108 protein-coding genes, 1 tRNA gene and 1 riboswitch (2 of these 110 cut by a window edge) are annotated in these 113,998 nt (G+C 63.3%); of the genes, 61 read left to right on the forward strand and 48 right to left on the reverse strand.

Features of this window, described 5'->3' with window-relative positions:
- Positions 1-294, reverse strand: the 5' portion of a protein-coding gene (gene adh / locus BGO80_RS14515) for an aldehyde dehydrogenase (protein WP_286722038.1). It extends 1,227 nt beyond the left edge of the window; 294 of the gene's 1,521 nt are visible here — the first part of the coding sequence; the start codon lies at positions 292-294; its stop codon lies beyond the left edge, outside the window.
- A 206-nt stretch (positions 295-500) separates the two neighbouring features.
- Here adh and BGO80_RS14520 point away from each other — a divergent pair, with 206 nt between their 5' ends.
- From BGO80_RS14520 to BGO80_RS14535, 4 genes are all read left to right on the forward strand, one after another.
- Positions 501-2,333: a sigma-54-dependent Fis family transcriptional regulator gene (locus BGO80_RS14520; RefSeq protein WP_353744211.1), complete on the forward strand. Its 1,833-nt coding sequence runs from the start codon at positions 501-503 to the stop codon at positions 2,331-2,333.
- A 163-nt stretch (positions 2,334-2,496) separates the two neighbouring features.
- Positions 2,497-3,918 carry a circularly permuted type 2 ATP-grasp protein gene (locus tag BGO80_RS14525; RefSeq protein WP_286722040.1) on the forward strand — a complete coding sequence of 474 codons (1,422 nt, stop codon included), beginning with the start codon at positions 2,497-2,499 and terminating at the stop codon, positions 3,916-3,918.
- 211 nt (positions 3,919-4,129) lie between these two features.
- Entirely contained in the window at positions 4,130-5,080 is a 951-nt protein-coding gene (locus tag BGO80_RS14530; protein ID WP_286722041.1) for an alpha-E domain-containing protein, read from the forward strand.
- A gap of 3 nt (positions 5,081-5,083) precedes the next feature.
- Positions 5,084-5,902, forward strand: coding sequence for a transglutaminase family protein (locus BGO80_RS14535; protein ID WP_286722042.1), 819 nt, complete (start codon positions 5,084-5,086; stop codon positions 5,900-5,902).
- Between the two features lie 15 nt (positions 5,903-5,917).
- Here the strand turns inward: BGO80_RS14535 and BGO80_RS14540 are convergent, their stop codons facing one another.
- The 3 genes from BGO80_RS14540 to BGO80_RS14550 all read right to left on the reverse strand — a co-directional run bounded on the left by BGO80_RS14540 (position 5,918) and on the right by BGO80_RS14550 (position 8,771).
- Entirely contained in the window at positions 5,918-6,217 is a 300-nt protein-coding gene (locus BGO80_RS14540; protein WP_286722043.1) for a hypothetical protein, read from the reverse strand.
- A gap of 24 nt (positions 6,218-6,241) precedes the next feature.
- Positions 6,242-7,318, reverse strand: a complete 1,077-nt coding sequence (locus tag BGO80_RS14545; protein WP_286722044.1) for an AbrB family transcriptional regulator — start codon at positions 7,316-7,318, stop codon at positions 6,242-6,244.
- A 283-nt stretch (positions 7,319-7,601) separates the two neighbouring features.
- Positions 7,602-8,771: a M20 aminoacylase family protein gene (locus BGO80_RS14550; RefSeq protein ID WP_286722045.1), complete on the reverse strand. Its 1,170-nt coding sequence runs from the start codon at positions 8,769-8,771 to the stop codon at positions 7,602-7,604.
- Between the two features lie 221 nt (positions 8,772-8,992).
- On the opposite strand from BGO80_RS14550, the gene BGO80_RS14555 reads away from it, so the two are divergent.
- The 9 genes from BGO80_RS14555 (at position 8,993) to BGO80_RS14595 (ending at position 16,672) form a co-directional block, all read left to right on the forward strand.
- A complete protein-coding gene (locus BGO80_RS14555; protein WP_286722046.1) occupies positions 8,993-9,751 on the forward strand; it encodes an electron transfer flavoprotein subunit beta/FixA family protein in 759 nt (252 codons plus the stop codon).
- Positions 9,751-10,674, forward strand: coding sequence for an electron transfer flavoprotein subunit alpha/FixB family protein (locus tag BGO80_RS14560; RefSeq protein WP_286722047.1), 924 nt, complete (start codon positions 9,751-9,753; stop codon positions 10,672-10,674). The genes BGO80_RS14555 and BGO80_RS14560 overlap by 1 nt, the downstream gene beginning before the upstream one ends.
- A 172-nt stretch (positions 10,675-10,846) precedes the next feature.
- Complete coding sequence (locus BGO80_RS14565) at positions 10,847-12,031, forward strand: amino acid aminotransferase (RefSeq protein WP_126150863.1); 1,185 nt, start codon at positions 10,847-10,849, stop codon at positions 12,029-12,031.
- A gap of 78 nt (positions 12,032-12,109) precedes the next feature.
- Positions 12,110-12,763: a fructose-6-phosphate aldolase gene (fsa, locus tag BGO80_RS14570; RefSeq protein ID WP_126150862.1), complete on the forward strand. Its 654-nt coding sequence runs from the start codon at positions 12,110-12,112 to the stop codon at positions 12,761-12,763.
- Positions 12,764-12,874: 111 nt separating this feature from the next.
- Complete coding sequence (locus BGO80_RS14575; protein WP_286722048.1) at positions 12,875-13,936, forward strand: Mrp/NBP35 family ATP-binding protein; 1,062 nt, start codon at positions 12,875-12,877, stop codon at positions 13,934-13,936.
- A gap of 61 nt (positions 13,937-13,997) precedes the next feature.
- The gene (locus BGO80_RS14580) at positions 13,998-14,213 is read left to right on the forward strand and encodes a type II toxin-antitoxin system PrlF family antitoxin (protein ID WP_286722049.1); all 216 of its coding nucleotides are present in this window, start codon (positions 13,998-14,000) and stop codon (positions 14,211-14,213) included.
- The gene (locus BGO80_RS14585; RefSeq protein ID WP_286722050.1) at positions 14,200-14,541 is read left to right on the forward strand and encodes a type II toxin-antitoxin system PemK/MazF family toxin; all 342 of its coding nucleotides are present in this window, start codon (positions 14,200-14,202) and stop codon (positions 14,539-14,541) included. The genes BGO80_RS14580 and BGO80_RS14585 overlap by 14 nt, the downstream gene beginning before the upstream one ends.
- A gap of 92 nt (positions 14,542-14,633) precedes the next feature.
- Complete coding sequence (locus BGO80_RS14590; protein WP_286722051.1) at positions 14,634-15,947, forward strand: GH1 family beta-glucosidase; 1,314 nt, start codon at positions 14,634-14,636, stop codon at positions 15,945-15,947.
- A gap of 50 nt (positions 15,948-15,997) precedes the next feature.
- Positions 15,998-16,672, forward strand: a complete 675-nt coding sequence (locus BGO80_RS14595) for a UPF0149 family protein (protein ID WP_286722052.1) — start codon at positions 15,998-16,000, stop codon at positions 16,670-16,672.
- Between the two features lie 4 nt (positions 16,673-16,676).
- Here the strand turns inward: BGO80_RS14595 and BGO80_RS14600 are convergent, their stop codons facing one another.
- From BGO80_RS14600 to BGO80_RS14630, 7 genes are all read right to left on the reverse strand, one after another.
- On the reverse strand, positions 16,677-18,236 hold the full coding sequence (locus BGO80_RS14600; RefSeq protein ID WP_286722053.1) for a dipeptide ABC transporter ATP-binding protein: 1,560 nt from the start codon (positions 18,234-18,236) through the stop codon (positions 16,677-16,679).
- Complete coding sequence (locus BGO80_RS14605; RefSeq protein ID WP_286722054.1) at positions 18,223-19,071, reverse strand: ABC transporter permease; 849 nt, start codon at positions 19,069-19,071, stop codon at positions 18,223-18,225. The genes BGO80_RS14600 and BGO80_RS14605 overlap by 14 nt, the downstream gene beginning before the upstream one ends.
- The gene (locus BGO80_RS14610; protein WP_286722055.1) at positions 19,068-20,018 is read right to left on the reverse strand and encodes an ABC transporter permease; all 951 of its coding nucleotides are present in this window, start codon (positions 20,016-20,018) and stop codon (positions 19,068-19,070) included. The genes BGO80_RS14605 and BGO80_RS14610 overlap by 4 nt, the downstream gene beginning before the upstream one ends.
- 39 nt (positions 20,019-20,057) lie before the next feature.
- Entirely contained in the window at positions 20,058-21,536 is a 1,479-nt protein-coding gene (locus BGO80_RS14615; RefSeq protein WP_286722056.1) for an ABC transporter substrate-binding protein, read from the reverse strand.
- Between the two features lie 84 nt (positions 21,537-21,620).
- A complete protein-coding gene (locus BGO80_RS14620) occupies positions 21,621-23,189 on the reverse strand; it encodes an ABC transporter permease (RefSeq protein WP_286722057.1) in 1,569 nt (522 codons plus the stop codon).
- 270 nt (positions 23,190-23,459) lie between these two features.
- Positions 23,460-24,503: an extracellular solute-binding protein gene (locus BGO80_RS14625; protein WP_126150854.1), complete on the reverse strand. Its 1,044-nt coding sequence runs from the start codon at positions 24,501-24,503 to the stop codon at positions 23,460-23,462.
- Positions 24,504-24,681: 178 nt separating this feature from the next.
- Positions 24,682-27,390, reverse strand: a complete 2,709-nt coding sequence (locus BGO80_RS14630) for a histidine kinase dimerization/phospho-acceptor domain-containing protein (protein ID WP_286722058.1) — start codon at positions 27,388-27,390, stop codon at positions 24,682-24,684.
- Between the two features lie 307 nt (positions 27,391-27,697).
- On the opposite strand from BGO80_RS14630, the gene BGO80_RS14635 reads away from it, so the two are divergent.
- Positions 27,698-27,774: transfer RNA gene (locus BGO80_RS14635), tRNA-His, on the forward strand.
- Between the two features lie 36 nt (positions 27,775-27,810).
- Here the strand turns inward: BGO80_RS14635 and BGO80_RS14640 are convergent.
- Positions 27,811-29,637 (reverse strand): TadE/TadG family type IV pilus assembly protein, encoded by a 1,827-nt coding sequence (locus BGO80_RS14640; RefSeq protein WP_286722059.1) that lies wholly within the window; start codon positions 29,635-29,637, stop codon positions 27,811-27,813.
- A 75-nt stretch (positions 29,638-29,712) separates the two neighbouring features.
- Positions 29,713-30,342 carry a L,D-transpeptidase gene (locus BGO80_RS14645; protein WP_126150850.1) on the reverse strand — a complete coding sequence of 210 codons (630 nt, stop codon included), beginning with the start codon at positions 30,340-30,342 and terminating at the stop codon, positions 29,713-29,715.
- A 435-nt stretch (positions 30,343-30,777) separates the two neighbouring features.
- On the opposite strand from BGO80_RS14645, the gene BGO80_RS14650 reads away from it, so the two are divergent.
- From BGO80_RS14650 to BGO80_RS14670, 5 genes are all read left to right on the forward strand, one after another.
- On the forward strand, positions 30,778-31,041 hold the full coding sequence (locus BGO80_RS14650; RefSeq protein WP_286722060.1) for a hypothetical protein: 264 nt from the start codon (positions 30,778-30,780) through the stop codon (positions 31,039-31,041).
- Positions 31,042-31,146: 105 nt separating this feature from the next.
- On the forward strand, positions 31,147-32,721 hold the full coding sequence (gene hisS / locus BGO80_RS14655) for a histidine--tRNA ligase (protein ID WP_126150848.1): 1,575 nt from the start codon (positions 31,147-31,149) through the stop codon (positions 32,719-32,721).
- Positions 32,722-32,905: 184 nt separating this feature from the next.
- Positions 32,906-33,970 (forward strand): ATP phosphoribosyltransferase regulatory subunit, encoded by a 1,065-nt coding sequence (locus BGO80_RS14660; protein WP_286722061.1) that lies wholly within the window; start codon positions 32,906-32,908, stop codon positions 33,968-33,970.
- A 148-nt stretch (positions 33,971-34,118) separates the two neighbouring features.
- Positions 34,119-34,808, forward strand: coding sequence for an ATP phosphoribosyltransferase (gene hisG / locus BGO80_RS14665; RefSeq protein WP_126150846.1), 690 nt, complete (start codon positions 34,119-34,121; stop codon positions 34,806-34,808).
- Between the two features lies 1 nt (position 34,809).
- A complete protein-coding gene (locus BGO80_RS14670) occupies positions 34,810-34,965 on the forward strand; it encodes a hypothetical protein (protein ID WP_286722062.1) in 156 nt (51 codons plus the stop codon).
- A 135-nt stretch (positions 34,966-35,100) separates the two neighbouring features.
- Here BGO80_RS14670 and BGO80_RS14675 read toward each other — a convergent pair whose 3' ends face one another.
- Positions 35,101-35,985, reverse strand: coding sequence for a DUF4214 domain-containing protein (locus BGO80_RS14675; protein WP_286722063.1), 885 nt, complete (start codon positions 35,983-35,985; stop codon positions 35,101-35,103).
- Between the two features lie 160 nt (positions 35,986-36,145).
- Positions 36,146-37,108, reverse strand: a complete 963-nt coding sequence (locus BGO80_RS14680; RefSeq protein WP_126150844.1) for a glycosyltransferase — start codon at positions 37,106-37,108, stop codon at positions 36,146-36,148.
- Between the two features lie 71 nt (positions 37,109-37,179).
- On the opposite strand from BGO80_RS14680, the gene BGO80_RS14685 reads away from it, so the two are divergent.
- Positions 37,180-37,929 carry a TSUP family transporter gene (locus BGO80_RS14685; protein WP_286722064.1) on the forward strand — a complete coding sequence of 250 codons (750 nt, stop codon included), beginning with the start codon at positions 37,180-37,182 and terminating at the stop codon, positions 37,927-37,929.
- A 20-nt stretch (positions 37,930-37,949) separates the two neighbouring features.
- On the opposite strand, the gene BGO80_RS14690 is transcribed toward BGO80_RS14685, so the two are convergent.
- From BGO80_RS14690 to BGO80_RS14705, 4 genes are all read right to left on the reverse strand, one after another.
- Positions 37,950-38,351, reverse strand: a complete 402-nt coding sequence (locus tag BGO80_RS14690; RefSeq protein ID WP_206437837.1) for a type II toxin-antitoxin system HicB family antitoxin — start codon at positions 38,349-38,351, stop codon at positions 37,950-37,952.
- A 7-nt stretch (positions 38,352-38,358) separates the two neighbouring features.
- Entirely contained in the window at positions 38,359-38,553 is a 195-nt protein-coding gene (locus tag BGO80_RS14695; protein ID WP_126150842.1) for a type II toxin-antitoxin system HicA family toxin, read from the reverse strand.
- A gap of 332 nt (positions 38,554-38,885) precedes the next feature.
- Positions 38,886-40,526, reverse strand: coding sequence for a chaperonin GroEL (gene groL / locus BGO80_RS14700; RefSeq protein ID WP_126150841.1), 1,641 nt, complete (start codon positions 40,524-40,526; stop codon positions 38,886-38,888).
- Positions 40,527-40,574: 48 nt separating this feature from the next.
- Entirely contained in the window at positions 40,575-40,865 is a 291-nt protein-coding gene (locus BGO80_RS14705) for a co-chaperone GroES (protein WP_126150840.1), read from the reverse strand.
- Positions 40,866-41,051: 186 nt separating this feature from the next.
- Here BGO80_RS14705 and BGO80_RS14710 point away from each other — a divergent pair, with 186 nt between their 5' ends.
- On the forward strand, positions 41,052-41,411 hold the full coding sequence (locus tag BGO80_RS14710; RefSeq protein WP_164550374.1) for a DUF427 domain-containing protein: 360 nt from the start codon (positions 41,052-41,054) through the stop codon (positions 41,409-41,411).
- Between the two features lie 139 nt (positions 41,412-41,550).
- Here the strand turns inward: BGO80_RS14710 and BGO80_RS14715 are convergent, their stop codons facing one another.
- Positions 41,551-41,955, reverse strand: a complete 405-nt coding sequence (locus BGO80_RS14715) for a DUF4260 domain-containing protein (protein WP_286722065.1) — start codon at positions 41,953-41,955, stop codon at positions 41,551-41,553.
- 181 nt (positions 41,956-42,136) lie between these two features.
- Here BGO80_RS14715 and BGO80_RS14720 point away from each other — a divergent pair, with 181 nt between their 5' ends.
- Together BGO80_RS14720 and BGO80_RS14725 are read left to right on the forward strand one after the other, a co-directional pair.
- Positions 42,137-42,331 carry a hypothetical protein gene (locus BGO80_RS14720; RefSeq protein WP_126150838.1) on the forward strand — a complete coding sequence of 65 codons (195 nt, stop codon included), beginning with the start codon at positions 42,137-42,139 and terminating at the stop codon, positions 42,329-42,331.
- Positions 42,332-42,354: 23 nt separating this feature from the next.
- Positions 42,355-43,323, forward strand: a complete 969-nt coding sequence (locus tag BGO80_RS14725) for a DMT family transporter (protein ID WP_286722066.1) — start codon at positions 42,355-42,357, stop codon at positions 43,321-43,323.
- Between the two features lie 246 nt (positions 43,324-43,569).
- Here BGO80_RS14725 and BGO80_RS14730 read toward each other — a convergent pair whose 3' ends face one another.
- The 4 genes from BGO80_RS14730 to BGO80_RS14745 all read right to left on the reverse strand — a co-directional run bounded on the left by BGO80_RS14730 (position 43,570) and on the right by BGO80_RS14745 (position 47,370).
- Positions 43,570-43,965, reverse strand: coding sequence for a PIN-like domain-containing protein (locus BGO80_RS14730; RefSeq protein WP_286722067.1), 396 nt, complete (start codon positions 43,963-43,965; stop codon positions 43,570-43,572).
- Positions 43,962-44,672, reverse strand: coding sequence for a DUF433 domain-containing protein (locus BGO80_RS14735; RefSeq protein WP_286722068.1), 711 nt, complete (start codon positions 44,670-44,672; stop codon positions 43,962-43,964). The genes BGO80_RS14730 and BGO80_RS14735 overlap by 4 nt, the downstream gene beginning before the upstream one ends.
- Positions 44,673-45,007: 335 nt before the next feature.
- The gene (locus tag BGO80_RS14740) at positions 45,008-45,715 is read right to left on the reverse strand and encodes a DNA helicase (protein WP_286722069.1); all 708 of its coding nucleotides are present in this window, start codon (positions 45,713-45,715) and stop codon (positions 45,008-45,010) included.
- Positions 45,716-45,939: 224 nt separating this feature from the next.
- On the reverse strand, positions 45,940-47,370 hold the full coding sequence (locus BGO80_RS14745; RefSeq protein WP_286722070.1) for a sigma-54-dependent transcriptional regulator: 1,431 nt from the start codon (positions 47,368-47,370) through the stop codon (positions 45,940-45,942).
- A gap of 298 nt (positions 47,371-47,668) precedes the next feature.
- Here BGO80_RS14745 and BGO80_RS14750 point away from each other — a divergent pair, with 298 nt between their 5' ends.
- From BGO80_RS14750 to rsmD, 8 genes are all read left to right on the forward strand, one after another.
- The gene (locus BGO80_RS14750; protein WP_286722071.1) at positions 47,669-48,922 is read left to right on the forward strand and encodes an EAL domain-containing protein; all 1,254 of its coding nucleotides are present in this window, start codon (positions 47,669-47,671) and stop codon (positions 48,920-48,922) included.
- Positions 48,923-49,320: 398 nt separating this feature from the next.
- Positions 49,321-50,187, forward strand: coding sequence for a TIGR01459 family HAD-type hydrolase (locus BGO80_RS14755; protein WP_286722072.1), 867 nt, complete (start codon positions 49,321-49,323; stop codon positions 50,185-50,187).
- Between the two features lie 117 nt (positions 50,188-50,304).
- On the forward strand, positions 50,305-51,276 hold the full coding sequence (locus BGO80_RS14760; protein WP_286722073.1) for a bifunctional riboflavin kinase/FAD synthetase: 972 nt from the start codon (positions 50,305-50,307) through the stop codon (positions 51,274-51,276).
- A 205-nt stretch (positions 51,277-51,481) separates the two neighbouring features.
- Positions 51,482-54,586, forward strand: a complete 3,105-nt coding sequence (ileS, locus tag BGO80_RS14765) for an isoleucine--tRNA ligase (protein ID WP_286722074.1) — start codon at positions 51,482-51,484, stop codon at positions 54,584-54,586.
- 167 nt (positions 54,587-54,753) lie between these two features.
- On the forward strand, positions 54,754-55,320 hold the full coding sequence (gene lspA / locus BGO80_RS14770; protein ID WP_286722075.1) for a signal peptidase II: 567 nt from the start codon (positions 54,754-54,756) through the stop codon (positions 55,318-55,320).
- A gap of 109 nt (positions 55,321-55,429) precedes the next feature.
- Positions 55,430-56,110 (forward strand): hypothetical protein, encoded by a 681-nt coding sequence (locus BGO80_RS14775; RefSeq protein ID WP_126150830.1) that lies wholly within the window; start codon positions 55,430-55,432, stop codon positions 56,108-56,110.
- A 105-nt stretch (positions 56,111-56,215) separates the two neighbouring features.
- Complete coding sequence (locus tag BGO80_RS14780) at positions 56,216-58,069, forward strand: pseudouridine synthase (protein ID WP_286722076.1); 1,854 nt, start codon at positions 56,216-56,218, stop codon at positions 58,067-58,069.
- A gap of 266 nt (positions 58,070-58,335) precedes the next feature.
- Positions 58,336-58,890: a 16S rRNA (guanine(966)-N(2))-methyltransferase RsmD gene (rsmD, locus tag BGO80_RS14785; protein ID WP_286722077.1), complete on the forward strand. Its 555-nt coding sequence runs from the start codon at positions 58,336-58,338 to the stop codon at positions 58,888-58,890.
- Positions 58,891-59,015: 125 nt separating this feature from the next.
- Here the strand turns inward: rsmD and BGO80_RS14790 are convergent, their stop codons facing one another.
- From BGO80_RS14790 to znuC, 3 genes are all read right to left on the reverse strand, one after another.
- Positions 59,016-59,432 carry a Fur family transcriptional regulator gene (locus BGO80_RS14790; RefSeq protein WP_286722078.1) on the reverse strand — a complete coding sequence of 139 codons (417 nt, stop codon included), beginning with the start codon at positions 59,430-59,432 and terminating at the stop codon, positions 59,016-59,018.
- Between the two features lie 2 nt (positions 59,433-59,434).
- A complete protein-coding gene (locus tag BGO80_RS14795) occupies positions 59,435-60,241 on the reverse strand; it encodes a metal ABC transporter permease (RefSeq protein WP_286722079.1) in 807 nt (268 codons plus the stop codon).
- Between the two features lie 233 nt (positions 60,242-60,474).
- Complete coding sequence (gene znuC / locus BGO80_RS14800; RefSeq protein ID WP_502686563.1) at positions 60,475-61,272, reverse strand: zinc ABC transporter ATP-binding protein ZnuC; 798 nt, start codon at positions 61,270-61,272, stop codon at positions 60,475-60,477.
- Between the two features lie 241 nt (positions 61,273-61,513).
- On the opposite strand from znuC, the gene BGO80_RS14805 reads away from it, so the two are divergent.
- From BGO80_RS14805 to zigA, 3 genes are all read left to right on the forward strand, one after another.
- The gene (locus tag BGO80_RS14805; protein WP_286722080.1) at positions 61,514-62,488 is read left to right on the forward strand and encodes a zinc ABC transporter substrate-binding protein; all 975 of its coding nucleotides are present in this window, start codon (positions 61,514-61,516) and stop codon (positions 62,486-62,488) included.
- A 379-nt stretch (positions 62,489-62,867) separates the two neighbouring features.
- Positions 62,868-64,052, forward strand: a complete 1,185-nt coding sequence (gene aztD, locus BGO80_RS14810) for a zinc metallochaperone AztD (RefSeq protein ID WP_286722081.1) — start codon at positions 62,868-62,870, stop codon at positions 64,050-64,052.
- 422 nt (positions 64,053-64,474) lie between these two features.
- Complete coding sequence (gene zigA, locus BGO80_RS14815; protein ID WP_286722082.1) at positions 64,475-65,668, forward strand: zinc metallochaperone GTPase ZigA; 1,194 nt, start codon at positions 64,475-64,477, stop codon at positions 65,666-65,668.
- An 89-nt stretch (positions 65,669-65,757) separates the two neighbouring features.
- On the opposite strand, the gene BGO80_RS14820 is transcribed toward zigA, so the two are convergent.
- Together BGO80_RS14820 and BGO80_RS14825 are read right to left on the reverse strand one after the other, a co-directional pair.
- Positions 65,758-66,114 (reverse strand): DMT family protein, encoded by a 357-nt coding sequence (locus BGO80_RS14820; RefSeq protein WP_286722083.1) that lies wholly within the window; start codon positions 66,112-66,114, stop codon positions 65,758-65,760.
- 103 nt (positions 66,115-66,217) lie between these two features.
- Positions 66,218-66,469, reverse strand: a complete 252-nt coding sequence (locus BGO80_RS14825; protein WP_286722084.1) for a DUF2164 domain-containing protein — start codon at positions 66,467-66,469, stop codon at positions 66,218-66,220.
- 100 nt (positions 66,470-66,569) lie between these two features.
- Between BGO80_RS14825 and BGO80_RS14830 the strand changes: the two genes are divergently transcribed.
- The 5 genes from BGO80_RS14830 to cobO all read left to right on the forward strand — a co-directional run bounded on the left by BGO80_RS14830 (position 66,570) and on the right by cobO (position 74,654).
- Complete coding sequence (locus tag BGO80_RS14830; protein ID WP_286722085.1) at positions 66,570-67,223, forward strand: hypothetical protein; 654 nt, start codon at positions 66,570-66,572, stop codon at positions 67,221-67,223.
- A 19-nt stretch (positions 67,224-67,242) separates the two neighbouring features.
- Positions 67,243-67,459, forward strand: a riboswitch (cobalamin riboswitch).
- A 143-nt stretch (positions 67,460-67,602) separates the two neighbouring features.
- Entirely contained in the window at positions 67,603-68,274 is a 672-nt protein-coding gene (locus tag BGO80_RS14835) for an energy-coupling factor ABC transporter permease (RefSeq protein WP_286722086.1), read from the forward strand.
- A gap of 66 nt (positions 68,275-68,340) precedes the next feature.
- Positions 68,341-69,399 carry a cobalamin biosynthesis protein CobW gene (gene cobW / locus BGO80_RS14840; protein ID WP_126152255.1) on the forward strand — a complete coding sequence of 353 codons (1,059 nt, stop codon included), beginning with the start codon at positions 68,341-68,343 and terminating at the stop codon, positions 69,397-69,399.
- Between the two features lie 210 nt (positions 69,400-69,609).
- The gene (gene cobN / locus BGO80_RS14845; protein ID WP_286722087.1) at positions 69,610-74,016 is read left to right on the forward strand and encodes a cobaltochelatase subunit CobN; all 4,407 of its coding nucleotides are present in this window, start codon (positions 69,610-69,612) and stop codon (positions 74,014-74,016) included.
- Between the two features lie 29 nt (positions 74,017-74,045).
- Positions 74,046-74,654, forward strand: coding sequence for a cob(I)yrinic acid a,c-diamide adenosyltransferase (gene cobO / locus BGO80_RS14850; RefSeq protein ID WP_502686573.1), 609 nt, complete (start codon positions 74,046-74,048; stop codon positions 74,652-74,654).
- Here the strand turns inward: cobO and BGO80_RS14855 are convergent.
- Together BGO80_RS14855 and BGO80_RS14860 are read right to left on the reverse strand one after the other, a co-directional pair.
- On the reverse strand, positions 74,651-75,121 hold the full coding sequence (locus BGO80_RS14855; RefSeq protein WP_286722089.1) for a hypothetical protein: 471 nt from the start codon (positions 75,119-75,121) through the stop codon (positions 74,651-74,653). The two genes, cobO and BGO80_RS14855, sit on opposite strands and share 4 nt — an antisense overlap.
- Before the next feature lie 40 nt (positions 75,122-75,161).
- Positions 75,162-76,058: a cation diffusion facilitator family transporter gene (locus BGO80_RS14860; RefSeq protein WP_286722090.1), complete on the reverse strand. Its 897-nt coding sequence runs from the start codon at positions 76,056-76,058 to the stop codon at positions 75,162-75,164.
- A 335-nt stretch (positions 76,059-76,393) separates the two neighbouring features.
- On the opposite strand from BGO80_RS14860, the gene BGO80_RS14865 reads away from it, so the two are divergent.
- On the forward strand, positions 76,394-76,822 hold the full coding sequence (locus BGO80_RS14865) for a cobalamin biosynthesis protein (RefSeq protein WP_286722092.1): 429 nt from the start codon (positions 76,394-76,396) through the stop codon (positions 76,820-76,822).
- Here BGO80_RS14865 and BGO80_RS14870 read toward each other — a convergent pair.
- Positions 76,741-77,484: a cobalt-precorrin-6A reductase gene (locus tag BGO80_RS14870; RefSeq protein WP_286722094.1), complete on the reverse strand. Its 744-nt coding sequence runs from the start codon at positions 77,482-77,484 to the stop codon at positions 76,741-76,743. The genes BGO80_RS14865 and BGO80_RS14870 overlap by 82 nt on opposite strands.
- 65 nt (positions 77,485-77,549) lie before the next feature.
- Between BGO80_RS14870 and cobA the strand changes: the two genes are divergently transcribed.
- The 4 genes from cobA to cbiB are packed head-to-tail and all read left to right on the forward strand — an operon-like array spanning position 77,550 to position 82,121.
- Positions 77,550-78,362, forward strand: coding sequence for a uroporphyrinogen-III C-methyltransferase (gene cobA / locus BGO80_RS14875; protein WP_286722095.1), 813 nt, complete (start codon positions 77,550-77,552; stop codon positions 78,360-78,362).
- A complete protein-coding gene (locus BGO80_RS14880) occupies positions 78,355-79,644 on the forward strand; it encodes a cobyrinic acid a,c-diamide synthase CobB (protein ID WP_329601449.1) in 1,290 nt (429 codons plus the stop codon). Before cobA ends, BGO80_RS14880 begins: the two co-directional genes overlap by 8 nt.
- 48 nt (positions 79,645-79,692) lie before the next feature.
- A complete protein-coding gene (locus BGO80_RS14885) occupies positions 79,693-81,159 on the forward strand; it encodes a cobyric acid synthase (RefSeq protein WP_286722096.1) in 1,467 nt (488 codons plus the stop codon).
- Positions 81,156-82,121, forward strand: a complete 966-nt coding sequence (gene cbiB / locus BGO80_RS14890; protein ID WP_286722097.1) for an adenosylcobinamide-phosphate synthase CbiB — start codon at positions 81,156-81,158, stop codon at positions 82,119-82,121. The genes BGO80_RS14885 and cbiB overlap by 4 nt, the downstream gene beginning before the upstream one ends.
- Here the strand turns inward: cbiB and cobU are convergent.
- Positions 82,113-82,643, reverse strand: a complete 531-nt coding sequence (cobU, locus tag BGO80_RS14895; protein ID WP_223214116.1) for a bifunctional adenosylcobinamide kinase/adenosylcobinamide-phosphate guanylyltransferase — start codon at positions 82,641-82,643, stop codon at positions 82,113-82,115. The genes cbiB and cobU overlap by 9 nt on opposite strands.
- A gap of 287 nt (positions 82,644-82,930) precedes the next feature.
- Here cobU and BGO80_RS14900 point away from each other — a divergent pair, with 287 nt between their 5' ends.
- The 4 genes from BGO80_RS14900 (at position 82,931) to edd (ending at position 87,995) form a co-directional block, all read left to right on the forward strand.
- The gene (locus tag BGO80_RS14900; protein ID WP_286722098.1) at positions 82,931-83,863 is read left to right on the forward strand and encodes a glucosamine kinase nucleotide-binding domain-containing protein; all 933 of its coding nucleotides are present in this window, start codon (positions 82,931-82,933) and stop codon (positions 83,861-83,863) included.
- A 14-nt stretch (positions 83,864-83,877) separates the two neighbouring features.
- Positions 83,878-85,362 carry a glucose-6-phosphate dehydrogenase gene (zwf, locus tag BGO80_RS14905; RefSeq protein ID WP_126149703.1) on the forward strand — a complete coding sequence of 495 codons (1,485 nt, stop codon included), beginning with the start codon at positions 83,878-83,880 and terminating at the stop codon, positions 85,360-85,362.
- Positions 85,359-86,054 (forward strand): 6-phosphogluconolactonase, encoded by a 696-nt coding sequence (gene pgl, locus BGO80_RS14910; protein WP_286722099.1) that lies wholly within the window; start codon positions 85,359-85,361, stop codon positions 86,052-86,054. Before zwf ends, pgl begins: the two co-directional genes overlap by 4 nt.
- A gap of 126 nt (positions 86,055-86,180) precedes the next feature.
- On the forward strand, positions 86,181-87,995 hold the full coding sequence (gene edd / locus BGO80_RS14915; protein ID WP_286722100.1) for a phosphogluconate dehydratase: 1,815 nt from the start codon (positions 86,181-86,183) through the stop codon (positions 87,993-87,995).
- An 87-nt stretch (positions 87,996-88,082) separates the two neighbouring features.
- Here the strand turns inward: edd and BGO80_RS14920 are convergent, their stop codons facing one another.
- Positions 88,083-89,216 carry a citrate/2-methylcitrate synthase gene (locus tag BGO80_RS14920; RefSeq protein ID WP_286722101.1) on the reverse strand — a complete coding sequence of 378 codons (1,134 nt, stop codon included), beginning with the start codon at positions 89,214-89,216 and terminating at the stop codon, positions 88,083-88,085.
- A gap of 84 nt (positions 89,217-89,300) precedes the next feature.
- Between BGO80_RS14920 and BGO80_RS14925 the strand changes: the two genes are divergently transcribed.
- Entirely contained in the window at positions 89,301-90,374 is a 1,074-nt protein-coding gene (locus tag BGO80_RS14925; RefSeq protein ID WP_286722102.1) for a citrate synthase/methylcitrate synthase, read from the forward strand.
- A 34-nt stretch (positions 90,375-90,408) separates the two neighbouring features.
- On the opposite strand, the gene BGO80_RS14930 is transcribed toward BGO80_RS14925, so the two are convergent.
- Both BGO80_RS14930 and mutL read right to left on the reverse strand, forming a co-directional pair.
- Positions 90,409-91,977, reverse strand: a complete 1,569-nt coding sequence (locus BGO80_RS14930) for a VOC family protein (RefSeq protein WP_286722103.1) — start codon at positions 91,975-91,977, stop codon at positions 90,409-90,411.
- On the reverse strand, positions 91,974-93,788 hold the full coding sequence (mutL, locus tag BGO80_RS14935) for a DNA mismatch repair endonuclease MutL (protein WP_286722104.1): 1,815 nt from the start codon (positions 93,786-93,788) through the stop codon (positions 91,974-91,976). Before mutL ends, BGO80_RS14930 begins: the two co-directional genes overlap by 4 nt.
- Positions 93,789-93,917: 129 nt before the next feature.
- Here mutL and BGO80_RS14940 point away from each other — a divergent pair, with 129 nt between their 5' ends.
- Positions 93,918-94,370 (forward strand): nucleoside deaminase, encoded by a 453-nt coding sequence (locus BGO80_RS14940; RefSeq protein ID WP_286723050.1) that lies wholly within the window; start codon positions 93,918-93,920, stop codon positions 94,368-94,370.
- 11 nt (positions 94,371-94,381) lie between these two features.
- Here BGO80_RS14940 and BGO80_RS14945 read toward each other — a convergent pair whose 3' ends face one another.
- The 3 genes from BGO80_RS14945 to purD all read right to left on the reverse strand — a co-directional run bounded on the left by BGO80_RS14945 (position 94,382) and on the right by purD (position 97,067).
- Entirely contained in the window at positions 94,382-94,741 is a 360-nt protein-coding gene (locus BGO80_RS14945) for a DUF1801 domain-containing protein (RefSeq protein WP_286722105.1), read from the reverse strand.
- A 36-nt stretch (positions 94,742-94,777) separates the two neighbouring features.
- Complete coding sequence (locus BGO80_RS14950) at positions 94,778-95,650, reverse strand: patatin-like phospholipase family protein (RefSeq protein ID WP_286722106.1); 873 nt, start codon at positions 95,648-95,650, stop codon at positions 94,778-94,780.
- 142 nt (positions 95,651-95,792) lie between these two features.
- A complete protein-coding gene (gene purD, locus BGO80_RS14955; protein WP_286722107.1) occupies positions 95,793-97,067 on the reverse strand; it encodes a phosphoribosylamine--glycine ligase in 1,275 nt (424 codons plus the stop codon).
- A gap of 125 nt (positions 97,068-97,192) precedes the next feature.
- Here purD and BGO80_RS14960 point away from each other — a divergent pair, with 125 nt between their 5' ends.
- Positions 97,193-97,666, forward strand: coding sequence for a hypothetical protein (locus BGO80_RS14960; RefSeq protein ID WP_126149693.1), 474 nt, complete (start codon positions 97,193-97,195; stop codon positions 97,664-97,666).
- Between the two features lie 30 nt (positions 97,667-97,696).
- Here BGO80_RS14960 and BGO80_RS14965 read toward each other — a convergent pair whose 3' ends face one another.
- Together BGO80_RS14965 and BGO80_RS14970 are read right to left on the reverse strand one after the other, a co-directional pair.
- Positions 97,697-99,067, reverse strand: coding sequence for a glutamate--cysteine ligase (locus BGO80_RS14965; protein ID WP_286722108.1), 1,371 nt, complete (start codon positions 99,065-99,067; stop codon positions 97,697-97,699).
- A gap of 73 nt (positions 99,068-99,140) precedes the next feature.
- Positions 99,141-99,890 carry a 16S rRNA (uracil(1498)-N(3))-methyltransferase gene (locus tag BGO80_RS14970; protein ID WP_286722109.1) on the reverse strand — a complete coding sequence of 250 codons (750 nt, stop codon included), beginning with the start codon at positions 99,888-99,890 and terminating at the stop codon, positions 99,141-99,143.
- A gap of 129 nt (positions 99,891-100,019) precedes the next feature.
- Between BGO80_RS14970 and ubiA the strand changes: the two genes are divergently transcribed.
- The gene (ubiA, locus tag BGO80_RS14975) at positions 100,020-100,949 is read left to right on the forward strand and encodes a 4-hydroxybenzoate octaprenyltransferase (protein WP_126149691.1); all 930 of its coding nucleotides are present in this window, start codon (positions 100,020-100,022) and stop codon (positions 100,947-100,949) included.
- Positions 100,950-101,016: 67 nt separating this feature from the next.
- Here the strand turns inward: ubiA and BGO80_RS14980 are convergent, their stop codons facing one another.
- Positions 101,017-101,532, reverse strand: a complete 516-nt coding sequence (locus tag BGO80_RS14980) for a DUF6101 family protein (RefSeq protein WP_126149690.1) — start codon at positions 101,530-101,532, stop codon at positions 101,017-101,019.
- A 537-nt stretch (positions 101,533-102,069) separates the two neighbouring features.
- On the opposite strand from BGO80_RS14980, the gene BGO80_RS14985 reads away from it, so the two are divergent.
- Genes BGO80_RS14985 through BGO80_RS14995 form a run of 3 tightly spaced genes read left to right on the forward strand, consistent with a single transcriptional unit; the run spans position 102,070 to position 104,405 of the window.
- The gene (locus tag BGO80_RS14985) at positions 102,070-102,909 is read left to right on the forward strand and encodes a 3'(2'),5'-bisphosphate nucleotidase CysQ (protein ID WP_286722110.1); all 840 of its coding nucleotides are present in this window, start codon (positions 102,070-102,072) and stop codon (positions 102,907-102,909) included.
- A gap of 15 nt (positions 102,910-102,924) precedes the next feature.
- Positions 102,925-103,164, forward strand: a complete 240-nt coding sequence (locus BGO80_RS14990; RefSeq protein WP_126149688.1) for a DUF4170 domain-containing protein — start codon at positions 102,925-102,927, stop codon at positions 103,162-103,164.
- A gap of 2 nt (positions 103,165-103,166) precedes the next feature.
- Positions 103,167-104,405 carry an O-antigen ligase family protein gene (locus BGO80_RS14995; RefSeq protein WP_286722111.1) on the forward strand — a complete coding sequence of 413 codons (1,239 nt, stop codon included), beginning with the start codon at positions 103,167-103,169 and terminating at the stop codon, positions 104,403-104,405.
- Positions 104,406-104,437: 32 nt separating this feature from the next.
- Here the strand turns inward: BGO80_RS14995 and BGO80_RS15000 are convergent, their stop codons facing one another.
- The 4 genes from BGO80_RS15000 to BGO80_RS15015 all read right to left on the reverse strand — a co-directional run bounded on the left by BGO80_RS15000 (position 104,438) and on the right by BGO80_RS15015 (position 108,454).
- Positions 104,438-105,583 carry a glycosyltransferase family protein gene (locus tag BGO80_RS15000; RefSeq protein ID WP_286722112.1) on the reverse strand — a complete coding sequence of 382 codons (1,146 nt, stop codon included), beginning with the start codon at positions 105,581-105,583 and terminating at the stop codon, positions 104,438-104,440.
- A 2-nt stretch (positions 105,584-105,585) separates the two neighbouring features.
- Positions 105,586-105,807, reverse strand: a complete 222-nt coding sequence (locus BGO80_RS15005) for a DUF2093 domain-containing protein (protein WP_126149685.1) — start codon at positions 105,805-105,807, stop codon at positions 105,586-105,588.
- A gap of 46 nt (positions 105,808-105,853) precedes the next feature.
- The gene (gene xseA, locus BGO80_RS15010; protein WP_286722113.1) at positions 105,854-107,473 is read right to left on the reverse strand and encodes an exodeoxyribonuclease VII large subunit; all 1,620 of its coding nucleotides are present in this window, start codon (positions 107,471-107,473) and stop codon (positions 105,854-105,856) included.
- A 93-nt stretch (positions 107,474-107,566) separates the two neighbouring features.
- Positions 107,567-108,454 (reverse strand): LysR family transcriptional regulator, encoded by an 888-nt coding sequence (locus tag BGO80_RS15015; RefSeq protein ID WP_126149683.1) that lies wholly within the window; start codon positions 108,452-108,454, stop codon positions 107,567-107,569.
- 151 nt (positions 108,455-108,605) lie between these two features.
- On the opposite strand from BGO80_RS15015, the gene BGO80_RS15020 reads away from it, so the two are divergent.
- Positions 108,606-108,869: a YjiS-like domain-containing protein gene (locus BGO80_RS15020; RefSeq protein ID WP_126149682.1), complete on the forward strand. Its 264-nt coding sequence runs from the start codon at positions 108,606-108,608 to the stop codon at positions 108,867-108,869.
- 156 nt (positions 108,870-109,025) lie between these two features.
- Here the strand turns inward: BGO80_RS15020 and BGO80_RS15025 are convergent, their stop codons facing one another.
- Entirely contained in the window at positions 109,026-109,271 is a 246-nt protein-coding gene (locus tag BGO80_RS15025) for a PilZ domain-containing protein (protein WP_286722114.1), read from the reverse strand.
- Positions 109,272-109,286: 15 nt separating this feature from the next.
- Positions 109,287-109,787, reverse strand: coding sequence for an invasion associated locus B family protein (locus BGO80_RS15030; protein WP_286723051.1), 501 nt, complete (start codon positions 109,785-109,787; stop codon positions 109,287-109,289).
- A 378-nt stretch (positions 109,788-110,165) separates the two neighbouring features.
- Between BGO80_RS15030 and coxB the strand changes: the two genes are divergently transcribed.
- The 5 genes from coxB to BGO80_RS15055 all read left to right on the forward strand — a co-directional run.
- A complete protein-coding gene (gene coxB / locus BGO80_RS15035; RefSeq protein ID WP_223214114.1) occupies positions 110,166-111,035 on the forward strand; it encodes a cytochrome c oxidase subunit II in 870 nt (289 codons plus the stop codon).
- Between the two features lie 24 nt (positions 111,036-111,059).
- Positions 111,060-112,754, forward strand: coding sequence for a cytochrome c oxidase subunit I (gene ctaD, locus BGO80_RS15040; RefSeq protein WP_126149679.1), 1,695 nt, complete (start codon positions 111,060-111,062; stop codon positions 112,752-112,754).
- A gap of 102 nt (positions 112,755-112,856) precedes the next feature.
- The gene (locus tag BGO80_RS15045; RefSeq protein ID WP_286723052.1) at positions 112,857-113,750 is read left to right on the forward strand and encodes a heme o synthase; all 894 of its coding nucleotides are present in this window, start codon (positions 112,857-112,859) and stop codon (positions 113,748-113,750) included.
- Positions 113,751-113,752: 2 nt separating this feature from the next.
- On the forward strand, positions 113,753-113,932 hold the full coding sequence (locus BGO80_RS15050) for a cytochrome c oxidase system small membrane protein (protein WP_126149678.1): 180 nt from the start codon (positions 113,753-113,755) through the stop codon (positions 113,930-113,932).
- Positions 113,933-113,998, forward strand: partial view of a cytochrome c oxidase assembly protein gene (locus tag BGO80_RS15055; protein ID WP_286722115.1) — the beginning only. 501 nt of this gene lie beyond the right edge of the window; only the first 66 of its 567 coding nucleotides appear in the window; it begins with the start codon at positions 113,933-113,935; its stop codon lies beyond the right edge, outside the window.

Below are 113,998 nucleotides of genomic sequence, written 5' to 3' on the forward strand. Positions count from 1 at the left end.
GATCAGGTCGAGATTTTCCTCGATCCGGTCGGCGATCTTGTTGAGCATATTGGCGCGCTCGGCGGGTGAGGTACGACCCCAGGCGGGCGCGGCCTTGTGGGCGGCATCCAGCGCCTTTTCGATATCGGCGGCTTTGCCGCGCGCCACCTTGCAGATCACCTGTCCGGTGACCGGCGAGGTATTGTCGAAGGTCTCGCCATCGGCCGCGTCGACCCATTGCCCACCGATATAGTTGCCATACTTGGCTTTGAACGGCGACTTGCTGCGCTGGTCCAGGAATTGGGGTTTGTTCAAGGCTTCCTCCCTTGGTTCTTGAATGGAAGCCAGAGGAGCAACTGCCGTGCCAGATCGCTCAGAACCTTGATTTTGCTGCCCAAGTCTTCGTGATCACGGTTTTGCTTTACGCCGTCGATCCATGGGTGCAACACTTTGCAACAACCAGAACCGATGGCAGACGCAACATCTGTTGCATACTGCCACACACTGGGAGGAAGATGAGCATGAACCAGTCGTCTGACCATGTATTAGCTGCGGCACGCGAAAAATTCTTCTCCGGACGCAGCCTGCCAGACGGGCTGGTGCCGGCGCCCATCCTGCGCAGCTGGCAGCGATGCGCCGAAAAAGGGCTCGATGCCGGCGACAGCATCCATGCCGAGCCGCTCACCTCGACCGAATTGCGTCAGCTGCAGCAGCAGAACGAGGCCCTGCGGCTGCTCAGCCGCCCCGAGCTTGCGACGCTCCGCTCCGAAGCCAAGCTCACTGAAAGCGTCGTCATCCTCACCGACGCCAAGGGCACCGTGCTCGATGTGGTCGGCAGTCCCGAATTTGCGGGCGAGGCTGCGCGGGTGTCGCTACAGCCGGGTGTCGCCTGGTCGGAAATGTCCACCGGCACCAATGCCATCGGCACAGCCATGGCCGAGCGTCGCGCCATTGCCGTCCACGGCGCCGAGCACTTCTTCGAGCCGCACGGCATTCTCCATTGCGCCGCCTCGCCTATCTTCGACCCCTTCGGCAAGCTGGCCGGCGTGCTCGACATGTCCGGCCATGCCACTGCCGAACACACCCATGCGCTGGGCCTGGTACGGCTGGCCGTCGAGCAGATCGAGCACCGCTTCTTCGCCCGCGGCTTCGAAGACAAGACAGTGCTGCGCTTCCACCGCCATGGCGACATGCTCGGCACCCCGCGCGAAGGCGTTCTGGTCTTCGACGGCGACCGGCTGATCGCCGGCAATCGCCGGGCGCTCAGCCTTCTGGGCCTTGATCGCCAGGCCCTGCGCAAAACCCGCAGCGACGAATTGTTCGAGCGGCTCGACACCGAACTGCGCTCCGTGTCCGGCGAGAAATTCTCCGCCGCCATCGCGCGTCCGGATCAAAGCCACGCCCGCACCAGCCATGTGGTCAAAACCCCCGCGACCTCGAATGAACCCTATCTCACCGACGAGGCGCGTATCGGCCTCGCTAAGGCCATCAAGCTGGTCAATGCCGAAATCCCGGTTTTGGTGACCGGCGAAACCGGTTCGGGCAAGGAAGTCTTCGCCCGGCACCTGGCGCAAAAATCCAACCGCGCCGGCAAGCCTTTCGTCGCCGTCAATTGCGCCGCCTTGCCCGAAAGCCTCATCGAATCCGAGCTGTTCGGCTATGAGGCCGGCGCTTTTACCGGTGCGCGCAAGGGGGGCGCCAAGGGGCTCGTGCAACAGGCCGAAGGCGGCATCCTGTTCCTCGACGAAATCGGCGACATGCCGCTGCTGCTGCAATCGCGACTTCTGCGTGTGCTGCAGGACAAGGAAGTGGCTCCCCTCGGCGGTGGCCAAGTGCGCAAGGCCGATTTCGTCGCCATCTGCGCCACCAATCGCGATCTCAAGGCCATGGTCGATGCCGGCACCTTCCGCGCCGATCTCTATTTCCGCATCGCCCAGTTCACCCTGCGGCTGCCCTCCGTCGCCGAACTTCCGGATCGGCATGCCATCATCGAAAGTCTTTGGGCCGGCCTCGACACCGGCAATGGTCCGCTGTCCGAAACCGTGCTCGATCGGCTGGCATCCTATGACTGGCCCGGCAATCTGCGAGAAATGGCCAATGCCCTGCGCACCGCCGCGGCCTTGGCCGATCCCGGTCAGCGCGTCACCCTGGCCGATCTGCCCACCGCTATCATTCAGGCGCGGTCCTCGTCCGCGCCGCTAATGCCTTCGGGCGATTTGGGAGAGCTCACCGAGGCGGCCATGCGCCGGGCGGTCGATCTCAATCGCGGTAATCTGTCCGCCGCCGCACGGGCGCTCGGCATCGACCGCTCGACGCTCTATCGTCGGTTGGTCTGGTCGGGAAAAGCCAATTGAGGGAAATCACTTGGCGCGAATGAGAGCATGTTCGGCGCTTGGTCTGCAAGTCAGACCTGCACGAAAAAGCGGCATGCCCAGGCTTTGAGCGTCTGGACGGCGGCGAACATTCGTGTAGCAATGTTTGGGCGATGGGAAAGCCGTATTATTCAAGCGGAGCATAATGGGCGACAAAACGCCGTTTGACGAAATGTACAACGCGGACGGATCGGTCCGCGAACCTTACCGCGCTTTGAGCGCCTGGTTGGCCGAACAGCCTGATAAGGGCCTGGCGCTGATGCAGACGGACGCCGAGGCGATCTTCCGCAAGCTGGGCATCACCTTTGCCGTTTACGGGTCCGAGGAAGGCACCGAGAAGGTCATTCCCTTCGACGTGATCCCGCGGATCATTGCCGCCAATGAGTGGCGCCGGCTGAGCAAGGGGATCGAGCAGCGCGTCAAGGCGCTCAACGCCTTCCTGTACGACATCTATCACCGCCAGGAGATCCTCAAGGCCGGGCGGGTGCCGGAAAAGCTCATTTTGAACAATGAAGCCTTCTGCCCGCAGATGATGGGGCTGGAGCCCGCCAAGGGCGTTTATGCCCATATCATCGGCGTCGATATCGTGCGCGTCGGGCCCGACGAATTCTATGTGCTCGAGGACAATCTGCGCACCCCTTCCGGCGTCTCCTACATGCTGGAAGACCGCGAAGCGATGATGATGCTGGCGCCGGACCTGTTCCAGCGCACCAAGGTCGCTCCGGTCGAAACCTATCCGGAAAATCTGCGCCGCACGCTAGAAAGCGTCGCACCGGAAAATTCGCGCGGCACGCCCAATATCGCCGTGCTCACCCCCGGCATCTACAATTCCGCCTATTTCGAGCATTCCTTCCTTGCCGACCAGATGGGTGCCCAGCTTTGCGAAGGTCACGATCTCTTCGTCGATGGCGGCAAGGTCTATATGCGCACCACGACAGGTCCGGAGCGCGTCGATGTCATCTATCGCCGCATCGATGATGACTATCTCGACCCGCTGACCTTCCGGCCCGATTCCATGCTCGGCGTGCCCGGCCTCTTCGACGCCTACCGCGCCGGCAATGTCACCCTGGTCAACGCGCCGGGCACCGGCATTGCCGACGACAAGGCCGTCTACACCTATGTGCCCGAGATCATCGAGTTCTATCTCGGTGAAAAGGCGCTGCTTAACAACGTGCCTACCTACAACTGCACCGACGAGGAGCAGCGCAATTGGGTGCTCGAAAACATCCATGACCTGGTGGTCAAGGAAGTGCACGGCTCGGGCGGCTATGGCATGATGGTGGGGCCGACCTCCACCAAGGCCCAGCACGCCGAGTTCAAGAAGAAGATCGAGGCCCGGCCGGACAATTACATCGTCCAGCCGACGCTCAATCTCTCCACCTGTCCCACCCATATCAACGGCGACGTCGCCCCGCGCCATGTCGACCTCCGTCCCTATGTGCTGGTCGGCGACGAAGTGCGCATCACCCCCGGTGGCCTCACCCGCGTAGCGCTGAAAAAAGGCTCGCTGGTGGTTAACTCCTCCCAGGGCGGCGGCACCAAGGACACCTGGGTGCTGGAAGATTGATGATGGTTTTTCAGCTTTTGCCTCACTCGCCGGTGTCGGCTCTATCGCCTCCCTCCCCCTTGAGGGGAGGGAATGAGGGAGGGGGTCGTTCTGTGAATCACAGGAGCACCCCCTCCGCAGCTTCGCTAAGCCTGGCGGCTAGGTTCGCTACCCTCCCCTCAAGGGGGAGGGCGGGCATGCCCTCCGAGTTGATCACCGGGAGTGTCTCCCCATGAGAATGCTCGGACGCACTGCACAGAACCTGTTCTGGCTCTCCCGCTATGTCGAGCGCGCCGAAAACATGGCGCGCCTGCTTGAGGTGGGCTACCGCATGAGCCTCACCAGCCGCCGCGAAGGTGGGTCCAGCGAACATCTGATCTCGATGATGCAGGCCGCCGAGGTCGATGAAGGCTTCTCCGCCAAGTATGAAATCGCCGATGTCGACAGCGTCGCCCATTACATGATGTTCGACCCCGACAATTCTTCCTCGGTCTATTCGTGTCTCGAGGCCGCGCGCACCAATGCCCGCTCGGTCCGCACCGCCATCACCACCGACATGTGGGAAAGCATGAACGGCGCATGGCTCGAATACTCCCAGATCAAGCCGCGCGATGTGCGCGGCGCCAAGCTTCTCGGCCTATTGCAATGGGTCAAGCAGCGCAGCCATGAATTCCGCGGTGCCCTCCTGGGCACCATCCTGCGGGACGATGGTTTCGCTTTCCTGCAGGCCGGCAATTTTGTCGAACGGGCTGACAACACCGCCCGCATTCTCGACATGAAATACTATGTCCTCTTGCCGCGCTCGACGTTGGTGGGGGGCGAAATCGACATCCAGCAATGGACGCTGATCCTGCGCGCCGCCTCGGCCCACCGGGCCTATCGACACGTCTACCACGACCGCTACAAGGCTCATAACATCACCGACTTCCTGATCCTCAGGCCGGAAATGCCGCGTTCGCTGATTTTCTGCGCCCGCTTCGTGCAGCAAAATCTCGACATGCTGTCCGAATTCTACGGCCGCAAGGAATGCTGCCACGACGCGGCAGCCGATCTCCTGGCCATGGTGGAAGACACCAATATGGAGACCATTTTCACCCACGGCCTGCACGAGTTCCTCAACGAGTTCATCTCGCGCAATAACCGGGTCACCGACGCCTTGTCGAAAAGCTACAATTTCTACTGAGCCATGCGTATCGAAATCGACCACACGCTGAACCTGACCCTGCCGCCCGGCATTGGGCAGGCCGTGCTGCACCTGCTGCTGACCCCGTCCAGCGGACCGACCCAGTCGGTCGACAGCTGGAGTGTCGAGGTGGCGGGGATCGGCAATGCCGGGCGCTTCCAGGATGCCTATGGCAATCAGGTGCATCTGGTGAATCAAAGCCGCCCTGAGGGCGATATCGTCCTTCGGGCGCGCGGCATTGTCGCCACGCGCGACACCCATGGCGTGCTCGGCAAACCGTCCGGCGAACCGGTGCCCGCACTCTACAAACGCGTCACTCCGCTGACCAAGGCGCCGGTCACGCTCTATGGCAAGTTTCGCAGTGCCAAGGAGAGCCGGATCGACATGCTGCACGCGCTGATGGCGCGTGTGGGGGAAACCCTTGGCCTACCCGATCCTGAAACCGCGCCGACCCAGATGCAGGCCACCGGCGAACAGTCCCAAACCCAGAGCCAGGACGCTGATGCGCCCGCGCCCAAGCCGCTGCCATCGGCGCCGGACTATGCTCATAGCTTCATCGGTGCCGCCCGCGCGCTCGATATACCGGCGCGCTACGTCACCGGCTATGTGCTGGAAGGGGAGGGGCTCGAACCGGGTCTACACGCCTGGGCCGAGGCCTATGACGAGGGGCTGGGCTGGATCGGCTTCGATCCACGCCTGCAGATTTGCCCCGTCGAAGCCCATGTACGACTGGCCGTTGGGCTCGATGCCGACAGCGCCCGTCCCCTGCGCACGGTTCCGGTCGGCGAGATCAGCCAGACCGTCATCGCCAAGGCAGGCTAGCGGTTCGTCTGAATCTCAGCCGACACGCTCGAGGCTTTGCGGGTGGAACAGCTGCATTTCCTCGCCACCGCCAGGCTTGCGCACGAAGGCGCGGACGCAGCCGCCCCACATTTCGACGCTGGTCGCATCGACGCCCATGCCGCGCAATCGCAGCAGGTAGAATTCATTGCGGTCCGCCTCGGTGAACGTGCCGCCGACCTTGACGCCGAAGGAGATATCCACTCCCGGCCGATTTACATAGCAGCTCGCCGCTGCCTGCGTCGCGCCGGTCAGGGCCAAGCATAGCGCCACGGCGGAAAGAATGCGCATCATCATTTCGGCTCTCCTTTTGCTTGCAGCCTACGCCGAATTGCGGCGGTCCTGTGCCCGCTTTTCCTGTCGCCGCACCAGCACGACCACCAGAGGTATGGCAAAGCTCAGCATCAAGAGGCGAATGACATGGTGCGCGGCGATGAAGGCGGTATCGTAGCCCAGCGCAATCCCCAGCGCGCCCATGCCTTCGAGCGCGCCGGGCGACAGGCCCAGCCAGATCTGCCCGAATGGCATGTCCACCAATTGCGCCACGCCCAGCGCCATCAGCGTCACGATCCCCACGGTCATCGCCGTGGCGATCAGCCCGCCCTTGGCAGCTGCGAGAAACTCCGCCCTGGTAATACCGACAAAGCGCGAGCCGATCAGCGCTCCGGTGAGGATGAAGGTGATGGTGACGAGCGGCGTCGGCATGGCCGCCTCGTAAAGCCCCGCCAGCTTCGCCCCCGTCGCCACCGCCATGGCGCCAAGCACCATTCCGGCGGGCACTTTGGCCCAAAGGAAGACCAGCCCGCCTGCAACACAGGCCCCCGCCAGCACCAGCACTTGCAGCGGCGACAGGAAGTCGCTGGGCAGTGGCGGTGGGAAATGGTCGATCGGCAGGAAGAGCGTGCCGATGGGCACAGCGATGGTCAGCATCAATATGCGGATCACCTGGATGATGACGATCTGCCGCGCATTGCCCACTCCAGTCGCGGCAATGCCCATGACGAAGGAGAGATGACCCGGGAACGAGCTGAGATAGGCCGTGCCCACATCGAGCCCGAAGACGCGCACCAGCATCCAGCCGGTCAGCGCTACGATGATGACCAGTTCCAGCGCCAAGGCGGTCAGCGAGATCGGCCAGCTCGCTAGGAGCGACAGCGAATCCGGCGCCACGCTGGCGCCCATCGACATGCCGATGAGCACGAAGGTCACATCCCGCCATCGTCCGGGAAGCGAGACCGGCAGTCCGGCCATGGCGGCAATGGTCACCGCCAGCGCCCCGCCCATCAGCCACCCCGCCGGCAGGCCCAGAACATGGGCAATGCCCCCGCCCATTGCGGAGACGGCCACGGTAAGAGCGAAAGGCAGCAAGCGGTGGAAAGAGGAGGGGAGGGAAACCATGTCAGGCTTCCCCTAACCCAATCGATGCGCCGATAAAAGATTGATCGATCGCGTCAATCTCTATCGCTTGGATCATTTCAAACTGAGCTGAGCTCGGGGTCCTTTCGCCTCCCTCCCCCTTGAGGGGAGGGATTGAGGGAGGGGGTCCATCAGCGGGTCACCGGACCACCCCCCACCCCGGCCTCTTCACTTAAAATCTCTCCGCTGGACAGATGTACCCTTCTGAACAGTTCAGAGCCCGCAAGGGCAGGGGGATGGAGCTGCATCAACCAGAACGTGAACGCTAGCGGATCGGCAGAGCCCGCTCGGCCAGTCGCGCCCAATAGCTGACTCCGACGGGAATGGCGTCGTCGTTGAAGTCATAGGTATCGGTGTGCAACTCGGTGGAATCGCCATTGCCAATGAAGATATAGGCGCCCGGCCGCTCATTGAGCATGAAGGAAAAATCTTCCCCGCCCATTGAGGGCACGGTGTCGTCGTCGACGCGATCCGCGCCGACGATTTCCCGCGCCACATCGGCGGCAAAGGCCGTCTGCTCGGGAGCGTTGACCGTCACCGGATAGCCGCGCACATAGCGGATGCTGGCCCGCGCGCCAAAACTGTCGGCGAACTGCGGCACCATTTCGACGAGGCGCTGCTCGATGAAATCCTGCACGCCGCTATCGAGCGTCCGCACCGTGCCGGTGATCTTGGCGGTGCGCGAGATCACGTTATCGGCCTCGCCCGCTTCGATCATGGTCACGCTCAACACCGCGCTTTCCAGCGGGTCGAGATTGCGCGACACGATGGTTTGCAGCGCCGTCACCATCTGCGCGGCGACAATGATCGGGTCGATGGTCTGCTGCGGCCGCGCCGCATGGCCGCCACGTCCCTCGATGTCGATATAGAAGCGGTCGGTCGCCGCCATGATGCCGCCGGTACGGATACCGAACTGGCCCACCGGCATCCCCGGCCAATTGTGCATGCCATAGACTTCGGTGATGGCGAAGCGGTCGATCAGCCCGTCCTCGATCATCACCCTCCCGCCGCCACCGCCCTCTTCGGCGGGCTGGAAGATCACGGCGACACGGCCATCGAAATTGCGGGTCTCGGCCAGATATTTCGCCGCGCCCAGCAGCATGGCGGTGTGCCCGTCATGGCCGCAGGCATGCATCTTGCCATCCACAGTCGATGCATAGGCGGCGCCGGTCTTTTCGGTGATCGAGAGCGCGTCCATGTCGGCGCGCAACCCGATGGTGCGGTTGCTGGTATTGCCGCGGCCATTGATGATGCCGACAACACCAGTGCGACCAAGGCCCGTCACCACTTCGTCGCAGCCGAAGGCCCGCAGCTTCTCCGCCACGATCCCTGCCGTCCTGTGCACGTCGAACAGCAGTTCGGGATGCGCGTGCAGGTCACGACGCCAGGCTGCGATTTCGGGCTGGAACTCGGCAATACGGTTAAGGACAGGCATAAAACGTCCGAAGCATTTGGGATGAAGCGACAATGTCGCTGCCCTAAGCGGCGGCGTCAACCTTTGCGCGCATGTCAAACGCGTGAGCCGGCCCGTTACGGCACCTGCTGCACGGTACTCCTTTCCAACAAATTCAGCGCAATCGAACCGATATTCCCTCTGCGCGCCTTGTCCGCACTTCCCCTTTTTGCGATTGAAGCGCCAACCTGACGGAGCTGCTTATGAAAATTCTCGTCGCGGTGAAGCGCGTGGTCGATCACAACGTGCGCATTCGTGTCCGCCCAGATGGCTCGGGCGTCGAGACATCGGGCGTGCGCATGTCGATGAACCCCTTCTGCAAGCATGCAGTCGAGGCCGCCGTGCAGCTGGCCGAAGCCGGTCAGGCCAGCGAAATCGTCGTGGTGTCCATCGGCCCCAAAGCCAGCAACGACGTCATTCTGACGGCCTTGGCCATGGGCGCGCATCGCGGCATTCTGCTCGAAACCGACGCACCGCTCGAAACCCTCGCCATCGCCAAGCTCCTCGCCAAGGTAGTCGAAGAAGAACAGCCCGATCTGGTGCTGCTCGGCAAGCAGGCTGTGGATGACGACAGCAATCACGTCGGCCAGATGCTGGCCGCTCTCACCAATCGTCCCCAGGCCACCTTTGCCTCCGAGATCAAGCTCGGGGATGGCCGCCTCGAGGTCACCCGCGAAGTCGATTATGGCCGCGAGACTGTCAGCCTGCCGCTCCCGGCCATCGTCACTGCCGATCTGCGTCTCAATACCCCGCGCAATGCCGCCTTGCCCATGGTGATGAAGGCCCGCTCCAAGCCGCTGGCCGTGCGCCCTGCCGCCGATTTCGGTGTCGATCTCACCCCGCGCCTCGCCGTGGAAAAGGTCTCTCCCCCCGCCGAGCGCATCACCGGTCGTACCCTTGGCTCCGTCTCCGAACTGGCCGCGGTGATCGCCGCCGAAATCAATGCGATGGAGGCGATCTGATGAGCGTCCTGGTTCTCGCCGAAGTCGATAACGGCGCCCTGTCGCCGGCCACCGCCCGCACCGTCGCGGCATCAGCCGAACTCGGCGCCGTCGACCTGCTGGTCCTGGGCGATGCCGCCACTGCCCAGGCTGCCGCCGCTATTGCCGGCGTACAAAAAGTGCTCCTCGCACCGTCCGAACCTATGGCCGACGCCATTTCCGGCCTGCTTGAAACCCTGGCGCCCAGCTACACCTATCTCGCCGCTGCGGCATCGACGCTGGGCAAGGATGTCATGCCGCGCCTCGCCGCTCGTCTCGATATCCAGCCGGTGACCGATATCGTCGCCATCGAAAGCCCCAACCGCTTCGTGCGCCCGATCTATGCCGGCAACGCGCTCGAGACCGTCTCCGATCCGCAGCCGCGCCACGTCCTCACCATCCGCGCTTCCGCCTTCCGCCCTGCTTCCGGCGGCAATGCCGCGCCGGTCGAGACGCTGAGCACCCCAGTGGCCTCCGCCGCCCGCTTCATCGCCGCTCACCGCACCGAGAGCGACATCCCCGATCTCGCCACCGCCCAGATCGTGGTCGGTGGCGGCGTCTCCGTTGGCTCCGCTGACGGCTTCAAGCTCATCGAGCAACTGGGCAAGACGCTCGGCGCCGCCGTCGGCGCCACCCGGGCGGCCGTCGATGCCGGCTACGCCCCAAATGACTGGCAAGTCGGCCAGACCGGCAAGATCATCGCGCCCGACCTCTACATCGCGGTCGGTATCTCGGGCGCCCTCCAGCACCTGGCCGGTATCCAGGGCGCCAAGAAGATCGTTGCCATCAATACCGACGCCGAAGCCCCCATCGCGAAAATCGCCGATGTCGTGCTGATCGGCGATTTATTCGAGATTGTCCCGCAGCTGATCGCTGAACTGGAAAATCAGGGGCTGAAACGCTGATCCCGCAACGATCTCGATGTCACCCCGGCAAAGGCCGGGGCCCATCCTGAGATCGCCCGATGGATCCCCGCCTTTGCCGGTATGACATTCGGTGGTTGCCGAGCCATCCGGCAATTGCAAATATTCCCACCCGGCCTATAAAGACCGCGCCTTCTCACTGGACCTCCAGATCATGTTCGAATCCCTCACCAAGGCCCCTGGCGACAAGATCCTTGCGCTCATGGGCGAATACGCCGCCGATTCCCGTCCCACCAAGATCGACCTCGGCGTCGGTGTCTACAAAGACGAAAAGGGCGTGACCCCGGTCATGACCTCGGTGCGCAAGGCCGAAGAGCGGATTCTGTCCAGCGAAAAGACCAAGACCTATCTCGGCATTGCCGGTAACAAGGGTTATGGCAATGCCGTGCTTGATCTGGTGCTGGCCAAGAGCGTCGATCGTGCGCGCGTTCGTATTGCCCAGGCGCCCGGCGGCACCGGCTCGCTCTGGGTCCTGATGCAGCTCATCAACCGGGCTCGCCCCGGCGCCACGGTGTATGTGTCCGACCCGACCTGGGCCAACCATAACCCCATCGCCATCAATTCCGGCCTCAAGGTCGCCACCTATCCCTATTTCGATGCCGCCACCCGTGGCGTGAAGTTCGACGAGATGCTGGCCGCCCTCGATAAGCTCGGCGCCGGTGATGTCGTCCTGCTGCATGGCTGCTGCCATAACCCGACCGGCGCCAATCTCACCGATGCCCAGTGGGACCAGGTTGCCGCCAGCCTCGTGCGCACCGGCGCGCTGCCGTTCATTGATCTGGCCTATCTCGGTTTCGGCGACGGCATCGAGCCGGATGCCTATGGCACCCGCAAGATCGTCTCGTCGGTGCCCGAAGCGCTGATCGCCTTTTCCGGCTCGAAGAATTTCGGCCTTTATCGCGAGCGCGTCGGCGCCGCCATCCTGATCGCGCGCAATGCCGAACAGGCTGAGGTGACCAACAGCCAGCTGCTCAACATCATCCGTGGTGCCTATTCGCAGCCGCCTGATCACGGTGCCGAAATCATCCGCACCATTCTCGACGATGCTGCCCTGCGCGCCGAGTGGGAAACCGAGCTGGCGGCGATGCGCAATCGCATGATCTCGCTGCGCGAGAAGCTGTCCGCCGCTATCCGCGAGCGCTCGAACTCGACCGATTTCGACTTTGTTGCCGGCCACCGCGGCATGTTCTCGCTGCTGGGTCTCACAAATGACGCCGTCGAACATCTCAAGGCCGCAAACGGGGTCTATATGACGGGCGATAGTCGCATCAATGTCGCCGGCATTCCCGAAGATCGCGTCGGCGATCTGGCGGAAGCCTTTCTCTCGGCCACTCGCTGAGCCAATGCTTGCGGCCTCGCGCCGCCGTGCTACACCTTGGCCAGACCGGCCATTCGGAAGACTATTTAGGAGGGAACGATGAAGTTCTTCGTCGATACTGCAGATACCGCCGCCATTCGCGAGCTGAACGATGCCGGCCTCATCAACGGCGTGACCACCAATCCGTCGCTGATCGCCAAGTCCGGCCGCGACTTCAAGGAAGTCATCAAGGAAATCTGCGACATCACGCCCGATCCGGTGTCGGCCGAAGTCGCTAGCCTCGAATATGACGGCATGATCGCCGAAGGCGAACACCTGGCCAAGATCGCCAAGAATGTCGTCATCAAGCTGCCGCTGACGCTCAATGGCCTCAAGGCCACCAAGTATTTCCACGACAAGGGCATCGCGACCAACGTCACGCTCTGCTTCTCGGCCAACCAGGCCCTGCTCGCCGCCAAGGCCGGCGCGACCTATATCTCGCCCTTTATCGGCCGCCTCGATGACATCAATCTCGATGGCATGGAGCTGATCGAGAACATCCGCACTATCTACGACAACTACCAGTTCGACACCCAGATCCTGGCTGCCTCGATCCGCTCGGCCAACCACGTGACCCAGGCTGCGCTCGTCGGTGCCGACGTCGCCACCATTCCGCCCGACGTGATCAAGAAGTTGGCCAGCCACCCGCTGACCGACAAGGGCATCGAAGGCTTCCTCAAGGATTGGGCGGGCACCGGCCAGTCGATCCTCTAAGGGTTCGTCCCACATAGATAACTCAAGGTGAGCTTGTCGAACCTTGAGGCACAACAAAGACCTCGCCCTCGACAAGCTTAAGGGTGAGGTCTTCTTCTTTCGAGACTTGCCATGGCCGACATCGAACTCTCCGCCCAGATCAAAGCCGCGCTCGCACAGGTGGAAATCCCCGGCGGCGGCGATCTCGCTGGCTATGCGGGTCTCTCCGAGATCATCGTCACCCCCGGCGCCATCGCCTTTGCCATTGCCGTTGCATCGGGCATGGAAGCCGCCTTCGGCCCGGCCCGCGAGCACGCCCAGAAACTGGCGCAGCAATTGGGTGGCTCTCGCAAGGTGATGGTCTCGATCACCGCCGAAAAATCCAACGCCCCAAAGTTCGGCCATGGCGCGCCCCAGCCACAGGGCAAGACCCGCGTGCCCGGGGTAAAGCGCATCATCGCCGTCGGCTCCGGCAAGGGTGGCGTCGGCAAATCAACCACTGCCATCAATCTGGCTCTGTCCCTCGCCGCCGAGGGGCTCAGGGTCGGCGTGCTCGATGCCGATCTCTATGGCCCCTCCATTCCGAAACTCCTCGGCATTGAGGGCCAGCCCGCCATTCGCGATGACGGGATTTTCGCCCCGCATGAGGCCTTCGGAATCAAGGCCATTTCCATCGGCTCCATGCTGGTGCCCGGTCAGGCCGTGGTCTGGCGCGGTCCCATGGCCACTTCGGGCCTCCGCCAATTGCTGCGCGAAACTGCCTGGGGCGATCTCGACGTCCTGGTCATCGATCTGCCGCCCGGCACCGGCGATATCCACATCGCCCTGTTCCAGCAGACCATTGTCGATGGCGTCGTCATCGTCTCCACCCCGCAGGACCTCGCTTTGATCGATGCGCAAAAGGCCATCGACATGCTGCGCCGCATGGCCGTGCCGGTGCTGGGCCTGGTCGAAAACATGAGCTACTTCATCGCCCCGGATACCGGCGCGCGTTACGACATCTTCGGCTCCGGCGGGGCGGAGAAAGCCGCCGAAAAGCTCGACATTTCTTTCCTCGGCGCGGTGCCATTGGTCATGTCGATCCGCGAAGCCTCCGACGCCGGCACCCCGCCCGTCGCCGCTGCCCCCACCGGCCCCGAAGCCGCCGCCTACCGCGCCATTGCCAGCCGACTTTTGCCGCTGATCCGGGGCTAAATTGCCGATGCCCTTGGCTGGGCGGCCTGTTTTGACTAGATTTGCTGTTGGAGGTTTGGCGATGATCACCAGCAAGATGACGGATAAAGCCCAAACGACCATTCCCGAGCCCGTGCGCAAGGCGCTGCGGCTCAGTGTCGGCGACGAGATTGCCTACGTCATCGACAATGGCCGCGTCACCATCAGCCGCGCCAATGCCGTGCCGGCCGACGACCCGTTTGCTGCCTTTTCCGAATGGGACAGCGACGCAGACCGCGCGGCCTATGCCAAGCTTTGAGCGCGGCGCCATCGTCCGGGTGCCATTTCCTTACACCAACCGGCCAATCGAGCAATTTCGTCCTGCTTTGGTCGTCTCCTCGAAGGCATTCTCCCAGAATTCTCATCTGCTTTGGGTGCTGATGATCACCAGTGCCAGCAATCGTCGTTGGCCGGGGGATATTGCACTGGTGGAAGGCCATTCTGACTTTGGGCTGCCGGCGCCGTCGCTCATTCGCACCGCCAAAATGGCGACAGTCGAAGCCGTAGTCGCGGAGCCGATCGGGCAGCTGCCGGCAACGCTGCTCGACCAGGTGGATAACTACCTGCGCAACACTCTGGCACTTTGACCGGACTCCTCGGTTAAATCGATTGCATTAGCCATTCTTCCGATGCTATCCGGCTTGTCCACTGATCGGCGCATGCCGCCATGGAGGGGAATTTGTTTTCGTTTGAGCGCCGGGCATTCGGCCCCGATTTCACCTTTGGCGTTGCCACCGCTGCCTATCAGATCGAAGGCGGGCAGGGCGATGGCCGTGGCCAGTGCATCTGGGACAGCTTCTCCGCCACGCCCGGCAATGTGCACAATGGCGATACCGGCCGCGATGCCTGCAATCACTACGAGCTCTGGCCAGCCGATCTCGACCTGATCCGCGATGGCGGTTTTGACGCCTATCGCTTCTCCTTTGCCTGGCCGCGCCTGATCCCCGAAGGCACCGGCGCCGTCAACCAGGCCGGCGTCGATTTCTACGACCGCCTGATCGACGGCATGCTGGAGCGGGGCATCAAACCCTATGCCACCCTTTATCACTGGGATCTTCCCTCGACCCTGCAGGATCGCGGCGGCTGGATGAACCGCGATATCGCCAATTGGTTCGCCGACTACGCCACGCTGGTGGCCGAAAAGTTCGGCGATCGCCTGACGGCTACCGCCACCATCAACGAACCCTGGTGCGTCGCTTTCCTCAGCCATTTTCTCGGCGTGCATGCCCCCGGCTATCGCGACCTGCGGGCGGCCGCCCGCGCCATGCATCACGTGCTCTTCGCCCATGGCACCGCCATCGATGCGCTGCGCGCCGGCGGCGCCAAGAACCTTGGCATCGTACTCAACCTCGAAAAGGCCGAGCCGGCCAGCGACAGCGACGACGACAAGGCCGCCTGCAATTTCGGCGATGCCCTGTTCAACCGCTGGTATCTTGGCGGAGTGTTCAAGGGCCAATATCCCGCCGAGCTCACCGAGTGGCTCGCGCCCTATCTGCCCGAAAACTACCAGGCCGATATGGATGTGGTGTCGCGCCCGCTCGATTGGCTGGGCGTCAATTACTACACCCGCGGCCTCTACCAGGCCTCCACCGTGCCCGGTCGCCCCACCGAGCAGGTCAAGGGCCCACTCGAAAAGACCGATATCGGCTGGGAAATCTATCCCCAGGGCCTGTCCGACCTCCTGGTGCGCGTCTCCAACGAATACACCAAGATCCCGGTCTACGTGACCGAGAATGGCATGGCCGAGGTCGAGGGCGACGACGATCCGCGCCGCGTCAAATATTACGACGATCATCTCAAGGCCGTACTGGCCGCCCGCGAAGCCGGCGCCGATGTGCGCGGCTATTTCGCTTGGTCGCTGCTCGACAATTACGAATGGGCCGAGGGCTACAACAAGCGTTTCGGGCTCGTTCATGTCGACTACCAGACGCAAAAGCGCACCCCCAAGGCCAGCTACCGCTCGTTCCAGGGCCTGCTGCACAATACGCGCTGATCGCGTAAACATGTCTGGCGGGCGATTCGAAGCCCGCCGGGAGACCGCCTATGACGCTCAAAGCTGCTGACCTCGACGAGAACCTCACCCGGCTGGAAACCATGCTCGGCCAGCTCGATGAAGAGGCCATGGCGCTCTCCGAGCTCGACGGTTTCCTCTGTGGGCTGACGGTTGGCCCGCAGGCGGTTCCACAGGACGAGTGGTTGGCAGAAGTCTGGCATGACGATGTCGATCTTGCCGAGCTCGGCGTCGACCGTGACGAACTGGTCCGCCTGATCCTGCAGCGCGCCGAGACTACCGCCACCGAGCTTGGCGCTGGCGAATATGCGCCGCTCTACGAAGTGGATGACGATACCGGCGAGGTGGTCTGGCAATTTTGGCTTTTGGGTTTCGAGGCGGCCATGGTGCTGCGGATCAAGCCCTGGGAGCGTCTGCTCAAGAGCCCACCCGATGAAAACACCGCCCGGGCCATGGAAATTCTCACCATGGCCATGTCCCTGGTCGAAGCCGATCTGGGCGACGAGGCTATGTCTGAAGACGCACGCAAGGAACTCGAAACCGCCCTTGCCGACGTGCCTGATGCGCTCCCCATGGTGGCCATGGCGCTCTATGACGCGCGCCTGCAGAAACCGGCTCCCGTGCGCGTTGTCAGCGTCGGCCGCAACGATCCCTGCACCTGCGGCTCCGGCAAGAAGTACAAGCACTGCTGCGGCGCCGCCGCCTGATCGATCAGGCCGCGTCGGGCAAGCGTGCTGCCACCAGCGCCTGGGTCAGCTGGTGCTGCGGCTCGGCAAACAGGCGCTCGGGCGGGCCTTCCTCGACGATCCGCCCGGCTTCCATCACCAGCACCCGATCGGCCATGGCCGCGACCATATCGAGATCGTGGCTGATGATGAGATATGTGAGCCCGTGCTCGGCCTGCAGCCGCGACAGCAGACGCAACACCTCGCCCCGCACCGACATGTCGAGCGCCGATACCGGCTCGTCGAGAACCAGCAGGCGCGGCCGCGTCACCAGCGCTCGGGCGATGGCGAGGCGCTGCCGCTGCCCACCTGAAAATTCGTGCGGATAGCGCTCCAGCATGCCCGCATCCAGCCCCACCGCCGTCACCGCCTCTGCCAGCCGGGCCTGCCGCTCCATTGGGGCCCGCTGCCCCAGCAGATGCAGCGGCTCCCCGATCGACTCGCCGATGGTCATGCGTGGGTCGAAACTGCCGAAAGGGTCCTGGAACACCAGCGACATGTCGGCCCGCAATCGTGCCGGCAGGTCCTTGCCATGATAGGTCACACCATCGAGCACCATTTGTCCGCTGCTGACCCGGTCCAGGCCCACCACCATGCGCGCCAGCGTGGTCTTGCCGCAACCCGAAGGTCCCACCAGCGCCACGCATTCGCCGGCGCCGACGCTGAAACTGGCATTGTCCACTGCCCGTGTCGGAGGCTGCCACCAGCCGAACAGCCCGTCCTGCCGATAGTCCCGGCTGACATTGTCGATGCTCAACAGCGGTTGGGCGCCAAGCGGCATATGGGCGCGTGGCCGTCTTTCGATGCGGCTGGCCTCCAGCAGTCGCCTTGTATAGTCCGCCTGTGGAGCGGAGAGCACCGCTTCGGCGTCCCCGCACTCGACCAGCCTGCCCCCCTGCATCACCGCCACCCTGGTGCACAGCGCCCTCACTGCCCGGATGTCGTGGCTGATGAACAACAGCGTCATGCGCCGCCGCTGGCAGATCTCTGCAATCAGATCGAGCACCTTGCGCTGGGTGATGGTGTCGAGTGCCGAGGTCGGTTCATCGGCGATCAGCAAGTCCGCATTTCCGGCCAGCGCCATGGCAATCATGGCGCGCTGGCGCTGCCCGCCCGACAATTGGTGCGGATAACGCTGCGCATGCACCGGCAACAAACCGACCTCGGTCAACAGGCTCGGCAGCTCGATCTGCGGGCTGTCCGTCCCCGAAAAACGCACGCTTTCGGCAATCTGCTCGCCAATGGTCATCAGCGGATTGAGCGCCGTCATCGGCTCCTGGAATACCATCCCCATGCGCCTGCCGCGCAGCCGCGCCATGGTCAATTCGTCGGTCGGTAAATCCGCGCCATCGAAGCGCACGCTGCCGCGCGCCGTCGCGGTTTCCGGCAACAGCCCGGCAATGCTGAGCGCCGTCAGCGACTTGCCCGATCCGCTCTCCCCGATAATGCCGAACCGGTCACCCCGGCCAATGGTCAGCGACAGCTCGCTCACCGCCTCGCGGCCGGCAAAGGCAATGGTGAGATGCTCGATTTCAACCAGCGGCATGGCCCAGCCCCTCCTGCCGCAGGCGCGGATCGATGGCATCTCGCAGCCCGTCCCCGGCAATGTTGAGCGCAATAACGATGAAGACGATGGTCAGCCCCGGCACCACACTCAGCCAGGGATGGATGAGGAACAGGCTCTGCGCATCGCGCAGCATCAGACCAAGACTGGTGGCCGGCGGCTGCGTCCCCAGCCCCACATAGGAGAGTCCCGCCTCCGCCAATATGCCGAGCGACAATTGGATGGTGCCCTGGACGATGATGAGGCTCATGATGTTGGGCAACAGATGCCGCATGGCGATGGCGGCATTACCCAATCCGGCCAGCCGCGCCGCCGCCACATAGTCAAGCGTGGCAATGGCCAGCGCCCCGCCGCGCGCCACGCGCGCAAACACCGGAATATTGAAAATGCCGATGGCGACAATGGCATTGATCTCGCCCGGTCCCACCAGCGTGGTGATCAGGATGGCGACGATCACCGAGGGAAAGGCAAAGGTCAGGTCCGAGAAGCGCAGCACCACCCATTCCACCATCCCGCCCCAGGCCGCAGCGGCCAGCCCCATGGGCACCCCGATACCGATGCCAATACCCACCGCCAGCACTGCCACCATGAAGCTGGTCAGCGTCCCGCTCATCACCAGCGACAACAGGTCCCGCCCCAAATGGTCGGTGCCCAGCCAATGGGTGGCGCTGGGTCCGGCGAAGCGCCGGGCAATGGCGATCTGCTCGATGGGGAAGGGCGTCCACCACAGCGACACCAGCCCCAACAGGGCGAAGACCAGCGCCACGAAGAGCCCGATGACCAGGCTTGGATGACGCATCACCTGCCGCCGGCTCATGAGCCAGCCCTCCGCAGGCGCGGATCGACCAGCGTATAGGCCAGGTCCACCAGCAGCATGGTGATGCTGACCATCACCACCAACACAATGGTCGCGCTGCGCACCAGCACCAGGTCGCGCTCGGAAATGGCGGTAAAGATCAGCCGCCCCAGCCCGGGCAGGAAGAATACGTTTTCGACCACGATGGTGCCGGCGACAAGATAGCCGAACTGCAGCCCCAATATGGTCAGTACCGGCAGCAGCGCATTGCGCACGCCGTGCCGCCACAGCGCTTCGCCCATGGTCATGCCCTTGGCGCGCGCGGTGCGGATGAAATCCTGCCCCGCCACATCAACCAGGGCCGTGCGCATCACCCGCGCCAGGATCGAAGCCTGCGGCAAAGCCAGCGCCAGGCTGGGCAGGATCAGCCCGCGCAGCGCCTTCCACACATCCTCGTCCCAGGGCGTGAAGCCGCCGGTCGGCAGCCAGTGCAATGTCACCGCAAAGAGCAGCGTCAGCAGCATGCCGAACCAGAAATTGGGCACCGCAACCCCGGTCTGAGCCATCACCATCAGCGCCGTATCGGTGAATTTTCCGCGCCGACGCGCCGCGATAATGCCAATGGGCAAACCCACCGCCACCGAAATGATCATGGCGAACACGCTCAGCGGCAGGGTGACGGCCAGGCGTTCGGCGATCAGTCGCGCGACGGGCGCGCGCTGGGTATGCGAAACGCCGAAATCGCCCTGCAGCATGCCCCAGATCCAGCCGAGGAAGCGCTGGCCGGCCGGTGCGTCGAGTCCCATCTGCTGGCGCAGCGCCGCAACCGCATCCGGGCTGGCATTGATCCCCAGGATGAAGCGGGCAGGGTCACCCGGCAGCAAGTCGAGCAAGAAGAAGATAATGGCCGCAGCCACGATCAGCGTCACCACGAACCCGCCGAAGCGCCGCAGCAGATAAACGCTCATCGGCCGACCAGCCTGGGCCGGTCGGCGCGGTGGTTGGGCTTACTCCGTCCAGTGAATGTCGCGCAGCACGACGCCTTCGACGGGCGCATTCGGCCACATGCCATCCAGCTTGGCGTTCCACACGCCAGTCTGGGCCAGCTCAAACAGATAGCCGTTGACTGCATCGCGGGCGATGATGGTCTGGATTTCTCCAGCCAACGCCTTGCGCTGCGCCTCGTCGGTGGTCGCATTCAGCGTCTCGTTCAGGGCCTGAACTTCGGAATTGTTATAGCCGAAGTAGTAGTCGGGATTGGCATAGATGCCAATGTCGAAGGGCTCGACATGGCTCACGATGGTCAGGTCGAAGTCCTTGTTTGTCAACACGTCTTCCAACCACTGCGCCCACTCCACATTGATGAGCTCCAGCTTGATGCCCACCTGGGCCAGTTGGCTGGCAATGATCTGCCCGGAAAGCCGCGCATAGGCCACCGGCGGCAGCTTCAGCGTGGCGGAAAATCCATCTGGAAAACCCGCCTCGGCCAGCAGCGCTTTGGCCGCTGCCGGATCATAGGGATAGGTATTGGTGAGATCGAGATAATAGGGATGGTGCGGCGCGAAATGCGTGCCGATCGGCACGCCATAGCCATAGGTTGCACCCTCGATGATCTCGGCCCGGTCCAGCCCATGGGCAATGGCCTGGCGCACCTTGAGATTGTCGAATGGCGCCTTGCGGTTATTGGTGGCGAGAATGGTCTCGCCCTCTGTCGACCCCACCAGCACCTTGAACTGCGGATTGCCCTCGAAAATGGCCAGCGCCTCGGGCGCGAAATTATTGGTCCCGTCGATATCCCCAGCCAACAGCGCATTGGTCATCGTCGCGGTGTCGGAAATGAACACATAGCTCGCCTTGGTCAGCGATGGCTTGTCGCCCCAATAGGGGCCGTATTGCTCGAGGATCACCCGGCTGCCGCGATCCCACTGCAGGAAGGCGAACGGCCCGGTGCCGATTGGCTCGCTGGCATTGTTATCGGCGCTTTCCGGCGCCACGATCACCGCATCGCCGCGCCCGAGATTGAACAGGAACAGCCCGTCCGGCCGCGACAGGGTGAACTCGACTGTCAGCGGATCGATCACTGTCACGGCCGTGATCGGCGCATAGAGCGCCTTCTGCGCATTGACGCTGTCCTCGGCCAGCAGCCGATCGAAGGTGAATTTTACGTCCTCGGCATCGAAACTGGTGCCATCATGGAAGGTGACGCCGTCATGCAGGCTGAAGCGATAGCTCAGCCCATCTTCGCTAATGGTCCAGCTCTCGGCCAGGCCCGGCTGCACCGCCCCGTTCTGGTCGATGCGAGTCAGGCCCTCGAAAATGTTCTGGTAGACGACGACGTCGATCGCCTCGGCCGCGCCCGCCGTGGGGTCCAGTGCCGGCGGCTCCAGCGCCACCCCGATTCGGATCTCGGTCGGCTGCGCCGCGGCCATGGTAGTGGCCAGCAACAGGCCGGCCATTGCCAGCGCCAGGGACTTCGTCGTTCGCATTGCGGTCTCCTTGAGCCGAGGCATGGGACCCTTGCCTCACCCCCTACCTATAGCAAAGTGCGGGCGTCGCGTACCGCTGACGCGTCAAACTTTCCGCCTATCACCTGCCCAGGACGCCAGGATGACCGGGACGAGGCCCGCCAGCACGATCATCAGCGCCGGCAGTGCCGCCTGCGCGAACAGGCCTACATTGGCGCGCGAATAGACCAGGGTTGAAAGCGTCTCTATCCCAAGCGGCCGCAGCAGCAGCGTCGCGGGCAGCTCCTTGACGATTTCGACGAATACCAGCGTTGCCGCCGACAGGATCGCCGGGCTCAGTGTCGGCAGGTCGATGCGGAACAATATGGCCAGCCGGCTGCCGCCGAGAGCCCGCCCGGCATCGAGCATCGAGCGGCCGCGCTTGCGCATCGCCGCGTCGAGCGTCGAATGGCTGACGGCGAGAAACCGGATGGCATAGACATAGATCAGTGCCGCCATCGAGCCGGAAATGATCAGCCCCGGCCGCCACTCGAACAGCGCCATGGTCATGCGGTTGAACCAGAGATCGGCCTGGCCCAGCGGCTGCAGCAGACCCAGCGCCAGAACCGTGCCGGGGATGGCATAGCCCAGTGTCGACAGGCGGATCATGCCATGCGCCGCCGCCGAGCCGGTCTCCCCGATCCGCGCCGCCAGCAGCCCGATCGTCACCGTCACCACCGCGCCGATGGCGGCCAGCGTGATGGTCGGCCACAGCGCCGAAAACGCCAGCGCCGTGGTGTCGGGGTGATAGAGCCGCAGCGAGAGATAAATGAGCTCGCCCGCCGGAATGCCGAAGCCGAGCGTAAACAGGCCACCGCAAAAGCCGAAGGCCAGCCAGCGGCGCGCGCCCGTCAGCACTTCTCGCGCTGGCGGCACCCGGCTGTCGCGCTGCGCCGAATAGACCCGGTTCCGTCTTGCCTTCTGCTCGGCCAGGATCAGCAGGCCGATGACCAGCACCACCGTCACCGCCAGCTGCGCTGCGCCACCGAAATCGGAACGGTTGATCCAGGTCGAATAGATCACGGCGGTGATGGCATTGATGCCGAAATACTGTACGGCGCCGAGGTCGTTGACCACTTCCATCATGGCCAGCGTCATGCCGACCACCAGTGCCGGTCGCGACACCGGCAGCACCACTTCGAGGAAAGTGCGCCAGCCATTGGCCCCCAGCGTGCGCGCCGCAATGCTGAGCGCGGTGGACTGCATCAGAAAGAAGGTGCGGCAGGCCACATAGGTATAGGGATAAAGCACCGCCGAAAGCACCAGCGCCGCGCCCCAGGGGCTGCGAATGTCGGGAAACCAGTAATCCCGCACCGTCTGTGCCCCGATCAGCGGCCGCAGTGCCGATTGGATCGGGCCGGTAAAGTCGAGAAATTCCACATAGGAATAGGCGGCGAGATAGGTCGGCACCGCCAGGGGCAGAACCAGCGCCCAGTCGAAGATCCGCCGCAGCGGGAATTCGTAATGGGTGACCAGCCAGGCCGCCACCAGTCCTGCCGTGCCCGCCAGCAGCCCCACCGAGATCATCAGCAGCCCGGTTTCCCGCAATGCCGTCGGCAACATGGTTGCGGTCAGTCCATTGCTGCCGCTGCCCAGAGCCCCCAGCGCGGCGATAGCAAGCCAGATGATCGGCACCCCGACCACCAGGACCAGCACAAGCGCAACGACCGGCAGGCGAAAACGCCTGCCGGTCCGCTCAGATCGTCTCTGTGTGGCCTCGACTGTTATGCCGTCTCTCCACTCCGATTTAGTCATCTGCCCAACAACATTCACAGATCGTCACCCTCGGGCTCGACCCGAGGGTTCTGGTCACTGGGTCGGTTCGGCAAGTGCCCTCGGGTCAAGCCCGAGGGTGACGTGAACTGGGCAGGGCAGCCAATTGCACCTGCCTCCTCCGACCGCCCCTTACTTCTGCGGGCCTTCGTCGAACTTCAGCTCGTCCACCAGCTGCGCGGCGAGCGCGCGGTTGGCAGCGACCTGGGTCAGCGGCACCGGCGAGGCCTTAAGCTCGCCCCAGCTGGCGACCAGCTCGTTGATCGGCGCGCCGGGGACCACCGGGAATTCGTAATTGGTATCGGCATAGATCGCCTGCGCTTCGTCCGACAGCAGGAAGCCGATCAGCGCATTGGCGTTGTCGACATTGGGGGCGTGCTTGGCGATGAAGCCGCCGGCCACGTTCACCTGGGTGCCGGCGCCTTCGGCGTCCGGATAGATGATACGGGCGGCATTGGCCCAATCCTTCTGCTCCGGCTCGGCTTCATTGTTCAGCATCGCACCCATATAGTAGGTGTTGACGATGGCCAGATCGCACGAGCCTTCGAGCAGGAACTTGACCTGCTGGCGGTCATTGCCGGTCGGGGCAAAAGCCAGGTTGTCGCGCACCTTGCCCAGCCAGTCGCGGGCCTTTTCTTCGCCATTGACGGCGATGTAGTGGGCGATCAGGCCGATATTGTAGGCATGGGTGCCGGTGCGGGTGCAAAGACGGCCCTTCCACTCGTCCGAAGCCAGGTCCTCATAGGTGAGGGCGGTGGCATCGACCCGGTCCTTGGCGACGTAGAACACGCGGCTGCGCAGCGACAGGGCGGTCCAGTTGTCGTCCTCGTCGCGATAGGCGGCCGGCACGCGCTCGTCGAGCACCGGCGTGGTGATCTTCTGGGTCAGGCCTTTTTCCTCGGCGCCCACCAGATTGCCGATATCGACGGTCAGCACCACGTCGGCGGGCGAGAGTTCGCCTTCCGCTTCGACGCGGTCAAGCAGGCCGTCACCGGCATAGAGCACATTGGCCTTGATGCCGGTTTCGGCGGTAAACTTGTCGAGAAGCGGCTGCAGCAGGCTCTGCTCGCGATAGCTGTAGATATTGACTTCGCCGGACTGGGCGAAGGCCGGGACGGAAACGCCCAGCATTGTCGTCGCCAGAAGGGCGCTGAAAATACGCGCGGTCTTGGTCATTTGCTTCTCCTGCTGCATCGGGGGTCAAGGCCCCGGTTGACTGGGCGCTTAATGGCCTGTGCCTCAGTTAAAGTCAATAAAGCTAATAAAAACAAATGCTTACAGATTAGAACGGTTCAAGGGAGCAGTGGAATCTGTCAATGAACACAAGTGATTAGCTGATTATAAAAATCCGCTTTTATTGCTGTGGGACTGCCTGGTCGCGCCGCTCCACCAGATCTGCCGGGATGCGCAGTGAAAACAACAGCCCCTCCGGCCCCGCCGGATCGACGGCAAGCGACACCGCATTGACGGCCAGCAGCGAGCGCGTCAGCGCCAGCCCGACGCTGGAGCGGATCGGGGTCAGCGCCTGCCCATCCTTGCCGACGCCATCGCGGAACACCACGAAACGGTCGGCCATGTCCATGGCGGTGATGGAGCTGTCGCGCACATGGATGGCAATACCCTTGTCGTCCATCTCTTGGGCCGAGATGACTACGGCGCCGCCTGGCGGGGTCTGGTCGATGGCGCTGGCCAGCAGGTTCAGCACCGCCTGTGCCAGCGAGGCCCGGTCGGCGGTGACGCGTGGCAGCGATTCCGAAATGGCGTTGCGCACGATGACGCGGGAGACATTGGCCTGCTCACGAATGCGCAAGACGCAGCTTTCCAGCAGGCTGGTCAGTTCGAGGCTCGCGCGCTGCGGCAGGTAACGCCCATCGCGCAGTCGTGCATAATCGTCCAGCTCATCCACCAGCGCCGCGATTTCCTGCCCCGCCCGCGAGATATCCTTGGCATATTCGGAATAGCGCTCATTGTTGAGCGCCCCGAAGGCCTCGGTGCGGATCAGGTCGGAAAAGCCGACAATGGTATTGAGCGGCCGACGCACCCCACGGCTGATCCGCGCCAACAGCGCCGGATCGGCTTCATGGGCGATTGCAGGCGCCGGCAGATCGGCTTCACGCGCTCGCACAAAGCCGAAATAGCCGCTGAGAATCCCGGCCTGGCCGACAGCGAACAACAGGATATCGGTCTTGTCGTCCTGCCCGCGAAGCGAGAGGCATGGCCGCGCCGTCTCGGCAAAGCGGGCAGGGCGCTCCAGAAACGCCTGCAATTCCCCGATATCGGCTTCCCCGACCAGGTTTGAAAGCCGCGTGCCCACCACGGTGCTCGAACCGAGCAGCGATTTGGCCACCCCATTGGCGGCGCTGATCGTGCCATTGCGGTTGGCTTCGATGAAACCGTCACCCCGAATTTCGGCAAAGGCCTGGGCAAAGGCGCGCACCGCATCTTCATGGCCGGTTCGCACTTCAGTGGCGCTGGCCGACAGCATCAACGCCGGTCGGCCCTGCCAGGAAATCGACTGCAGCCGCGCCGTCACCGGCACCAGCGTGCCGTCGCGCTGCACCAGATGATTGACCGGACCCGCGCCCTGACCATCGGCGCCGGTGGCCGGGAACACCGCGGCCAGGCCCGCACTGCGCAATTGCTCCACCGTGTCATAGCCGGTCATTTCGGTGATGGCGCGATTGGCGAACAAGACCTGCTGGTCGCGGAACACCAGAATGCCCAGCGGCAGGCGATTGAGCACCAGCGTCTCGCCGCCCAGATTGACCAGCGATCCCGTCGATTGCGGTCCAACCGATGTCAGCGGCGCCAGCGCGGTTTCCCCGTCCTGGCCCTGGCCCCGGTTCTGTCCGCGATCGCCGACCCGCTCGTTGAGCACCCGTGACAGCTCGTCGAAATTGTAGCGCGATACCCGCTCCATGGCCTCGGCATCGCTGGGATCGGTCGCGCCGATTTCCGCCAGTGCCGTATCCAGCTGCTGGTCGGCATCGGCGGGCTTGGCCTCGGGGGCAGTTGCGTCCGGCTCCTCGGCCCAATGGGCGAACTCGTCCTCGGCGCCGTCCTGTTCGGTGGCTTCGAGCGGGGTAAAACCGCGCCCGATCACCCGATAGAGCGTCCCGTCAGTCTCGTTGTCCGCCTCGTCGGCACCATCAATCGCATCCACGCCCTCGGTCGATGCGTGGTCCTCGACAGGTGCGGTGGGCGGCAGGTCGTCGTCTTCGCCCAGCGGCGTATAGAGCGTGTCATGCGCCGTCAGCCGGTCCACCAGCGAGCTCAGCCGCTGCGACACATCCGCCAGCGTTGCCTCGGTCTCGGCGTCTTCGCCCCTCGCATCCTCTTCCGAGTGAGACTTGGCCGCGGCCTCCGGCTCAGGGCCGCTATCGGCCTCAGCCGGCGTCGGCTTGGCCAGCTCATCATGGCTTTCCGGCACGGCACTTTCGGGTGCGGCGATCTCATAGACCGTCTCGGCGTCGGTCTCCTGCCAGCTTTGCAGCTCATGCGCATAGCTGTGATCGGCGCCAATAGGCGTGCCGTCCATGGCCTGAACCGGCTCGCCCGCCTCGGCCTCATCGCCATCCTGTCTCGGCTCGGCAGTCGCGGCTATGTCCTGTTCGACCTCGGTCTCGCCCTCGTCCACCAACATTGCTCGCGGCGGCTCGTCTGCCGCGCTTGGCTGATCGGATTGAGCGGCCTCGATGATCTGCGGCGCGATCGGATCGACATGCACGATCAGCAGCGCCGACTCGTCATGTTCCCAGAGCAGCGGCGTGGTCGCGCAGGTGCCGGAAACCGGCTTGTCCCCGGCGAGGAACTGGATGCGTGCGAGGCTGGTGCGGCCGCTCGAACCCAGCCGAATGATGCGCTGCACCTGTCCCTTGATTGGCACCGCCAAAGGCAGACGTTTGAGCCCGTGCTTTTTCAGCTTGGCCAGATACAGCCCCGCCGCCGCATTGGACCAGAGCAGCCGCTGCCCATCCTGGGACCACAGCCAGGCCGGGCGCGCATCGTCCGCATGCTGCAGCACGCGGCGGGCACTCGGCGATGTGTTCCACTGGTCATCCATGGACGGCCTTTGTCTGGCGGCGTCGGACGCGATCCGTATCATTACGGAACACTTGTCCGAAGTTCATTAAGTGTTCTTCAATATCGTGACGGTTGCGACGAATCCAGTCCGCCGGGCTGTCCGCATTGGCTGCATCGCTGGTCATGGTTAAATGCCATGTCCTAAGGATTGGTCATTTCCGCCGCGCTGGCGCCGCTTTTGCGATAGGATGTCCACAGCGCAAAAACGGTCTTGTCATCCCGGTCATCTCGACCTATGTTCCGCCCGCTTTCGGAGCGCAGGCCTGCGCCGCCCCCGACTTGCCCATGCCGCCTTAGCTCAGTTGGTTAGAGCGCTAGATTGTGGATCTAGAGGTCCCCCGTTCAATCCGGGGAGGCGGTACCACCCTCCCAAATACTGTTTCGAAGTCGCGCCCGCGCCTCAACGTGTGATGCGCAGGGCTGAGATATTGGCGCCGATCTGGCGGAATGCCTCACGCAGCTGAGCGCCGTTCGAGGCCAGGAAGTAGTTGCTGGCCCCGCTGGCGCAGTAGCGCAGCACATTGGCGGCCGAGGTGCCTTCGCTGATGGCAAAGCCGACAGTGTAGACGGTGATGTTCGATGCTTTCATCGCATCGCAATAGGCCTGCGCCTGCGCGTATGGGCTGCCATTTGGCGCGTTACAATTGATGTGGTCAGCTGTACTGCCGCTACCGCTGGTCGAATTGCGCGCCACCACGCCATTGCAATGCACGGTGTTGAATTCGCCATCGGTCATGATGACGGCAGCCTTGAGCAGATTGTTCGTGTTGTAGGCGGCCGGGCGGCTGTCGAAGGGCCAGACATAGGCGAAATTCGGCGACAGCATCAACCAACTCCACACCACGCCCAGACTGCCCGAGGTTGACCCCACCGCTGCCAGCGCATTGATTGCCGTGCGAAGTGCGGCCTTGTTCGCGGTAAGGGGCACGATGGTATTGGCGAGGCACCCATTGCCTGCAGGGGGATAATTGCGCCCCACATAGGACACGGTCGGGGCGACATCGGTCAGCCCATTGCTGGCCCGTTCGGTCACGCAGGTGGTCACCGGATTGAGCCGCCAGAGCCCCGTTGAGCCCTGGTAGCGATAATAGGTGCAACCCTCGGCGACGGTCTGCCAGGTACAATGCATGAGGCCGGTATTGTTGGTGTATGTGCCGCCATTGCCTGCCGGAGTGTTTTGCAAAGCCAGGCTATTTGGCGTTACGTTCGAAACCTGGAAAATGTTGCCATTGAGGCTGTGTGATCCGCCGACATTGGTGAAATAGGCGTAATCGCCATTGTTGAAGCCATGGCTGTTCGAGGTCACCACCAGATTGCAATTGGCAACCTGGCATTTGATCACCGACGCTGTGCCTGAAAACGTTGTGTAGTTGCGGCCGTCAATGCCCGAAAGCCGGAATGTGTTGGCGGTCTTGCCGGTCACCATGAACGGCTTGTTGCTGATCTGGCCCATCCCTGAGTTCCAGATATAGACCCAGTCGCCGTCGGAAAAGCCATGGCCGTTGGAGGTGATGGTGACCGGGTTGGCCTTGGTCGCCCCGGTGATGGTTTTCGTCGTGCCTGTTGACCAGGAAAAGGTCGAGGTCTCCACCGGCGCACGGATGGGGCCGCGCACGGCTTCGGCATAGCTGCCGGCATTGACGGCCTGTGAGTAGGGGATCAGGGCCATTTTCGAATAGTTGAGCGTCTGGTCGTCGGCAACCACCGCCTCCATCAGATCGGTGATGGAATTGCGCAGGTCGACGATTCTCTGGCCCTGCATCGAGCCGGTCACGTCGAGCGCGACAGCGACCTCGATGTCCAGAGCGCCGCGAACCGCTTCGGCCCTAAAATTGGCCCGCAGCTCAGGCACACCTACCAATTGCACGAAGATGGTCGGCAGCGAGAAATGTCCATCGATGAATAGCGAGCCGTTCGCGGGGTCCATGCGCACCGTGTCGATGCTCGCCTCGACCTCGCTATCGCCGATGCGCTCGAGCACCAGCGCCTCCGCGCGCTCGCGGATGCGGGTTTCCGTCATGCCGCCGACCAGGATGTCCGGCTGCAGCGCCAGGACCGCCGCATCCAGCGCCGTCTGTGCGCGTTGCCTCGTCTGTTCCAGCCGCACATAATCCACCACTGCGCCACCCAGCGCGATCAGCACGACCGCCATGACGCCGAAGATCACGGCAAAGACGCCGCGCTCGTCGCGCGCGAAACGCTGCAAGAGGCTTGTGGGTGCCGACATGGCTGCTCTCCGATTGAGCTGAATGCGAAAGCGGGCGGCAAGTCTTCGCCGCCCCGGGACAGGCTGCCGGCCTGCCTACATCACCACGACCTTGGTGTTCATCTGCACCCGGCCGTAAAGGTCGATGACATCGGCATTGGTCATGCGGATGCAGCCCGACGACACGTTCTGCCCGATGGACCATGGCTCGTTGGTGCCGTGGATGCGATAGAGCGTCGAGCCGAGATAAAGAGCGCGCGCCCCCAGGGGATTGTTGGGGCCGCCATCCATGCGCGCCGGCAGGCCCGGCTGGCGTTTGCGCATTTCCGCCGGCGGCGTCCAGCTCGGCCATTCGGCCTTGCGCGTTACCCTATGCGTGCCCGACCATTCAAAACCGTCACGCGCCACCCCGATGCCATAGCGCAGGGCCCGCCCGTCGCCGAGCACGAAGTAAAGGAAATGCGCCCGCGTATCGACCACGACCGTGCCGCTGCGCTCGCTGGTGGGATAGTTGACGATCTGCTTAATATAGGCCGGATGCACCTGGACATTGGCCTGCAGCATCAGCCCGTGCCGCGGCTTTTCGGTGGTCACGGTCAGGCCCGGAGGCGGGTTGAACCGCCACGCCGCCTGATATTGCGCCTGTGCCGGTGCTGCGAACAGGCTCGACAGCAGTGCCGCCCCAAGCAACAGCGCTGCCTTTTTCAATCGAATTGTAATCATCATGCCGATCCCCGCAAATGATCGCGCGATTGTGCCGGTGAACAACCAAGGACACGTCAAGCGGCTTGGTTAAAAATCGGCTGGCTTGAACGGTTAACGATGTCTTTCGATGTCGGAGGGTGTCGTGGCTTTCGTGCAACACTGCAGGGCGTGCTGCGTCACCCTGACACATCCGCGCTTGCCGTTCACAGGGACGTGAGTTACCCACGCATATCCGCAAATGCCAACCCAGGGAGGCGCTTTATGAATACTGTTTCGTTCCGCCATGCTGGGAAACTTGCTGTCCACCCAGTCGCGGGCCGCCGTTCGATCTGACGATCGCCTGGCTGCGGATATCCAACCACTCCAAACGCTGACTCCGAGCCGTGTCGCGTCCGGATTCCGCCCTTAATCCATACTCAACAGAGGCCGGTGAGCGTTTGCTTGCCGGATACACCGATGTCTTCCAATGTGCTCGACGAGCGCAGCGTGGTGCTGCGTCTCGAATTCTCCATTGCCGACGCTGTGCGTCATCGTGGCCTGTTCGCCGTACTGCGGGCTGCCGTCAGCGCCTGGTGGGCCCAGTCGCCCCGCGGCTATAGCGAAGTCCCCGACTATCTGCGCGCCGATGTCGGCCTACCGCCTGCAGACGAACCCCTCATATGGTTCTCCGTGCCCCCGGCAGCGGTCGTACCCAGGATTGAGAATGGGAAGCGACAATGAACTTTCATGGCGGTCGGGATCCTCCCGGCCGCCTTTCCCGCCCCAGCGCTGTTGTCTCGCCAAATCCTATGAGCTAGGAACGGCACGACTTTCCAAGGTTCGACAATGTCCGAAAAGCCCAAGCTGATTACGCCACGCCTGCCGCGCGGTTTCGAAGATCGCACCCCCGGCGAGATCGCCGCAGTGGGCGCCATGATCGACAAGATCAAGGCCGTCTATGAGCGCTATGGCTTCGATCCCGTCGAAACCCCGCTGTTCGAATATACCGAGACGCTTGGCAAGTTCCTGCCCGATACCGATCGGCCCAATGCCGGCGTGTTCTCGCTGCAGGACGATGACGAGCAGTGGATGAGCCTGCGCTATGATCTCACCGCGCCGCTCGCCCGCTTCTTTGCCGAAAATTTCGAAACCCTGCCCAAGCCGTACCGCTCCTATCGGCAGGGCTATGTGTTCCGCAACGAAAAGCCCGGCCCCGGCCGCTTCCGCCAGTTCATGCAGTTCGACGCCGACACCGTCGGTGCCTCAGGCCCCGAAGCCGATGCCGAAATGTGCATGATGATGGCCGACGTCATGGATGCACTGGGTCTGGCGGGCAAGTACGTTGTCAAGGTCAATAACCGCAAGGTGCTCGACGGCGTGCTCGCGGCCACCGGCATCACCAGCGACGCGCAGAAGCTCAACGTGTTGCGCGCGATCGACAAGTTTGACCGGCTGGGTCTTGAGGGTGTCGAGGCGCTTTTGCGGCATGGGCGTATTGATGAGAGCGGCGCCAGGATGCCCGGAGCCGGCCTTGGGGCCGTCCAGGCCCGCTACATCCTGAGCTATCTCAATTCGATGGTCCCTGCAGGGCAGCGACTGGACCCCCGCTACGAGGATCGCGACCTGGTGCTGCATGCCTATGTTGTCCAGGACGGCCCCGATGGAACGCCGGGCGAGGGCGGCCACAAGGATGAGCCCTTCACCCTCGGAAAGGTGCAGGACGATTTCGCCGCCAATGAAAATTTCCGCCAGGGCGTCAGCGAACTCCAGACCATCGAGCTATTGGCTCGCGCCGCCGGCTATGGAGACGACAAGATCAAGATCGACCCGTCCGTCGTCCGCGGCCTCGAATATTACACCGGCCCGGTCTTCGAGATTGAACTGACCTTCAAGGTGCAGAACGAAAAGGGCCAGGACGTAGTCTTCGGCTCCGTCGGCGGCGGTGGCCGTTATGATGGTCTCGTCTCCCGCTTCCGCCGTGAACCGGTCCCGGCCACCGGCTTTTCCATCGGCGTCTCCCGCCTCGCCAATGCGCTCAAGCTCACCGGCAATCTCGGCGCCACCGAGCCCGTCGGCCCGGTCGTGGTTCTCGTCATGGACAAGGACCAGACCGCTCGCTATCAGGCCATGGTCTCCGAACTGCGCCAGGCCGGCATCCGCGCCGAAATGTTCCTTGGTTCCACCAAGAATTTCGGCAAGCAGGTCGCCTATGCCGACAAGCGCAACTCGCCCATCGTCATCATCGAGGGCAGCCAGGAACGCGAGCAGGGCATTCTGCAGGTCAAGGACCTGATTGCCGGCAAACAGGCCGCCCAGGCCATCACCGACAATGCCGAATGGAAGGCCGCGCGCCCCGGCCAGTTCGAAATCAAGCGCGAAGAGCTGGTCAGCGCTGTGCAGAAATTGCTGAGCGAGCAATGAGCGACTGCGCACCGATCATCCATCGCCTTTGCCCCTGCGCTCCCTCCCCCCTTGAGGGGGAGGGCCGGGTTGTTGGGTGGTTCTTTGGGTCACTGACGGACCCCCACTCTCAATCCCTCGCCTCAAGGGGGAGGGAGGCGATGGACCCGCCGATGGCGCAGCGTGACTGCGAGGCAGGGCTATCATGACCAATCCCGCCTATCGCCGCTCTCAGCTTGAAGCCCTTGTCGAAGCCCAGGGCGGCTGCCGTGCCGCCCCGCCTTTGCTGCTCAAGGCCGATCCCTATTTTGATCTCGCCGGGGAAGAGTTCGGCCGCCGCCTGCTGCTGACCACCGACACCAATGGCGCCGAATATTGCCTGCGCCCCGATTTCACCCTGCCCATCGTCACCGACTATATCGCCCAGGGTGCTGGTGCGCCTGCCGCCTTCTCCTATCTCGGCCCGATCTTCCGCCAGCGCGAAACCGGCCCGGCCGAATTCGACCAGGCCGGCATCGAGCTCCTGGCCCAGCCCGATGGTGACATCGCGCTCGATCAGGTGCTGACCTTCGCCCGCGCCGCGCTCTCGCTCTATGGCATCGTTCCGCAGGTGCATCTGGGCGGCGTCGGCCTTTTCGAAGCCCTGCTCGCCCAGGCCGACATGCCCGACGCCTGGCGCAGCCGCATCCGCCACCGTTTCGGCCACCCCGAGGCCATGGATCGCCTGTTGACCCGGCTCGAACGCGCCACCAACCAGCCGCGCAGCGAACAGCCTGCGCGCGACGATCTGGTCGAAGACGTGACCGCGCGCATGGTGTCGGCCGGTCTCAGCCTCTCCGATGGCCGCTCGCCAGAGGAAATCGCCGAGCGCTATCTCGAGCAGCAGGCGCTCGACGCCGCCCAGGTGCCGGCCGCGACGCTGAAACTCCTGCGCGATTATCTCGCCATCAAGGGGGATGCCCTCACGGCCTTGCGCCAGATCGAGGCGCTGGGCGAAAAACACCGCCTGTTCCTCGGTGGCCCGATCCGCGCCATTCGCCGCCATTTCGAGGGCCTGGGCGAAGCCCGCATCAGTTTCGACGCCAGCTTCTCGCCGCGTCTCGATTACTATACCGGCATCGTCTTCGAGATGCGCGGGCAGGGCGGCACCATCCTCGTCTCCGGCGGCCAATATGACCGTCTGCTCGAACGCCTCGGCGCCACCGCCCCCATCGCCGCCTCCGGCTGCGCCTTGTGGGTCGATCGCCTGGAAGCGGAGTGGCCGAAATGAAGGGTCCACACTCCACCGCCCCCGGAAGACGGGAGCGGAACCGTGTCGCGTTGTTGACGAGATTTCAGACAACTCACCAGCCTACTCCTCCCCCTTCTTCAGGGGGAGGCCGGGTGGGGGTTGCTTCTACCGCCACGGAGTGGCCGAAATGACCCTCACCCTCGCCGTGCCCTCCAAGGGCCGCCTCGAAGAGCTGACGCGCGATTGGTTTGCCCAGCGCGGCCTCACCATCACCCGTCCCGGCGGCGCCCGCTCCTATCTCGGCGCCATCGAAGGCTTGCCCGACATCACCGTGCGCTTCTATCCGGCCTCCGAAATCGCCCGCGAACTCATCCGCGGCAGCATCGATATCGGCGTCACTGGCCGCGACCTCATCCACGAAACCAGCGAAACCGGCCCGGCCTCGGTCGAGTTCGCGCGCAATCTCGGCTTCGGCGGCGCCGATGTCGTGGTTGCCGTTCCCGATGCCTGGATCGACGTCACCCATATGCATGACCTGGCCGACGTGGCGTCCGATTTCCGCTCCCGCCACGGCCGCTGGATGCGCATCGCCACCAAATATATCACCATCACCCGCCAGCATTTCGCCCGCGCCGGCATCGCCGAATATCGGATCGTGGAAAGCCTCGGCGCCACCGAAGCGGCGCCTGCCTCGGGGGTTGCTGACATCGTGGTCGATATCACCTCCACCGGCTCGACGCTCGCCGCCAATGGCCTGCGCGTGCTCGAAGATGGCGTGATGCTGAAAAGCGAAGCCAATCTCATCGTCAGCCGCACCGCCGACTGGTCCGCCCGCCGCCCAATCCTCGACGATCTGCTGTCGCGTCTGGGAGAGTAAGATGGAACTTGCCCTCGTCCTCCTCTGCGTCCTGGTCGGCGTCACCGCCATCCTCTACGCCGGCCTCCGCCCGCCAATGCAAAAGGCAGGGCCTGAAGTTGCTGTCGCAACTCCCGCGGCTGATGGCGAGACGGCAAGTGCCGACACCGCAGAATAGGACGTTTCGAGCTCGACGCGCTCCAACCCACCTGGCGTCACCCCGGCGAGGGCGGGGTTCATCGCGAGATTTCGAAAGGGGCGCGAAAGGTTGGGATGACAGCCCTTTCGCGCGCCCGCGCGACCACCAACACGCCTACAGATACCAGATGCCATCCGCATAGGTTTCGAGTGCATTGGCCTTGTTCTCATCGCTCTCGGAGAAGAACACCAGCAGGTCCTTGCGATTGGTCTCTCCGGCCTCCAGCTTGCCGACCCAATAGTCGAAGCCTTCCTTGTCCTCGACGCGGCCGAGTGTGTGCTTATAAAGCAGCGCGATGAAATCGGCGTCGCTCACCGTCGCCTCGGTACCAAAGCGCGCAATGAACTCGGGCGATGCCATGAAGCTGTCCGCAACATCGGCGAGCGAGGATAGCTTGTTGTCCTGATGGCGGATCCAGTAGCCCAGGCCCTCGAAATCGGCGTCGCGGTCGAGCGCGGCCTTGTAGAGGCGCACCAACTGCCCCGCGGGCCCATCGAAATCGAAGGCCAGGAACCCATCATTGAATTCGAGCCGCTCCACGTCCGGCAACGTATAGGCATAGCCCGCGCCGTTGACGCTAACCACGCCGCTATCCTTGTCCAAGGTCACGGTTACGTCTGCAAAGACAGCGAGAATCTTGGCGATGTCGATATCGCCATAACTGGTGACCGGCGGCATGTCGGTGTTGCTGCCACCATCGGCGAATTCGGGAATATCGCTGAGCAGCGTGTCCGCGGGGTACTTTGCCAGAAGCTCGTCCACCGATGACACGAAGGTGGCCTTGCCGATATCGAACAGGCCGGGATTGGCAATGAGCGCGTCCTTGGCCAGGGCCATATTGGCTTCAAGCTCCGGCGTCCACTGGCCGAAGCCGCGCAGCAACTGCTCTATCTTGTCGAACAAGGCGCCGAAATCGGTGATCACCAACCCACCCACCATCGCCTTGCTGAGGTCGATAAAGCCTTTGAGGTCACCGATGGTCATGTTTATCGTAGTCACAAAGAAATCCTCCGAAGTTTGTCCAGCGCGGCCCTGCAATGCTCGAAGAACAAAGGATACCGATTAGGACAAAATCTACTGTGCGACAGAGGCGTCGTTGACCCCTCAATAGGGGGGGCTTTCAAATGTTCTGGATGATTTTCCTGATCAGATCGCCTTATCAAGACTGTGCTTGGCGTGCTTCTACGCGTGGCGCCGGAATCTCCAGATACCGCAGGCGCTTGGCTTCGCGGCGGCCGGTGACGACGCTGTCGAGAATGGCTGCCATGGCGCCGAGGATGAGACTGGCGATGATCCCTAGACCGGAAAGGATTGCCGTCGGAAAGCGCGGTACGAGGCCGGTTTCGAAATAGTCGATGAAGACCGGGATGGCGAGCAGCAGCGAGATGATGGCGGTGACAATCCCCACCGACAGGTAAAGCTGGCGCGGCCGTTCGCGCGCAAACAGCCGCAAGATCATCTCAAGGATCGAAAAACCGTCGCGAATGGTGTTGAGCTTGCTGGTCGAGCCCTCGATCCGGCTGCCATAGGCCGTCGGCACTTCGGCATAGGGCGCACGCAGTTCCAGCGCGTGGATGGTGAGTTCGGTTTCGATCTCGAAGCCGCGCGACAGCGCCGGGAAGGATTTGACGAAGCGGCGCGACAGCACGCGATAGCCGGAAAGCATGTCGCTGAAGCCGCGCCCGAAAATATTGGCGACGGTGCCGGTCAGCACCTTGTTACCCAGCACATGGCCCGGCCGATATTCCTCGCCATCGCCGATGGCGCGACGCGTGCCCACCACCATGTCCAGCCCGCCATCGAGCAGCGTATCGACGAGAATGCGGCTCTGGCTGGCATCATAGGTGCCGTCGCCATCGGCCATCACATAGACATCGGCGTCCACATCGGCGAATTGGCGGCGCACCACATTGCCCTTGCCCCGCTGCGGCACGTGACGCACGATTGCCCCGGCCGCCAAAGCCGCAGCGGCCGTGCCGTCGCTGGAATTGTTGTCGAAGACATAGACTGCCGCCTCCGGCAGGGCGGCCCTGAATGCCGCAATCACCGATGCGATGACATCAACCTCGTTGTAGCAGGGCAGGATCACAGCTACAGAATTGCCCCGATAAAGCTTGGTCACGCCGTCGTCCTCCTTGAGCGCGCCAAATCTAGTCCAACAAAGTCGAAAAAGTGTAACGGCGCCGCACCCTCATGCTCGATCCCCTTATTCTCCTCGCCCTCATGGCGGTCGGCATGCTTGCCGGTTTCGTCGATGCCATTGCCGGCGGTGGCGGCATGATCACCGTGCCGGCGCTGTTGTCGGCTGGCCTGCCGCCAGTTGCAGCGCTGGCCACCAACAAGATGCAGTCCGTGGTCGGTACCGGCATGGCCGTATTCACCTATTGGCGCCGCGGCTTCATCGCCCTGCGCGACCTGCTGCCCGCTATTGCGCTGACCTTTGCCGGTTCTTCGCTGGGCGCCTTCACCGTCAGCCGCGTGGATGTTTCACTACTCACCGTGGCTGTGCCGGTCGCGCTCATCGCCATCGCGCTCTATTTTCTCTTCGCGCCGAAATTGTCGGACGCCGACAAGGCAGCGCGCCTGCCATTCCGCCGGTTCGTGCCCGCCATGGGCTTTGTCATCGGCTTTTATGACGGCATTTTCGGGCCAGGGACCGGCGCCTTCTTCACCGTGGGTTTCGTCGTGCTCTTCGGCCTCGGCCTGACCCGCGCCACCGGCAGCACCAAGGCGCTCAACTTCACCTCTAACCTTGCCGCTCTGGTGATCTTCATTCCCGGCGGCCACGTGGTCTGGCCTGTCGCTATCGTCATGGCCATCGGCCAGATCATCGGCGGCTATCTCGGCGCCCGCACCGGCATCCGCTACGGCGCCAAAATCATCCGTCCGCTGGTCGTCGTGGTCTCCATCGCCCTCGCCATCAAGCTACTGCTGTTTCCCTAGTTGTCGGTCTCAGAGCGGCCTTAGTCCGCAAGCTCCCGACGCACAGCAGACGCGATGAATGCCGAGCGGGTTTGGCCGCGAGATCGAGCTTCATCGTCGATCGCCTGCAACAGCCCGAGATCGAGCGACACATTGATGCGCGTCGTCGATCCAAGGTCTCGAACCAGCGGAACGGAAACCAGTATGGCGTCAGCGCGCGCCTCGTTCAGGCTCTCATCATCGACAATGGCGTCGAGCGAACGGGGCTGGGGAATTGCATCTCCATCCGCTTCCAGCATGCGGATATGCGAACCCAGCGCTTCGACGGCATTTTGCGAGGCTTCTTCCAATGTCTCGCCAGCAGAAAAGCATCCTGGCACGTCCGGAAACTGCACACCAAATGCGCTGTCGGGATCTTTGTGGATCATGGCAATGAAACGCAAAACTCGGCTACTCCAATAGTCCCGCCTGTTTCAAAATCGCCCGTACGGTGCCCAGAGGCAGTTCCCGCTTGGGATGCGGTATGGTCAGCTTGCCCGGTCGCGTCGGATGCTTGAAATGGTGATGCGATCCTGTCGTGCCGACCAGCACCCAGCCTTCACGCTGAATGGCGGCAATCAGTTTGCGACTGTTCTGCTCAACCATTCTCGCTTCCGTGTAAAATAATACACATTCTTGATGAATTCAACCAAGCGACATCCTGCCTCGACACACTCTGGGCCAAACCCAGGATCAGGCGCAAGGGCTCGCCTTGACTGTGCTCTGGACACAAAAAAGGCCCCGGTGTTTCCACCGAGGCCTTCCACAAAGATCGTGACTGGGAAGAAACGATCTTTGAAGCTTAGTGCGCTGAGCGAGAGGAACAGGCGGCAAGGCCGCCCGACCGTCGGTCGCCCCCGAGGAGGGCCAGCGGTCGGCGTTCATGCCGACCGCGATACGGCCCGTGAGCGAAGGAAGTGCTAGTTCGCTGTCGCGAACTAGAAATCCATGCCGCCCATGCCACCCATGCCGCCGCCGCCCGGCATTGCCGGAGCTTCGGCCTTCGGGGCCTCGACGATGGTGGCTTCGGTGGTGATCAGCAGCGATGCAACCGAAGCAGCGTCCTGCAGGGCGTGACGGACGACCTTGACCGGGTCGATGACGCCGAGCGCAACGAGGTCGCCATATTCGCCGGTTGCGGCGTTATAGCCGAACGAGGCAGCAGCGTTCTCGAGGATCTTGTCGACAACCACGGAGCCTTCGGCACCGGCATTGTTGGCAATGGTGCGGACCGGAGCCTGCAGGGCGCGGCGCACGATGGCGATACCGGCGTCCTGGTCGGCATTGGCGCCCTTGGCCTTGACGGCAGCCGAAGCGCGGAGCAGGGCAACGCCACCACCCGGAACGATGCCTTCTTCAACGGCAGCGCGGGTTGCGTTGAGCGCGTCGTCGACGCGGTCCTTGCGCTCCTTGACTTCCACTTCGGTGGAGCCGCCGACGCGGATCACGGCAACGCCACCGGCCAGCTTGGCCAGACGTTCCTGCAGCTTCTCGCGGTCGTAGTCCGAGGTGGTTTCCTCGATCTGCGCCTTGATCTGGCCAACGCGGCCCTGGATGTCTTCGGCCGTGCCGGCGCCATCCACGATCGTGGTGTTTTCCTTGGTGATTTCAACGCGCTTGGCCGTGCCGAGCATGTCGATGGTCACGTTTTCGAGCTTGATGCCGAGCTCTTCCGAAATCACCTGGCCACCGGTCAGGATGGCGATGTCTTCCAGCATGGCCTTGCGGCGATCGCCGAAGCCCGGAGCCTTGACGGCAGCAACCTTGAGGCCGCCGCGCAGACGGTTGACGACGAGGGTCGCGAGAGCTTCGCCTTCGATGTCTTCGGCGATGATCAGCAGCGGACGCTGCGACTGAACGACCGACTCGAGGATCGGCAGGATGGCCTGCAGATTGCCCAGCTTCTTTTCGTGCAGCAGGATCACCGGGTCCTCGAGGACGGCGGTCATCTTCTCGGCATTGGTCACGAAGTAGGGGGAGAGGTAGCCACGGTCGAACTGCATGCCTTCAACGACATCGAGCTCGGTCTCGGCAGTCTTGGCTTCTTCGACGGTGATGACACCCTCGTTGCCGACCTTCTGCATGGCTTCGGCGATCATGTCGCCGATTTCCTTCTCGCCATTGGCCGAGATGGTGCCGACCTGGGCAACTTCGGATGACGAGGTGATCTTCTTGGCCGAGGCCTTCAGCGTTTCGACGACTTCGGCAACAGCCAGGTCGATACCGCGCTTGAGATCCATCGGGTTGAAGCCGGCGGCGACGGCCTTGACGCCTTCGACGACGATAGCCTGGCCGAGAACGGTGGCGGTAGTGGTGCCGTCACCGGCAACATCATTGGTCTTGGAAGCGACCGAACGCAGCAGCTGGGCGCCCAGGTTCTCGAACTTGTCTTCCAGTTCGATTTCCTTGGCAACGGACACGCCGTCCTTGGTGATGCGCGGGGCGCCGAAGGACTTTTCGATGACGACGTTACGACCCTTGGGGCCGAGGGTCACCTTCACCGCATTGGCGAGGATGTTGACGCCGCGCAGCATCTTTTCGCGGGCTTCGGTGGAGAACTTTACTTCTTTAGCGGCCATGTGAGGCGCTCCTTAAAGTGGGTTGAACGACAGGATGGGTGCGAAGCCTTAGGCCTCGATCACGCCCATGATGTCGCTTTCCTTCATGATGATCAGGTCTTCGCCGTTGAGCTTCACCTCGGTGCCGCTCCACTTGCCGAAGAGCACGCGATCGCCGGCCTTGACGTCGAGCGCATTGATCTTGCCGTTCTCATCGCGAGCGCCGGGGCCCACGGAAACGACGACGCCCTCGGAGGGCTTTTCCTTGGCGGTGTCGGGGATGATGATCCCGCCCTTGGTCTTTTCTTCACTGTCGACGCGACGGACGACCACGCGGTCATGCAGGGGACGGAAGCCCATGATTTCAGTTCCTCTTGGCATCATTTCTGAATGCAATTTCGGTGCTGTTAGCACTCAACAAGGAGGAGTGCTAACAGGCAGCTGGGATATAGGAACGGGGTGTCAGAAGAGTCAAGGGCGCGTGAACGGAGTTTTTGCTGGCGCGTTATGGGTTTGATCCCATTTGCAGAAACGAGGGCACCGACCATGGCCAATACCGACTTTTCTTCCGCCAGCATTGCGCCGGTTTCGGGGCGCGTGCACATCATTTTCGACGATGCCGAGATTGCCAGCTCCATCAGGGCTTTGCGTCTGGATGCCCCCGGCGCGGACCCGCTCTATTTCCTGCCGCTCGAGGATATCCATCCCGGCATTCTCGAAGCCTCGGACACCCGCCGCACCGATGCCGGCCCCGGCGAAGCGCATTTTTACACCATCAAGACCCTGACCGCCGATGGTGCCGACGAGGCCTGGTACTATCCCTATGCCGAAGGTCGCTTCGAACCCATCCGCGACCTCCTCACCTTTGCCGGCGCCCGCCTCAAGGTCGAAGTCACCGAGGTTTGACCGGCTTTTCCCTGTGAGGGCCGACGACCCCACGGCCCTCCCAACCACCGGCCTCTACCCACCCACCGCTCGTCACCCTCGGGCTCGACCCGAGGGCGCGGCGGTGACTGGGGTGCCAAGACGTTCAACTCGTCCCTTGTCACCCCTCATGCTTCCCACCCTTCAGCCGCCCCAAATGCGTATCCTTGAAACCGCTGGCATATTTGAGCCCATAGCCCAGCGCGCGATCGAGCCCGATATGGGCCAGATGGATCAGCGCCAGATGCTGCAGCAGCTCGATCTTCAGCACCACGGCGATCAGCCCCAGCGCCAGTGGCACGACAAAAGTGTGCGCCAGATTATAGACCACCGCGCCGGTTCGGCTGCCGGCCGCATAGCCCAGAAACGACAGGTCCGGCGCGAACAACAGCACCGCATAGAGCCACCACGGCCCGCCGAGCAGAAAATAAAGCGCTGTCGCCGCTGCGAAGACCGCCGCGCCTTCGCTCCTCACGATCATGAGGGGTGTTCCGGTGGCCGACCCCTGTGCCGCATTGCCGTTCATCATTGTCTCCATGCTGGAACCACATGCGGTCTATCTAGCGACGACCACCCCTATTCAAAATTCTCGATGTTTCGAGGTTGCACATTCATTTTTGAATAGAGTCCCCGCTATCCACGCGCCGCGGCATCGAAATGCACGCGGCCCCTTCCTTCCGTCACCAGACTGAGCCATAAGGCAGACCATGAGCGAACAATCCTCCCTTCAGATCAAGTTGCGCCGCAAAGGCGGCGTCGGTCCCAACTCCAACTGGCACTGGGAAGTGCAGGACGCCGAGGGCAAGGTCCTCAAGTCCGGCAGCGCCGTGGGCGAAGAGCACAAGGCTTTCGCCACCGCCCGTATTGCCAAGGAAAAGCTGGAAGCTGCGGCCGGCAAGTAAGGCCCGGCCCGGATAGGATCGACGTGACCACGCCCGCCGCTGCACGAGAGGCTGCCTCGCCGTCCATCAGGAGCGGCGGCCCGCTGCGTGGCATCGCCCTCAAGGTCGCCTCGGTCTGCTGCTTTGTGGTCATGGCCACCATGCTCAAGGCCACGCAGACCATTCCTGCGGGCCAGATGGTGTTCTTCCGTTCATTCTTTGCGCTATTGCCGGTTCTGGCCTGGCTGGCCTGGACGGGTCATCTGGCCTATGCCTTCACCACCAGGCGCCCCCTTGGCCATGTGGTCCGGGGCCTGGTCGGCGTCGCTTCGATGGGCCTGGGCTTCTTCGCGCTGACGCGCCTGCCGCTGCCCGAGGCCACCGCCATCGGCTATGCCTCTCCGCTGATCATCGTCATTCTCTCCGCGCTGCTGCTGCGCGAAAAGGTCTATATCTTCCGCTGGACCACGGTGCTGGTTGGGCTGGTTGGCGTGCTGATCATCCTCTTTCCCCGCCTCACCGTCTTTTCCGGCGGCGCACAACCGGTCGATGGCACCACCATCGGCGCCTTGGCAGCATTGGCCGCCGCCTTCCTGTCGGCCTTCGCCATGCTGCAGGTCCGCACGCTTGTGCAGACCGAGCGCACCGAGGCCATCGTCACCTATTTTTTCATCAGCGCCAGCGTGCTCAGCCTCTTCAGCCTGCCCTTCGGCTGGGTCTGGCCCACCCCGCAACAGGCGGCGCTGCTGGTCGGCGCCGGCTTCTTCGGCGGCATCGGCCAGTTGTTGCTGACCTCCTGCTACCGTTACGCCGATATGTCGGTGATCGCGCCCTTCGAATATGTGTCGCTGCTGCTGACCATCATCATCGGCTTCATCATCTTCGCCGATATCCCCACCGTGCCTATGCTCATCGGCAGCACCATCATCGTCGCCGCCGGGATCGCCGTCATCCTGCGCGAACGCTGGCTCGGCCTGGAACGCACCCGCGCCAAGGAAGCCAGCACGCCTTAGGGGAGGCTTTTGTACGCGCAGGTTCGGAAACGATCGTTGTAGTGATGGAAGCACGTCGACAGAACCGCTCTCCATTTCGGCAATTCGAACTGTCTTTTTAACGTTCCAAAAGTAATTATGGGATTCATGGGTCGCGGCGGGGTTAGGTGTGTATCCGCAAGGTGCCTGACACGGCAAAGATCGCCGTCCAGGCAAGATCGACCACATAACAACGACGAAATTCAGGTCGAAGCGAGCGGGTGCACGTTACCGTAACATAGAGAGTTTCGTGCTGGTCATGGGTAGTTCGAACATGGCGCCGCCTTGGACCAATGTGACTTGCTGTTCGATATACGGCCATAGCGCAAGTATGCGTTCCATTTTTTTCACTAATGGGGCCTTGTTCAACCCTTTGGATAGGAAGAAGCCGGTTAGCCGGCTGCTTCTGAAAGCCTCGTACTCCGCCCTGACCTTTGTGATCTGCCTGTCACCAGAGATTACAACCCATCGACCCTCTGCACTGAGTTCCGGGATCCATTCAATATCTTTTACGCTTGGTCCGTAGCGATCACGCAGATGGATGATTTCGTGCATGCCAACGAAAAGAGCTGCCAAGGATTTGGCAAGAGCAGGCGGTAGGTTCTCATCCACCACTACCTTCACGCGGCGCGCAGCTCCTGCTCAAACTTTACCGCGTCCCTAACCGCCTCAATTGACACCTCGTATAATGCTGCGACACGCTCGGCGGACCCTTCGGCCTCGACTGCTTCAGCCAGCGCAATCGTCGGCACTCCGAAGTCGGCTGCTATCGGCTGCCCAAATGCGCGCTGCGGGTCAATCACCACAGTGTCACGCCCTTTATAGGGGCGCCAACGAGTGACCTCATTGCCCTCAAGATCAAGGTCCTTAAAGCTCCGTTCCAGCACCTTGGAGAATGCGTACTGGTGGCGCTTAAGGTCTAGTAGCTTTGCTTCACTGTCAGCTTCACGTTCTATGCTCTCGAGGAAAATCGTCCTTCCATCGGTCCGAAATCTGCTCGTGGAGAAAGGACGGTCATTGTCCACAACGTCCCGCGCAAAGTCCAAGCAATGCCTGATGGTCTTCAACCCAAGGCCCGCCTTTACGAAAGCATTCACAAATCTCAGCTCGATCAAGTCGCGAAATGAAAGCTCTATTTTGTCATCAAAATTCGGCAGTTCGGGTGACCAGAGGGGTGGGACAGCGTAACGCTCACCGCGGCGCGAATACCAATATCCACCTAGCCAGCGACGAACATTTATCGCCGGCATTTGGAGCAAACGCGCAGCGTCTGGCACGGCATAAAGGCCGACGCCGAGTAGTTCTTGCGTGTTTGTTGTGCTCTTGGACATGTCGCGAACCTATTGTGTGTTCTCTGCGGTGAAAAGCCCTATCTGAGCGAATAGCCCAGACTCATCTGCTGACGAAGAACGTCGCTAGCGACGCCAAGTGACGACGAGGCTACAAAAAATTCCATTGCCAATAGGATAGCCGCGTTATGGCCGCCTAAGCGGGTTACAGGTGCTGAAATAATGGCAGATTTCAGCAGCTTCGCCGCCTACCCTGACAAACTTGGGACGCAACCAACCCCGCCCCCTCAGCTCGACGCTGCCATTTCCTGGTCGCTTGCGATAGAACATGGACGGGCCGATCTCCAGCGCAGCGGTAGCTGCGCCGGAGAATATGATCAAATTAGCTTCTGAAAACGAATTTCTCCGGCGTTCAGAAAGCAGGCTTTTGAGAAAAGTCCCGGCGGGATTGGATTCGGAAGGCGAAGATCGGAAAGGCTCGGCACCGGGGCCGCTTCCGGTTGGTAGGAGCGGTCAATCTGCGACACCGAGGCCAGGATGACGCCGGTGTCGCGTGCGAATGCCTGCAAAGCCGCCATCTGCACGGAAAGAGGGGGCTTCGTTCTCTGCTGATCGAGAATTTGGAGATAATCGATGGCCGCCACGGTGCCCCTCGGCGCGCCGGTCAGGTGACTGATAATGTAGTCTGCACAAATGCCGTCAGAAGTGATGATTTCCGGCAAAGTCTGGGGCAGTTGACGAGAAAGCGCCTTGAATCGGTCGATTGCCTCGCGTTCCGAGTATTCCAGGGTAAACAGGACACTGCGCCTGCCTTCGCCACTGGCATCAAGCAAAAGCTGCAACGCTAGCCGAGTTTTACCGTGACCCGGGCGAGCCGCGATCAGCAGCATGTCTCCGTCTGTCAGTTCTGAGAGTATGCCACCCGCATCGCCAGCTGTGGCCGTGCGCGCCGCGAGCAGGCTCCATGCCGAAAATCCTTCGATGTTGGCAACTCGGTCCTGTGCCTCATGAAGCGGAATGAGCTCGTCTCGCGCCATCAGCTTGGCACGGCGCTTCAGTTTATAGATAGGTGCGGAAAGCCGCATTACGGAACCTCCATTCCGAGCGGGAAACGCAACCCCTCCTCATGCGAACGCTCGAACAGATGGTTCGATGATCTCAGTCACCCCGTATGTACGATACTTCCCCATCTGGAGGGGGGAGGCGCGGGCCAAGCCTGACGATAAAGATACTCCAAGGCCGCAATTCGGACAAGCCGAAGCTTTGTGGTGGCCTGTACGAGGTTATTCAAGCCGAGAGCTCGCCCCCCTCAGCTCGCCGCTGCCATTTCCGCCCAGCCTTGCCGCTTACGATAGATCGTCGACGGGCTGATCTCCAGCGCGGCGGCGGCCATTGAGATATTGCCGCCAAAGGCGGCGATGGCGTCTTCGATGATGCGCTGTTCCTGCTGCCACATCGGCAGTACCGGCCGCTTGCCTTCCGAGCGCGGCGCTTCCACCGGCGCGGGGAAACTGACCTGCGATTCAATATCGGCAGCGCTGAGCATGCCGGCGCTGATTTCCCCGCCGTCGAACATCACCACCATGCGGCGGATCAGGTTCTGCAATTGCCGGACATTGCCGGGCCAGTCGGCCGCCGTCAGCTGCTGGGCGGCGTCGGGCGCGAAGCCGACAAAACTCTTGTGCTCCTCGCGCGCATAGCGACCGAGGAAATGGCGGGCCAGCACCATGATATCGGTCGGGCGCTGCCGCAGCGGCGGCAGGTGAATGGGCAGCACATGCAGGCGATAGAACAGGTCTTCGCGGAATTGCCGCTCGGCGATCATCTGCATGGGATTGCGGTTGGTGGCGCAGATCACCCGCACATCCACCTTGCGCGCCGCCGTTTCGCCCACCCGGCTGATCGCGCCCGTTTGCAGGAACCGCAACAGTTTCGATTGCAGGGAGAGGTCCATCTCCCCGATTTCGTCGAGGAACAGCGTGCCGCCATCGGCCAGTTCGGTGGCGCCCTTGCGGTCTTCATGCGCGCCGGTAAAGGCCCCGCGCGTCACCCCGAACAGCTCGCTTTCCATGAGATCGCGGGGAATGGCGGCGCAATTGATGGCCACGAACCGCCGGTCGGCGCGCGGTCCCTTGGCATGCAGCGCCTCGGCGCACACATCCTTGCCGGTGCCGCTTTCCCCGGTGATGAAAACCGGCGCCGACGAGGTGGCCACGCGCCCGATCTGCTCATAAAGAAACTGCATGGCGCTCGAAGCGCCGACGAAACCGGCATAATCGGCCACCACCGGGCCGGTGCCACATTCGGCGCCCAGCGAGCGCGGGCGGCCATGGCGCTGCGCCAATTCGCCAATGCGCGCGGCCAGCGCCGTGCCGTCGATGGGCTTGGCGACATAATCATGGGCGCCGGCGCGCATGGCGCCCAGTGCGGCGCTGACCGAGCTGCCATCGGCCACGGCCAGCAACAGCGCGCCCTCGGCCAGCTTGACCAACCGCGTCACCGCGTCTTCGAGGCTTGGCGCCAGATCGAACAGGCTTGCCAGATCGGCAATGACCACATCGAACCGCGCCTGGCGCAGCAGTTCCGCCGCCGCGCGTCCAGCCTCCACCACCGTGACTTCGGGCGTCACCAGCATCGATTCGCGCAGCGAGGCGCCGATCACTCGCGCGGAACTGCCGTCGCGATCAATGAGCAGAACCTGTCCGCTGAGTGCGACTTCGCTGCCCGTCGTCATGGTCATATCGGTCTACTTGCCCCGGTCTCACGTGGCCGCCAAATGGTCCTGGCGGCCTGTCGATCCCCCCGATAGTTCCCCAATTAGGGTAAATATTCCGTTCCAGTCGCGCGCGTGCCTATCACCCGCTTTTGCCCCGCCTTGGCGCAGCTTTACCGAGCCGAACCCAAAAATCCGCGCTTTTCCGCCTGTTTTGGCCCGAAATAGCCCGGGAGAGGGCCGCGTGGCGCTTTTGCCGCTGTGGGTGCGGTGTTATGAAAACAGGGCCGAATCCCGGCGCATCAGAAGGGGTGCAGGTTCGCCCGTGCAGGCTCTGGTCTATTCGTTCATCGCGCTTGCCGCCGCCGCCATGGGCGCCTTGGCCTATTTTGCGCTCGCCTTCACCCCGGCCAATGCGGTGCTGGTGGTGGTCGTCGTCGTCTGCTTCGTCATCGTCGAGCGCCAGCTGCGCCAGCGCGCCGAGCGCCGCCTCGAACAGGCCATCCAGGAACTCTCCCGGCTGCTTGCCACCGATGCCCAGGCCGGCGCCGTCCTCGGTCAGCGCATCAATGCCCTGACCGATCTCAAGCTGGGCCAGCGCATCGACATGCTCGAGGCCGATATTTCCGTGCTCGGCACGGTCATCCGCCAGGTCGCCGAGGCCGTGGCCGAGGTGGAGGAGCGCGTCGATCGCCCCGCCAAGCGCAACGCCAGCGCCATGGGCGATTATATGCCGGCGCCCGTGCCCGAGCCGGTGGCCCCCAAATTCACCGCCATGCCCAGCCAGCCGGTCATTCCGCTGCCCATCCTGCGCCAGGCCGTCGCCGATCACCGCCTGACTTTTCATATCCAGCCCGTCGTCCGCCTGCCGCAGCGCCGGCCCGCCGGCTACGATCTCCTGCCGCGGCTGACGCTGGAAAATGGCGATCTGGCCGAAGAGGCCGATTTCATGCCGGTGCGGGGCGGCGAGGACGTGGTGCGCGACATCGAGGGCACGGCCTTGTTCGAAGCCATCGCCATCGCCCGACGCTCCCGCGCCACCGGCCAGCCGGTGACGCTCTATATTCCGTTCTCGCTGGCCTCGCTCGGCGATTCCTCCACCGCCGAGCAGGTGCTGGCAACGCTCGACGCCAACCGGGCCATCGCGCCGGGGCTGATCTTCCTGATGTCGGAAAGCCAGTGGAACGCCATGTCCGGTCCCGAGCGCACCGTCGCCGAGACCATGGCGCGCAAGGGCGCCGGTTTCTCGCTCACCGATGTGCGCTCATTGCGGGTCGATGCCGCCGATCTCGCCGCCATGGGCGTGCGCTCGCTGCGCGTCAACGCCAACCGCTTCATCGCCAATCCCGAAGCCTATACCGACTTCCACCTCTCCGACATCGCCAGCTATCTCAGCCGTTTCGACATCGCCCTGATCGCCATTGGCGTGTCCGGCGAGCGCGAAATCATCGAACTGCTCGACAACGAAATCCTGCTGGTCAAAGGCGACCACCTCGCCCCCGCCGGCCCCATACGCCCCGACCTCGTCCTCGAATCCGCCCGCACCACCGCCCCCAAACTCCGCCGCGCCGAACTGTAGATCACTTCAAATTGAGGTGGCCTCTGGGCCCTTTCGCCTCCGTCCCCCTAAAACAGGCCAGTGTTCATTTTGGGCTCATCGGGAGGCACGGTGACCGCGGCTCCTGCTCTCCCTCCCCGCAGGGGGGTGGCGGGCGGCGCTTTTGGCAATATCTCACCAGGCACTCGATGCTGCTCCTCCCCCCTTGACGGCGGAGGCTGGGAGGGGGTGTGCAGCACGCTCAATTCTATATGCGATACCCCTGCCTCAAGGGCGAGGGAAGCGAAAGTGCCTCGATACCGCAAAGGCCTCACCCCCCACCGGCCCGCCCTGCCTCGGCGGCGGAACAAGGTTTTGCTTGATCCTCCCGGCAAAAGAGGCTCATAGGGCGCACAGTGTTTGTGTTGCGGAGCCTGGCCATGTCCTCCCCCCTGCCGATCATTTCGGGGCTCTCCGATCTCAGCGGCCGCTACGATGCGGTGCTCAGCGATGTCTGGGGCGTCATCCATAATGGCGTTGCCGCCTTTCCCGAGGCGGTCGATGCGCTGCGCCGTTTCCGCCAGGACGGTGGCCGGGTGGTGCTGATCACCAATGCGCCGCGTCCCTCCCAGCCCATTATCGACATGCTCGATCGGCTGGGTGTCCCGCGCGACACCTATGACGCCATCGTCTCCTCCGGCGATGCCACCCGCTCCATGATCGCCAAATATCGCGGCCGCGCCATCCACCATGTCGGCCCGCCCACCGAAGACGACCTGCTCTATGAGGGGCTCGATGTCAGGCGCACTGGCGCCGACGAGGCCGAAGTGGTTGTCGTCACCGATCTCGACCACGACGACGATACGCCCGAAATGTACCGCAGCCGCGCCGAGCTTTGGCTCAAGCGCAAGCTGCCCATGATCTGTGCCAATCCCGACCGCGTGGTCGAGCATGGCAACAAGATCATCTATTGCGGCGGCGCCCTGGGCGATCTCTATGCAGCAATGGGCGGCATCGTGCTCATGGCCGGCAAGCCCTATCAGCCGATCTACGAGGAGTGCTTCCGCCTCGCCGAGGAGGCCGCCGGCAAGCCGCTGCAAAAATCCCGCGTCCTGGCCGTGGGCGACAGCGTGCGCACCGATGCCACCGGCGCCGCCCAGTTCGGCGTCGATCTCCTCTTCATCACCGGCTCCATCCATGCCGCCGAGCTCGATGCCTTCGGCAAGCCCGATCCGCAGACCATTGCCGATCTGCTGGCGCCCAGCCGCGCCCATGTGGCCGGCTTCCTGCCGCGTCTCAGCTGGTAGGCTCTTGTCCTTCCGCCGGAAACAGCAGTAAACCCCAACGCATCGGCTCCTTCGCACTCTCCCCGCCTCGGGGAGGGCCGGGGAGGGGGTCCACCAGCCAGCCCATGGTGTCCGCCCGTGACCTTCATTCGTCTCTCCAGTCTCACCGATCTGCCCGAAAGCCTGCGTGGCGCCTATGTCGCCATCGGCAATTTCGATGGCCTGCATCGCGGCCACCAGACCATCATCGCCGCGCTGTTGCAGCGGGCTCGCGCCGCCGGCGCCCCGGCGCTCATGCTCACCTTCGAGCCGCATCCGCGCGACGTCTTCGCGCCCGCGCCCTTCATGTTCCGCCTGACCCAGGGCGACACCAAGGCCCGTCTGGCCGAAGCGATGGGGCTTGATGGCATCGTCATTCTGCCTTTTGACCAGCCGTTCTCGCAGATCGAGGCCGAGGATTTCGTCGAAAAGGTCATCGTCGATGCCCTGGGCGCCCGCGGCGTCATCACCGGCGCCGATTTCCATTTCGGCCGCCAGCGTCGCGGCACCCCGCTCTTCCTCAAGGCCGCCGGCGAGCGTCTGGGTTTCGCGGTGGAAACGCTCGATCTCATGGACGAGGGCGACGAGGTCATCTCCTCCTCGCGCATTCGCGCGGCCTTGTCCGAAGGCGCCGTGGTCGCCGCCAATCGCCTGCTCGGCTATCACTGGTTTTTCGAGGGCTGCGTGGTCAAGGGCGACCAGCGCGGCCGCGGACTCGGCTACCCCACCGCCAACACCACCACGCCCACCGGTTTCCAGCTGGCCCAGGGCGTCTATGCCGTGCGCGCCCGCCTCGGCAACCGCCTGCTCGACGGCGTTGCCGCCTATGGCAAGCCGATGTTCAACAACCACCGCCCGCCCTTCGAGACCCACCTCTTCGATTTCGACGAGGACATTTACGACCAGTCCATCTCGGTCGCCCTCATCGCCCATATCCGCGGCCAGGAAGTGTTCTCCGGCCTCGACGAACTCATCGCCGCCATGGATCGCGACTCCAAAAAAGCCCGCACCCTGATCGCCACCGCCGCCCCGCTGAGCGCACTAGACCACAAACTCGGCTTCTTCGGCTGAGCGCCATCCAGCCTCCCCCGAAAGAAGGGCGGAGTGGCATCGGGGCTTTTGTCAAGATACGGGCCGCGCTCGATAGGCGCCTCCCCTTCTTCAGGAGAAGGAGGGGAGGGGGAGTTACCAGGCTTTCCACCCAAAATCATCCTTTGCCCCGGCCGCCTTGCCTTGCTAAAAGGCGCGCACTTCTTCCAAACCTGATTGCCGATCCATGAACGACACCGCTCCCGAGGCGACCGAAAAAGACTATTCGGCCACGCTTTTCCTGCCGGAAACCAATTTCCCGATGCGCGCCGGTCTGCCCGACCGCGAGCCGGGCTGGCTCAAGCGTTGGGAAGACATGGACATTTACGCCCTGCAGCGCGAGCAGGCCAAGGATCGGCCGCTCTTCACCCTGCATGACGGCCCGCCCTATGCCAATGGCAACATCCATATCGGTCATGCCCTGAACAAGACGCTCAAGGACATGATCTCCCGGTCCAAGCAGATGGCCGGCTACAACTCGGCCTATGTGCCGGGCTGGGATTGTCACGGCCTGCCCATCGAATGGAAGATCGAGGAGCAGTACCGCGCCAAGGGCAAGGACAAGAACGACGTCCCGGTGGTCGAATTCCGCCAGGAATGCCGGTCCTTCGCCGAGCAATGGGTCGATATCCAGCGCGAGGAATTCAAGCGTCTCGGCATCCTGGGCGAGTGGGACAATCCCTATTTGACCATGAGCTTCGACGCCGAAGCCCAGATCGCCCGCGAGCTGATGAAGGTCTCGATGACCGGCCAGCTCTATCGCGGTTCCAAGCCCGTCATGTGGTCCGTCGTGGAACGCACCGCCCTTGCCGAAGCCGAAATCGAATATGCCGATTACGAGAGCGACACCATCTGGGTGAAGTTCCCGGTGACCAAATGGCCTGCCATGGATCACGGCCCGAATGGAGTTCCTGTGCCTACATCTGGCTACGCAAATACTTTCGTGGTCATTTGGACAACGACCCCTTGGACAATCCCGGCCAACAGAGCGGTGAGCTATTCCAGCAAGATCCAATACGGCCTTTACGAGGTGACGGCAGCTCCTGATGGCAATTGGGCGAAGGCGGGAGAAAAATACGTCCTTGCGGATAAGCTGGCCGCCGAGGTGTTTGCGAAGGCAAAAATCGATCCCACTGGATATCGTCGCGTAAGCGATTTCGCCCTTTCGAACCCCGAGCTGACGCTTGCCCACCCCCTGCGCGGCCTCGCCGACGGTTACACCTTCGATGTCCCGCTCCTCGATGGCGAACACGTCACCGACGACGCCGGCACCGGTTTCGTGCACACCGCGCCCGGCCATGGCCTCGACGACTTCGGCATCTGGATGGATTCCACCCGCGCCTTGCAGGATCGCGGCATCGACCCCGCCATCCCCTATGTCGTGGGCGACGATGGCTTTTATACCAAGGACGCCCCCGGCTTCGAGGGCGCCCGCGTCATCGACGACAATGGCAAGAAGGGCGACGCCAATAATCGCGTCATCGCCGCGCTGGCCGAGCACGGCAACATCATCGCCCGTGGCCGCGTAAAACACCAATATCCTCATTCCTGGCGCTCCAAGAAGCCGGTGATCTACCGCAACACGCCGCAATGGTTCGTCTATATGGACAAGCCGATTGCAGCCACCCCCTCATCCGGCCCTGCGGGCCACCTTCTCCCCGAGGGGGAGAAGAATAGTTCCGCGCGCGCCGAAGCCCCTATTCCTCTCCCTCTCGGGGAGAGGGTGGATCGGCCGGAGGCCGAGACGGGTGAGGGGGCTTTCCCCGACACCCTGCGCACCCGCGCCCTTGCCGCCATCGACAAGACCCGCTTCTATCCCGCCGCCGGCCAAAACCGCCTGCGCGCCATGATCGCCGATCGTCCCGATTGGGTCCTCAGCCGCCAGCGCGCCTGGGGCGTGCCGATCACGGTCTTTGTGCACAAGCAGACCGGCGAAGTCCTCCGCGACGAAGCGGTCAATCATCGCATCGCCCAGTCCTTCGAGGAAGAGGGCGCCGACGCCTGGTACAAGCCCGGTGCCGCCGAGCGCTATCTCGGTTCGGACTACAAGGCCGACGATTACGAGATGGTCCGCGACGTGCTCGATGTTTGGTTCGACTCCGGCTCGACCCATTCCTTCGTGCTGCGCAACAAGCAGAAGTGGCCCTATCTGAAATTCCCGGCCTCGATGTATCTCGAAGGCAGCGACCAGCATCGCGGCTGGTTCCACTCCTCGCTGCTCGAATCCTGCGCCACCAATGGCTATGCGCCCTATGACAGCGTCCTCACCCATGGCTTCACCATGGATGGCGAGGGCCGCAAAATGAGCAAGTCGCTGGGCAATACCGTTGCCCCGCAGGACATCATCAAGCAGTTCGGCGCCGATATCCTGCGCCTCTGGGTCGCCTCCTCCGACTATTCCGAGGATCTGCGCCTGGGCAAGGAAATCATCCAGACCACGGTCGACAGCTATCGCAAGTTGCGCAATACCATGCGCTGGCTGCTCGGCAACCTGGCCCATTTCAAGCCCGAAGACGTGGTCGACCCGCGCGACATGCCCGAGCTCGAGCGGCTGATGCTGCATCGGCTGGCCCAGCTCGATGCCGGCGTGCGCGCTGCCTTCGCCGAATATGACTACCGCAAGGTCGTCACCATGCTGTCGAACTTCATGAACATCGAGCTGTCGGCATTCTATTTCGACATCCGCAAGGACACCCTCTATTGCGACCCGATCTCCTCGATCAAGCGCCGCTCGGCGCTGACCGTGCTCGATCACCTGTTCAACGCGCTCACCGCCTGGCTCGCGCCCATCCTGGTCTTCACCATGGAAGAGTGCTGGCTGGAACGCCATCCGGGCGAGGGTGAATCGGTGCATCTGCGCCAGTTCCCGGACATTCCCGCCGACTGGATCGATGACGACCTCGCCGCCAAGTGGCAGCTGATCCGCGCCGTTCGCCGCGTGGTCACCGGTGCGCTGGAGATCGAGCGCCGCGAAAAGCGCATTGGCTCCTCGCTTGAGGCCGCACCCCAGGTTTTTGTCGCCGACGCCCGTTACATCGTGGCGCTGGAAGGTCAGGACCTGGCCGAGATCGCCATCACCTCGGCGGTCGAGATTAAGCAGAACGAAGGCCCGTCCGAGGCCTTCCGCCTCGAAGACGTGCCCGGCGTCTCCGTGGTGCCGGCCCTTGCCGCCGGCCAGCGCTGCGCCCGCTCCTGGAAAGTGCTGCCCGAAGTCGGGTCCGACCCCGACTATCCGGACGTCTCCCCCCGCGACGCCCAGGCATTGCGTGAACGGGCGGCTGCGGGGTTGTAGTCCAGACTATCGGCTCCTTCCCCTCTCCCCTTGTGGGAGAGGGTGCCCGAAGGGCGGGTGAGGGGTATTCGAGCGCAGCTCGAATGGCGCTGAACCATCCCAAACCCCTCATCCGGCGCTTCGCGCCACCTTCTCCCACAAGGAGAGAAGGGAAGATGGAGTAGGCCATGAACACCCATCCCCCCCGCACCCCCACCATTCTCGCCTCCCTCATGCTGGCCGTCCTGTCCTTCGGCATCGACCGGGCGCAGAAGGGGTTTCACATCGCCGCCGAATGCTATGCCATCGGCCAGGCGGTCTGCGTCGAGGTGTTTTCGGCCTATCACCCGCTTGTCCTGACCGGCTGGCGGGGCGGCGAAGTGCTGCCGGTGACGCCCTTTTTCGACTATGTTCTGGTCTGGAACACCGGCATTTCCTATGGCCTGCTCGATGGTCTGCCTGTCTGGGCGCTTGGGGTCATCATGCTGGTGGCTATAGCGGCGCTGTCGGTCTGGTGGTGGCGCAGCGACGCGCGCCTCGTGCGCATGGGTCTGGCGCTTTGCATTGGCGGCGCGCTCTCCAATGCGCTCGATCGCCTGCTTTATGGCGCCGTTGCCGACTTCTTTCACTTTTATTGGGGAAGCTGGTCGTTCTATATCTTCAATCTGGCGGATGTGGCGATCACGCTGGGGGTCATCCTGCTTCTGGGCGATCTCCTCGGGCTGGGGCGCAAGCGCACAAACAGGCCGGCGTGATACGACATGGACAAGGTGCTGCCAGAATCTGGCCTTAGGGGCAGGAATAGGTTATAAGCGCCGCCGATATGGTAAGGGACGTTGCATGCGTAATGGATTGACCGGGCACATGGCTGCTCTTTCGACCGCCTCCCGGGCGGGCCTCGCGGCGCTTGGTTTGATCGCGACCTTGGCTCTGGCGGCCTGCACCACGGTGGAAGGCACCAATGCCCTGACCGATTTCGGCACCTTCGAGCGCGAAGTGCTCAACGATACCGCCCGCGGCGTCGGCCTCATCCCCGGCCAGGCCCCCAAGGCCGACCTAACCCAGGCGCGCGCCCCGCTGGCTTTGCCGCGCGATACTGGCAATCTGCCCGCGCCCACCACCAATGTCGCCGCGGCTCAGCTGCCGGCCAACAGCAATACGGTGCAGATCGATACCTCCAATCTCTCTGAGGCCGACCTGCAGCGCCTGCGCAATGCCCGCGTCGTCGATCTGCGCTCGCTTTCGGGCCGCCCGCTGACCGAGACCGAAGCCAGGGCGCTCACCGCCCGCATGAAGGCTGCCAATATGCAGGTCAATGTCTCGGGCAACCGTCCGCTTTACCTGCCGCCTGACGAATATTTCACCCGCGTCGGCGATGCCGAGCTGGTCTGTCGTACGCCCCAGGGCGATCTGGTCTCGGTCCGCGATGCCCGCTGCCCTGAAGAAGTGCGCAAGGCCATCGGCACACGCGGTCCCATGGTCGGTGCCAGCACCGCAACCCCCGGTGGCAAGCTGAGCGCCTCCGAGACCAAGCTCAACCCCTAGCCTGGTCTCACCGTCGAATCTGTTTTGCGGCCGGAGCCTATCCGGCCGCTTTCGCTTTATCCGCGCCGCCCCTTCCGGGTCCCGCATGTTATGAAAGTGTCCGCCATGAGCGACAAACCCACCCAGCCCGAAATGGCCGACCGTCTTGCCAAGGTCATTGCCCGCGCCGGCCTCTGCTCCCGCCGCGATGCCGAAGGCTGGATTGCCGATGGCCGTGTTGCCGTCAACGGCAAGAAGGTGCTGACCCCCGCCTTCAACGTCACCTCGCGTGACAAGATCGAAGTCGATGGCCTGCCGCTCGCCGCCCGCCAAGGCACGCGCGTCTGGCTCTATCACAAGCCCGCCGGGCTGGTGGTCACCGAGAAGGACCCCGAAGGCCGCCCCACCATTTTCGAGGCGCTGGAGCGCATGGGCCTGCCGCGCGTCCTCACCGTCGGCCGGCTCGATATCAATACCGAGGGCCTGTTGCTGCTGACCAATGATGGCGGCCTCAAGCGCGTGCTCGAACTGCCAGCCACCGGCTGGCTGCGCCGCTATCGCGTGCGCGCCTATGGCTCGGTCACCCAGGTTCAGCTCGACGCGCTCAAGAACGGCATTACCGTCGATGGCATTTCCTATGGCCCGATCACCGCGACGCTCGAGCGCGAGCAGGGGTCAAATGTGTGGATCGTGCTCGGCCTGCGCGAAGGCAAGAACCGCGAGGTCAAGAATGTCCTGGGTTCCCTCGGCCTTGAGGTGAACCGCCTGATCCGCGTCTCCTATGGTCCCTTCCAGCTCGGCGACCTGGCCGAGGGCGGCGTGGAAATGGTCAAGGCCCGCATGTTGCGCGATCAGCTCGGCAAGAAGCTGGCTGAATCCGCCGGTGTGGATTTCGAAAGCGAAATGCCCGATTTCGAGCCGCAGCGCGATGAAACCTTCCGCGTCCGCTCACCGCGCGACCGCGATCATGCCCGGCCCAATCCGGCCCGTGGCGCCACCCGCCGTCCCGGCTTTGACAGCGGCGAGGAAGAACGCCCCATGGGTCGCCCGCGCCGCGTCCATTTCGAGGACGAGGATGGCCGCGCCCCCGAGGCCTATGTGCCCAAGGCGCCCGAGCGCAAGCGCGTCGACCGCGACGATCAGCCCGCCCGCTCCTTCGGCAAGCCCGCAGCGCGTGGTGACCGCCCCGAGGGTGGCAAGCCCTTTGGCGACAAGCCCAAGCGCGATTTCGGCGACCGTCCGCCCCGTCGTGACGGCGACCGCCCGGAACGCGGCAGCTTCGCCGACAAGCCCAAGCGTGACTATGGCGATCGTCCCGCGCGCGGTGGTTTCAACGACCGTCCGAAGCGCGATTTCGCCGATCGTCCCCAGCGCGCCTTTGGCGACAAGCCGGCGCGTGGCGGCTTCGGTGACAAGCCCAAGCGTGATTTCGGTGATCGCCCGCAGCGCCCCTATGGCGATAAGCCCGCGCGTGGCGGTTTCGGTGGCGAGCGCCCGGCGCGCGGTCCGCGGCCCGAAGGCGGCTTCCAGGAGCGTCCGAAGCGCGATTATGGCGACCGGCCGCAACGCCCCTATGGGGACAAGCCCGCACGCGGCGGTTTCAGCGAGCGTCCCGCTCGTGGCCCCCGGCCCGAGGGCCGCTTCGAGGATCGTCCGAAACGCGACTATGGCGATCGCCCGCAGCGCTCGTTCGGCGACAAGCCGACGCGCGGCCCGCGCCCCGACAAGCCCTATGGCGATCGTCCGCAAGGCGGTCGCCCCGGCGGCAAACCGTTCGGTGATCGGCCCCAGGGCGGTCGTCCAGCCGGCAAGAGCTTTGGTGACCGTCCCCAGAATGGCCGCCCCGGTGGCAAGCCTTTCGCCGGCAAGCCCGGCGGCGCCCGACCCACGGGTGGTCGCCCCACCGGTGGACGTCCAGCCTCCGGCGGTCCCCGCCCCAGCTCCGGCCGTCCCACCGGCCCCCGCAAACCGCGCAGCTAAGGCCTTTGTACAGTTCAGGGTGGGCTATTCTCCGGCTCCAGCGCCCCCTCCCCCCTTGAGGGGGAGGGCCGGGGTGGGGGGTGGTTCAGTGATCTACTGGTGGACCCCCACCCTCAATCCCTCTCCTCAAGGGGGAGGGAGGCGAGAGAGCCGAAGACGGTTGCGACAATGTCTGAAGATAGCTGCTCCTCCTCGGGGAGGAGATAGGATGGAATGAGAAGGCGGCGCTCGCCGCCTTTATCGACAGTTAGGTAAAGGCAAGACCCATGCGCATCGTCGCCGGTAAATATCGCGGCAAGGCCCTGTCCTCGCCCTCGGATGACTCCATCCGGCCCACCTCCGACCGAGCCCGCGAATCCATCTTCAATATTCTGGGCTCGCGTCTTGGTCCGGTCCTTGCCGACAAGCGCGTGCTCGATCTCTTTGCCGGCACCGGCGCGCTCGGTCTCGAGGCCCTGTCGCGCGGCGCCGCTCACGTCACCTTCGTCGACACCGGGGCCGAAGCGCGCGGCCTGATCCGCGATCACATCGAGGCTTTTGGCGCCGCCGGCATCACCAAGCTCTTGCGCCGCGACGCCACCGCCTTGGGCGCGCCCGGCACCTTCGGCCAGTTCGACCTGGTCTTTCTCGATCCGCCCTACAACCAGGCCCTGGGCGAAAAGGCCCTTGCCGAGCTCGCCGCCAATGGCTGGCTCGCCCCCGGCGCCACGGTGGTCTGGGAAGAATCGGCAACAGCAGAGGTCACTCTCCCCGCCGGCTTCACCCTCGAAGACACCCGCGAATACGGCGCCGCCGCCATCCGCTTCCTCAGCTTCGGCTGACGTCTTCCCTTCTCCCCTCCAACCCCACCGCCCGTCACCCTCGGGCTTGACCCGAGGGCGTTTGCGATGGCTGGAAGAGCCCTCAGGTCAAGCCCGAGGGTTACGAGAGGAATGAGTGGAAATGCTCACGCCGCCTTCAGACACGCCGCGCACTTGCCGCGGATTTCCATCGTCGTCTGCTCGACCTTGAAGCCGGTCTGCTGCGCCCAGCTCCCCAGCCGCTCCTCGATCACCGCATCGGCGAATTCGTCCACCTTGCCGCAGCCTTCGCAGATGGCGAAGGCGATCAGCCCCTTGCGGTGGCAGTGGGTATCGGCGCAGGCCACGAAGGCATTGAGCGATTCCAGCCGATGCGCCAGCCCGCGCTCCACCAGCTTGTCCAGCGCCCGGTAGATCTGCAGCGGCGCCCGCAGGCCATCGCCGCGCAGCCGGTCGAGAATGTCATAGGCTGAGAGCGGGGCAGGGGCCTCGTTGAGCGCCGCCAGCACCAGCCCCTGATTGCGCGTCAGATCGGCGGGTGGATGGGAATGATCGTGGGCCATGCTCATGCTCTCCTGCCAAATAGACGCGCCGTCGGCACTGCCAGCGACAATAAGAAAATTGCCAGCGCCATCACCACGATGGACGGTCCTGAAGCGGTATCCCAGGTGCGCGAGCCGAACAACCCGCCCACCACCGACACTGCCCCCAGCACCGCCGCGACGCCGGCCATCATCTCCGGCGTTGCGCTCAGCCGCCGCGCCGTCGCGGCGGGAATGATCAACAGCGAGGTGATCAGCAAGACGCCCACCAGCTTCATGGCAATGGCGATCACCGAGGCCATCAGCAGCATCAGGATGATGCGGCTCACCTCCGGCTTGAGCCCCTCGGCCTCCGCCAGTTCCGGGCTCACCGTCGCCGCCAGCAGCGGCCGCCAGTTGAGCCAGAGAATGGCGAGAATGGCGACGCCGCCGCCATAGATCACCGCAATGTCCTCCACCGAAACCGCCAGGATATCCCCGAACAGGAACCCCATCAGGTCGATGCGCACCTGCGTCAGGAACCCCACGATGACGAGCCCGACTGCCAGGCTCGAATGGCTCAGAATACCCAAGAGCGCATCGGTCGAGAGCGTGTTCTGCCGCTGCAGCAGCAGCAGCGCCCCCGCCACCATCGCTGCTACCGCAAACACGCCCAGCGTCATGTTGACTGACAACAGGATCGACAGCGCCACCCCCAGCAGCGCCGAATGCGCCATCGTATCCCCAAAATACGCCATCCGCCGCCACACCACGAAACACCCCAGCGGCCCGGTCACGGCGGCCAGTCCAACCCCTGCAATCAGCGCCCGCGAAAAGAAATCACCGAACATTTTTGATCCCTCTGCCAGAAACGCGAGCCTGCCGGCTCCTTCGCGTTCCTCCTTGATGGCAGGGAATGAGGGTGTGGGGCGCCCTGTGCGCCACCCTAACACCCCCACCTAACCTCCCCCTGAAGCAGGGGGAGGGACCGATCGGATGTGCGGAGCCCTCGGCGAAACCCCTCTTCTCCTCCCCCTCCTTCAGGGGGAGGCCGGGTGGGGGTATTTCGAGCCCAAAACTCTCATTACTCATGCCGGTGCCCCGCATGCTCATGCCCATGATGATGTTCGTCCCCCACCACGCAGCCATCGTCATGGTGCTCATGGTCATGATGATGCTCGTAGATAGCCAGGGTCTGCGCCGCGCGTTCGCCGAACAAGGCCAGATATTCCGGGCTCTTCTTCACCGCGCTGGGCGTGCCGCGGCAGCAGATATGGCCATTGAGGCAGATCACCGTGTCGGTCTCGGCCATCACCACATGCAGGTCGTGCGAAATCATCAGCACCCCCGCCTGCGTCTCGTTGCGGATCTGTCGGATCAGCTCGTACAGCGCCACCTCGCCGGAAAAATCGACGCCTTGAACCGGCTCGTCCAGCACCAATAGGTCCGGCTTGCGGATCATCGCCCGCGCAAACAGCACGCGCTGGAACTCCCCGCCGGAGAGCTCCTGCACCGCCGCCCGGCGCAGCCGCGACGCGCCCACCGCCTCCAGCGCCGCGTCGATCTCGCCAGCGCCAAAATCTCCGGTCAGCGTCATCAGCCGATCCACCGTCAGCGGCAGCGTCCAGTCGATGGAGAGCTTTTGCGGCACATAGCCGATGCGCAGCCCCGCCTTGCGCGTGACGCTGCCCATATCCGGTTTCATCACCCCAGTTGCCATCTTGGCGGTCGTGGATTTGCCCGATCCGTTCGGCCCGATCAGCGTCACGATCTCACCGCGCGCAATGGTCAGGTCCACCCCTTCCACCAGCACGCGCCCACCCCGCCGCACCCCGGCATTGCTGAGGGTGATCAGGTTTTCTCGTTGCACAATCGCGTTCATTTAGCCTCAGTAAAAAGCTCGGTCTGGAAACAGTCACCAGCGCGGCTCCTCCCCCTTGAGGGGGAGGTTGGGAGGGGGTGCGCCACTCGCACAAATCTGGGGTCATGAAAGCGCGGCCTGCCCGCCCCACTCTTTCCACAACCCGTCTTGACGCGTTCCAATACGTTATAGCATAACACCGTCGCAAGCGTAATAACATTACATGTCGCTTGCCTTCCTCCCTTTGCCAAGAGGCCAGACGATGCACAAAATCACCCTTTCCCTTGCCGCGCTCGCCACTGCGCTGCTCACTGGAACGGCCATCGCGGCGCCCACTGTGGTTACGTCCATCAAGCCCATTCATTCGCTGGTTGCGGCTGTCATGGGCAATCTTGGCACTCCGGGCCTGATCGTCAAGGGTGCCGCCTCGCCCCATACCTATTCGCTGCGCCCCTCCGATGCCGCAGCGCTCGAAGGCGCCGATGTCGTGTTCTGGACTGGTCATGGCATGGAGTTGTTCCTGGGCGACGCGCTCGAGACGCTCTCCACCAAGGCCAAGGTGGTCGAGCTGGCCGACTCTCCCGGCATCGAACTGCTGCCGGTGCGCGAGGGCGGCGCCTTCGAACCCCATTCCCATGGCGACGAGGGTCACGACCACGACCATGAAGGTCATGATCACGATCATGAGGGTCACGATCATGCGGGCCATGATCACGAACATGGCGAAGGCGACATGCATTTCTGGCTCGATCCGGCCAATGCCAAGCTGATGGTTGCCGAGATCGCCACGGTTCTGGCCGAAGCCGATCCGGATAATGCAGCTGTCTACCAGGCCAATGCCGAAGCCGAGCAGCTCCGGCTCGATGAGGTCACCGAGGAACTGCGTCAGACGCTCGTCCCGGTCGAAGGCAAGCCCTTCATCGTCTTCCACGATGCCTATCAATATTTCGAGGCCCGCTTCGGTCTCGACGTCGCCGGCACTGTGACCGTCTCCCCCGAAGTGATGCCCGGCGCTGCCCGCATCGATGAGTTGCGCGCCAAGGTCAAGGAGCTGGGCGCGACCTGCGTTTTTGCCGAGCCCAATTTCGAACCCGCCATCGTCCGCACCATCGTCGAGGGCACCGATGCCAAGGCCGGCGTCCTCGATCCCGAAGGCGCTTCGCTCACCGAAGGCGTCGACCTCTACCCCAACCTTCTCCGCGGCCTCGCCAAGGGCCTGGTGGATTGTCTGGGCTAACGGCTGCCTGCACGCCTTGCCGAGTCCTATGGCTACGGTGATCGTCCGGTAAACCGGTCCTGCGGCTCCATCGCCCCCTCCCCCCTTGAGGGGGAGGGTCGGGGTGGGGGGTGGTTCAGTGATGCACCGATGGCCCCCTACCCTCACTCCCTCCTCTCAAGGGGGAGGGGGCGAAAGAATATCTAGGCTGGTTATCGAACCGCCCAATGCAAGCGCTGCCCCGCCACAACGCGACGGGACAGAGCACATGTGCAAAGTCTTCCGCCAAGCCCTCCTTCTGCTGGGGGAGGCAGGGTGGGGGCTTCTTAGGTCGCAGTCCCCCGAACACGCCCCACTCATCCCAAAATTGTAATGTTCTAACATATCGAAAGCGCTCTCCATGCCAAAACTTCTCGCCACTCTCCTCCTGTCCTCAGCCCTTATGTCCCCGGCTTTGGCCGAAGAAGTCACCGCATGGCGGCTGTTCGTCGGCGATCACACCGACCCCAAGGTCACCGCGCTTGATCTCGAAACCGGTGACGCCCTGGGCAGCTTCCCGCTGGTCAGCCCTGCCGCGCTTTACACCACCCATTCGGGCGAGGCCGTCTTCGCCGTCCAGGGCGCTGGCAACCAGATTTCCGCCATCCGTACCGGCATCGCCATCGACGATCATGGCGACCACGGCGATATCAAGATTTCCGATCCGGCTGCCATCGAAGCCGTGGTCTCCGGCGAGCGCCCGGTGCATTTCGTCGAGCACAATGGCAAGATCGCGCTGTTCTTCGACGGCACTGGCAAGACCAGCATTGTCGGCGAACATGCCTGGATCGACGCGGGTGACGTCTCCGCGGTCGAGTTCGACAGCGGCGCTCCCCATCATGGTGTCGCCGCCCCCTGGGGCGATTACACACTGATCTCCGTGCCCAATCCCGAAGACCCCACCAAGCTGCCCATCGGCATCAATGTCCTCGACAAGGCCGGCGCGGTGGTCGGCGACACCCATGGTTGCGCCGATCTGCATGGTGAAGCCTCTTCGGGTGATATTCTGGCCATTGCCTGCGCCGAAGGCCTGCTGCTGGTCACCGGCTCGGGCGAGCCGAAGATCGAAAAGATCGGTTATGAGGGTCTGCCGACCGGCAAGGCCACCACGCTGATCGGCGGTCAAGGCCTGCAGTACTTCCTGGGCAATTACGGGGCCGACAAGGTCGTCATCATCGAGCCGGGTGCCGATGCTGTTTATCGCCTGGTCGAGCTGCCGACCCGTCGCGTTCACTTCGTCACCGACCCGGTCCGTCCGCGCTTCGCCTATATCTTCACCGAAGATGGCCAGCTGCGTCAGCTGGACGTCGTTTCTGGCGAACTCACCAATGCGGTCAAGGTCACCGAGCCCTATTCCATGGACGGCGAATGGAGCCTGCCGCGTCCCCGCCTGGCCGTTGCCGGTGACGTCATTGCCGTGACCGACCCCAATGCCGGCACCGTCCACCTCGTCGACGCCGCCACCTTCAAGGTCACTCGCGATCTCCCGGTCGAAGGTCTGCCTTACACCGTTGTCGCCGTCGGCGGCTCCGGCTCGGTTCACTAGGCAAGGTAACACACGGCTCCTTCGCCCCCTCCCCCCTTGAGGGGGAGGGACGGGGTGGGGGGTGGTTCAGTGACCCACTGATCGCCCCCCAAACCTCGATCCCTCCCCTGAAGGGAACGTGTTCAAAATGGACGTATCCGGGTGCGCTTGGGCTTCGGCTCCTGCTCTCCCTCCCCCTTCTACAGGGGGAGGTTAGGTGGGGGTGCTGCAGGTTCAGCAAACGCCCATCAGCGAACGGATTCCCGGATGGTTCCGCACCCCGCCCTCGATCCCAATCCATTCGAGCGCAGCTCGAATGGCCTTCTTACCTAAAATCGCTCCACTGGAGCGATTTTGCCTCCGGCACGGTCGAAGCTCCCAAGGGGGAGGGAGGCGAAAGCCGTGAGGTCGTCAGCATTTCACACTCCCAAGGCTCCCCAATCATGCCCCGCAAACTTCCCGTAACCGTCCTCTCCGGCTTTCTCGGTGCCGGCAAGACCACACTGCTCAATCACGTCCTCAACAATCGCGAGGGCCGCAAGGTCGCGGTCATCGTCAACGACATGAGCGAGGTCAATATCGACGCCGCTCTGGTTCGCGATGGTGGCGCCAATCTCAGCCGCACCGAGGAAACCCTGGTGGAAATGTCCAATGGCTGCATCTGCTGCACCCTGCGCGACGACCTTCTGGCCGAGGTGACCCGTCTCGCCGCCGAAGACCGCTTCGATTATCTGCTGATCGAATCGAGCGGTATTTCCGAGCCGCTGCCTGTTGCCACCACCTTCGATTTCCGCGACGAACGCGGCTTCTCGCTCTCCGACCTCACCCGGCTCGACACCATGGTGACTGTGGTCGATTGCGCCAACCTGCTCAAGGACTACGCCTCGCATGACTTCTTGCGCGATCGTGGTGAAACGGCCGGGGAGGGGGATGAGCGCAGCCTCGTCGATCTGCTGGTCGAGCAGATCGAATTTTCGGACGTGGTGGTGCTCAACAAGATTTCGACCGCCACCGAAGCCGACCGCAATGCGGCGCGCACCATCATCAAGGCGCTCAATCCTTCGGCCCGCATCATCGAGACCGATTTCGGCCAGGTAGCGCTCGACGACGTCCTCGATACGGGTCTGTTCAACCTCGAAGTGGCCGAAACCAACCCGCTCTGGTTCAAGGAGCTCAACGGCTTCAAGGATCATGTCCCCGAGACCGAAGAATATGGCGTGCGGTCCTTCGTCTACCACGCGCGCCAGCCTTTCAACCCGCTGCTGCTGCACCGCTTCATCAACTCGTCATGGCCGGGCGTCATCCGCGCCAAGGGTTTCTTCTGGCTCGCGACCCGTCCGCATCACGTGGGCGAGATCAGCCAGGCCGGCGCTCTGGTGCGGACGCAGCGCCGTGGTGTGTGGTGGGCCTCCGTGCCGCCGCAGCATTGGCCCGACAACAAGGAATGGCGCGATTCCATGGCGTCCTATCTCGACCCGATCTGGGGTGATCGCCGCCAGGAAATCGTCTTTATCGGTACCGACCCGATGGACGAGGCCGACATCCGCAAGCGCCTTGATGCCTGCCTGGTCCCCGCCCGCACCATCACCCCTGAAGCCTGGTCAAAACTGCCCGACCCGTTCCCCGCCTGGGGGTGATCGGCATGCACTCTCGGCCCCATCGCTCGTCACCCTCGGGCTAGACCCGAGGGCTCTGCACCTGAATGTGACGCCGGGTCGCGAAAGCGCTACTTCAGCGGCCCCTTGAAAATGAAAAATGCGCCGAGCCCGATAAAGGCAAAGCCGATGCCGTGGTTCCAGGTTAGCTTCTCGCCGAGATAGAATACCGCGAACAGCGCGAAGGCGCTGAGCGAAATCACCTCCTGGATCGTCTTCAGTTCCGCCGCCGAATAGACCTGGTAGCCGATACGGTTGGCCGGAATGGCCAGCCAATATTCGAAAAAGGCGATGCCCCAGCTGATCAGTACGATCACCCACAGCGCCGCGCTGTGGAACTTGAGATGCCAGTACCAGGCAAAGGTCATGAAGATGTTCGAAGCGATCAACAGCCCGATGGGGGCCAGGGTCGGAACGTTGAAGCCCAAGGCTTCCTCCTGCGCAAACCGGCCTGATATCCGGTCGCGCCTTTTATCACTCCTTGGACGGCGGAAAAGCGGAATTTACGACAGGCAGCCCTGCGCCTGCTGCTCAGCGCGCCTTGGTCGGCCGCTCGAGCGAGAAGATCTCGTCGCTGACATCGTCGATCTTCTTGCGCACCAGCGCCTGGGCGTCATGCAGCCCGCGATTGTAGAAATAGGCGCCCATCTTCTCGGCAAAAAACTGCATCAGCATTTCCGCCGGAATGGCGCCGATCGAATGGTCCAGCTCGGTGCGGAAATAGTCCTGGATTTCGGCAACGATTGCCTTGGTTTCGTCGCGGTCGAATTTGATCGGCTTCATCGCAAAATTGCTCCTTCAGGCCCCGTTCATAGGCCGAGTCGCCAATTGCGGGCGAACACCGCTTGCGACACAATAGCCGCACCCCGAGGAGATCCCCGTCATGCTCGCCCGCCTTTCGCTCATCGCCCTGGCCACCGCCCTTCTTGCCGCCGTTCCGGTGGCCGCCAAGGACAAGGTCAAGGCCGCCGAACCCGACACTCTCGCCTGCGCCGGCGTCTATGGGCCGGAAAGCAATGAGGCGCTGGTCAAGGAAACCTTCGGCGCCGAAAACGTCGTCACCGGCATGGTCTATGGCCCCGAAGGCATCGAGATGATCGCTACCACGGTCTATCCCGACGATCCCGAGCGCAAGATGGAGTTCGGCTGGTTCGATGACGAGAACCTCACCTACCTCTCCTATGTCGAGCTCTCGCCCAGCCAGGCCGCGCCCGGCGGCGTCAAGCTGGGCATGAGCGTCGACGAGGTGGTCAAGCTCAATGGAGAACCCTTCGTGGTTGGTGGTTTCTGGTGGGATTATGGCGGCTACGCCAATATCGAATCCGGCACCCTGGCCGGCGAGCAGGAGGGCGGCTGCTACATTTCCATCCGCTTCTCCCCCGAGGAGGACTACCCCGCCGATCTCGACGTCACAGCCATAGCAGGCGAAGTGCAGGTCCCCAGCGACGAGCCGCTCCTGGCCAAGCTCGATACCCGCGTGCAGGTCCTGTCCATCGGCTATGCCTGGCCCGAGGCGCTGCCCCAGCCCGAATATTGACCCGGCCGCCCGCTGGGCTTAACACTGCCTATAGGTTGGTTCTCTGCGCCCGGAGTGGCAAGGGGATCAAAAGGGAACACGGTGAGGCGTACCCATCAGGGACCAAATCCGTGGCTGCCCCCGCAACTGTAAGCGGCGAGTGCCCCCAGGACGCCACTGGTTTCGCAAGAGACCGGGAAGGCTGGGACGCACGATGACCCGTGAGCCAGGAGACCTGCCAACCTCTGACTGAACACTCGACTGTCGGTGGGACAGCTGGAGGCACGATGATTACGCCGTCAGGGTAGATCCCCTCGGGGCCGCGCCGCCCCATCAGCGTCCCGCGCCTACGCGCCGGCGTTCCAGCTCCTCATCGCCCTCCTGTTCCGGAACCAGTCCGATGCATATCGAACCCGATCTCATTTCTCCCGAGAAGATGCTTCTCGCCTATGCCACCGCCGCTGCCGCCGGCGCCATGACCGTCAAGTTCGCCGCCGACACCCTGCGCGAGCGCGGCCTGGTCTCGCTGCTGGCGCGGACCGTGCTCGCCACCGGCGCCGTCTTCTGCTTCTTCGAAGTCTTCCCCCATTACGCGGTGGGTGTCAGCGAGGTGCACCTCATCCTCGGCTCCACCCTGCTGCTGATCTTCGGCGCCGCCCCGGCCGCCATCGGCCTGGCACTGGGCCTGCTGATCCAGGGGCTGTTCTTCGCGCCCTTCGACCTGCCGCAATATTTCGCCAATGTCACGACGCTGATCGCCCCGCTGGTGGCCATCAAGTTCCTGGCTGACCGGATCATTCCGGCCAATACACCCTATGTCGATCTCCGCTACGGCCAGGCCCTGGCGCTCTCGGCGACCTATCAGGGCGGCGTGGTGCTCTGGGTGGCCTTCTGGGCCCTCTATGGCCAGGGCTTTGGTGCGGAAAACCTCACCGATATCGTCACCTTCGGCGGCGCCTATATGCTGGTGGTCCTGCTCGAGCCGCTGGTCGATCTCGCCGTTCTCGCCGGCGCCAAGCTGGCCCGCGGCCTCGCCCGCACCGGCCTCGTCACCCCGCGCCTCTTCGCCTGATCCTGCCCTGTCTTCCGGCGCGTCGTCCCCATGCGGCGCGCCCCATATTTTAAGGACCCCACGTCCATGACCGCAAAAATCCCCACCACCGTCATCACCGGCTTTCTCGGCGCCGGCAAGACCACCCTGGTGCGCCACATGCTGGCCCACGCCCCCAAGGGCAAGCGCATCGCCCTGATCATCAACGAATTCGGCGATCTCGGCGTCGACAAGGACATCCTGGCCGGTTGCGGCGATGAAACCTGCCGCGAAGAGGATATGGTCGAGCTCTCCAATGGCTGCATCTGCTGCACCGTGGCCGATGAATTCATCCCCACCATGCAGGCTTTGCTCGCCCGCGACGAAAAGTTCGATCACATCGTCATCGAAACCTCGGGCCTCGCTTTGCCCCAGCCGCTGATCCGCGCCTTCAATTGGCCCGAAATCAAGGCCCAGGTCACCATTGATGGCGTCGTCACCGTCGCCGATGCTGCCGCTCTCGCCGAGGGCCGTTTCGCCAGTGACGAAGCCGCCGTCGACGCCCAGCGCCGCCAGGACGAAATGCTCGACCACGAGACCCCGCTGGGCGAACTGTTCGAGGACCAGCTCTCGGCCGCCGACATGATCATCATCAACAAGACCGATCTGGTCGATCCGGCCATGCTCGAAAAGGTGGAACAGAATATCCGCGCCGAACTGCGCCCCGGCGTCGGTATTGTCCGCGCCGCCAATGGCCATGTCGATATCGCCGCGCTGCTGGGCATGGGCATGTCCTCGGAAGACGACATCGCCAACCGCCCCAGCCACCACGAGCTCGAACATGGCGGCGAAACCCACGAGCACGATGATTTCGACAGCTTCTCGCTCACCCTCGATGCCATCAAGGGCAAGGACGACCTGCTTGCCACCATCGAGGACACCATCAAGGCCCATGACGTGCTGCGATTGAAGGGCTTTGCCGCCATCCCCGGCGCCGCCGCCCGCCTCGCCATCCAGGCCGTCGGCCCCCGTGTCACCGCCTATTTCGACCGCCCCTGGAAGCCTGGCGAAGCCAAGGTCACCTCGCTCGTCGTCATCGGCGAAAGCCCGCTGGATCGCGACGCGATCGTCGAAAGCCTCCGCCGCTCCGAGCCGGTCCCGGCCTAGGATCCTGCGCATGTTCTGCTTGCAGCACCCCCACCCCATCCCTCCCCTCAAGGGGGAGGGGGCCGATCTGTGCATGCGGCACCATGCTGCCCAAGACGCCAGCCCAAAGCCCCTCCCCCTTGAGGGGAGGGGTTGGGGTGGGGGTGCTGCGCCCTCCAACGGCGCGATGCCTGTACAATTCCGCCCATCCTCGCTTGTCGAGGCCCGCTAATGCACCTGCTCTCCGCCCAAGCCGGTGCCATCCAGCAGGAAGGCGAGGCCATCGACCTCGCCCAGTTGCCCGGCGCCTATATCTTCGCCAGCTCCGCCGATAGCGAACTGGCCATGCTCGCCGCTGCCGCCGACCGGGCAGGGGAGGACGATCTCCGTCTCGCCAACACCCTGCGTCTCTCCAACAATCTGTCCGTCGATATGTGGCTGGAACAGACCGTCGCCCATGCGCGCCTCGTCGTCCTCCGCCTCATCGGCGGCGCCGCCTATTTCCAATATGGCGTCGACGAACTGAGCGCCCTCTGCACCAATAAGCGCATCCCGCTGGTCCTCCTCCCCGGCGACGCCAATCCCGACCCCATCCTGCAATCCCGTTCCACGATTTCCCCCGACGACTGGACCGCTCTCCACGCCCTTTTCATCGCCGGCGGCCCCGAAAACGCCGATGCGATCCTCACGGCCTTTGCTGCAATGTCCAGGCCCGCGCCGGCCCAGAGCCCCTCCCCCTTGAGGGGAGGGGGAGGGGTGGGGGTGCAGGCGGATCGGCCTGGCTCGATCCTTTCGGCCATCACCCCCCATCCCTTCCCCCGCTTCGGCCTTTGGCACCCCAAAACCGGCATGACCGACGAAGCCAGCCTGCATTCCGTGCACACGGCTCCTTCGCTTCCCTCCCCCTTGAGGGGAGGGATTGAGGGTGGGGGTCGACCGGCTCCTGCCGAAGCAGCCTCCCACATCCCCATTCTCTTCTACCGCGCCGCCCTCGAAGGCGCCGGCACCGCCACGCTCGAAGCCCTGATTGCCGAGCTCGAAGCCCGCGGCCTCGCCCCGGTACCGGTTGTGGTCTCCTCGCTCAAGGACGCCTCCTGCATCCGCTTCGTGCAACAGACGCTCGCCGCCTTCCCGCCCGCTGCCATCTTCAACCTCACCGCCTTTGCCCTGGGCGTCGCCGACCTCCCCGGGGCCCAAAATCCTTTTGCCGGCACCGATGCGCCGGTGATCCAGCTCATCCAGTCCGGCCGCTCCCGCGAGCAATGGCAGGCCGATCCGCAGGGCCTCTCCTCCAAGGACATGGCCATGTATCTGGTCATGCCCGAAGTCGATGGCCGCATCGGCGGCATTCTCGTCGGCCACAAGGCTGATGCCGTCTGGCACGCCCGCACCCAGTGCCCGCTCTCCGCTTATGCTCCCGAACCCGACGGCATTTCCCGCGCCGTCACACTCGCCTTCAACTGGGCCCGCCTCCGCGCCACCCCCCGCTCTGACCGCCGCATCGCCATCATCCTCTCCAACTACCCCATCCGCGACGGCCGCCTCGCCAACGGCGTCGGCTACGACGCCCCGGAATCTACGGTGAGGATGCTGATGGCGCTGCAGCAGGCGGGGTATGATCTCGATGATACCAAGCCCACCGGCCCAAAGCCCCTCCCCCTTGAGGGGAGGGGTTGGGGTGGGGGGCCTTCAGTGGATCACAAAACCACCCCCCACCCCAACCCTCCCCCTCAAGGGGGGAGGGAGGCCAAACCGATGGTGTTCAACAACGCCCGAACGGCTCATGCCAAAAACGTGCAGCGGGCAAGGACTTTGCTGGCCGATCAGACAGTTCCTGAGCGCCTGCTTTGGCCATTGCTGAAAACCTTCGCCGAACGCGGTGTAAAATTCCGCCGACAGGTGCCGCTTGGCAAGTATGTCGCCGATTTCGCCAGCCACAATCCAAAACTTGTTATCGAACTCGATGGTTCAACGCATTTCAGCGAAGTCGGCACGGCGCATGACGAGGCACGCACCACTTTTCTGAAGTCCATCGGCTACGACGTTCTGCGCCTGACAAATTCAGAGGCCACAAGTCGTGAAGGGGCCTGGGCGCTCATTTCTGCAAAGTTGGACGATCTTTCGGCCCCTGCGCCTCCCTCCCCCTTGAGGGGAGGGACCGAGGGAGGGGGTCCATCAGTCGAAACGCAGATATACCCCCACTCCGCCGCCGATCTCATCACCCTTCTCACCAGCGGCCCCACCAACGCCAATCCCCAGCGCGGCGCCTCATCCGCCATCCTGCCGCTGTCCCGCTACGCCGCGCTCTTCGCCAAACTGCCCGACGAAACCCGCGCCGCCGTCACCGCGCGCTGGGGCGATCCGGCAAACGATCCATTTGTCCGCGATGACGCCTTCCATCTGCCCGCTCATCGTTTTGGCAATGTGGTGCTGATGCTGCAGCCCGCGCGCGGCTGGCAGATCGACGAGACCGCGAACTACCATGACCCCAATCTCGTCCCACCCCATGCCTATATCGCCGCCTATCTCTGGCTGCGCCACGACTTCGGCGCCCATGCCATGGTGCACAATGGCAAGCATGGCACGCTGGAATGGCTGCCGGGCAAGGCGACGGCTCTTGATGCAGATTGCTATCCCGACGCGCTCTGGGGCCAACTGCCCCATCTCTACCCTTTCATCGTCAACGATCCCGGCGAGGGCACCCAGGCCAAGCGGCGCGCCGGCGCCGTCATCATTGATCATCTGGTGCCCCCGCTCACCCGCGCCGAAACCTATGGGCCGATGAAGGACCTCGAAGCCCTGCTCGACGAATATTATGCCGCCTCCGGCATGGATCGTCGGCGGCTGAAAGACCTCAAGCGCCGCATTCTCGACTTTACCCGCGACAGTCGCCTCGACCAGGACATCGGTCTGCCCGAAGACGAGACCGAAGCCCTGATCAAGATCGACAACTTCCTGTGTGATCTCAAGGAAGCGCAGATACGCGACGGCTTGCATGTGTTTGGGTCATCGCCCGCCGGAGCACTCGAGCGTGACCTCACCGTCGCATTGGCAAGAATACCGCGCGGCGATGACCCCGGGGATAACTCTCTCATCCGCGCCATTGCCGACGACATGAAGCTCGGTTTCGATCCGCTGACCGCCGATCTCGGCGCGGCATGGTCCGGACCGTTCATAAATCGTTCATATCGCGGTCAGCAAACGAACCTGCGGCGGGTGGGAGACGTCGTCGCCCACCTCGAAGAGGTCGCCGCCGATCTGGTATCATCCGTAGAGGAAGTTACAGAGGACTGGCCCGCCACCCGGGCGGTCCTCGATACCGTGCGCATGCAGATAAAACCGCGCCTCGCCGCCTCCGGCCCAGCCGAAATGTCGGCCTTTCTCAATGGTCTGGACGGCAAGTTCATCACCCCCGGCCCCTCCGGCGCGCCCTCGCGTGGGCGGCTCGATGTGTTGCCGACGGGGCGCAATTTCTACTCCGTCGACGCCCGCGCCGTGCCCACGCCAAGTGCTTGGGAACTCGGCAAAAAATCCGCCGAAAGCCTGGTCTTGCGACACCTGCAGGATCATGGTCATCACCTCCGCGCGGTGGCTTTGTCGGTCTGGGGCACCGCCAATATGCGCACCGGCGGCGACGATATTGCTCAGGCCATGGCCCTGATCGGCGCCCGACCCACCTGGGACCCCGGCTCGCTCCGCGTTTCCGGCTACGAGATCATTCCGCTGCCCAAATTGGGGCGCCCGCGCGTCGACGTCACCCTCCGGATTTCCGGCTTTTTCCGCGACGCTTTCCCCGCGCAGATCGCGCTCTTCGACCGGGCCGTCCGCGCCATCGGTGCGCTCGACGAACCCGAAGACGATAACCCCATCGCCGCGCGCATGCGCACCGAAGCCCTGGGCCTCATGGCTTCCGGCAAGTCGGAAAGCGAAGCCTCGCTCGAAGCCGGTGCGCGAATTTTTGGTTCAAGACCAGGCACTTACGGCGCCGGCCTCGGTCAGCTGATCGACAATGGCAAGTGGAACGACAAGGCCGATCTCGCCAATCAGGCCCTCGCCTGGGGCCAATATGCCTATGGCGCCAGGGCCCATGGCACCCCACTGCACGACCGCTTCCGCGCCCGCCTCGGCCAGATCGATGCCGTGGTCCACAACCAGGACAATCGCGAGCACGACCTGCTGGATTCGGACAATTACTATCAGTTCGAAGGTGGGCTCTCCGTCGCCGCCGAGATCGTATCGGGCCACAAGCCCGCCGCCTATCACAACGATCATTCGCGTCCCGAGCAGCCCAAAATCCGCACGCTGGATCAAGAGGTTAGCCATGTCATGCGCAGCCGCGTGGTCAATCCCAAATGGCTCGCCGGCGTCCTGCGTCACGGCTATCGCGGCGCCTTCGAGATCATCGCCACGCTCGACTTCATGTTCGCCTTCGCCGCCACCACCGGGGCTGTGCGTACGCATCATTTCGACCTGGCCTTCGAAGCCTTCGTCGAAAACGACGAAGTGCGCGAATTCATCAAGCAATCCAATCGCTTCGGCTATGATGAGCTGATCGGAAAATTCCTTGAGGCCCAGCAAAGAGGCTTGTGGTCGCCTCGCTCAAATTCCGTTTTTGCCTATCTGGAGGACACGCCATGAACGACAAGCCGCTCAAGAAAACCGACCTGATGAGCGAAGCCGAGCGTGATGCCTATCACGCTGAAAAGATGAAGAAAAAGAAGGCCGCGCGCGACAAAATCCTCTCGACGAAGACCGAGGAGAAAGGGCTGCTGATCGTCCACACGGGCAAGGGCAAGGGCAAGTCGACCGCCGCCTTCGGCATGGTCTTCCGCGCGCTGGGCAATGGCATGCGCGTCGGCGTGGTGCAGTTCGTCAAGGGCGTCTGGAACACCGGCGAACGTACCGTGCTCGACAAGTTCCCCGACCAGGTGACCATCAACGCCATGGGCGAAGGCTTTACCTGGGACGTTGCCGACCGCCAGCGCGATCTCGCCGCCGCCGCCAAGGCCTGGGAACAGGCCAAGGCGCTGATATCAGATCCAAGCTACGACATGGTTCTGCTCGACGAGCTCAATATCTGCCTGCGCTACGACTATCTGCCGCTTGATGAGGTGGTGGAATTCCTCAAGCACAAGCCCGCACAAAAGCATGTCATCATCACTGGCCGCAACGCCAAGGACGAGCTTATCGAAATCGCCGATCTTGTGACCGAAATGACTGAAATCAAACACCATTTCCGCGCAGGGGTGAAGGCGCAGCAGGGCATCGAATTCTAGCAGGCGCTGGCTTCAAGCGAGCGTTCCAGCCCCTCGATCACCTTGTCCATCTTCACCAGGTCGCGGATATTGTACTCGGCGCGGAAGGCGGCGTAACTCTCGCCGTCGCAGAGCAGGATCAGCCGCTCGGCAATCACCCGGTGATCCCGTTGAGCCGCGTAACTGGCCCATTTCGGGCTCGATGCCTGTTCTGACAGCATCCAGTTCGCACGCTCGTCGGCCATGCGCGCCTCAGCGACCATGGCCTCGAAATCTCCGAGCAGGGCGCTACCCCAGACGGTCAGGCTCTGCTCGGATTCGAGATTGTAGAAAATCTGCCCGTCGCCATTGTCGCTTTCACCATTGCCGACAAACCCTGGTGGGATATCGATCTCGTAGCCGAAGCGGGCATTGGAATAATGATCCCAATATTGCGCCAGGGCAGGCGTCGCGAAGAGGAGTGCAAGCAGCAAAAGGGCGGTGCGCATGGGGTGAGTCTGCGCCCGAACGCGCCGTTGCGCAAGCATGCTAGAGCACGACTATGCCGGCATGCTTGGCCTTGTTCTCCGGCTCGACATGAATGGTGATCTGCACATCCGCCACCGCTTCGCGCAGCTTGCCTTCGATATCGTCGCAAATGCTGTGCGCTTCGTCCACGCTCATGGCGCCCGGCACCACGAGGTGAAAGTCGATAAAGGTCATCTTGCCCGCCTGACGCGTGCGGATATCATGGGCTTCGATGGCGCCATCGGCATTGTTGGCGATCACCGCACGGATCAGTTTTTGCGTATCGGGCGTTACGGCGACGTCCATGAGCCCACCGACGCTTTCGCGGATCACGCCCCAGCCCGACCACAAAATATTGATCGCCACCAGCGCCGCCAGCACCGAGTCCAGCTGGGCAAAACCGGTGAGATAGACCAGGCCCAGCCCGATCAAAACGCCGATGGTCGACACCACATCCGTCATCAAATGCTTGCCATCGGCCTCGATGGCGGGCGAACGCGCCTTGCGGCCATGCCGGATCAATACCTGGGCCCAGACCACGTTGATGACGGTGGCGAAAAAGCTGATAGCCAGACCCTGAAGAGGCGCATCGGGCATGGACGGTTCGAGAAAACCGTAAAACGCCTCGCGCAGGATCAATATGGCGGCGACGATGATCATCACGCCAACGACCACGGCGGAGAAATACTCGGCCTTGTGATAGCCATAGGGCAGGGCGGCATCGGCAGGACGCTGCGCCAGCCGCACCGCGATCAGCGCCACGATGGCGGTCACCACGTTGACGATAGATTCGAGCGCATCCGAATAGAGCGCCACTGATCCGGTCATCCACCAGGCCAGGGTCTTGAGCGCCAGCACGCCGATTCCGACGGCCAGGCTACCCGTTGCGATGGCAACGGTTTTGTCGGTGATGGCCATGTCCAGATGCTCCACAAGCTTGAGTGGCAGCCTTAGGCGATCGGTTTAGTGCTGGCAAGCCATTGTTTTTGCAAACGATTTTCATATTCATTCTTATCTGCGCACCTGCTGGTCAAGCCCTTGATTGACCACGACCTTTACCCGACCTACAACCGACCCAAGCGCAGCGTTCCCTTGATGGAACTGAAACAGAGCTCGGTGCGGTCGACCCCGGAGGGGACCAAGTCCGAGGCTGCTCCGGTTTTTGAGCGAAGCTGCCTCGGGTTATGCGAGGCGTTATGACGGTCCATGATAGCGGTCCCCGATGGGCCGGGGATAAATCAGGCAAATCTGCTGTGATCGTGGGCCTTGGCGCGCGCCAGTCGGCGAGCGCGGACGACGTGCTGGCGCTGGTCAGCCAGTGTCTGCGCCAGCGCAACCTCACCCGCACCGATGTGCAGGCTTTCGTCACCCATCGCGACAAGCTGGCCCATCCCGCCCTGATTGCCGCGGCTGCCCATTGGGGCGTATCGCTGGCCGGCATTGAGGACACCGACATGGCCGCCGCCGCGCCGACGCCCTCGGCGCGGGTTGAGGCGCTGTTTGGCCGTCCCTCCGTGGCTGAGGCCTCCGCGATGGCCTTCGGGCCGCTGCTGCTGACCAAGCAGAAGTCGGCCAACGTCACCTGCGCTCTGGCGCTGGTTCAGCCGTCCGTCGACCTGTCCGCCGCGCCAAGCACCGCCATGGCCTCGTCCACGGTGCCCACCTCTTTGGCCGGGCCATAATGCGGACGGGCGATCATGATCACCGCGACCCCCAGGCGCTGGGCCGCCTCCAGCTTGGCGGCAGTCTGCTGGCCGCCGGAATTCTTGCTCACCATGTGGGTGATGCCATGCCGCTCCATAAGCGTCAGCTCATGCGCGAGGTCATAGGGCGGGCGCGTCAGTTCCAGCTGCGCATGGCGCGGCATGGGCATGTCCGGCGGCTCGATCACGCGCACCAGGAAGCGGCAATCGTCACGCTCCAGGAAATTTTCGAGCCCGGTATGGCCGGTGGTCAGCAGTACCGAGGCGCCGGCGGGCAGGGCGCTCGCCGCCTCCGCCGCCGTTTCGACATGCGTCCATGTCTGCCCCTCTACGGCCGTCCAGGCCGGGCGCATCAGCCGCAAAAGCCGGATGCCGGTGACCTCCGCCGCGGCAACCGCGTTGATCGACATCAGTCCGGCATAAGGGTGCGTCGCATCCACCAGATAGTCGATATGGGCGGCGCGCAGATAGGCGCAAAGCCCGGGAATGCCGCCGAATTTGCCCATGCGCAATCCACCATCGGGCAGGATCGGGTCTTGGGTGCGCCCCGCCAGCGAGGTGATCACCTCGTGTCCAGCCGCCACCAGGCGATTTGCCAGCTGGCGCGCCTCCGCCGTACCACCCAGGATCAGGATTTTCATCGCATCGTGTCCGCCTCTTTGTTCCAATCTGCCTTTTGCTCGGACCGTCCTCAAGAGGGGCAGCAATGAACGAAGCGCATTTTGCACGGCTGGACACGGCTGATTTTCCTGTCTTTGAACCCGGGACCGTCTGGCTGGTCGGCGCTGGCCCTGGCGGACCTGGTTTGCTTACGGTGCTCGCCTTTTACGCGCTGGGCCAGGCCGACGTCATCGTGCATGACGCGCTGGTCTCGCCCGATATCCTGGCCCTCGCACCGCCCCATGTGGAGCGCATCCATGCCGGCAAGCGCGGCGGCAAGCCATCACCTAAACAGACCGATATCACCCTCCGCCTGATCGAGCTGGCGCAGGCAGGCAAACGCGTGCTGCGCCTCAAGGGCGGCGATCCCTTCATGTTCGGTCGCGGTGGCGAAGAGGCCGAGGGGCTTGTGCGCGCGGGCATAGCATTCCGCATTGTCCCCGGCATTTCCTCCGGCCTCGGCGGACTGGCCTATGCTGGTCTGCCGATCACCCACCGCGATACCAATCATGCCGTTTTGTTCCTCACCGGCCACGACGAAACCGGCACCGTGCCCAGCGCCGTCAACTGGCCCGCCGTCGCCGGGGCGGCTCCGGTTATCGTCATGTTCATGGCGGTTAAGCACCTGCCGCTCATCGCCGCCAATCTGCTGGCAGCGGGGCGCGGTCCTGACGAAGCGCTGACACTGGTCTCCCGGGCCGCTACGCCTCAACAGCATGTCGTGGAAACCACCTTGGGCGCGGCGGATACCCTGGCCGATGTGCCCACCCCCGCCATCGTTGTGCTTGGACCCGTGGCCCGCTACCGCAACAGTCTCGACTGGTATGTCACCGAGGCGAGGAAACACGTCTTTGGCTAGGGGGCTGGTCATCGCCGCGCCGCGCTCGGGCTCGGGAAAAACCCTGGTGACGCTGGGGCTGCTGGCCGCCTTGCGGCGCGCGGGTCATGTCGTCGCCCCTGCCAAGACCGGCCCTGACTATATCGACCCAAGCTTTCTGGGTCGCGCAGCGGGGCGCGAAGCCATCAATCTCGACCCCTGGGCGATGAGCCCCAGCCAGATTCAGGCTTTGGCGGCTCAACAGGCCGTGGGCGCCGAGCTCCTGCTCGTAGAAGGGGTCATGGGCCTCTTCGATGGTGCCGCCGATGGCGCCGGGTCCACCGGGGATCTCGCTGCCGCGCTGCGGCTGCCCGTGGTGCTGGTGGTCGATGCCGAACGCCAGAGCCAGTCCGTCGCGCCGCTTGTGGCTGGCTTTGCGCGCTGGCGCGAGGATGTTCGCGTCGCCGGCGTCATCCTCAATCGCGTCGCCACCGCGCGGCATGAGCGCATGCTGACCACGGCCCTCCGCGCTACCAGCATCCCCCTGCTCGGTGCCGTGCCCCGTCGGACGGAACTGGCCCTGCCCGAACGCCATCTCGGCCTGGTGATGCCGGGTGAGATCGCTGCCTTCGACAGTTTTCTCGATGACGCGGCCGAGGCGATGGGCGATTTTGTCGACCTGCGAGCGCTAGCGTCAATTGCCGCGCCCGTCGCGGAAAGTCACGCCCTTCCGCTGGCCTTGCCACCCTTGGGGCAGCGCATCGCCGTGGCACGCGACGCGGCCTGCGCGTTCCTCTACCCCCATCTGCTCGATGGCTGGCGCGCGGCAGGCGCCGAGCTGTCCTTCTTTTCGCCCTTAGCAGATGAGTCTCCACGCCCGGTCGCCGATGCGGTCTTTCTTCCGGGCGGCTATCCGGAACTGCATGGCGCCACACTTGCGGCCGCGGGGCGATTCCGCAGCGGGCTCGTTGCCGCCAGGGATCGCGGCGCGCTGATTTATGGCGAATGCGGGGGCTTCATGGCGTTGGGCGAAGCACTTGTCGATAAAGATGGGAACTCGCATGCCATGGCGGGTCTGCTCCCCATGGTGACCCGCATCGATCGGCCCAAAAGGGTGCTCGGCTATCGACGCCTGGTGCATGAAAGTCCCTTGCCGTGGCCCACTGGCCTCAATGGCCACGAATTCCACTATTCATCGGCCAAGCAAACCGGCCTGCCGCCGCTGTTCGAGGCGCTTGATGCCGAGGGCATCAGGCAGGTGCCGATGGGCGCGATGCTCGGCCGTGTGATGGGATCCTATGCCCATGTGATTGCGGCCGCGTGACTCGTCATCGCGCGTGTGGGAGAAGTGCGCCGAACGGGCGGGAGCGACATGGCCAAAGCATTGATGTTCATGGGAACTGGCTCCGATGTCGGCAAATCGCTGATCGTCGCCGGGCTTTGTCGTGCATTGGCCAATCGTGGCTATAAAGTCGCGCCATTCAAGCCGCAGAACATGAGCAACAATGCCGCCGTCACCGCCGATGGTGGCGAGATCGGCCGTGCCCAGGCGCTGCAGGCCCGCGCCGCGCGCCGTGATCCTGTGACGGCGATGAACCCGGTTCTGCTCAAGCCCGAGGGCGAAACCGGTTCCCAGGTCGTGGTGCGTGGGCAACGCCGTGCTAGCCTCTCGGCGCGGCAATATTGGGCCGAGAGGGACCAATTGCTGCCCGAGGTCCTCGGTGCGTTCTCCGAACTGGCTGAGGACGTCGATTATGTGCTGGTCGAGGGCGCGGGCAGCGCCTCCGAAGTCAATCTGCGCGCCAATGACATTGCCAATTTCGGCTTTGCCCGCGCAGCCAGGGTGCCGGTCGTGCTGGTGGGAGACATCCATCGCGGCGGCGTCATTGCTTCAATCGTCGGTACGCTCGCGGTCATCGAGCCCGACGATGCGGCGCTGGTTCGCGCCAGCCTTATCAACAAATTCTTCGGCGACCCGGCACTGTTCGATGCCGGCAAGGCCTTCCTCGTCGAGCGCACCGGCATTGCCTGCCTTGGACCCGTGCCGCATTTTCCCGATGCTGCGCGCTTGCCCGCCGAAGATGCCCTGGCGCTGGAGGATTTTTCCACCCGAGCCGGCGGCGCCTTTCGCATCGCCGTGCCCCGCCTGCCGCGCATCGCCAATTTTGATGATCTCGATCCACTGCGCGCCGAACCCGGCGTCAGCCTCCTTCTGGTACAGCCCGGCGAAGCCATGCCACGCGATGCCGACCTCATCCTGCTGCCCGGCTCCAAGGCTACGCGTGCCGACCTTGCGGCGCTGCGCGCCAATGGCTGGGACGTCGATATCATGGCCCACCATCGCGCTGGTGGCGCGGTCCTGGGCATTTGTGGGGGCTATCAAATGCTGGGTCGCAGCATAGCCGATCCCGAGGGCATTGAAGGCGCGCCGGGCACAAGCGAGGGGCTCGGCCTGCTCCACGTGGAGACAGTGCTGGCAGGCCGCAAACAACTGCGCCTCGAGACGGCCCATCATGTCCAGAGTGGCGCGCCCCTTTCGGGATACCATATGCATATGGGCGTCACCGAAGGAGCCGACCGCAATCGCCCCTTCGCCATGGTTGGCGCTGAGGCCGAGGGTGCAGTCAGCGCCGATGGCCGCGTGATGGGCACTTATCTGCACGGCCTCTTCGCCAGCGACGGCTTTCGCCGCGCCTTTATCGGCCAGGCGGCCAGTGCCGATCTCGCCTACGAAGCCGGCATTGAATCGGCTTTGGATGGATTTGCCGATCATCTCGAACGGCATCTCGATATCGATTATCTGCTGTCGCTGGCCGAGACAGTGGAGACAATCCGATGAACATGCTGGTATCGACGCTGGCTTTGCTGGTGGAGCGGCGCTGGGGCTACCCAACCCCTTTGCTCGACGCCATCGGCCATCCGGTCATGTGGTTCGGCCGGCTCATCGACTCTCTCGAAACCCGGCTCAATCGCCCCGACCAAAGCCCGGAACATCGACGGCGCGGCGGCATTATCGGCCTTGCCGCACTGCTCATCACGGTGCTGGTGGTGACGGTGCTGATCCGCGACCTTACCAACCGCATCCCGCATGGCTGGATCATCGAGATGGTGCTGGCGACCTCGCTTCTGGCGCAGAAGGAACTGGGTCGTTCGGTGCGCGCCGTGGCCGAGGCGCTACGCCAGTCACTGCCAGCGGGGCGAGAGGCGGTGAGCCAAATCGTTGGCCGTGACCCGCAAGCGCTCGACGAAGCCGGCGTGGCCCGGGCCGCCGTTGAGACGCTGGCCGAAAGCACTTCGGATGGGGTGGTAGCGCCGCTGTTTTTCCTGGCGCTGTTCGGACTGCCGGGGATCGCACTCTACAAGGCCGTCAACACCGCCGATTCCATGATTGGCCATCTCAACGCGCGCTATCGCGATTATGGCTGGGCTTCAGCCAAGCTCGACGACGTACTCAACTGGATTCCGGCGCGGCTCACACTGGTGCTGATCACTATCGCCTGCTTCTTCGCGCCTGGCGCCAGCCCCGGCAAAGCCTGGGCCATCGCGCAACGCGATGCCCGCAAGCACGAATCGCCCAATGCCGGCTGGCCCGAGGCAGCCTTTGCCGGCGCGCTCGGTTTCAAGCTCGGCGGGCCGCGTGCCTATGATGGAGAGGTGGTCGACCTGCCCGCTTTTGGCGACGGTCGCGCAGAGTTGCGCCCAGCCGACATTCTTCTGGCGCTTGAACTCTACAACCGCACGCTGACCGTCCTCGTCTGCTTTTGCGGGGCGATTGCCGTCATGCAGCTGATTTCAGCCTAGGGCAGGGGGCTCGCCCTTCATGGTCAGCGGCAGGCCAGCAGCGACAAAATAGACATCGTCGCAAACCTCAGCCAACCGCTGATGCGCCGATCCTGCCAGGTCGCGAAAGGTACGCGCCATGGCGTTGTCGGGCACGATCCCCAGCCCCACTTCGTTGGATACCAGGATCACCTTGGCTGCCTCCAGTTCGACCAGCGTAGCGCTGAGTTCGCTGACTGCCTGCGCGACATCCCCGTTCTGCATCAATAAATTGGTGATCCATAGGGTCAGACAGTCGACCAGAATGACGTCCTGATGGGCGGCGGCGCGCAGAATCGCAGCGGAGAGTTCAATCGGCTCCTCGATCGTGGCGAAGCGAGAGGCACGCGCCGCCTGGTGGCTCGAAATGCGGTCGCGCATCTCGCTATCCATAACCGTCGCGGTCGCCAGATAGGCCGGCCTGCTGCCCGAGCGGAGCGCCAGTCGCTCAGCAAATGCAGTCTTGCCCGAACGGGCTCCGCCCAGAACCAGAGAGTGTCGCATCTTCGCCTCTTCGCTGGCCGGCGCCATCAGTCGCCGGCGGTTCGTCCATGCTTGCGCCAACGATGAATTGCCACAAGTGTTCCCGTTTTGCAGCCTGCCCCGCAAACGAGCCATGCAATCGATTGGCTTGGCAGGGCGATTTTGTTCCCTATGCTACTTTCGTCTTAGCGGCTTTCGCATTATGGTCCGCGCCGATTTGACACCTTAGGGTGGGTTCTGCACCGGGGGCGGCGTCAACGTCCATTGCTCCTGCTGCCGACCCCCAACAGCCCATGGAGAAGCCTTTCGTGCCCCGATACTATCTTGGCGTCGACGGTGGTGGAACCAATTGCCGGGTGCGTCTGACCGACGAAAACCTGGTGACGCTGGCGGAGGTCAAGAACGGCCGCTCCAATCTGCAGATTGACGGCGGCGATCCCGCATACAAGGCGATCATGGATGGCACGCGCGACGTCTTTAAGGAAGCCGGTGTCGACTTCTCAGAAACGGCCAATACCTATGCTTGCTTCGGCATGGCGGGCGGCCGCATGGACTCGGCGCGCGACGCCTTCGCTTCGCGCAGCTGGCCCTATGCGGGTGTGAAGGTTTATGACGATATCGATATCGCCCATGCCGGCGCCCTGGGCGGCGACGAGGGCGGTGTGGTGATCATCGGTACCGGTTCTGCCGCCATGTCCATCGTCGGCGGCAAGCGCTACCAGGCCGGTGGCTGGGGCTTTCATATCGGCGACCAGATGAGCGGCGCCATTCTGGGCCGTGAATTGGCGCGCTACGCCGTCGAAGCCGAAGATGGCCTGGCCGAGGGCTCGGCGCTGACCAAGGCGGTGATCGCAGCCCTTGGCGGCAATAACCAGGCGTCGATGACCTGGTCCTTTGCCACCACGCTGGGATTGAGCCTTACCGGCAATGAGGGCGCTGAAGATCAGGCGCTGATCGGCCGCGCACCAGGTGAATATGGCAAGCTGATGCCGCTCTGGTTCGACTATCTCGAAAAGGACGACCCGGTCGCCCACAAGCTGCTCGACATCCAGATGGGCTACATCGACACCTATGTCCGCTGGTTCAAGAGCCATGGCGCAGAGGTGATGGCTATTGTCGGCGGATTGGGCCAGCGGCTTTTCCCCCGGCTCGAAGCGCGTTATGGCAGCTTTGTTGCCTTGCCCAAATTCGAGCCGCTCCACGGCGCGGTCATCCTCGCCAAACAGAACTTCTCCGCCTGAAAAGGACCGACGCTTTGTCCAGCCGTATCATTCCCGTTCAGCCCTTTGATTACGTCGTGTTTGGGGCCACCGGCGATCTGACCAAGCGCAAGCTCGTACCGGCGCTTTATCATCGCTTCATGGACGGCCAGTTCGACGAGAAGAGCCGCATCATCGGTGCGTCGCGCTCCAAGCTGAGCGAGGCCGAGTTCCAGAAGTTGGTGCGCGATGCGCTCGAGCAGTTCGTTGAAGCCGAATATCGCGATCCGGCGACCATCGACAGGTTTGTCGGCATCTGCACCTATGTGCCAGTCGATGCCAGCAAGCCTGAGGAATCGGGCGATCTCGGCAAGGCTCTACGTGACGATCCCAAGGTCGTGCGCGCCTTTTACCTCGCCGTGGCGCCCGACCTGTTCGAGCCGATTGCCGAATATCTCTCCAAAAAGAAGCTCTATCGCCGCGACGCTCGCGTCGTGATCGAAAAGCCGCTGGGCCATGATCTGGCCTCCAGCCAGGAAATCAATGATGGCGTCGCCAAGATCTTCAAGGAAGATCAGGTCTATCGCATCGACCATTATCTGGGCAAAGAGACGGTGCAGAACCTGCTCGCCCTGCGCTTCGCCAATACGCTGTTCGAACCCGTCTGGAACTCCGCCCATATCGACCATGTGCAGCTGACCGTGGCCGAAAGCGTCGGCGCCGGCACGCGCGGCTATTACGACGAGAGCGGCGCGCTGCGCGACATGATCCAGAACCACATGCTGCAGCTGCTGTGCCTCGTGGCCATGGAGCCGCCGGCATCAGACGACGCCAATGCGCTGCGCGACGAAAAGCTCAAAGTGCTCCGCGCCCTCCGTCCCATCACCAATGGCGACGTGTCCAGGATGACGGTCCGCGGCCAGTATCGCGGCGTGAAGTCGGAAACCGCGGCGGTGGCGAGCTATCAGGACGAGTTGCCCGAGGACAAGAAGGGCAGCCGCACCGAGACCTTCGTGGCCATGAAGGCCGAGATCGATAATTGGCGCTGGGCCGGCGTGCCGTTCTACCTGCGCACCGGCAAGCGCATGGCCGAGCGCGTCTCGGAAATCTGCATACAGTTCAAGCCCATCCCGCATTCGATCTTCGATCATGCCGAAGGCGCGCCCAAGCCCAACAAGCTGATCATCCGCCTGCAGCCCGACGAGGGCGTCAAGCTTATGATGATGATCAAGGACCCCGGTCCCGGTGGCATGCGCCTGCGCGAAGTTCCACTTAACCTCAGCTTTGCCGAGACTTTCGCCGAGCGCACTCCTGAGGCCTATGAGCGCTTGCTGATGGACGTGATCCGCGGCAGCCAGACGCTGTTCATGCGCCGCGACGAGCTCGAGGCCGCCTGGTCCTGGGTCGATCCGATCCGCGAAGCCTGGGATCGCGCCAGCGAACCGCCGCAGAGTTACACCGCCGGCACCTGGGGCCCCAGCGGCGCCATTGCCCTCATCGAACGCGACGGCCGCACCTGGTACGAAGGCACCAATTCATGACCCTCGATCGCCGCAGCTTTGCCGACAAGCCGACCCTCGCCAAGGAACTGGCCGAATCCGTAGCCGACCGCATCCGTTCTGCTATCGCGACGCGCGGTGAGGCTTCGATTGCCGTCAGCGGTGGTTCCACTCCCGGCAAGTTCTTTCAGGCCCTGGGCAAGACCAGGGATATCGACTGGTCCAAGGTCACGGTGACCCTGGTGGACGAGCGTTGGGTGCCCGAGACCAGCGACCGCTCCAATGCGCTTCTGGTCAACGAAAAGATGCTGCAGGGCCCGGCCGCCATTGCGCGCTTCTTCCCGCTTTACTCGGGTGGTGAAGTGCCCGATGCTGCCGCCGTGGCCAAGACCAATGCGCTGATGGCCGAACTGCCTAAGCCCTTCGCCGCCGTGATCCTGGGCATGGGCAATGATGGACACACGGCCAGCTTCTTCCCCGGTGGCGACACGCTGGATCAGGCGCTGACCGCAGAGGGGCCGACCCTGGCGCTCGAAGCGCCCGGAGCCGGCGAGCCCCGCATCACCTTTACCCTGCCGCGCCTGCTCGAAACCGATGCGCTCTACCTGCACATCGAAGGCGACGAAAAGGCCGCGGTGCTGGACAAGGCACTGGCCGACGGTCCCGTCGCCGAGATGCCGGTCCGCGCCGTGCTCCGCTCGGGAGCGCCGCTTACTGTTTACTGGTGCCCCTGAGGCCCCTGGGGCGGTCCCCAATCGACCGCCCTGGCCGCTGACGGTTCATCAGTTGTTTGATGCAAGGAATACCCGCGCCAGCGGCCCCCCTTTGGCGCGTCCTTGCCAACTATGGAGCCGAGAACCATGAAAGTCCGTCAGGCCATCCAGGACGTGACCGACCGTATTGCCGCGCGTAGCCGCGATACCCGCAGCGACTATCTCAACCGCCTCGATGCGGCCAGGGATCAGGGCGTTCATCGCGCGGCACTCTCCTGCGGCAATCTCGCCCACGCTTTCGCGGCATGCTCCCCCAGTGAAAAGGCGGCCCTGGCCGGCAACAAGACGCTGAACCTGGGCATCGTCACCTCGTATAACGACATGCTGAGTGCCCATCAGCCCTACCAATTCTATCCCGATATCATCAAGGAAGCCGCCCGCGAAATCGGTGCGACGGCCCAGGTGGCCGGTGGCGTGCCCGCCATGTGCGACGGCGTCACTCAGGGCCAGCCGGGCATGGACCTGAGCCTGTTCTCCCGCGACCTGATCGCCATGGCCACCGCTGTCTCACTCAGCCACAACATGTTCGATGCTGCCGTCTATCTCGGCATCTGCGACAAGATCGTGCCCGGCCTGGTCATCGGCGCTTTGGCCTTCGGCCATCTGCCTGCCGTCTTCGTGCCCGCCGGCCCCATGCCCTCGGGCATTCCCAATGACGAAAAGTCCAAGGTTCGCCAGCTCTATGCCGAGGGCAAGGTCGGTCGCGCCGAACTGCTCGAAGCCGAGAGCAAATCCTACCATTCGCCCGGCACTTGCACTTTCTACGGCACCGCCAATTCCAATCAGATGCTCATGGAAATCATGGGCCTGCACCTGCCGGGCGCCAGCTTCGTCAATCCCGGTACGCCGCTGCGCGATGCTCTAACCCGCGAAGCCGCCAAGCGTGCGCTTTCGCTGTCCAAGGAAGGCAATAATTACACGCCCATCGGCCACATCATGGACGAAAAGGCTTTCGTCAACGGACTGGTTGGCCTGCATGCCACCGGCGGTTCGACCAACCACACCATGCATCTGATTGCCATGGCCGCCGCCGCCGGTATCCAGATCACCTGGGACGATATGAGCGATCTGTCGGACGCGACACCTCTGCTCGCGCGCGTTTATCCCAATGGCGTTGCCGATGTGAACCATTTCCACGCGGCAGGCGGCATGGGTTATCTGATCAAGGAACTGCTCGAAAGCGGCCACCTGCACGAAGATGTCAGGACTGTCTGGGGTTCGGGCCTGTCCAATTACACCGTCGAAGCAAAGCTGGTCGAAGATCAGCTCACCTTTGAGCCCTCGCCGGAGCAGAGCGCGCTGCCCAAGGTCCTGACCAGCGCCAAGGAGCCCTTCGCGGCAACGGGTGGCCTCAAGCTGCTCAGCGGCAATCTTGGTCGCTCCGTCATCAAGGTCTCTGCCGTCAAGGACGAGCATCGCGTCATCGAAGCGCCTGCTCGCGTCTTCCACAGCCAGGCCGGCTTGCAGGCCGCCTTCAAGGCCGGTGAGCTCAATAGCGACATGATCGCCGTGGTGCGCTTCTCCGGCCCCAAGGCGCTCGGAATGCCCGAATTGCACAATCTCACTCCGCCGCTCAGCGTGTTGCAGGGGCGTGGCTTCAAGGTTGCGTTGGTCACCGATGGCCGCATGTCCGGCGCTTCCGGCAAGGTGCCCGCAGCCATCCACATGACGCCCGAGGCGGTAGACGGCGGCCCGATCAGCAAGATCCGCGACGGCGACATGATCCGTCTCGACGCCAATGAAGGCACGCTGACCTTCCTTGGCGACGAGAAGGAATTCTTCTCCCGCACGCCGGCGACCGAAGACCTGCGCAGCCAGCATTTCGGCATGGGCCGCGAACTCTTCGCCGGCTTCCGCAGTCTCGTTGGCGTCGCCGACAAGGGCGCCAGCGTCTTTGGCTAAAGAACGCGCCATCGCACCTCTTCCCTTCTCCCCTCGTGGGGGAAGGGGCTCGCGTTCAGCGCACACGAATGGGGTGGTCCGCCGCTGTCACCCCACTGGGGGTTCAACACCCACATAATGCGCCCGCGGCCGGATCAGTGCCCCGGTTTCCACCTGCTCCAGGGCATGGGCCAGCCAGCCGACACTGCGGGCGAGGGCAAAGATTGTCAGTGGAGCATCGTCGGACAGGCCGAATGCGGCGGTGAGGCCCGTCAGTGCAAAATCGATATTCGGCTTTTCGCCGCTCAGTCGCTCGCCAGCCTCTGCCAAGGCAGCAAGATGGGGTGGCATGGCGAAAGACGCCATTAGGGCTGGTGCGCGCACGTCACCGTCCAGATAGAGGCGATGGCCGAAACAGGGCAGCGGCTGTCCGCGCCGCAAATGGGCATTGACCGCCGCCTCTGGCCCCAGGCGGCGCGCTTCCTCGACCAGTCCGGCCAGGCTCTGGCTCGCGGTCCCATGCAGGGGCCCCGATAGGGCGGCGAGGCCCGCGAGCACGGCCGCCGAGAGCGGCGCTCCGGTGGAGGCGGTGACGCGGGCCGCGAAGGTGGACGCGTTGAGTTCGTGCTCTGCCAGCAGCACGAGCGCCCGGCGAATCGGATCTGCTGCCTCGGGTCGCCCCCATTGCCGCGCCAGCCGTTCATGCACAGGGTCCGTGCCCGGTGCCGCGAGCGCGCCGGCAAGGAAGGACACTGTGCGTGCTGCGTCGCGTAGAAGCAGCGTAAGGCTGCGGCCATTCGCCGGCAGATCGGTGGCAGCCAGTTCGGCCACGGCCCGATAGGCTGCAGCCATGCCCGGTTGCAGCGCGCGTGCCCGACCGGCAAAGTCCACCTCTGCGCTTGCATTCCATAACAGCCGCGCCACGCCCCCGAGGGTGGCCGTTTCCGCAAGACGTGCCGCGTCCTGCCCGCGATAGAGCAGCCGTCCGTTGCGCACCGTTGAAATTGCCGTGGTCAGTACAGGCTCGCCCCAGGCAATCGCCTCGGCCGCGACCGCTTTGGCGGGTGGGCGCCCCCTGTGCCGGCTTGCCAGCCGCTCGACATCGTCGCGTCGATAGAGACTGCGCCTGGGATCACTGGGGTCGGGACGTGCCGCAATGCGGCCGCGGCTGACATTGGCGTAGAGCGTTTGCGGCTTGGTGCCCAAAAGCGCCAAGGCCTGTTCAGCACTGATCCAGCTCATCGCATCCCACATTGATCGTTTTCATCAAGATTGACGTCAATCTTGATAAATCCAATCTAGGGCCAAACAACACGGAGTTGCAACATGTCTGGCCTCGATGATGTCATTGCCGCCGAAACCGTCCTGTCCGAGGTCGATGGCGCCAATGGACGCCTGGTAATCTGCGGACAAAGCCTCGACGCCCTGGCGGGTAAAACCAGCTATGAAGGGGTTCTGTCATTGCTGCTGGCGGAGACCGTCGACCTCGACACGGCAGGGGTGCGCGTGGCGCTGGCCACAGCCCGCCTACGGGCATTTGAGGAAGTCGCTCACCTCGATCCTACTCTGCTTTCGCTCAGCATCACAGAAGCGCTGCGCGCGCTGATGGCGCGGCTTCCCGATGGCGAGGATGCGGAAACAGCGCTTTTGCTGATTGCAGCCCCGGCCGTCTTTGTGCCGGCCGTGGTGCGACGCAAGGCCGGTCTCGGGGCTCTCGCACCCGATCTGAATGCTGGCCACGCCACCGACATGTTGGCCATGTTGCATGGCCAGGTACCCTATGTCGAAGCGGCGGCTGCGCTGGACACCTATCTGGTCACCGTCTCCGACCATGGTCTCAACGCCTCGACCTTTGCCGCCCGGGTGGTTGCCTCGACGCGGGCCGGCTATGGCTCCGCCGTGCTGGCGGCGTTGGGCGCATTGAAGGGTCCGCTGCATGGCGGCGCGCCTGGGCCGGTGCTCGACATGCTCGATGCCGTGGCTAGGCCCGAGCATGCCGCCGACTGGATTGCCGGAGAATTGGCACGCGGCGAGCGGCTTATGGGGTTTGGCCACCGCATTTATCGGGTGCGCGATCCACGTGCTGATGCGTTGAAATCGGCCCTGGCCCGCCTTGGTGCGGGCGGCGGAATGGACATCACACGCTTGGCCCTGGCCGAAGCGGTGGAAACAGAAGCGCTGAAGCAATTGCATGCCGCCAAACCGGGCAGGGTCCTTGAGACCAATGTGGAATTCTTCACAGCCCTGCTGCTCGAGGCTCTGGGCTTTCCGCGTGAGGCATTTACCGGTGTATTCGCGGCCGGGCGGGTTGGCGGCTGGGTCGCCCACGCCCATGAGCAGATCGCCACCGGCCGGTTGATCCGGCCGCAATCGCGCTATATCGGCCCGAAGGCGGCCTGAAAGCCATTCCGACACCCGGCCGCCGCTCTCGGATTCACTCTTGAGCGTTGCGGCCGGCTGCTTCCGAATCGCGCAGCCATCGCCGCACCGCTTCCGTATCCGCATCGGTCAGATCATGACCGCCCAGCACGGTGACCACCTCCACATCGGCGCCGGCCGCTGCGAGCGCCTGCGCCAGCGCCTCGCCCTGCGTCCTGAAGGCATCGAACTGCCCGAGCACGATGAGAACCTTCGTATCGGAGAGATCAGACGCGGGCACGTCACCCAGTGTCATGATAGGCCGTAGTAGCACCGCGCGTTGCACTAGGCCCGAGCGCAGCAACAGGGCTGCACCGAGGAGGTTGGCGCCGTTGGAATAGCCCAGCGCCACCAGACCACCCCTGCTGACGCCATAAGCGATCTCTATCTCGCCGAAAAAGGCCTCCAGCGCGCCGGATTCGAAGCGGATATCGTCCTGGTCGAAGATTGTGGGGCCAAAACTGCGGAACCAGCGCTGTACGCCGTCTTCGGTGCTGCGGCCACGAATGCCGAGAAGCGTGGCGTGAGGCGATGCACGATGGGCCAGCGGCATCAAATCCATCTCGCTGCCGCCGCTGCCATGCAGCAGCGCAATTGTCGTGCCGTCGGGTTCGGGGGGCACGTGGAAGCGGTGCGTGTAGATCAGGTCGCGATAGACCACGCGCTCTTCGCCCGGCAGGCCGAATTGCGGCAGCATCAGCTTGACCCCATCGGGATCGGCAGTATCTGGCGGCACAAAGAGTGCACTGCCCAAACTCTCGAGCGTCTCGTCCTGCAAAAAGCCGGGCCCATCGCTGGCCATTTCAATCAGCACATTGCCGGGCTCACGCACATAGAGCGAAGTAAAATAGTTGCGGTCGTGCAGGTTGGTGAGGCTGGAATTGCGCTTGCGCAGTTCGGCCTCGACCGCTTCCACCTCAGCCGCATCATGGGCGCGCACCGCCACATGGTCCACCGTGCCAGCGCCAGGCGTGCCCGGGAAGAACCCGGCGGCGTCTCGAATATCGAGCACGTCGCCGACATCGGAAACCAGACGTTGAGTGGACCCCTCGGTGGCAGCAGCGCGAAATCCGAAATAGCGGGTGAGGAAAGCGGTAGTTTCCTCCTGAACTTCCGAAAGCAGAGTCACCCCGCGAATGCGGCGGATGGCATGCTCGGCAGGAATGTCATTCTGCGGCATGTCGAGCGCCGGCAGATCGGCACTGACCAGCTTAATGAGCACACCATCGGGATCGCGCAGCTTGAGCACGGTCTCGCCGAATTCCTGCGCGGTACCTTCGCTCTTGACCCCCAGACGCAGCGCGCGTTCGATCCAGAAGCCGATGGACCCCGGCTCTATTGCCAGCGCCACTTCGCTGACCTGCCCGGCGCCGACCTGCCCTTTCGAGCCGCCTTGCCACACAAGGAAGGTGAGGAGCGAACCCGGATTGGCGGCGTAATCGCCGTAAAACAGGTGCAACTGCGTTGCGTCCTCATAGCCGCCGGTGCGCTTGACCAGGCGCAGTCCGAGAAAGCCGACATAGAAATCGACATTGGGCTGCACGTCTTTGGTAATCAGCGTGACGTGGTGAATGCCTGATGTCATCTGCTTCTCCCGAACAGGCGCTCGATATCGGCCTTTTTGAGTTCGACATAGGTGGGCCGGCCATGGATGCATTGTCCGGAATGGGGGGTGGCTTCCATGTCGCGGAGCAGCGCATTCATCTCGTCGACACGCAAGCGTCGGCCCGAACGGACCGAGCCGTGGCAGGCCATGCGACCGATAATCGCTTCCATGCGATCGCTCAGCGCGGCGGTACTGTCCCATTCGGCGAGGCCATCCGCCAGGTCGCGCACCAGACCAGCGATGTCGCTCTGGCCCAACAGGGCAGGGGTTTCGCGCACGGCGACGGCGCGTGGGCCGAAGCGGTCGAGATAGAGCCCGAATTTTTCCAGCTCTTCCGCGGCCTCTTCGAGCCTTGCGCAGTCTTCCTCGGGCAATTCCACCACGACCGGGATGAGTTGCGCCTGGCTGGCGACGGGGCCGGATGCAAGCTGCGCCTTGAATCGCTCATAGACCAGTCGTTCATGAGCCGCGTGTTGGTCGACCAGCAAGAGGCCCGATCCGTTTTGAGCAATGATGTAGTTGTCGAACATCTGCGCCCGTGCCGTACCCAACGGGAAGTCCTCGACGACTGCCGGGGCTGCAATTTCCTCGACACGCGCGCTGGGGGCGGTGAAGCCCGCCAACTGGCTGGGACTGCGGTCGAAATTCAGCGGCGCCCTGTCGTGCGACCAGCCATAGCTCGGTGTCTGGTAGGACGCTGACGGCGGCGGCAAAGGCGCTGGTGCTGCGGGTTCGTCCATTTCCGGAGCATTGAAGGCGCCCAGAATATCCTCGGCCACGCTGGTCGATGCCTTGAAGCCGGCGGCAGCCAGCGCCATGCCAATGGCGCGGATCACCGCGCTACGCACCGCCCCCTGATCGCGGAACCGCAGCTCCGCCTTGGCCGGGTGCACATTGACATCGACCTCCGCCGGGTCGATGGCGATATAGAGCGCCACCACCGGGAAGCGGTCGCGGAATGTGTAGTCGGCAAAGGCGGCGCGGACTGCGCCCACCAGTACCTTGTCGCGCACTGAGCGGCCATTGACGAAGTAGAACTGGCTAAGCGAATTGGCGCGCGTATAGGTCGGCAGTCCCGCCATGCCGGCAACCACGACGCCGTGGCGCGCATTGGCCAGGGGCACGGCGTTATCAACGAAATCGGCACCCATCACCTGGCCCAGCCGGGCCGCCAGCGCGCCCTCGCCGCTGACGGCGGGCCAGTTCGACATGGTCCTGTCCGTGCCTTCCAGAATGAAGTGGATTTCGGGATTGGCCATGGCGAGGCGCTTCACCACATCGGTGATCGCCCCGGTTTCGGCGCGGGCCGATTTGAGAAATTTGCGTCTGGCTGGCACTTGCGCAAAGAGGTCCTTGACCTCGATCACCGTGCCGCGGTTCATCGCCTGCGGCATCGGTCCCGTGCGCCGGCCATTATCGACCACGATGACCAGGCCGCTTTCAGCATCGACCGGGCGCGAGGCCACGGACAGGCGGGCCACCGAGCCGATCGATGCCAGGGCCTCGCCGCGAAACCCCAAAGAACGGATATCGTCGAGATCGTCCGAAGCGAGCTTGGAGGTGGCGTGCCGCTCGACCGAGAGCAACAGATCGTCCCGCGCCATGCCATGGCCGTCATCGGTAATGCGGATCAGGTCCATGCCGCCATTGGCGGTGGCGATGACAATGCGGCGGGCGCCGGCATCGATGGAATTCTCCACCAATTCCTTGACCACGCTGGCCGGCCGCTCGACGACTTCGCCGGCGGCAATGCGATTGATGAGGTCTTCAGGCAGTTGGCGGATGGGCAAGGGCGATTCTCCTTGGCCTCAATATAGGCAAGGCGCCGGCCTATTCCGACCCGCTTCCTGCCCTTGTTCCCAGATGGCGGAAGATGAGCGCGATTGCCCTCTATCCCTCACTCGCGCTACATCGGCGCCATGACCGAGCCCTTCGCCCCGATGGAACTTGCCTTGCGCCTCGCCGAGGAAGCGGCGGCGCTTGGCGAGGCGCCGGTGGGAGCTGTAGTGATGGAAGGCACGCGCATCCTGGCTGCGGAGCGCAATCGCATGCAGGCACTAGGCGACCCGACGGCACATGCCGAAATGCTCGCCATCCGGGCGGCGCTCAAGGCGCGCGGCACGGGGCGGCTGGATGGCTGCGATCTCTATGTGACGCTCGAACCCTGTGCCATGTGCGCCGGCGCCATCGCCCATGCGCGCCTGAGGCGCGTCTATTTTGCCGCCGAAGATATAAAGGCCGGCGCGGTCGAAAATGGGGTGCGGCTGTTCGAACAGCCATCCTGCCACCATCGGCCCGAGATCATCGGCGGGCTGTCGGCCGCGCGGGCCGAGGCCATGCTGGTGGAGTTCTTCAGAAAGCTGCGAAGCTAGCCGCTGCGACCCTATGCCAGCTCGCAGGCCTTGGCCACATAGGCGCCCACCTGCTCGACATTGATCGCGGCTGGATCGGTAAAGCGCAGGTGCCGGCGATAAGTGCCGTTGCCGAGCAGAATGCCGTCATGGAATTCGGCGCCGCGACTGAATTCCAGCGTCACATGAGCGGAGTGGCTGAAAATCCCGCAGAACGGCCGGCCATGGGTGTAATGCAGCCCGCCATATTTCACCGTCTCGCTGGCATTGGGCGCATAGGTAAACACCACGGCGCGCAGCGCCAGCATGATGGCGTGATTGGTGGGTTTCTTCTCCCCGATAGTATCGAGAAGCGTTTCACCTTCGGCGGAGAGAGGCGGGAGATTGGTCATGGTTCGCATATAGCGGCGCGTGGCCGTTGCGGCAATCTAAAGCTCGGTCACGGGCTCCAGCCGGCCCTGGATATAGTCTTCGATCTTGTGCGCCAAAATGCGTTTGAAGCGGTCCTTTTCCGCTTCGGCATGAGTGATGATCTCGCGCACCTTCCAGAACTCCATGGCACCGAAATTGGCGACATGGGGCCGGATATAGATATCGGGCGGATAGGCGGCCATCATATGGGCAGTCAGAGAATGCATCATGATCTGGGCCGAGCCGAACCAGATGTCGAGTGCCTTGTGATCGGTCTTGTTGAGACCTGCAGAGGGGTCGCCCGCCACGTCTATGCCGATGAGAAAATCGGTGTCGATATCGGCTTGGTCCAGCGGCAGCGGATTGACCACCCCACCATCGACGAGAATGTGGTTGTTGTGAACGACCGGACGGAAAAAGCTCGGTATTGCGATGGACCCGGCAATCGCCGGGCGCAACAGGCCGGAATTGAACACCACCTGATGCCAGGACTGAAAATCGGTCGCCACCACATAGAGCGGAATTTTCAGCTGTCGAAATTCGAGCGGGAAATTTGGCGGCGTGAAGGCGTCGACAATGCTGGCCGCGTCCAGTTGCATGGAGATGCCGTTCTTGAGCAGGCCGCCAATGCCTCGGATTTGCGTGGCCCAGAGTTTGGCCGCGATGATCCGCAGCGTACCCAAGACCTCGAAGGAGTGTTCGCGCAATTCCTTGCCCGTCATGCCTGCGGCCCAGCCGGCGCCGATCAAGGCGCCGATCGAGGTGCCCGAAATGACCGAAGGTTTGAGACCAAGCTCGTCCATGGCCTCGATATAGGGAATATGCGTCAGCCCGCGAGCCGAGCCGCCGCCCAAAGCCACGCCAATGCGGGGTCCACTTATCGTCGTCATGCTCGCACGCTCCGCACTCCCCATGCGCAGCCTGTCCGCCAGCGCCTTGCCGCGACGCTGCAGTGGCGTCAGGGGGCGTTGCGGCGGGGCCGCAGAAAAGACGGGTCTAGGGGAAAATAGCGCGGCAAGATTGAGAAAAGGTTCAGTCTTGTTCGCGGGCGATTTCGCGCCAGCCGATGTCCCTGCGGGCAAAGCCTTCTGGCCAGTCAATCTGGTCCACGCCGTGGTAAGCACGTTCTTGTGCCTCTTTGACCGATGCCCCGAGCGCCGTCACATTGAGGACGCGCCCACCATTGGCCAGTAAACGTTCCCCATCGCGCTTCGTTCCGGCGTGGAATACGGTCAGCGTGTCGCTATCGAGACCATCGACGCCACCGATTTCGCTGCCCTTGCCATAGTCGCCGGGATAGCCCCTGGTGGCGAGGATAACAGTCAGCGCAAATGCGTCCTTCCACTCGACCGAATGGCCTGCAAGCGTGCTGGTGGCGACGGCATGCAAGAGTGGCACGATATCGCTCTGCATGCGCATCATCATCACCTGCGTTTCCGGATCGCCGAAGCGCGCATTGTATTCAACGAGCTTGGGACCATCCTCGGTGAGCATCAGGCCGGCATAGAGCACGCCGGCATAGGGCGTGCCGCGCTGGGCCATGCCGCGAACGGTCGGCAGCACGATTTCATCCATGCTGCGCCGATACACCTCTTCGCTCATCACCGGGGCGGGCGAATAGGCGCCCATTCCACCGGTATTGGGACCGGTATCTCCGTCGAAGGCGCGCTTGTGGTCCTGTGCTGTGGTGAGCGGCAGCACCGCTGTGCCATCGGTGAGCACGAAGAGACTGACCTCCTCGCCCTCCATGAATTCCTCGATCACCACGGCCGCGCCCGAAGCGCCGAAGGCGCCCGAGAAACAGTCGATGATGGCTTCCTCGGCCTCTTCAACGCTCATGGCCACGGTCACGCCCTTCCCAGCGGCCAGGCCATCGGCCTTGATGACGATGGGCGCGCCGTGGACATAGAGATAGGCCAGCGCCGAAGCCTCGTCCTCGAACCGGCCGTAGGCGGCGGTGGGGATGTTGAACTGGTCGCAGAGCGCCTTGGTGAAGCTCTTCGAGCCTTCCAGCTGGCCGGCGGCCTTGGAGGGACAGAAGCAGGTGAACCCGGCAGCACGCACATCGTCGCCCAATCCGGCCACCACCTGGGCATCGGGACCAACGACGACGAAGTCGATTTCATGCGCACGGGCGGCGGCGATGACGGCTGCGTGGTCGGTTATGTCGACGGCGACATTGGTGGCGATGGCCTCTGTTCCGCCATTTCCGGGGGCAACGAACAGCGCGGTAACAAGCGGTGATTGCGCGATCTTCCAGGCCAGCGCGTGTTCCCGACCACCCGAACCGATCACCATTACCCGCATGTCATGCCTCCATCGCCGATTTGCGCGTGATGCACGAGGCGATTGCGAAGGGCAAGCTGAAACGCCTCACTTTTGGCTTCTTTCTTGGCGACCCACGGGTGAAAGTCACTTGGAGAAGCCTAGAGATGGACTGGACCCTGTTCGGCCTTGTGCCGATGCTGTTCGGGGGCGCCCCGGCGGATTCCCCGCGTGCTCTGCTCGATTCCATCTACCAGCCGCTGCAGAACGGCCAGGAGATCAATCTCGAACAACACTACTCCGCTCACCTTCAGGATCTCGTCGCCTATAATCTTTCCGCCAATGTGGTCGATGCGAAAGGCGCGCGGATCGATCCGCAAGCGCCGGAAATCGTCGCCTTCAATCCTTTCCTGAACGGAGCGGAAGGGCATGTCGACGGCCTCGCCGTGAGCGAGCCGGTGGTGCAGGGCGATAGTGCGGTGGCGCTGGTGAGCTTCGAGTCCAAGGGTGAGCCGACGATCCTCACCATTTCCATGCGCTATGAGGGCGAGTGGAAAATCAACGATGTTGCCTCGGTGGGCAGCGGCGAAAGTTGGCTCTACTCCTGGCTGCTGCAGTTCGATCCCTTCAACCAGCAGTAGCTGGTTATGGGCCGGAGACCGTGAAACGCTCTAGATCTCCGCTTCCGTGAACAGCGGCAGAACCGAGCCGTTCCACTCGCCGCGGAACTTTTCCAGCCAGCGTTCGGCGGGAGACTTGCTTGTGCGGATAGTCTCCTCGAGCGGAGCGAGATGAATGGTCTCGTCCTGGCCGGCCGTATTGAGCCGGTTGCGGCGGACGAGGCCCGCCTCGGCGATCCCCACCGCCTGCGCGGCGATGTCGAAGAGGCTCGAACGATCGAAGGGTGTGGACAGGCCAAGCCGCGGCACTTCTCGGCGGAGATAGTCGCGATCTTCCTCGCTCCAGCCCTTCACCAGTTCCCAGGCCGATTCCAGAGAGACCTCGTCATAAAGTAGGCCCGTCCAGAAAGCTGAAAGCGCTACCACATGGCCGCTATCGCCCATATCGGCCCCGCGCATTTCCAGGAACTGCTTGAGTCGCACTTCCGGGAACAGGGTGGAGAGGTGATCCTCCCAATCCTTGATTGTCGGCTTTTCGCCCGGCAGCTGCGGCAACTCACCCTTGAGGAAAGCACGGAAGCTCTCGCCAGCAACATTGATATATTTCTTGTCGCGGATGACGAAATACATCGGCACATCGAGCGCATGGTCGGCATAGTGCTCGAAGCCGAAGCCATCTTCGAAGGCGAAGGGCAGCATGCCGGTGCGTGCATCGTCGGTGTTGAGCCAGATATGACTGCGGAAACTCAGATAGCCGGTGTCGCGGCCTTCCGAGAACGGCGAATTCGCAAAAAGCGCCGTGGCCACCGGCTGTAGTGCCAGCGACACGCGCAGCTTCTTGACCATGTCGGCTTCGCTGGAAAAGTCGAGATTGGTCTGCACCGTTGCCGAACGGTACATCATCGATGTGCCGAGGGTGCCCACTTCGCCCATATATTTGGTCATGATGCCGTAGCGCGACTTCGGCATGGCCGGGATATCGGACACGGCCCAAAGCGGGGTGACGCCCAGACCGAGGAAATGAATGTCGAGTGGCGCCGCAACGGCCTTGGACACGCGCATATGCTCGGCCATTTCGTCGGCAGTGCCATGCAGATCAGCCATGGGGGCACCGGACAGCTCGAACTGACCGCCCGGTTCAAGGGAAATGCCGCCGGCGCTGGCATCATTACGCAGCCCGATCGGGTTCTCCCCATCATAGAAGGGTTCCCAGCCGGTCTCTCGCGCCACGCCATCAAGCAGGGCGCGCACCCCTTGGGGACCTTCATAGGTCACCGGGCGCAGCGGATCGGTGTGGAAGACGTGCTTTTCGTGCTCGGTGCCGATGCGCCACTGTTCGGCGGGCTTGCAGCCGCGCTCCATCGCCTCGATCAGGTCGGCGCGCGATTCGATGAGAGGCGAGGATGTGTCGGCGCCGGCCATGTGGACCTCATGCTATGCAAGCAGATAGATGGGCGGCGAACATAACGAGCGCAAGCCGGAAAGCAATCGCGTTTTATCGCCAATCGCCGATGGTCGCCTGAATAATCGCCATTGCCGCCACGGCGGCAGTATCGGCGCGCAGGATACGCGGTCCGAGGCTGATCGGCAAAACAAACGGCAGTCTGCGTAGCCGTTCGCGTTCGCTGTCAGAAAATCCGCCTTCGGGGCCGATCAACAGGCCTATCCTGCGGCCAACCAGGTTTTGCAGGCCGCCCAGGGGCGACGACGACGCTTCACCCTCGTCGGCAAATACCAGCACTCGGTCGCCATGCATTTGCGGCCATTGGCTCAACAGCGCATCGAGACCGATTTCCGGCGCGATCTCCGGCACGCTCAGCACTTCACATTGCTCCGACGCTTCCATGGCATTGGCGGCGAGCTTTTCGGGTTTGAGTCGATGCACCTGGGTAAACTGGGTGGTCACAGGCTGGATAATCCCAGCGCCCATCTCCACCGCCTTCTGGATCACATAATCCAGCCGCTCGGTCTTGAGCGGCGCAAACCCGTACCAGAGATCAGAGGGCCGAGTCTGCGGCGCGATCTGCTCGACGACTTCCAGAACGACCGATTTCTTAGAATCGCCGGTGAGCCGGCAGAGCCAGGCGCCGTCGCGGCCGTTGAACAGCACCACGCTGTCGCCGACGCCCTTGCGCAGGACCGCGGCCAGGTAAAGCGACTGTTCCTTGCCCAGCGTCAGGGCGGCGCCGGCAGCAAGGTCGGTATCGACGAACAGGCGCGGCAGCGCAGAATGAGAACGGGGCATGGCAATTCCTCGACGCGGCACTGTGACACGACCCGACCCTTGGGCAAGGCTTGGGATGAGGTCTACTTTGTCTTTTGAGTTTAGAGTAGACCTCATGGTGAGCTTGTCGAACCACGAGGTCGTGGCACTATGTCCGATACCCAATCCGCCCGCGTCGCCGATGCCAAACAGAACAACTGGCTGGATCGTTACGCGCCCGAATGGTTGAAGCCCTATGGGCGATTGGCGCGCTGGGACCGACCGATCCCGGTGGGCCTGTTGTTCTGGCCCTGCGCCTGGGGCATTGGCCTGGCAGCGGTCGCCTATCCCGAATATGGCTTCGGTTGGTGGGCCGCGATTCTGATGGTCGTTGGCGCGCTGTTGATGCGTGGCGCCGGCTGCACCTTTAACGACATCGTCGATCGCGACATCGACGCCAAGGTGGCGCGCACCCGCTCGCGACCGATTCCTTCCGGGCAGGTGACGGCACTGGAAGCCACTTACTTTCTCGTCGCCCAGGCGCTGCTCGGTTCGGTGATCCTGTTCCAGTTCAATCGCTTCACCGTCTGGGCCGGCGTCGCCTCCCTGGTGCTGATCGCCATCTACCCCTTCATGAAGCGGGTGACCTGGTGGCCGCAGCTTTTCCTAGGCCTGGCCTTTTCCTATGGCGCCATCCTGGGCTGGACCAGCCAGACCGGCGGGCTCGGCTGGCCTCCGGTGCTGCTTTATGCCGGCGCCATTCTCTGGGTCATTGGCTATGACACCATCTATGCGCTGCAGGATGTGGAGGACGACGCATTGGTGGGGGTCAAATCCACCGCGCGCCTGTTCGGCGACAATGTGCGTCCGGTAGTCGCCGGCTTTTATGCCGGCGCATTCGTCTTGTGGAACATCGCGTCATTGATGGTCGGCGGCAGCTGGATTTTCGCGGTATTTTCACTCGTGGCCGCCGGTGTGCTGGCCTGGCAACTTCTGACCCTCGATGCCACAGAGCCGGGCAACGCCAAGCTGCGCTTCGACAGCAATCACTATGTCGGCGTGGTGCTGACCCTGGCGCTGATGGCCGACTGGGTCTGGTAAAACGCCGAAAGGGTCAACCGCACCACTGGTTGACCCTTTTCGTCGGACTTTGGATTTGGGCAGGCTGTCAGTTTACGTCGGTCTGGCCCGGCTTGCGACGGTTGAGAAAGCGGGGGCGGCGGGCGGCTTCTGCCGCGAGCCGGCGGCGGGGAGCCGGATCGGAAACCATCAGGCCATCGACCTGCTGGCTATAGGGCATATAGGCACCATCGCCGGCCTTGATGAACAGCGGCAGGCGCAGTTTCTTGCCCCAGTTCTGCCATTCGGCCACGACGTTGTGGTTCCCTTCTTCCTCGAACACCTTGTAGTTGAGCTCGGCATCGGAGTGGACCAATTCGATTGAGCTGGTCAGCATGCCTTCCTCGGAAATGCGGGTGGCCACGGCCACGCCGATGAACTCGGTGACCGGAACCTTGATCTTGATGGCCACACCGCTCTGTTCGAGCTGCTTGCGCACAGTGACCGTCTTGACCGGATCGCGTGGACCATTGTCGTTGGCCGCCACGAACCGGCGATCCGCCAGGGCGGGACGGCCGAAGGCGACAATCACCGAAGACCCTTCCATCGCAACGCCATGAACCATTTTAGATGCCTTCCTGTAACTTCGAGAGCTGGTTATTCCGCTCCGTTTGTGAGGCCAATCTAGCGCGAGGGATTACCCGCCACCTTAATCGGTTCGGTTAAGTTTATCTTGTTTTCCGAGAGGGTTAGCGGGATGTTGCACCTAGTTATGACCGATTAACCTCACGCAGTTGCCCCGTGTTTACCCTAAGGATTTGTGTGCGCGTTGGTCCCGTTCTCGCCATGCGCCTGAGAACGCGGAAGAAATCGGCACCGGCAGGTGAAATGACTCTCTCACTTGCCACAATGGCGCGATCCGGAGACCCAGGCCGCTCTCATCTGCCCATGCACTTCATCACCGCTACTGAGCCACCAAAGCGCCTGCCGTTTCGGTGTCGGTAAACGGCGTCAGCAGAATTGGGCCTGGGCAACTTGGCCTTCGCGCGCGATAGCGTACGGTGCCGGAATGGAGCCGGCGTCAGGCGCCGTCACTCAAGATGTAAACACCCTTCTGTGCGCGCCTCTTGCGGGATGGGGGTGTGGAGCATAAAAGCCCGCCATGCCGGCTTCCGCCCCACCTTATGATGATGATCTCGAATTGCTCCGCGCCAGCGCCGTAGCGGCGGGGATCATTGCCAGCGGCTTTTTCCGCAAGGACGTGAAGTCCTGGACCAAGGACAACGCTTCCCCTGTTAGCGAAGCCGATATCGTCGTCGATCGTTTTCTGGCCAGCAGCCTGCTCAATGCTCGCCCCACCTATGGCTGGTTGAGCGAAGAGACTGTCGACAATCCCAGCCGCCTCGATTGTGACCGTGTATTTGTCGTCGATCCCATCGATGGCACTCGGGCCTTCCTGCGCGGCGAGGATTGCTGGACCGTCTCGCTCGCCGTGGTGGAGCATGGCGTCCCGGTTGCGGGCGTGGTCTATGCCCCGGTGCGCGACGAACTTTATGAGGCCTATCTCGGTGGTGGGGCTCGCCTCAACGGCAAGCCGCTGCAGCGTATCCGCCGGGCCGGCGCCGCGCCGCTGATTCCGGCGCCGGGCGCTGTGCACCAGGAAATGCAGGCGGCCGGTCTCCACTATACTCGTGGCCCCTCCTATCCGTCGCTGGCCTACAGGCTGGTGCAGGTCGCGACCGGCAAGCTCGATGCCGCCGTGGCGCGGCGCGGCAGCCAGGATTGGGACATCGCCGGTGCCGCGGTGATCTTGCGCGAATCCGGTCTCGACTTCGCCGACGTGTGCAGCGGGTTCCCACAATTCAACAGACGAGATGTGCGCCATGGGGCGCTTGCGGCTTTGGGCGACATGAGCCTAAAACCGCTGGTCCATTCGGCGCTGATCAAGGTCTATGGCTGTCCGGCCGAAACCGAACAGGCGACCGAAACTCCTTATCCCTGAACGCGAGAATGACCCATGGCTGACACGACCGAAAAACAATTGCTGCATCTGGTCATCGGTGGCGAATTGTCGAGCCTGGAAGGCGTTACCTTTGCCGACCTTGAAAAGGTCGACATAGTCGGCGTCTATCCCAATTATGCCAGTGCCTACGCAGTCTGGAAGCAGAAGGCGCAGATGACCGTCGACAGCGCCCAGACCCGCTACTTCATCGTGCATCTGCATCGCCTGCTCGATCCGGAAACCAGTAAGTCCTGAGCGTGAGCCAGACTCAAGGGCGCCCCAGCCAAGATTTGCTCGCCATCATTGCGGCCGTGACCTTGGTTGCCGGCCTGGGCTTCATGGGCACATCCCCCTTTATCGCCGACTATGTGGTGATGGCGGGTGGGCTCATTGGCCTTGCCTGGGCGGTGCGCATGCGCTCCGACATATTGGTGCATCGCTCGGCGCTGATGGTCTGTGCCGCGCTTGCGCTCCTGGCCCTGACCCTGCCATTCGTCTACCGCAGCGAGATGGACCTCTTGCCGCTTCTGGCCTGCGCGCCGCTTCTGCTTGCGCCGGGCCTCGCTGCGCTCCTGCTGCGCGATGGCGCCTGGCTTAAGCCGCACGCCGTACCATTGCTTTGCCTGTTCGGCGCGGTCTCGGCGGGTCTCTTGGGCCTGTGGGAGGTGATGAACACCGGCACGGAACGCGTGGGCGTGGGCAATAACCCCATCCATTATGCCGGGATCACCACCATTGTCGGCTTCCTGGCCCTTACCGGCCTGGTGTCCAATCGCGATCCCTGGCGCTGGATTTATCTTCTCGGTCCGGCTTTCGCATTGGTCGGTGTCGTGCTGTCCGCCTCGCGCGGGCCGCTGCTCGCCTGGGCGGCTCTGGCGGCTCTGGCCTTCGTGGTCGTTGTCGTGACGCTGCGGCAGAAGCGTGTGGCGCTGGCGGGACTTGCCATTGTTGCCATCGGCGCAGCCATCTTCATGGTCACCGCGGGTGATAGCCTGGTGATGACGCGCATCACTGGTGGCCTGCAGGCCATCGGCGCAGCCGGGACCGCGGGCGGCGATGCGGTTCCGACATTGCTTGGTGCCGTAAGCGGGCAGGATGCGACACGCGCCGCCATGTACGACACCGGAATTGCCGCTTTCCAGTCTTCACCGCTCTTCGGCATCGGCTTTGGCCAGATGATGCCGTTGGCGCGAGACCTCTATCCGCAATTCGGCGAGTTGCAGACGCTCGAAAACCTGCACAGCGATCTCGCCGACTTCGCCGCGCTCGGCGGTGCCATGGGGCTGGCCGCCTTCGCCCTGATGCTGTTCTCGCCGTTGGCGGCACTGCGAACTGCGCGTCGAAAACCGGCGCTTCTGCTGGGTGCGCTGGTGCTGGTGGTGGGTTATGGCGTGCTCGGGCTGACCAACGCCATGTTCGGCGTCTTGCCCCAGACCGTGCTGTTCGGCACCGGCCTGGCCTATCTCATCGCTCTAGATCGAGCACCAACGGTCTGACGTGTATAGTGCAAAGGCCAGCGCCGAACGCCCTACCTCTTCAACGCGGCCAGCACATGCTCCATGGCGCCCGGCCCACCAATGTTCTGGCGCCCGATAGCTCCGAGGCGCTGACGCTCTTCGGGCGATGCAATGAGCTTGGACAATGCACCAGCCACGGCGTTGGGATCGCCTGGCACGGCTATGCGCGCCTCCCCGAACAGGCGCTGTTCGTCGAGAAAGCGCGATTGCCGGTCCTTGGCACTGGTCATGTGAATAACGGGCTTGCCCAGGCCCAGGGCCTGTACCGTCGCGGTACCAGCCTGCGAAAGCACGATGTCCGACTCGGCCAGCGCATTGCCCATCGCCCGCCCGCGCAGCAAATGCACCACCAGCGCGCCGTCGGTCAGGCTACCAAGATCGTCGCCCTCGGTGCTGAGGAGATTGCTGCGCTGCATGTCGGCTGCACCCGCCAGGTCCTCGACCGAGAGGTCACCGGCGACAGCAAGGAAAATGTCGGGCACCGACCCCGTGTCGAGCTTGCGCAATGCCTTGATCTGGCGCGCAAAGTTATCCACCGTCTCCCCGCGGCTGCCCGGGAGCAGCGTGATGGCCAGCGGGTGCCGGCGCCGGCTTTGGGCGTCATAGTCGCCTAACGGGATTGTATCCATCATCAGATTGCCAGCTGCCTTGGCGTCGATGCCGTCTTCGCGCAGCATGGCGGCGAGATTGTCGGCCCGACAAAAAGCAGTGGCGCAAGTGCGCTTGAGAATGAAGCGCTCCGCCGACGAATAGAGGCGGGCCGCCCCTGTCTTGTAGCAGTCGATATAGAAGAGGTTCTTGTAGCCGCTGAGCCAGGCCAGGGCCGGCACGGTTACATCCCCCACCACCACGACCTTATCGTAGCTGTCGCGCACGGAGCGCAGGAATTTCAGCGCCGGCGGCAGCATGGCGAGGCCGCCTTTGGCGACATCGCGCCGCAACGAGCCCTTTGCCGTGCGGGCTCCACCGGAATCGACACGACCGCGCGGGCCGACAATCGGGCAGATGCCGGCATAGGCCGTGCCGCTGCCCACCACGGGATAGGCTTCAACGCAGATATCCGGCATCAACCGGGCAACGATGGCAGCGGCGATCCAGTCTTCACCATGGCCGTTGGAAATGAAGAGGAAGCGCTGACGCGTCGCTGCCTCGTTCATGGTCAGTTGCCCCGACCGAAGCGTTCGAAGGCGGTGTGGGCGGCGACGGCATCGGCATAGGCCTCCTGCCGGTCGACACTCCAATAGAACAGCTCGTCCAGCGGGATCGGCTTGCCGGTTATGGCGCAGCGCACGAAGGTGCCGGGCTTGAGCACGACATAATCGCCATCGAGGTACCGCAAGCTGGCTTCAGCGGGCGAAAAGCCCTTGTCGAATATGTTCATCCCAGGCTCCCTGCCATTTGTCCGATATAGTCGAGCGGCATCTGCTTCAAAAGAGGCTTTCCTGCGACTCGTCGTCCGTAGGCGTCGCACGGGACGATTTGCGCCGAGCCGGTGGGGCCCCGGCAATGGTCGCCGCCACTTCACCATCGGCAAAGCTCAGGCGTACCCCGTCGCCAGGGCGCAGCGCCACCGCGCTCGAGACCACCTGTCCCTGATCGTCCTGCACCAATGCATAGCCGCGTGCCAGCACATTGCGATAGCTGAGCGTTGCCAGCAACTTGCCCCACTGATCCAGTTGGGTGCGGCGCGATCCCATGCCTGTGCTTGCTGCCGCATCCCCCCGACGCACCAGCGTATCGAGCCGCTGCCCGGCATGGCGGAGATCGGTGCGAATGGGCTGGGCGGTGAGGCGCGGGGTGATACGAGCCATGCCGGATTGCTTGCGTTCAAGCAGTTGCGCCGCGGCACCCGGCAGGCGCCGGGCGCCGGGGTCGAAGGTCAGTCGCGCGCGCTCAATGGTCTTGATCAGCCCTGTCTCGGCCCGGCGGCTGAGCGTCGCTACTCTTTCGGCGCGTTCGAGATGGCGCTGGCGCACCAGGCGTGGCTGGACGGCCGAGGCGAGGCTGGAAAAGGCCAGCCGCCGCGACTGCACGAAATGGCGCAGAGCCCCGGACAATTGGCTGGAGGCCAAGTCAAGGCTTTGACGCGGTGTAGCGACCAGATCGCTGGCCCGCGGCAGGCCGGCGCCGGCGGCGCGCAAGCGGTCGCGCAGGCTCGAAAGACTGCGCCGCGCCGCCTGGCGCTGACGGCTGCCCTGGTCCTCGACATAGGCGATGAGCTCAGCCCGCACCGGCACCGCTGCCTCGGCTGCGGCTGTCGGCGTGGGCGCACGCATGTCGGAGGCATAGTCGATCAGCGTTGTGTCGGTCTCGTGACCCACCGCCGAAATGACGGGAATGCCCGAGGCGGCAACGGCGCGCACCACCGCCTCCTCGTTAAAGCCCCAAAGATCTTCGATGGAGCCACCGCCGCGCGCCACGATGAGCAGGTCGGGGCGCGGAATCGGACCGTCCGGCAGCAGCGCATTGAACCCCTCGATGGCATTGACCACTTCGGGTGCACAGGTCTCACCCTGCACGCGCACCGGCCACAGCAGCACGTGGCTGGGAAACCGGTCATCGAGCCGGTGCAGGATATCCCGGATCACTGCGCCTGTGGGCGAGGTGATGACGCCGATGACGCGCGGCAGATAGGGCAGGGGGCGCTTGCGCTCGCGGGCGAAGAGCCCCTCGGCCAGCAGCTTCTTGCGGCGCTCTTCGAGTAGCGCCATCAGCGCCCCGGCGCCGGCCGGCTCGATATTGTCGATGACGATCTGGTATTTCGACGAACGCGGGAAGGTGGTCAGTCGGCCGGTGGCGATGACCTCGAGTCCTTCCTCGGGTTTGAAGCTGAGTTTTGCGTAATTGCCTTTCCACACCACCGCATCGATCGAGGCGGCATCGTCCTTGAGGGTGAAATAGGCATGTCCCGATGAATGCTGGCCACGGAAACCGGAGATTTCACCGCGTACCCGGACATGGCCGAACTCGTCCTCAACGGTCCGCTTGACCGCCTGGGCGATCTCGGAAACGGTAAATTCGGCGGCATTGGTAAGCTGTTCGGCCATGCGTCTCTCGTGCGGCATGGGGCGGTGGAGGTCAAGAGGGACGACGATGCCCGCTTATAGACGCCGCATAGCGTGTGGCCGCAGCCCCCCTGGCTATTCAGCCGCCTCGGCCTGCGGCGGATGCTCGAGATTGCCCATTGATTGCACGATATGGTTGGCTAGCGCGTCGTAGATGCCGCCATAAGCATGGCTGGCCCGCATCAGGGCAATCTGGGCGTCGGCGAGACGCGGCAGGCCATGCTCGTCGCCAATGACACGCATACCCGGCTGCAGGGCGCTTTCCGGCAGGAACCCCACCGCCAGGTCCGACAGCACTGCCGAGGATATGGCGGTCGCGTTGGACGACGTATAGGCGATGCGGTAGTCCTTGCTGGTGCGCTCGAGCGCGTCCATCGCATCCTTGCGCCAGATGCAATATTGCGGGCCGCAGGCAATCGCCATCGGCTCGTTGGCCAGCGCGCGCCCGCCATGGCTGGCTACCCAGAACATCTTTTCGGTGCGGAAGAGCTCGCCGAAATTCTGATTGGTGCCCTGGGTGAAGACGATGAGATCGTAGCGCCCCGCCTTCATCCCCTCGAGCAACACTTCTGAGGCCATGCAAGACACGTCTACCGCAATGCGTGGATGGGTGCGCTGGAAGCTCGAGAGAATGACCGGCAGAAGCCGTACCGCATAGTCGTCGGGCACGCCAAAGCGAATGGACCCAGCCAGGTCGCCATCGTTGAAATGGTCGAGAATCTCGGCATTGGCACGCAGCATCTTGCGGGCGCGTTCGTATAGCACTTCGCCGTGATGGGTGAGGGTAACGCTGCGGCCATCGCGCGTGAACAGCGAATGTCCCAGCCGCTCCTCAAGCCGTTTGATCTGCATCGACACGGCGGATTGCGTCTTGTTCACCCGCCGCGCCGCCTCGGTGAAGCTGCCGCAATCGGCAATGGCGCAGAAACTCTGCAACTGGTCGAGATCAAGAGGAGCAGCCATTTTGGTCTCATCACGGATTTTGATCGAGAGGATGAAATCTATTTGTTGGACGAATGGAAGTCCAGAGCGCTATCAGGCGCTGACGGTGCAGTGACGCGCCGCCGCGCCGGCCTCCCTCCGGCGCCCATCCTGTTTGTCCTTGGAGATAATCATGGCTCTCTCGCTCCCCGGCGAGCGGTCAGTTGCGGCTGGCTCGCACTCGACGATTTTTGGCGCCTTCTTTGCCTGGGTCGCCCAGGTCAAGGCCGCTCGTCAGCGCCGCACCGCACTCAAAGGGCTCATGGGTCTTGATGCCAATCGTCTGCAAGACCTTGGCATTGATCGCGGCGACATTGCCGATGCCATGGTGGCGCGCAATGGACGCACCCCGGGCATGGTGCTGAGTGCAGCGCGCGCTCGCAACGCCCGCGCCTGAATTCTCGAATTGCGGCCGTTCGTGGCGGCTGCTGACCCGTTGGTTCGAACACGATGAGTGCTCGTGCCATCTCCCGGACCAGTTTTGCCGCTGGTCCCGTTTCCTGATGACTAGCCGGGCCGTGAAATTCACGTGCCCGGCCTTTTTATTTTGCAGTCAGGATGAAAATGCCACGCCCAGTTCGGTGGCGGTTCGCCAGACGATGGCGCAGGAAAAGTGGCGCCCGTCGTCCATGGTCAACTCGAAGTTGTCGGGAATGCCCACCACGCTGGTCACCACCAGCTTGGCGCCAGTCTCGGAAAAATTGCGCATCGTGCAATTGATTGTGGAAAAGCCATTGTTAAAGACGATCTTGCCGCCCTTGAGGGTGCGGTGGCGCGTGGCCCTCGATCGTTCTTCCATGGCAAAAACTCCCGATCAGGGGAGGGCGGCGAAGCCCTCGGCAAACCCATCGAGCGACACCGGTATGCCCACGCCTTCCTCAGGCGTCTTGAACACCACGAAAATGGCAGTGGTCCCTTCGGACAAAACCTTGATCAGGTCGTCATCCAGTTCCACCTCGGCGATGCAGCCATTGGGCAGGCAGCGCACGAAGGCCACGCGGCCCATATCATTGCCGTCGACATTGAGGCCCAGGCCATTGGGTAGCAGCACGCCAAGCGGCGCCAGCACGCGCAGCAGCCTCGCCTCGCGATCGGCGGTCCGCAGCACGATGACCGACAGGCCGACATTGGGCTGGTCTTCGGCAAGGACGTTTTGAATGATGGCGCATTGCTCGGAACTGGCGCCCGGGGGCGTGTCGCAGCTCATCTGCCAGTCGCCATGCTCGGCGCGAACCGTGCCCTGACCCAAAGCGGGTACTGCCAACAGGCCTGCCACAACAGCGCAAACCGTACCAAACTGCTTTGCCCAGACCATCACTCTATCAATTCTCCTGCCGAATCGGCGCATGCGCACAGGCGATTCCTGTTTCTGATACGCGTCCCGGCCTGTCAACCAAAGGCCGGATTTCCGGCAGGTTTTGCCGGGAAACTGGGGCGCGGTTGAGGCATGGCGCCCTCATTGTGGCAGCAATTTGCCGCATGCTGGACCCATCAGCCTACAATAGACTCGGCTCCTCCAATGTGATTTAGGTCAAACAAGAGTTTTACGCTCCGAGGTTGAGTCGGGGCGGCGTTAGCTATGCCGCTATAACCCTCATTCTCGGTGCCAGCCGCCAGAACAGTGCATAGGGGGTTTATGGTGACCGGGCAGTTCTTGAAGAAGTTGGGGGCCGTTTCCGCGGTCGCTTTGGCAATGTCGCCGGCGATCGCGTTCGCGCAGCAGTCCAGCGCCGGGCATCCCGAGCCTGGACAGATTCATCTCCAGCCTTCGGTGACCCCGATCATGGATTCCATCGTGGCTTTCCACGATGGCCCCCTGATGTGGACCATCACCATCATCGTGCTCTTCGTGCTGGCCCTTCTGGTCGCCGTCGTGGTGCGTTTCAACGCCAAGGCCAATCCGGTCCCGGCGCGTTTCACCCACAATACGTTGATCGAGGTGATCTGGACTGTCGTGCCGATCGTCATCCTGATCATCATCGCCATTCCCTCGTTCGGCGTGCTGTCTGACCAGATGACCGTGCCCGATGGCGAGCGCAAATATCTCGGCTCCAACATCTTCTCGTTCGGTGAAGTCGAAGTCCCGGCCCCGGGTCTCGTCGTCAAGGTCTCCGGCGAGCAGTGGTACTGGAACTACGAATATGTGGATCAGGGCGTTGCCTTCGATTCCAACATTCTGGGCAGCGTCGCCACCAATTATCATCAGGACATCAAGCCCGGTCAGCCGCGCCTCCTGGCTGTCGACAACGAGCTCGTCGTTCCGGTCGATACCACCGTTCAACTGCAGATTACGTCGAGCCCGTCAGGTGTGATCCACGCCTTTGCCGTGCCGTCCTTCGGCATCAAGGTCGACGCCGTGCCGGGCCGCCTCAACGAAACCTGGTTCAATGCCCGTCAGACCGGCATCTATTACGGCCAGTGCTCGGAGCTGTGTGGCAAGGATCATGCCTACATGCCGATCGCCGTCCGCGTCGTTACGGCTGAAGAATTTGAGGCCTTTATTACCGCATTCGCCGAGAACCGTGACTACGCCGCGGCTGCCGCCGTGCTGCCGGCTCTCTAAGCATAGGGTCAGGGGAGACAATCTATGGCTACTACAGCAAACCTCGAAGCCCATGCGACCGGGCACGATCATGCGGCGCATGATCACCATACGCCCACCGGCTGGCGCCGTTGGGTATTCTCGACCAACCACAAAGACATCGGGATCATGTACCTGGTGTTTTCGATCATCGCTGGTGTGATCGGCGGCATCCTGTCCGGCCTTATGCGCATGGAGCTGCAGGAGCCTGGCATCCAGATCTTCCACGGCCTGGCCTCCCTGGCCTATGGTCTCGAGGGCGACGCTGCCCTCGATGGCGGCAAGCACATGTTCAACGTGTTCGTGTCCGCCCACGCCCTCATCATGGTGTTCTTCACCGTCATGCCGGCGACCATGGGTGGCTTTGCCAACTATTTCGCTCCCTTGATGGTCGGTGCGCCTGATACCGCCTTCCCGCGTATCAACAACATCGCCTTCTGGCTGCTGCCGCCGGCGCTGCTGCTGACGATCCTGTCGATGTTCTTCGAAGGCCCTGCCGGTGCCCTCGGCTTCGGTGGCGGCTGGACGGCTTACCCGCCGCTGTCGACCTCCGGCCATCCTGGTCCGGCGACTGACTTCGTCATCCTGTCGCTGCACGTCGCTGGTGTGTCCTCGATCCTGGGCGCGATCAACCTGATCACGACCATCCTGAACATGCGCGCGCCCGGCATGACCATCCACAAGATGCCGCTGTTCGCTTGGTCGGTGCTGGTCACCGCCTTCCTGCTGCTGCTCGCCCTGCCGGTTCTGGCTGGCGCCATCACCATGATGCTGACCGATCGTAATTTCGGCACCAGCTTCTTCGCCCCTGAGGGCGGCGGCGATCCGGTGCTCTACCAGCACCTGTTCTGGTTCTTCGGTCACCCCGAAGTGTACATCATGATCCTGCCGGGCTTCGGCATCATCAGCCACATCGTGGCGACCTTCAGCCGTAAGCCGGTTTTCGGCTACATGGCCATGGCCTATGCCATGGTTGCCATCGGCTTCGTCGGCTTCGTCGTGTGGGCCCACCACATGTACACCACCGGCCTGAGCCTCGACGTGCAGCGCTACTTCGTGGCTGCCACCATGGTCATCGCGGTGCCCACGGGCGTGAAGATCTTCTCCTGGATCGCCACCATGTGGGGCGGCTCCATCACCTTCCGTACGCCCATGCTCTGGGCCATCGGCTTCATCTTCCTGTTCACCGTTGGTGGTGTGACCGGTGTGGTGCTGGCCAATGCCGGTGCCGACCGTGCCCTGCACGACACCTATTATGTGGTTGCTCACTTCCACTACGTGCTGTCGCTCGGCGCCGTGTTCTCGATCTTTGCGGGCTGGTACTACTGGTTCCCCAAGATGTCGGGCTACATGTACTCCGAACTCCTCGGCAAGCTGCACTTCTGGATCATGTTTATCGGCGTGAACCTGATCTTCTTCCCGCAGCACTTCCTCGGCCTTGCCGGCATGCCGCGTCGTTACATCGACTATCCGGATGCCTTCGCTCTGTGGAACCGCGTGTCCTCCATCGGCTACTACATCACCTTCGTGGCCATGGTCATCTTCTTCTACGCCACCTGGGAAGCCTTCCGTAAGAAGCGCGTCGCCGGTGACAATCCGTGGGGTGATGGTGCAACGACCCTGGAGTGGACCCTGTCCTCGCCCCCGCCGTTCCACCAGTTCTCGACCCTGCCTCAGATCGACTCGTCCAAGGCTCACTAAGCCGCAGGCGAGACGACATCAGCGGATCGCGCCCAAGGCGCGGTCCGCCACACAAGGAAAGTATCAGTGGCTTATATCGACGACAGCAGGAGCACACCCGCCATGGCGGGCGAAGCACGGGTAGAGGACTACCTGGCGCTGCTCAAGCCGCGCGTCATGTCGCTGGTCGTGTTCACTGCCTTTGTCGGCATGCTGATCGCTCCCGGTTCGATCAACCCGATCATCGGCTTCATCGCCATTGCCTGTATCGCCATCGGGGCAGGGGCCTCCGGCGCGCTCAATATGTGGTATGACGCCGATATCGATGCGGTGATGAGCCGGACCATCAACCGGCCCATTCCCGCCGGTCGGATGGCTGCCTCAGAGGCGCTGGTCTTCGGTGTGGTGCTCTCGGTCTTTTCCGTGATGCTGCTGGGCCTCGCGACCAATTGGGTTGCCGGTGGTTTCCTGGCCTTCACCATCTTCTTCTATGTCGTCGTCTATACGATGTGGCTCAAGCGCTCGACGCCGCAGAACATCGTTATCGGCGGTGCTGCCGGCGCCTTCCCGCCCATGGTGGGCTGGGCCGCGGTGACCGGCACGCTGAGCTGGGAAGGCTTTGCGCTCTTCCTCATCATCTTCCTGTGGACCCCACCGCATTTTTGGGCGCTCGCCCTCTACAAGCAGAGCGACTATGGCGCTGCGGGCATCCCAATGATGCCGAACGTGGTCGGTGAAGTTTCGACCCGCCGGCAGATCCTCGCCTATTCGGTTATCTTGGTCGCGGCCAGCATGTTGCCACTCTTCCTCGGCTTTGCGGGGTGGATTTACGGCGCCATCGCCATCGCCTTCGGCGCGGGCTTCCTCTGGCTGGCCGTTCGTCTGTGGCGCGCTTCGGAAAGCGTTGCCATGCGCAAGGCTGCCCGCAGCCTCTTCACCTTCTCCCTCAGCTATCTGTTCGTGCTGTTCCTGGCGCTTTTGGCTGATACCTTTGTCACCAGAATGGGGCTGCTTTGATCATGGCAACGCAAGCCGAATTTGAAATGCAGCCGATGACCCCGGAGCAGGAGGCGGCCCTCAAGCGCCAGCGCCGTCGTCGCTCCATTGCCCTCGGCGCCGCGCTGGCACTCTTTGCGCTGACGTTCTACGTGCTGACCATCGTCAAGATGGGGCCGGCTCTGTTCGACAGGGCGCTCTAGATGACCGATGTCTTGCACCATCGTAGTCCGGCTTCTGCAGCGCCGAACAATAAGCGCCTGGGCCTG

It is taken from the genome of Devosia sp. 63-57 (assembly GCF_001899045.1).
In the GTDB taxonomy this organism is placed as follows: domain Bacteria; phylum Pseudomonadota; class Alphaproteobacteria; order Rhizobiales; family Devosiaceae; genus Devosia; species Devosia equisanguinis.

Coding starts and splice junctions, on each gene's coding strand:
- BGO80_RS14520 (WP_353744211.1), top strand. CDS start 501: ATGAACCAGTCGTCTGACCATGTATTAGCTGCGGCACGCGAAAAATTC.
- BGO80_RS14525 (WP_286722040.1), top strand. CDS start 2,497: ATGGGCGACAAAACGCCGTTTGACGAAATGTACAACGCGGACGGATCG.
- BGO80_RS14530 (WP_286722041.1), top strand. CDS start 4,130: ATGAGAATGCTCGGACGCACTGCACAGAACCTGTTCTGGCTCTCCCGC.
- BGO80_RS14535 (WP_286722042.1), top strand. CDS start 5,084: ATGCGTATCGAAATCGACCACACGCTGAACCTGACCCTGCCGCCCGGC.
- BGO80_RS14540 (WP_286722043.1), bottom strand. CDS start 6,217: ATGATGATGCGCATTCTTTCCGCCGTGGCGCTATGCTTGGCCCTGACC.
- BGO80_RS14545 (WP_286722044.1), bottom strand. CDS start 7,318: ATGGTTTCCCTCCCCTCCTCTTTCCACCGCTTGCTGCCTTTCGCTCTT.
- BGO80_RS14550 (WP_286722045.1), bottom strand. CDS start 8,771: ATGCCTGTCCTTAACCGTATTGCCGAGTTCCAGCCCGAAATCGCAGCC.
- BGO80_RS14555 (WP_286722046.1), top strand. CDS start 8,993: ATGAAAATTCTCGTCGCGGTGAAGCGCGTGGTCGATCACAACGTGCGC.
- BGO80_RS14560 (WP_286722047.1), top strand. CDS start 9,751: ATGAGCGTCCTGGTTCTCGCCGAAGTCGATAACGGCGCCCTGTCGCCG.
- BGO80_RS14565 (WP_126150863.1), top strand. CDS start 10,847: ATGTTCGAATCCCTCACCAAGGCCCCTGGCGACAAGATCCTTGCGCTC.
- fsa (WP_126150862.1), top strand. CDS start 12,110: ATGAAGTTCTTCGTCGATACTGCAGATACCGCCGCCATTCGCGAGCTG.
- BGO80_RS14575 (WP_286722048.1), top strand. CDS start 12,875: ATGGCCGACATCGAACTCTCCGCCCAGATCAAAGCCGCGCTCGCACAG.
- BGO80_RS14580 (WP_286722049.1), top strand. CDS start 13,998: ATGATCACCAGCAAGATGACGGATAAAGCCCAAACGACCATTCCCGAG.
- BGO80_RS14585 (WP_286722050.1), top strand. CDS start 14,200: ATGCCAAGCTTTGAGCGCGGCGCCATCGTCCGGGTGCCATTTCCTTAC.
- BGO80_RS14595 (WP_286722052.1), top strand. CDS start 15,998: ATGACGCTCAAAGCTGCTGACCTCGACGAGAACCTCACCCGGCTGGAA.
- BGO80_RS14600 (WP_286722053.1), bottom strand. CDS start 18,236: ATGCCGCTGGTTGAAATCGAGCATCTCACCATTGCCTTTGCCGGCCGC.
- BGO80_RS14605 (WP_286722054.1), bottom strand. CDS start 19,071: ATGAGCCGGCGGCAGGTGATGCGTCATCCAAGCCTGGTCATCGGGCTC.
- BGO80_RS14610 (WP_286722055.1), bottom strand. CDS start 20,018: ATGAGCGTTTATCTGCTGCGGCGCTTCGGCGGGTTCGTGGTGACGCTG.
- BGO80_RS14615 (WP_286722056.1), bottom strand. CDS start 21,536: ATGCGAACGACGAAGTCCCTGGCGCTGGCAATGGCCGGCCTGTTGCTG.
- BGO80_RS14625 (WP_126150854.1), bottom strand. CDS start 24,503: ATGACCAAGACCGCGCGTATTTTCAGCGCCCTTCTGGCGACGACAATG.
- BGO80_RS14630 (WP_286722058.1), bottom strand. CDS start 27,390: ATGGATGACCAGTGGAACACATCGCCGAGTGCCCGCCGCGTGCTGCAG.
- BGO80_RS14640 (WP_286722059.1), bottom strand. CDS start 29,637: ATGTCGGCACCCACAAGCCTCTTGCAGCGTTTCGCGCGCGACGAGCGC.
- BGO80_RS14645 (WP_126150850.1), bottom strand. CDS start 30,342: ATGATGATTACAATTCGATTGAAAAAGGCAGCGCTGTTGCTTGGGGCG.
- BGO80_RS14650 (WP_286722060.1), top strand. CDS start 30,778: ATGTCTTCCAATGTGCTCGACGAGCGCAGCGTGGTGCTGCGTCTCGAA.
- hisS (WP_126150848.1), top strand. CDS start 31,147: ATGTCCGAAAAGCCCAAGCTGATTACGCCACGCCTGCCGCGCGGTTTC.
- BGO80_RS14660 (WP_286722061.1), top strand. CDS start 32,906: ATGACCAATCCCGCCTATCGCCGCTCTCAGCTTGAAGCCCTTGTCGAA.
- hisG (WP_126150846.1), top strand. CDS start 34,119: ATGACCCTCACCCTCGCCGTGCCCTCCAAGGGCCGCCTCGAAGAGCTG.
- BGO80_RS14670 (WP_286722062.1), top strand. CDS start 34,810: ATGGAACTTGCCCTCGTCCTCCTCTGCGTCCTGGTCGGCGTCACCGCC.
- BGO80_RS14685 (WP_286722064.1), top strand. CDS start 37,180: ATGCTCGATCCCCTTATTCTCCTCGCCCTCATGGCGGTCGGCATGCTT.
- BGO80_RS14695 (WP_126150842.1), bottom strand. CDS start 38,553: ATGGTTGAGCAGAACAGTCGCAAACTGATTGCCGCCATTCAGCGTGAA.
- groL (WP_126150841.1), bottom strand. CDS start 40,526: ATGGCCGCTAAAGAAGTAAAGTTCTCCACCGAAGCCCGCGAAAAGATG.
- BGO80_RS14705 (WP_126150840.1), bottom strand. CDS start 40,865: ATGGGCTTCCGTCCCCTGCATGACCGCGTGGTCGTCCGTCGCGTCGAC.
- BGO80_RS14710 (WP_164550374.1), top strand. CDS start 41,052: ATGGCCAATACCGACTTTTCTTCCGCCAGCATTGCGCCGGTTTCGGGG.
- BGO80_RS14715 (WP_286722065.1), bottom strand. CDS start 41,955: ATGAACGGCAATGCGGCACAGGGGTCGGCCACCGGAACACCCCTCATG.
- BGO80_RS14720 (WP_126150838.1), top strand. CDS start 42,137: ATGAGCGAACAATCCTCCCTTCAGATCAAGTTGCGCCGCAAAGGCGGC.
- BGO80_RS14735 (WP_286722068.1), bottom strand. CDS start 44,672: ATGTCCAAGAGCACAACAAACACGCAAGAACTACTCGGCGTCGGCCTT.
- BGO80_RS14740 (WP_286722069.1), bottom strand. CDS start 45,715: ATGCGGCTTTCCGCACCTATCTATAAACTGAAGCGCCGTGCCAAGCTG.
- BGO80_RS14745 (WP_286722070.1), bottom strand. CDS start 47,370: ATGACCATGACGACGGGCAGCGAAGTCGCACTCAGCGGACAGGTTCTG.
- BGO80_RS14755 (WP_286722072.1), top strand. CDS start 49,321: ATGTCCTCCCCCCTGCCGATCATTTCGGGGCTCTCCGATCTCAGCGGC.
- ileS (WP_286722074.1), top strand. CDS start 51,482: ATGAACGACACCGCTCCCGAGGCGACCGAAAAAGACTATTCGGCCACG.
- lspA (WP_286722075.1), top strand. CDS start 54,754: ATGAACACCCATCCCCCCCGCACCCCCACCATTCTCGCCTCCCTCATG.
- BGO80_RS14775 (WP_126150830.1), top strand. CDS start 55,430: ATGGCTGCTCTTTCGACCGCCTCCCGGGCGGGCCTCGCGGCGCTTGGT.
- BGO80_RS14780 (WP_286722076.1), top strand. CDS start 56,216: ATGAGCGACAAACCCACCCAGCCCGAAATGGCCGACCGTCTTGCCAAG.
- rsmD (WP_286722077.1), top strand. CDS start 58,336: ATGCGCATCGTCGCCGGTAAATATCGCGGCAAGGCCCTGTCCTCGCCC.
- BGO80_RS14790 (WP_286722078.1), bottom strand. CDS start 59,432: ATGGCCCACGATCATTCCCATCCACCCGCCGATCTGACGCGCAATCAG.
- BGO80_RS14795 (WP_286722079.1), bottom strand. CDS start 60,241: ATGTTCGGTGATTTCTTTTCGCGGGCGCTGATTGCAGGGGTTGGACTG.
- znuC (WP_502686563.1), bottom strand. CDS start 61,272: ATGAACGCGATTGTGCAACGAGAAAACCTGATCACCCTCAGCAATGCC.
- BGO80_RS14805 (WP_286722080.1), top strand. CDS start 61,514: ATGCACAAAATCACCCTTTCCCTTGCCGCGCTCGCCACTGCGCTGCTC.
- aztD (WP_286722081.1), top strand. CDS start 62,868: ATGCCAAAACTTCTCGCCACTCTCCTCCTGTCCTCAGCCCTTATGTCC.
- zigA (WP_286722082.1), top strand. CDS start 64,475: ATGCCCCGCAAACTTCCCGTAACCGTCCTCTCCGGCTTTCTCGGTGCC.
- BGO80_RS14825 (WP_286722084.1), bottom strand. CDS start 66,469: ATGAAGCCGATCAAATTCGACCGCGACGAAACCAAGGCAATCGTTGCC.
- BGO80_RS14830 (WP_286722085.1), top strand. CDS start 66,570: ATGCTCGCCCGCCTTTCGCTCATCGCCCTGGCCACCGCCCTTCTTGCC.
- BGO80_RS14835 (WP_286722086.1), top strand. CDS start 67,603: ATGCATATCGAACCCGATCTCATTTCTCCCGAGAAGATGCTTCTCGCC.
- cobW (WP_126152255.1), top strand. CDS start 68,341: ATGACCGCAAAAATCCCCACCACCGTCATCACCGGCTTTCTCGGCGCC.
- cobN (WP_286722087.1), top strand. CDS start 69,610: ATGCACCTGCTCTCCGCCCAAGCCGGTGCCATCCAGCAGGAAGGCGAG.
- cobO (WP_502686573.1), top strand. CDS start 74,046: ATGAGCGAAGCCGAGCGTGATGCCTATCACGCTGAAAAGATGAAGAAA.
- BGO80_RS14855 (WP_286722089.1), bottom strand. CDS start 75,121: ATGCGCACCGCCCTTTTGCTGCTTGCACTCCTCTTCGCGACGCCTGCC.
- BGO80_RS14860 (WP_286722090.1), bottom strand. CDS start 76,058: ATGGCCATCACCGACAAAACCGTTGCCATCGCAACGGGTAGCCTGGCC.
- BGO80_RS14870 (WP_286722094.1), bottom strand. CDS start 77,484: ATGAAAATCCTGATCCTGGGTGGTACGGCGGAGGCGCGCCAGCTGGCA.
- cobA (WP_286722095.1), top strand. CDS start 77,550: ATGAACGAAGCGCATTTTGCACGGCTGGACACGGCTGATTTTCCTGTC.
- BGO80_RS14885 (WP_286722096.1), top strand. CDS start 79,693: ATGGCCAAAGCATTGATGTTCATGGGAACTGGCTCCGATGTCGGCAAA.
- cbiB (WP_286722097.1), top strand. CDS start 81,156: ATGAACATGCTGGTATCGACGCTGGCTTTGCTGGTGGAGCGGCGCTGG.
- cobU (WP_223214116.1), bottom strand. CDS start 82,643: ATGCGACACTCTCTGGTTCTGGGCGGAGCCCGTTCGGGCAAGACTGCA.
- pgl (WP_286722099.1), top strand. CDS start 85,359: ATGACCCTCGATCGCCGCAGCTTTGCCGACAAGCCGACCCTCGCCAAG.
- edd (WP_286722100.1), top strand. CDS start 86,181: ATGAAAGTCCGTCAGGCCATCCAGGACGTGACCGACCGTATTGCCGCG.
- BGO80_RS14920 (WP_286722101.1), bottom strand. CDS start 89,216: ATGAGCTGGATCAGTGCTGAACAGGCCTTGGCGCTTTTGGGCACCAAG.
- BGO80_RS14925 (WP_286722102.1), top strand. CDS start 89,301: ATGTCTGGCCTCGATGATGTCATTGCCGCCGAAACCGTCCTGTCCGAG.
- BGO80_RS14930 (WP_286722103.1), bottom strand. CDS start 91,977: ATGACATCAGGCATTCACCACGTCACGCTGATTACCAAAGACGTGCAG.
- BGO80_RS14940 (WP_286723050.1), top strand. CDS start 93,918: ATGACCGAGCCCTTCGCCCCGATGGAACTTGCCTTGCGCCTCGCCGAG.
- BGO80_RS14945 (WP_286722105.1), bottom strand. CDS start 94,741: ATGACCAATCTCCCGCCTCTCTCCGCCGAAGGTGAAACGCTTCTCGAT.
- BGO80_RS14950 (WP_286722106.1), bottom strand. CDS start 95,650: ATGACGACGATAAGTGGACCCCGCATTGGCGTGGCTTTGGGCGGCGGC.
- purD (WP_286722107.1), bottom strand. CDS start 97,067: ATGCGGGTAATGGTGATCGGTTCGGGTGGTCGGGAACACGCGCTGGCC.
- BGO80_RS14960 (WP_126149693.1), top strand. CDS start 97,193: ATGGACTGGACCCTGTTCGGCCTTGTGCCGATGCTGTTCGGGGGCGCC.
- BGO80_RS14965 (WP_286722108.1), bottom strand. CDS start 99,067: ATGGCCGGCGCCGACACATCCTCGCCTCTCATCGAATCGCGCGCCGAC.
- BGO80_RS14970 (WP_286722109.1), bottom strand. CDS start 99,890: ATGCCCCGTTCTCATTCTGCGCTGCCGCGCCTGTTCGTCGATACCGAC.
- ubiA (WP_126149691.1), top strand. CDS start 100,020: ATGTCCGATACCCAATCCGCCCGCGTCGCCGATGCCAAACAGAACAAC.
- BGO80_RS14980 (WP_126149690.1), bottom strand. CDS start 101,532: ATGGTTCATGGCGTTGCGATGGAAGGGTCTTCGGTGATTGTCGCCTTC.
- BGO80_RS14985 (WP_286722110.1), top strand. CDS start 102,070: ATGCCGGCTTCCGCCCCACCTTATGATGATGATCTCGAATTGCTCCGC.
- BGO80_RS14990 (WP_126149688.1), top strand. CDS start 102,925: ATGGCTGACACGACCGAAAAACAATTGCTGCATCTGGTCATCGGTGGC.
- BGO80_RS15000 (WP_286722112.1), bottom strand. CDS start 105,583: ATGAACGAGGCAGCGACGCGTCAGCGCTTCCTCTTCATTTCCAACGGC.
- BGO80_RS15005 (WP_126149685.1), bottom strand. CDS start 105,807: ATGAACATATTCGACAAGGGCTTTTCGCCCGCTGAAGCCAGCTTGCGG.
- xseA (WP_286722113.1), bottom strand. CDS start 107,473: ATGGCCGAACAGCTTACCAATGCCGCCGAATTTACCGTTTCCGAGATC.
- BGO80_RS15015 (WP_126149683.1), bottom strand. CDS start 108,454: ATGGCTGCTCCTCTTGATCTCGACCAGTTGCAGAGTTTCTGCGCCATT.
- BGO80_RS15020 (WP_126149682.1), top strand. CDS start 108,606: ATGGCTCTCTCGCTCCCCGGCGAGCGGTCAGTTGCGGCTGGCTCGCAC.
- BGO80_RS15025 (WP_286722114.1), bottom strand. CDS start 109,271: ATGGAAGAACGATCGAGGGCCACGCGCCACCGCACCCTCAAGGGCGGC.
- BGO80_RS15030 (WP_286723051.1), bottom strand. CDS start 109,787: ATGGTCTGGGCAAAGCAGTTTGGTACGGTTTGCGCTGTTGTGGCAGGC.
- coxB (WP_223214114.1), top strand. CDS start 110,166: ATGTCGCCGGCGATCGCGTTCGCGCAGCAGTCCAGCGCCGGGCATCCC.
- ctaD (WP_126149679.1), top strand. CDS start 111,060: ATGGCTACTACAGCAAACCTCGAAGCCCATGCGACCGGGCACGATCAT.
- BGO80_RS15045 (WP_286723052.1), top strand. CDS start 112,857: ATGGCGGGCGAAGCACGGGTAGAGGACTACCTGGCGCTGCTCAAGCCG.
- BGO80_RS15050 (WP_126149678.1), top strand. CDS start 113,753: ATGGCAACGCAAGCCGAATTTGAAATGCAGCCGATGACCCCGGAGCAG.